Origin of the sequence: Actinoplanes sp. G11-F43 (assembly GCF_050589265.1) — a bacterium.
In the GTDB taxonomy this organism is placed as follows: domain Bacteria; phylum Actinomycetota; class Actinomycetes; order Mycobacteriales; family Micromonosporaceae; genus Actinoplanes.
Genome location: NZ_JBNZCE010000019.1, coordinates 99,562 through 213,110, shown reverse-complemented (window position 1 = coordinate 213,110; position 113,549 = coordinate 99,562). Strand labels below are relative to the sequence as shown.

Here is a 113,549-nt window from a genome sequence, read left to right as displayed (position 1 = left end):
ATCGGGAACGGTGAACGGCACAATCGTCGCCATGCGGTTCGGCATCCTGGGGCCCCTGTGGGCGCAGCGACCGGACGGGATCCCGATCCCGCTCGGTGGCCCCCGGCTGCGTGCCCTCCTGGCGATGCTGCTGCTGGATGCCGGCCGCCCGGTCTCGGCCGACCGGCTGATCGACGGGCTTTACGGTGACGATCCACCGTTCGGCGCCGTGAACGCCCTGCAATCCCAGGTGTCCCGGCTGCGCCGCTCGTTCCCGGTCGAGTTGGGCCCGGCCGGTTACCTCCTGGCGGTGCCACCGCAGGAGGTCGACGCCCACCGTTTCGCGACTCTGGCCGCGGCCGGTCATCAAGCGCTCGCCGCCGGGGACCCGGACCGCGCCGCCACCCTGTTGCGGGAGGCCACCGGCCTCTGGGCCGGGGAGGCGCTCATCGACGTCCGGCACGCGCCCTTCGCCGCCCCGCACGTCACCCGCCTGACCGAATCGCGCCTCACCGCGCTGGAACACCTCTACGAGGCCGAACTCCATCGCTCCACCCCGCTCTCCCCCGGGACGATCCCGGGCCTCCGTGATCTGGTCTCCGCCCACCCGTTGCGGGAACGGTTCCACGCCCTGCTGATGCGCGCCCTGACCGCCGCGGGCCGCCCCGCGGAGGCATTGGCCGTCTACGGCGCCCTGTGCCGAACCCTCGCCGACGAACTCGGCACCGACCCCTCTCCCGAACTGTCCACTCTGCACACCACGCTGCTCCGCCGGCCCGCCGCCGCCCCGCCCGCCGCCGCCCCGCCGGCGAAGCCAGTGCCCACATCACTCCCGTCAGCCCCGCGCCCAGGCGCCATCTCTCCAGCCGCTGCTGCCCGGCCCGCTGATCTCCCGGCCGCCCTCTCGCCGGGCAGCAACTCCCAGCCCGCTGACCCTCTGGGCACGGATCTCCCGCCCGCGCGCCGCCCATCGAAACCGTCGGCGGGCCCCGCGCCGGTCGCTGATTCCACGTCGGCCGGCACTGCGGCGGATGGCACCGCGTCGGCCCACACAGCGTCTATCCACGCCATGCCTGCCAACGCCATGCCTACCGACGCCGCGACGTCTACCGATACCGCGACGTCTACCGATACCGCGATGCCGGGGCCCACGAGCGCCGCATCACATCAGCAGGCCGGGGCGCTCTCCGGCGGCGTTCCGCTGCGGGAGTCGGTCCGGCACGGGTTGCCGAACCAGCTCAACAGCTTCGTGGGCCGCGACACCGAACTGACCTGGCTGGTCAACGCGCTGACCTCACGCCGGCTGGTCACCCTGCACGGCCCCGGCGGCGCGGGCAAGACACGCCTGGCCACCGAAACGGCCGCACGGCACCAGGGCGACGTCTATTTCGCCGAACTGGCCGCGGCTGGCTCGGACGAGATCCCTCGCGTGGTGCTGACCGCCCTCGGTCTCCGTGACGTCATCCTCAACACCCCCGTCAGCCCACTGCCGCCTCCGGCGGCTCCCGCTCCTGTGCCGCAATCCTCCTCCGCCGGAGACGGCGCCCACCAGCTTCCGTACGCAACGCCACACCCACCGCTCCCGCCGGCCGCACCGACCACACAGATCCCCGCGGACACGGGTGGGGTAGAAGGAATGGAAACCGCCGGACCAGCAGGGCCGACGGACCCGGTGGGCGGCGGCGCAGGACCAGCAGGGCCGACGGACCCGGTGGGCGGCGCAGGACCAGCAAGGCCGACGGACCCGGTGGAAACCGCCGGACCAGCAGGGCCGGCGGACCCGGTGGGCGGCGATCAGGCCGGGCCTGACGTCGCGGAACGTCTGGTGGTGGCCCTGCGTGAGCGCGACCTGCTACTGGTCCTGGACAACTGCGAGCACGTCGTCGAGGCGGTCGCCGACCTGGCCGGCCGGCTGCTGGCGGGCGCCCCCGGCCTCCGGGTTCTGGCGACCAGCCGTGAGCCGCTCGGCATCCCCGGCGAGGTGCTGTTCCCGGTGGGCGGCCTACCGGTCCCCCCGGACGACGCCCGGCCCGCCACGGCGAGAGACGTCGCCGGCGAGGCCACAAGAGACGTGACAGGTGACGCCGCAAGAAACCTGGCGGGCACCGTCGCGGGTGACCTCCCTCCCCGATCCGGCCGGCAGGCAGGGAGCCCCACCCCGGACGACGCCGGAACGATCCAGACGTTGACCGCGTTCCCGGCGGTGCGCCTGTTCCTCGAACGGGCCGCCGATGTAGCCCCCGGCTTCACCCTGACCGCGGCGAACGCCCCCACCGTCCGCCGGCTCTGCCGCGCCCTGGACGGTCTCCCCCTGGCGGTGGAACTGGCGGCGGCCCGCCTGCACTCCCTCCCCCTCACCGAGATCGCCGCCCGGCTGGGCGACCGATTGCGTCTACTCTCCGGAGGCCGCCGGACCACCACCCGGCACCGCACCCTGGAAGCGGTCGTAGCCTGGAGCTGGGAGCTGCTGACCGATCAGGAGCAGACCCTGGCCCGCCGGTTCACCGTCTTCGCCGGAAGCGCCGGCCTGGCCGCGATCGAGGCGGTCGGCGGCGACGGCTCCACCGATGTGATCGACGCGCTGACCGGCCTGGTCGGGAAGTCACTGATCGAGCGGGACGGCGACCGCTACCGGATGCTGGAGACGATCCGGGCGTACTGCGCGGAGCGCCTGACCGATTCCGGCGAACGGCAGCGGCTGTGGGAGGCGCACGCCGAGCACTTCTTGGATCTGGCGGTGCGGGCGGGCCCGTACCTCCGCTCGGTTGATCAGATCGTCTGGTTGGACCGTCTCGACGCGGACCGGGACAATCTGCACGCGGCGATCCGGCGCAGTGCGGCGACCGGCGCGCCCAGGACCGCGTTGCGCCTGGTGTCGGCGCTCTGTTTCTACTGGTGGCTGCGGGGTCTGCGGCTGGAGGCGTCGGCGTTGAGCGCTCTGGCGCTGCGGGCGGCCGGCGACGAGCCACCCCCGGGACTGACCGAGGAGTACGTGGTGAGTGTCTTCACCGCGGCCATGGGCACCGGTTCGACGGGGCCGGTGGCCCGCTGGAGCCACTACATGCGCACCCTGTCGGCGGCGCCGGCGCAGCCTTTCCTGCTGTATCTGTCGGCGATGGCGGTGGGCCCACCGGACGAGGATCCGGCCGGCATCGTGGAGCTGAATCGGCGGCTGCGCGCGCAGATCGACGGCGATCCGTGGAGTCAGGCGCTGGGTGGGATCGGCGGCGGCTGGATGGTGTTGTTCTCGGGTGCCGATCCGGCGCTGGCGGAGCCGGAGTTCCGGGCGTCGCTGGCCGGTTTCCGGGCTCTCGGCGACCGCTGGGGCGCCATGCTGGCGTTGTCCGGGCTGGCCGAGCTGGCCGCCTGGCGTGGTGATCCGGCGGCGGCGATCCCGCCGACGGCGGAGGCGTTGCGGCTGGCCGGGGAGCTGGGTTCGGCGATCGATGTGGCCGATCTGCTGCGCGGCCGGGCGCAGGCGCTGATGGACACCGGGGACCGGGCGGGGGCGGCGGCCGATTTCACCCGGGCGGCCGAGCTGGCCCGGGAGGCGGGCGCCCCGGAGCTGGTGGCGTCGGCGCTGCTGGGGATGGGTTCGCTGCATCTGGCTTCGGATCCGGCGACGGCGTTGCGCTACTGCGAGGAGGCGCTGGCGGCGTGCCCCGCGGGCAGGTACAGCGCGGACGGCACCCGGATGGCGATTCTGGTGGTGCTGGGCCGGATCGCCGAACGGATGGGTGATCCGGTGACCGCGGCGGCCCGCTACCGGGAGGTGTTCACGGTCCGCGGCGGCATGATCGGTTTCCAGGTGATGGCGGAGGCGTTCGACCGGCTGGCCGTGCTGATGGTGACGGCCGGTGATCCGGAGCGGGCGGCCCGGATGCTGGGCGCGGTCCGGGCGCTGGCCTTGCGCGCCGATCCGGAGGGTTCGGCGGACGCGGCGGAGGCGGCCGGTGCGGCGCGGGCGATGCTGGGCGGGAAGCGTTTCGCGGCGGCGGTGGCCGAGGGCGCGGCGCTCCCGCAGGACGAGGCGCTGGCTCTGGCGTCGATCCCGCATCCGGGCCTAACGTCCTGGACATGACGCATCTGCGCACCCCGGGGGATTCGAGCCTGATCGCGTACGGCCGGGAGAAGCTCGGTTTCGTGCCCAACTTCCTGCACCCGTTCTCGCTCGCGCCGGAGATCTACGAAGGATGGGAGAAACTGCTTGCCGCGGTACGGGCGGACATGGCCCCACTGCGGTACGAACTGGTGACGCTGGCCGCTGCCCGGGCACTCGGTTCCCGATACTGCGTGCTCGCCCACGCCAGTGTGGTGTTGCGGGACGGGCTGCTCGACGACGCCACCCTGGTCGCTTCGATGACCGATCCGGACACGTCCGGGTTGCCGCCGGCCGAGGTGGCGGTGATGGCGTTCGCCGGGGCGCTGGCCACCGACCCGTACACGGCAAGCCCTGATGCTCTTGAAGTTCTGCGGGGCCATGGCCTGTCCGAGAACGACATCTTCCACGTGATCACCGCGGTGGCGGCGCGGCAGTTCTTCACCACGGTCCTGGCGGCGACCGGGACCGGACCCGACGACCGGTACGACGCACTCGCCCCCGAACTGCGTGCGGCACTGCTGACATAGGGCGGTCAGCGCGCGGTGCGTACACGGTCAGCGTGGTTCGCCAACCTGATCGGCATGACACCGACGATCGTGGCCGAGGGGCTGCACAAGCGGTACCAGAAGACCGTCGCCTTGGACGGGTTCGATCTGACCGTCCCGGCCGGCATCGTCCACGGCCTGCTGGGACCGAACGGGGCCGGGAAGACGACGGCCGTCCGCATCCTGTCCACACTTCTCGCGTTCGACGCCGGCCGGGCGGAGGTGGCCGGCGCCGACGTGACCCGGGACGCCCGGACGGTCCGCGAGCGGATCGCCCTGACCGGCCAGTACGCCGCCGTCGACGACCTGCTCAGCGGCCGGCAGAACCTGGTGCTGTTCGGCCGGCTGCACGGGCTGCGGCCGGGTGCGGCCGAGCAGCGCGCCGACGAACTGCTGGAGCGGTTCGGGCTGACCGAGGCGGCCGGGCGGTCCGCGAAGGACTACTCGGGCGGCATGCGGCGGCGTCTCGACCTGGCGTCCAGCCTGATCCGGCGCCCCCAGGTGCTGTTCCTGGACGAGCCGACCACCGGGCTGGACCCGCGCAGCCGCAACGAGGTGTGGCAGGCGGTCCGCGGGCTGGTCGCGGAGGGTACGACGGTGCTGCTGACCACCCAGTACCTGGAGGAGGCCGACCAGCTCGCCGAACGGATCTCGGTGGTGGACACCGGCCGGGTGGTGGCCGAGGGCACCCCGGACGAACTGAAGTCGATGCTGGGCGCGGACCGTCTCGAAGTGGTGGTCCGGGAAGCCGGGCGGGTCGTCGACGCGGCCGGCCTGATCAGCCGGATCACCGGCGGTGTCCCCGACGTCGACACCGACCAGCGGCGGCTACGGGTGCCGGTCATCGACCGGGTGGCCGCGCTGACCGCCGTGGTGCACGGACTTCAGGAGGCCGGGATCACGGTCGCCGACATCGGGGTGCACCGGCCGACTCTGGACGAGGCGTTCCTGCATCTGACCGGCAAGGTGGAGGTGGCGGCATGAGCAGCGCGGTCGCGGACGGACGGGTGATGGCCGGGCGGTACCTGCGGCACGTGGTGCGCGCCCCCGAGGAGATCGTCATCTACTTCACGTTGCCGATCATGTTCGTGCTGGTCTTCGGCTACGTGTTCGGCAGCGGGATGTCGGTGCCCGGTGGCGGGGACTACCGGGAGTTCCTGATCCCGGGCGTCTTCGTGATGACGATGCTCTACGGGATCGGCGCCACCGCCACCGGCGTCTCGGTGGACCTGGGCCGTGGGGTGCTGGACCGGTTCCGGTCGATGCCGATGGCCCGGTCGGCGCTGATCACCGGGCGGGTGGCCGCGGATCAGGCGCGGGCGTTGCTGGAGACGACCGTACTGGTGATCTGTGGTCTGCTCGTCGGCTGGCAGTGGAACCTCGGCATCGGCAAGGCCCTCGCCGGGATCGGCCTGCTCCTGCTGCTGCGGCTGGCGCTCAGTTGTGTCGGGGTGGCGTTCGGGCTGGTCTCACCGAACCCGGACACCGTCTCGATGGTGGTGTTCCCGCTGGCCTTCCCGCTGAGCGCGATCTCCAACGTGTTCGTCGCGCCGCAGCTGATGCCCGGCTGGCTGGGGACGATCTCGGAGTGGAACCCGATCTCGGCGACCACCACCGCACTCCGCGAACTGTTCGGCAACCCGGGCCTCGGCTCGGACTCCTGGCCGGCCGAGAACGCGCTGCTGCTGGCGGTGGCCTGGCCGGTGCTCCTGATCGCGATCTTCGGCCCGCTGGCCGTCCGCCTCTACCGCAACCTGGGCCGGTAGCCGGAATCCCCTCCGGCGCCACGGCGAAGCGTCATGGGTGGACCCTGTCGGGGGTGGGCCCACCGTGACGATGTCGCCGGCGGGCCCACAGCGACGTATCGCGGGTGGGCGGCGCGGCAACGCCCGCCCACCCGCGATACCGCCGGGACGCTCGGGTGGAAGCATCCCGGCCGGGACCGCACTCCGGCCAGGCGGTCCGGTCGGCCGCGCCCAGGGCGGTGGGTACGGCCAGCCATGTCCCGTGGGGGCAGTGTGCACTCGCAGTGTTACCGACAGCGACACTTTTCCACAGCAGACAAATCGCCCAAAACTGCACTTCAGGCCATTTTCCTTGCAAAGATCAACTCGTTTGACGTGATCTACAGCGGGGGTGGGCAGTGCGCATCGAGGACAGCGGCGGAACGCCGGTCATCAGCAGGCCGGTTCCGCGGCCCGCGCATCGGGGACCGCAGCCGGCCCACCTGCCACCGGCCCCGTCCGGGCGCCCCAGCGATCTGCCGCTGGAACTGGTCCGCCGCGACATCGCCGGCGACCACCCCGGGGTCCCACTGATGCTCCGGATCCGGGTCCTGCACGCACTCTCCGGCTTCCCGGTCACCGCGGCCGTCGTCGACCTCCGCCACCGCGCCCCCACCCCGGTCACCGACTCCACCGGGGTTCCCGATCGCATCGCAACCCCCGCCGCCACCGGAAGCCCCGATCGCACCGCAACCCTCGACTCCACTGAGGTCCCCCATCCCGCCACAGGCTTCGGCCCCACCAATAGCCCCCATCCCGCCGCGGCCCCCGACCCCACCGGGAGCCCTTCTCGCACCGCAGCCCTCGACCGCACCGCCCACGGCGCGGAGACCTCGGACTGTCCCGGCGCTCCGCACGAACTGCGCGGCGCTCAGGTGACCGATGCCGACGGGTACGCCGAGTTCCGCACCGTCCACCCCGGCCGTGTCGCCGGCGAACCGGTCCGCATCGACGCGGCCGTCCATGTCGGCGGAATCCTCGCCGGTGGCCGTGCGGTGACCTATGCCGGCCCGCTGTTCCTCCCGGAACAGATCGCCGCCGAGGTGGCCCCCGGCCCGGCCCCCACCACCGCTCCCGACCTCACCACCGGCGGCGCCATCCATGTCGTGCCCCGGGACCGCTTCGACCTGTCCGCGGGCCTGCTGGCCACGGTGACGGTAACGGTCGGCGACTGATCCTCATCCAGCCGGCGGTGCCGGCCACCTCCGCCGCCGGCCACCTCTCGAGCCATGAACGCTTCCCTGAGCCAGAACCTCGCGCTCCCGGCCGGTGAGCCGGGCCGGCGGGTCCCGCCGCCGGGTCAGCAGCTGCCGAACCACCTCGGGATCCACGACAGTGCGGCCCGCGGCCACCCTCCGTCAGCGCGTCCACGAACTCGGCGACGTCACCGATCCGGTCCTTGAGCAGATATCCGACGCCCGCCCCGTGGTCGGAGTCGATCAGCTCGGCGGCGTAGGTCTGCTCCGCATACCGACTGAGCACCAGCACCGGCAGCCTCGGGTCGGCGGCCCGCAACGCGATCCTCGGCGGTGTGCTCGCCGCGATCTCGGTGCTCGGTGTTCGTGATGCGGTCGAGGCTGAGATCGCTGCGGTCATCCCTTGGGGCTCGACGTTCGCGGTGACCGCCGTCTGCGCCGCGCTCGCTGTCCTGGCGTCGGCTGCCCCGGTCCTCCGTCGCAGCCGCGCCTGACGCACGGCCCGATGACCCGACCGAGCAGAACTCCGCCCAGAGATGGCAAACAGCCAGAACCGGAATAGCGGGCTAACCGAACAGAGGTAGCGGGTGGAAGGAACAGATGTGGTGGGCGGACAGCAATCGGATGGTAGAGCGGGAGACCCTGAGGTCGGTCGGGAGGTGAGAGAACTACGGAGGAGCAGCGGACAGCGGGTGAGAGGGCGGCCGGAAGCGGATCGGCGGCTCGTGAACCTGAGGCGGCGCGGTGCGCGGGGTTGAGACGCGCGACGTCCGGGTCCGATCGGGTGCCCTCTGGCAGGTTTCTCCGGATCTCGGGGAGGTGGACTCGGGTTGGTCGGAGGCTGGTACTCCTGCTCCGGACCGGGAAGATCTAGGCTGACGCGATCACAACCAGCCTGGGGGTCGACACCGATGCAACACGACTCGCGGCAGGACGACGGCCGGTCGCAGGACGACGCGGCGCGCGGGCGGCGCCGGAAGCTCTGGGCCCTGGTCGCGGTCCAGGCCGTCGCCCTGGTCTCGCTGACCTACCTGTGGGTCGGGCCGGCCAGTGCGGCCGTCGCCGCCGATCCGCGGCCCAACCTCGGCGCCGGGCTCGTCGGCATGGTCCTGATGGTGTTCGGGCTGCCCTGGTCGGTGTTCGTCTGTCTGCTGGACAACCGGTACGGGCTGTTCGACAGCGGTGTCCGTGATCTCTTCGTGCTCGGGCCGGCCGTGGTCAATCTGGCGCTGACCACGTTCGGCGTCTGGTGGACCGGGCGGCACCCGGTGGAGGAGACCCCCTGGCAGGTCCTCGACGCGGACGAGATCGGGGACGGTGCCGAAATCGAGGAGACCGAGGGGGCGGAGACCCGGCGCTGAGCGATCAGCCGACCGCGGGACCGCAAGCCGAGGACCAGCCGGGAAACCGGCGCGGCACGGCGAACAGCGGACCAGCCGGACGCGAGGTGGTGACGGGACGGTCAGCCGGCCCCGTCGCGGCGGCGGGATGCCGGGTCGGGGGTGAACTGGTGGGCCGCCGACAGGGTTCGGGTGGACCAGCGCATCGCGTCCAGGGACAGGCCCGCCAGGTCGTCGCCGGCCGGCTCGCCGTCCTCGTACGCCCGCACGGCCAGCATCACCCGGCCCAGCCGGCCGGTGCCCCGGGTGACCGCGTCGGACACCTCGGTGGTGAGCGGCAGCTGTTCGGCCATCGCTGCCGGTGTCATGTCCATCAAGCCGGCCATGCCGGTGACCAGGCCGGCCACGAAGGCGGCGCCCGGGTCGGCGCCGAACCGTGGGGCCAGGTTCTCGCAGAGCCGGGCGTGGGTGAGGGCGGTCAGGAGTTGTTCCTCGGGGGCTTCGGCCACGTCGTCGACCACCATCAGGGTCGCCCAGCGGCGGATCCGGTTGAGGCCGACCAGCATGACCGCCTGGCGTACCGAGGAGATCCGGCTGACCACGCCGGCCGCGACCGAGTTGCTGACCCGCAGGACGCGCAGGGCCAGGGCCGGGTCGCTGACGATGATCGCGGTGACCTTGTCCATGGGCACGTCGGGGGACATCAGGGCGGCGACGAGTTCCAGGCGCCGGAGCCGGGACGGCGACAGGCTGGGGGTGCTGAGCACCTGGGGGCGGCTGAGCGCGTACCCCTGCCGCAGCTCCATCCGGTAGTGGTCGGCGATGGCGACCTGGGCGTCGGTCTCGAGGCGTTCGGCGACCAGGGCGATTCCGGGGTATTCGCGGCAGGCGGCCACGATCTCGTCGAGCCGGCTGAGGTCGCCGTCGAGCAGGTCGAGTTTGACGAAGGAGGCGAGGCCGAGGAGCTGTTCGTGGCCGGAGCCCCAGACGAAGTCGTCGAGGGCGATCCGGTAGCCGGCTTCGGAGAGCGCGGTGAGCCCGGCGATCACCTCGTCGTCGACGTCGACGGTCTCCAGGACTTCGAGGACGACCTGTTCGGGGCCGAACGGCAGGGGCAGCCGCCCGGTCACGAACTCGCGGGTGAGGTTGATGAAGCACGGCCGGTTGCCGGCCACCTCGGCGATGCCGAACTCGGTGAACGCGTTCACCATCACGGTGCTGGTGGCGTAAGTGTCCTGACGCCCGGAGGCGACAGCGTCCATACGGCCGCGGAAGAGGAGCTCGTAGGCGACCACGACACCGTTGGCGTCGAAGATCGGCTGACGGCCCACATGTACCGCGTCCAACACCGGGATTCCCACGCCGGTGCCATCGGCACGGCAAATGCCCGACTTAACCATTCGGCCCAGCGAACAAACCTGGAAACAAGACCGAAACGGAGGCTTCCCCGGGCCCGCTCCGCCGTGCTTGGCTGAGGCGGCCGCCGCAGATCACCGGTAAGAAGGGTGCCACCGCATGCTCAATCTCTCCGTTCTCCTGGAGGACAGCGCCCGCCGGCACCCGGACCGCGCGGCCGTGGTGCTCGGCCCGGCCCGGCTGACTTACGCGCAGGTGGACGCGGCGGCGAACCAGGTGGCCGCCCTGCTGGTGGACCGTGGCGTCAAGCCGGGTGACAAGGTGGCGCTGACCTGCCCGAACCTGCCGTTCTTCCCGATCGTCTACTACGGCATCCTGAAGGCGGGCGCGGTGGTCGTACCACTGAACGTCCTGCTCAAGGGCCGGGAGATCGCGTACCACCTGAGGGATTCGGGCGCGAAGGCCTACTTCTGTTTCCAGGGCACCCCGGAGCTGCCGATGGGCGCCGAGGGTTTCGCCGGGTTCGCCGAGACGGAGGGCGCCGAGCACTTCTTCCTGATCACCGCGGATCCGGCGGCGGAGAGCCCGATCGAGGGCGCGGAGACGATGGGCGCGGCGATCGCCGCGAACCGGACGCCGGTGACGGGCGAGACGGTCCTGCGGGAGGAGACCGACGCGGCGGTCATCCTCTACACCAGCGGTACGACCGGGCAGGCCAAGGGCGCCGAACTCTCCCACGCGAACCTGATCCTGAACGCGCTGACCTGCAACCGGCTGTTCAACAGCCAGCCGGCCGCCGACACGCACCTGCTGGTGCTGCCGCTGTTCCACTCGTTCGGCAGCACGGTGAACATGAACGCCGGTTTCGCCACCGCGGCCACTCTGGTGCTGCTGCCCCGTTTCGAGCCGAACGCCGCGGTCCAGCTGCTGGAGAAGGAGGACATCACCTTCTTCGCCGGCGTACCGACGATGTACTGGGGTCTGCTGAACGCGCTGGGCGAGGGCGTGGACGTGGAGCGGATCGCCGGGAACATGCGGGTGGCCGTCTCGGGTGGTTCCAGCCTGCCGGTGGAGATCATCAAGGCGGTGAAGGAGCGGTTCGGCGTCACCATCCTGGAGGGGTACGGCCTGTCCGAGACCTCGCCGGTGGCCACGTTCAGTGACCCGCACAGTGAGCCCCGCCCGGGTTCGATCGGTATCCCGGTCTGGGGTGTCGAGGTGAAGCTGATCGACCCGGAGTGGAACCGGATCGACGGCCCGGACACGATCGGCGAGATCGCGATCCGGGGTCACAACATCTTCCGCGGCTACATCGGCCGGCCGGAGGCGACCGCCGAGGTGATGCGGGACGGCTGGTTCCGTACCGGCGATCTGGCCCGGCGGGACGCGGACGGCTTCTACTACATCGTCGACCGCGCCAAGGACATGATCATCCGGGGTGGTTTCAACGTCTATCCCCGGGAGATCGAGGAGGTGCTGATCACCCACGAGGCGGTCTCGCTGGCCGCGGTGATCGGGGTGCCGCACGAGAGTCACGGCGAGGAGGTCAAGGCGTTCGTGATCCTCAAGCCGGGCGCCGCCGCCACCGAGGACGAGATCGTCGCCTGGGGCCGGGAGCAGATGGCGTCGTACAAATACCCGCGAATCGTGAAGATCGTCGATTCGCTGCCGATGACGGCCACCGGAAAGCTGCTGAAACGCGAGCTCAACTGACGCAGGAACCGGTAAATCTCCGACGCCCGGCGGTTACCGCCGGGCGTCCGGCGTTCGTAGACTCCCCCTCGATCGCTTGCATCCGTAACGCACAGTGGACGTGCGATCCCACAGCGAGAGGGCATCATAGTGACAGCGGTTCAGGCGCCACCACGGGTGGCGTTGCGACAACTCGCCGATCTGCGGCACACCTCGCCCGGCCGGCTCCGACTGCTGCTCGCCGTCCTGCTCGTCCTGGCGACCCTGGCCGGGCTGGTGACCGGCCTGACCGCCCGCTCGGCCATCACCGGCACCGCCGACCTGCGCGACCGGGTGCAGCCGCTGCTCGCCGAGGCCGAGACGGTCCACTCGGCGCTGGCCGACGCGGACACCACCGCCGCGCTCGCCTTCATCACCGGCGGCCTGGAGCCGAAAGATCTGACCGACCGTTACGACCGGGATCTGGCGGACGCGTCGGCCGCCCTGACCGCGGCCGCGAGCCGGGTGCCGGAGGGCAGCCGGGCCGCCGAGGCGATCCGGGCGGTCAGCACCGGGCTGACCGACTACGCCGCGCTGATCGCCACCGCCCGCACCCTCAACCGGCAGGGCAAGCCGCTCGGCGCCTCCTACCTGTCGACCGCCTCCACCCTCAACCGGGACACCCTGCAGCCGCAGGCCGAGATCCTGACCGCGGAGGCCCGCGACGAGGCCGAGGCGGGTTACCGCAGCGCCCGCAGCACCTGGTGGCTGACGCTGCTGACGGTGCTGCTGGTGGCCCTGGCGGCGGCGCTGGTGGTGACCCAGGCGCACCTGAGCCGGAGCACCCGCCGCACCTTCAACGTGCCGCTGCTCGTCGCGTCCGGGCTCACCGTGCTGCTGGTGGCCGGCTGCGCGCTGGTCTTCGCGCGTCAGCGGGCCGAGCTCGGCGCCGCCGACAAGGACGGCTCGGCCCCGGTGGAGACGCTGGCCGAGATGCGGGTCCTGGTGCTGCGGGAGCGGGCCAACGAGGCGCTCACCCTGGCCGCCCGGGCCGGCAGCGGCGCCCTGGAGAAGGAGTTCCAGGCGATCAGCCCGCGGGTGTCGTTCGACGGCCCGGAGCTGGACCCGGTGCGTGACCTGGCAGGCACCGCGGCCGGGCAGCATTCCGGCTATCTGAGCCTGCATGAGAAGATCCGGGACCTGGACGACAACGGCGACTACGAGGGTGCTGTGGAACTGGCCGTCGGTGAGCAGACGCGGGACGCGTTCGACCAGCTCACCGCCACGCTGGACGCGGCGTCGGCGGACCGCCGGGCGGCGTTCGACGCGGAGATCGCCTCCGCCGGGCGGGGGATGGGCGCGCTCACCGTGCTGGGCCCGCTGCTGGCCCTGGTGATCTGCCTGTTCGCGGTGTTCGGCCTGCGGGCCCGGCTGGAGGAGTACCGATGACGCGGACCCGTCTGGCTCTGGTCTCGGCGGTGGCCCTGCTGGCCGGCCTGACCGCCTGCACCGACACGCCGCGGAGCCGGGAGACGAGCGCGGCGGAAGCAACGGTGACACCGGAGACGCCGGCGTCCCCGGCCGCTCCGGAGACCTGCGACGCCCGCGCCAGTTTCCGGCCCACCAAGGGCCTGACGATGCCGGCCGGCAGCCACATGCGCACCATCCGGGAGCGCGGCCGGCTGATCCTCGGCACCACCCAGGACACCCTGCTGTTCAGCTCACGGGACCCGTTCACCGGCCGGATCGAGGGCTTCGACGTCGACATGGGCCGGGAGATCGCGCGGGCGATCTTCGGCGATCCGGGCAAGCTGGAGATCCGGGTGGTGCCCCGGGCCACCCGGGTGGACGCGGTCAAGAACGGTGACGTGGACCTGGCGATCAGCACGATGACCACCAACTGCGCCCGCTGGGAGCAGGTCGACTTCTCCACCGTCTACTTCGAGGCGGGCCAGCGGGTGCTGGTCGGCAAGGATTCGGCGGTGACCCGGATCGAGGACCTGGGTGAGCGCCCGGTCTGCGCGGCCACCGGCTCCACCTCGCTGGACAACATCGGCAAGGTCAGCACCGGGCCGGTCCCGGTGGCCCGCGCCGACTTCGGCCAGTGCCTGGTGGCCATGCAGCTGGGCGAGGTCGACGCGGTCTCCACCGACGACACGATCCTGGCCGGGCTGGCCGCCCAGGACCCGTACGCCAAGGTCGTCGGTCCGCGTTTCACCTCCGAGCCGTACGCGATCGCGGTCGGCAAGGACCACCGCGAGTTCACCGAGTTCGTCAACGCGGTGCTGGAGCGGCTGCGCGCCGACGGCACCTGGAAGTCGATCCACGACAGGTGGCTGAAGGCCTCCGGCCCGGCCCCGGCACCACCGGCGGCGAAGTACCGATGAGTGCCACGACCGCCGCCGACACCGAGCTGGCCCGGCTGACCGCCGCCGTCACCGCGATCGCCACCAACCTGGTGGAGCTGGATCAGAACCCGGACCGGCAGGAGCTGGGCCGGATCAAACTGACCGGTGGCACCGCGACCGCGTGGGCGGACGCCGGGGACGCCCTGGCCCGGCTGTGGCAGGGGCACCGGCAGCTGACCGAGGTGATCGCGCGGGCCGGGGCGCTGCGCGGGCAGCGCCGGATGAGCGACGCCGACCGGGCCGCCTACCAGCACGAGGTGCTCGGGAAGTCGATCACGCTGTCCACCGCGACGGTGCCGCTGGCGCAGCGCGGTCTGCTCGGCGCCGGCCAGGTGGTCTCCACCTGCACCCCGGCCGAGCTGCTGTCCGCGATGGAGGCGTCGTTCACCACCGCGGTGGCCGTGGTGACCGGTGCCGGGGAGGCGTGGCGGCGGGGCATGCCGGCGGCCGCCGAGGCCGCCGACGCGGTGCAGCGGGCCCGGGACCTGACCCGGCAGACCGCGGCCGGCCTGGCCACCGAGGCGGACCGGCTGCTCGACGACGCCGACCGGCGGCTCGGGGAGATCACCCGGGTGCTGCTGTCCGACCCGCTGGGCGCCGACCTGTCCGGGCTGACCCGGGTGACCGAGCTGGTGGCGCGGGCGGACGCGGAGCGCACGTCGGCGGCCGAGCTGCGGGCCTCCCTGGCGCAGCGGCTGCGCGACGCCCGCTCGCTGCTGACCGAGGTCGACGCGGCGCAGCGGGCGGCCGACGACGCGCGCGACGCCGCGGTGGGCCGTTTCCCGGACGACCGGATCATCACGGTACGCGGTACCGACCCCCGCCCCGAGCTGGCCGCGGTGGACGCCCTCGCCGCGGCCGGGCACTGGGCGCTGATCAGTCCCCGGCTGTCGGCGTGGCGCCGGCAGGCCGACGAGCGGCTGGCCTCGCTGCGGGCCGCGCGGGCGCACAACGCCGGGCTGCTCAGCGAACGCAACGAGTTGCGCGGGCGGCTCGACGCGTACCGGGCGAAGGCTCTCGGCCGGGGTCTCGGTGAGGACACCACCCTCAGCCCGCTGGCCCGGACCGCTCATGATCATCTGTACCGGGCCCCGTGCGATCTCGCCGCGGCACGGGCCGCCGTCGACGCGTACCAGGACGCGCTCTCCGCCACCATCGCCGCCCGGGAGGCCCGATGACCAGCTGCCAGCGTGACAACTGCGCCGGCTCGATCGAGGACGGCTACTGCGACACGTGCGGGCTGGCGCCCGCGGTGAAGGCGGCGCCCGCGGCCAAGACGGCGTCAGCGGCCAAGGCGGCGCCCGCGGTGGAAGCCGACGACGGCCGATGCCACCGGCCCGGCTGTGACGGGACGATCGAGGACGGCTACTGCGACACCTGCGGGCTGGCCCCGGCCGCCCGGCCGGTGATGAACACCGGCTCGACCCGGAGCAGCGCCCTCTCCGCCCGTACCCGCGGAAGCTCCCGGACCGGCAGCTCCCGCACCGGTTCGGCCCGCCGCTTCGGCGGCGGCCTGGTGGACATCGCGCCGATCCGTCAGGCGGACCCGGCGACCGCGGTGATGGCCGTGGCCGAGGTGCCGGAGTCGAGCCGTTACTGCGCCAAGTGCCGCGGCGAGGTCGGCCGCTCCCGGGGCGACCGCCCGGCCCGCGCGTCCGGGTTCTGCCCGGCCTGTGGTGAGGCGTTCAACTTCACCCCCAAGCTGGCCAAGGGCGACCGGGTCGGCGGGCAGTACGAGGTGGTCGGCGCGCTGGCGCACGGCGGCCTGGGCTGGATCTACCTGGCCGTGGACCGCAACGTCTCGGACCGCTGGGTGGTGCTCAAGGGCCTGCTCAACTCCGGTGACGAGGACGCCCTGGCGGCGGCGGTGGCCGAACGCCGGTTCCTGGCCGAGGTCGAGCACCCGAACATCGTCAAGATCTACAACTTCGTCGAGCACGACGGCGCCGGTTACATCGTGATGGAGTTCGTCGGCGGTAAGTCGCTCAAGGACGTGCTCAAGGAACGCCGGGGCGCCGGCCCGGTGGACCCGCTGCCGGTGGACCAGGCCCTGGCGTACGTGCTGGAGATCATGCCGGCCTTCGGCTACCTGCACGAGCGGGGCCTGATCTTCTGCGACTTCAAGCCGGACAACGTGATCCAGTCCGGTGACCAGATGAGGCTGATCGACCTCGGCGGCGTCGTGCACATCGACGACCAGGATGCCGCGATCTACGGCACGATCGGCTACCAGGCGCCGGAGATGGCCACTCTGGGGCCGTCGCCGGAGTCCGATCTCTACACCATCGGCCGGACCCTGGCGGTGCTCACCACCGACTTCCGGGGCTACCAGACGACGTTTGTGGACAGCCTGCCGGACCGGGACGAGTTCGAGGCGTACCGCCGGCACGAGTCGTTCTACCGGCTGCTGCTGCGGGCCACCCGCACCGACCGGGACGAGCGGTTCGCCGACGCCGCCGAGATGGCCGAGCAGATGCTCGGAGTGCTGCGGCAGGTGCTCGCCGCCGGGGGCACCCCGCATCCGGCGATCTCCCGCTGGTTCACCGGGGAGCTACGCGCCGATCTGCGCGACGACCGGGCCCGCTGGCAGGACCTGCCGACCCCGCTGGTCGATCTCAGCGACCCGGCGGCCGGCCTGCTCGCCTCGATCACCGCGGCCGACCCGAAGACGGTGCTGGCCCAGCTGTCCAGCGCGCCGCAGGACTCGGTGGAGGTGCGGCTGCGGCGGCTGCGGGCGTACGTCGACCAGGGTGACGCCGCCCAGGCCGCCGAGGTCCGCGACGAGCTGGCCGGCGAGTCGGCGGACTGGCGGATCGACTGGTACGACGGCCTGCTCGCGCTCTCCACCAGCGATTTCGCGCGGGCCCGGCAGCGGTTCGACGCGGTGTGGTCGGCGCTGCCCGGCGAGCTGGCCCCGCAGCTGGCCCTCGGGGTGACCGCCGAGCTGACCGGGGACGCGGCCGGCGCGTGCGCCCACTACGACGTGGTGAGCCGGACCGATCCGGCGTTCACCACGGCGGCGGCCGGGCTGGCCCGCTGCCGGCTGGCCGACGGGGACCGGGCCGGGGCGGTGGAGGCGTACAACCGGGTGCCGGGCACCTCGTCGGCGTACCCGAGTTCGCAGATCGGCGCGATCCGGGCGCTGGTCCGGGCGCACCGGTCGGCGGTGGTGGACGTGGACTCGCTGGCCGCCGCGGCGGGGCTGATCGCCCGGCTGGAGGTGGAGGCGGCCCAGCTGGCCACGCTCCGGGCCGAGCTGCTGGAGCAGGCGCTGCGGACGCTCGGCGGTGGCACCGCGATCGACCCGCCGGTGCTGGCCACGGTGATCGGCGGGGCCCCGGCGGAGAGGATGCCGGAACGTGACGTGCGGTTCGCGCTGGAGGCGGCGTACCGGGAGATGGCCCGGGCCACCCACGGCGCGGAGAAGATCCGCCTGGTAGACCTGGCGAACGCGGTACGCCCGCGGACGCGTACGTGAGAGAGGCGGGAACCGCACCGATGACCGTGATCGAATGCACCTCGTGCGAGGAGGAGCGCGCCGGCGGCGCCTCCTTCTGCGAGGCGTGCGGGCGTAAGCTCGCCGAAACCGCCTCCTCCGCGGCGGAGAAGTCCGGCGCGGAGGAGGAGACCCCCGTGGCGGAGACGGCCGGCGGGGGCCGGAAGGACTGTGCGCGCTGCGGGGCAGCCGGCTCCGTGGGCGACGACGCGTACTGCGGGGAGTGCGGCATGATGGCCGGCCGATCGCGTGATCATCTGGAGGCGGACGGGGGCCCGTCCGGCGCGGCGGTCAGCGACCGTGGCCGCCGGCACCACCGCAACGAGGACGCCATGTGGCTGGCGGTCGGCTCGCAGGCCGCCGACGTGGTGGTCTGTGACGGGGTCTCGGCCTCGTTCGACCCGGACGCCGCCTCGGACATCGCGGTCCGGGCGGCCGGGGAGCTGCTGGCCGGCGCCCGGCACCCGGACGAGCCGTCGCCGGCCGACGCGGGCAACCCGGACGAGACCGCCGATCTGGAGGGGCTGGAGCGGCCGCTGGGCGCGCTGGGCCTGGCCGGGGCGGTCTCGCACGCGATCGCCGGCGCGGCGGCGGCGGTGGCGTCGCTGGCGCACACCGGTGATCCGCGCCGGGCCGCCGCGAACCCGGCCTGCACGATCGTGGCGGCCGCGGTCCGTGGCCCGCATGTCGGGTACGGCTGGGTGGGCGACAGCCGGATCTACTGGCTCGGGCCGCAGGGCCCGGCGCAGCAGCTCACCGAGGACGACTCGTGGGCCACCCACGTGATCGCGATGGGCGTGGATCCGGTCACCGCGATGAACGATCCGAAGGCGCACGCGATCACCGCGTGGCTGGGCGCGGACGCCGGGCCGGTGGCCCCGCGGGTGCGCTCGTTCACCGCCGCCGAGCCGGGTCATCTGATCCTGTGCAGTGACGGTCTGTGGAACTACCTGCCCGACGCGGCCGATTTCGGGTCGGTCGTGCGGGACTGTCTGGAGACCGCCAACTCCCTGCTGGGGGCCACCCGGGCGCTGGTCGCCTACGCCAACGCGGCGGGTGGCTCGGACAACATCACGGTCGCGCTGATCCCGGTGCGCCCGGCCGATTCCCCGGCCGACGAGGCCGGTACCCCCGATCCACAGACCACTGAGCTGGCGTAAGGAGTCCCGAGAGTGTCTTACACCGCCGAGGCCTTCCAGAACGAGTACCTCGCCCTGGGCGCGACCGAGGTCAACGCGATCGTGACGGTCACGTCGACCGGTGGCGAGGGCGGCCGCCGGACCGGCGGCGCCACCGAGATCATCATCGTGGACGCGTCCGGGTCGATGCAGGCCGAGGGCCGGATCGCGGCCGCCCGGCAGGCCGCGAAGGCCGCCGTGGAGTGCATCGACGACGGCGTGAACTTCGCGATCATCGCCGGGGTGAGCACCGCCCAGCAGCTGTTCCCGGCGCCGGGGCAGCTGGCGGTCTCCTCGCCGGAGAGCCGGGCGCAGGCGGCGTACGCGATCGACCGGCTGCAGGCCAACGGCGGCACCGCGATGGGCGCGTGGCTGCTGCTGGCGGCGCAGTTGTTCGCGCAGCGGCCGGGCGACATCAAGCACGCCATCCTGCTGACCGACGGTGACAACGGTGAACGGCAGGGCTATCTGGAGACCGTGCTGGAGCAGGTGAAGGAGCAGTTCGTCTGTGACTGCCGCGGGGTCGGCGCCAGCTGGAAGGTCGCCGAGCTGCGCAAGATCGCCGACAAGATGCTGGGCACCGTCGACATCGTCGCCAAGCCGGCCGAGCTGACCGCCTCGTTCCAGCAGATGATCACCGCCGCGATGGGCAAGACCAGCGCCGACGTGCAGCTGAAGGTGTGGACGCCGGTGAACAGCACGGTCCGGTTCGTCAAGCAGGTGGAGCCGCTGGTGGCCGACCTGACCGGCAAGCGGGCCGAGGACGGGCCGCGGGCCGGCCGCTATCCGCTGGGCTCGTGGGGTCAGGAGAGCCGCGACTACCACATCTGCGTGGACGTGCCGGCCGGCGCGTCCGGTGACGAGATGCTTGCTGCCCGGGTGCACGTGATGGAGGGCGACACCGAGCACGCCCGCTGCCTGGTCCGGGCGGTGTGGACGGACGACACCGCGCTGTCCACCAAGATCAACCGTCAGGTCGCGCACTACACCGGGCAGGCCGAGCTGGCCGACGCGATCCAGGCCGGGATCGCCGCCCGGGAGGCCGGTGACGAGCGGACCGCCACCATCAAGTTCGGGCGGGCCGCGCAGCTCGCGCACGCCAGCGGCAACAAGGCCACCGAGGACCTGCTGTCCAAGGTGGTGGAGATCGAGGACGCGGCGACCGGCACGGTCCGGATGCGCCGCAAGGTGGCCGCCGAGGACGAGATGGCCCTGGACACCCGCTCGACCAAGACCGTGCGGGTGGGGCGGGGGCAGTGAGCACGTACCCCTGTCCCAAGGGTCACGCCTCCGGCGAACCCGACTTCTGCGACACCTGCGGCACCCGGATCGAGGGCGCGGCCCCGGCCGCCGTCCTGGTCCAGGCGCCGCCGGCCGCCACCACCGCGCCGCCCAAGGAGAAGTGCCCGAACTGCGGTTACCCGCGCAGTGGCCCGTTCCGCTTCTGTGAGGACTGCGGCTACGACCACAACACCGGGCGGGTGCCGCAGATCGACACCCCACCCCCGGCGGCGGCGCCGGCCGGGCCGTGGACCGCGACGGTGGTGCCCGATCCGGAGTATTTCGCACTCAACGACATCGAGGGCGTCACCTTCCCGGCGGGCACCCTGCCGCAGACCGTGACGCTGGTGCCGCCGCAGGTGCGGATCGGGCGCAAGAGCACGTCGAAGGGCACCGACCCGGAAATCGATCTGGCCGCCGAGCCGTCCGACCCGGGTGTCTCGCACAGCCACGCGCTGCTCACCCTGAGCATCGACGGCGCGTGGCTGGTCTCCGACATCGGCTCGTCCAACGGCACCTGGATCAACGACGAGGACCAGCCGCTGGGCGCGGGCCAGTCCCGCTCCCTGAAGGACGGCGACCAGGTGCACGTCGGCGCCTGGACGACGATCACCCTGCACGCCCCGGCCTGACACCCGTGTGGTGATCTGCGGCGCGCTCCGCGCCGCAGATCACCACACGGTCACGGTTTCAGGACCGCGAAGGCCGTGTCGACCACCGCGGCGTCCCGGCCGGACAGGGCGGCGCCCGGGCCGGGCACGGTCCGGCCGTCCAGCCCCCGGTAGCAGCCGCCGGCCTCGGTGACGATCAGCGAGGTGGCGGCGAAGTCCCAGATCTGGCCGCCGGTCTGCAACGACAGGTCGAGGTCGCCGCGGGCCACCAGCAGGGCCGGCTGCAACGCCCACTCCCGCTCGTCGGCGGCCTCGAACAGGGCGGCGAACGGCTCCCGGCCCCAGCTCGGCACCACGCCCAGGGTCACCTCGGCGAGCGCCGGGGACGGACCGGGCGCCACGTGGATGCGCTGCCCCGACGAGATCCGGCCGTCCAGGACGGCCGCCTCGAAGGCGCCCTCGCCACGCACCGCCCACCAGATCCGGCCCTGGGCCGGGACCATCGCCACTCCGACGGTGATCTCACCGTGGTCCTCCAGCGCGATCAGGATCAGCCAGCGGTCGTCGCCCTCGACGAACAGGTGGGTGCCGTCGATCGGGTCGATGATCCAGCGGCGGCCCTCGGTGCCCAGGGTCTCGCCGTGCTCCTCGCCGAGGATGGTGTCCCCGGGCCGGGCGGCGGTGAGCACCTCGCGTATCCGGTCCTCGACGGCCCGGTCGGCGGCGGTCACCACCGAGCCGTCCTTCTTCAGCTCGCGGGGTAGCCCGGCGAGCGCCGCGAAGTGCCGCAGGGCCTCGGTCGAACCGGAGAGCGCGGCCTCCAGGGCCAGCTGTAGGTCGTCTGCCACGGTTCCATCCTGCCGGTACCGGGTACCGGGGGTTGTCCGGTGACGTGGAAAGTTCATGACAGTATCAAAGTAACGATGCGTACTCAGATCACCAGCGGGGTCGTCTTCACCACCCCGGCGAGCCTCCCCCGGGGCCGGCACGTGCTGCCCCGGGAGCAGATCGTGGCCGCCCAGCGGGAGCGGATGCTGATCGCCGCCACCGAGCTGCTGGCCGGCGAGGGCTACCGCGGGTTCGGGGTGCGGGAGATCTGCGCCCGGGCGGCGGTGTCCCGGGCCGCGTTCTACGAGTGCTTCACCGACAAGGACGCCTGCGTGCATACGGCGTACGACCGGTTCATCGCGGTCTTCCTGGACCGGCTGGCCGCCAACTCCGGCGACGACTGGGCCGGGTGCGTGCGCGACTTCGTGGGCTCCTACCTGGGCACCCTGCAGGCTGATCTGGTCGCGGCGCGGGCCTTCCAGGTGGAGATGGACGCGCTGGGCCGGGCGGCCCGGGAGCGGCGCCGGACCGCCCTGACACATCTGGCCGGATTCATCCGGGACCTACGGACCAGACGATTTCCCGGTACGGGTGAGCCCGCCCCGCTGAGTGCCTACATCGGCGCGATCTACGCCCTCCGGCAGATCGCCTCCGACGCCCTCGACGCCGAGGACGAACCGGATCTGATCGCGCTGGTTCCCGAACTGTCCGACTGGCTCTGCCGGATGGTCGACTCCGAGGAGACCGCATGACGACGTGTACCGCCCCCGACCACGAGCAGCGGCTGCTGACCGAGCTGCGCGAGGACACCCCGGCGTCGTTCGGGGCGATGTTCCTGGCCCGCTCCGCCCGTACCCCCGAAGCAGTCGCCTACCGCCGCCCCGCGGACGACGGCGAGTGGCCCGCCCAGACCTGGGGACGGACCGCGGAGGCGGTCCGGGAGATCGCCGCCGGCCTGATCGCGCACGGCCTGCGCCCGGAGGACCGGGTGGCGATCGCGGCCACCACCAGCGTCACCTGGATCGAGGCGGACTTCGGGGTGATGTGCGCGGGCGGGGCGACCACCACCGTCTACCCGTCGTCGTCGCCGGAGGAGGTCGAGCACATCCTCACCGACTCGGGCAGCCGGTTCGCCTTCGCCGAGGATGCGAAGCAGCGGGACAAGGTCGCCGCGCACGTGGAGCGGGTGTTCCTCTTCACCGAGCTGGACGAGCTGCGGGCCCGCGGCCGGGCGGCCCTGGCCGGGGACCCGGAGCTGGTGGACCGGGCCACCGCCGCGGTCCGGCCGGACCAGCTGGCCACCCTGATCTACACCTCCGGCACCACCGGCATGCCGAAGGGCGTGCGGATCGAGCACCGCGCCTGGGTCTACCAGGGCCTGGCCATCCAGGCGATGGGGATCGTCCGGCCGGACGACGTCGGCTACCTGTGGCTGCCGCTGTCGCACGCGTTCGGCAAGGCGCTGCTGGCCTGCCAGATCTCGGTCGGTTTCGAGTTCGCGGTGGACGGCGACACCAGCCGGATCGTGGACCGGCTGGCCGAGGTGCGCCCGACCATCATGCCGGCCGTGCCACGGATCTTCGAGAAGGTGTACGCCGGGGTGCGGGCCCAGGTCGGCGGCGGCCTTAAGGGCCGGCTGTTCGGGCTGGCGGTCCGGGCCGGGCACGGCAACCCGCTGGCCGACGTGCTGCTGTCGAAGGTGCGGGCCCGGTTCGGCGGCCGGATGCGCTACTTCATCTCCGGCGCCAGCGCCCTGGATCCGGGCATCGCGGCCTGGTTCGGCCGGATCGGCCTGCCGATCGCCGAGGGGTACGGCCTGACCGAGTCCTGCGCCACCACGGTGTTCAACCGGCCGGACGATCCGGAGTACGGCACGGTCGGCCGCCCGCTGCCCGGCACCGACGTGCGGATCGCCGAGGACGGCGAGGTGATGCTGCGCGGGCCGGGGATGATGAGCGGCTACCACGGCCGGCCGGGCGGGCTGGTGGACGGCTGGCTGCCCACCGGTGACATCGGCGAGATCACCGCCCGTGGCTCGCTGAAGATCACCGACCGGAAGAAGGACCTGATCAAGACCTCCACCGGGAAGTACGTGGCCCCGTCCACGATCGAGGCGAAGTTCAAGGCGCTGTGCCCGAAGGTGGGCCAGGTGCTGGTGCACGGCGACAAGCGCAAGTTCGTCTCGGCGCTGATCGATCTGGACGAGGGGGTCGAGCGCACCCCGGAGGTGGAGGCCGAGATCGCCGCGTGTGTCGAGGAGCTGAACGGCCGGCTCAACCCGTGGGAGGCGATCCGCAAGTACGTGATCCTGGACGAGCACATGGACGTGGCCAGTGGCCTCCTCACCCCGTCGATGAAGTTGCGCCGCCGGGTCGCCGAGGACCGTTACCGGTCGCAATTGGACGCTCTCTACGCGTAGGGTCCGCTCATGCATCGCAGCCGCCTCTTCGGGCTCTTCATCGACACCCCGGCCGCGGACACCCCGGCCGCCGCGACGTTCTGGGCCGGTGCGTTCGGCACCACCGCCCAGCCGGTCCCCGGTGAGGAGGCGTTCATCGCCCTGCACGACGCGTTCCCCGGCCTGGCGGTGGACGTCCAGTCGGTCGACGACGCGCCCCGCTACCACCTCGACATCGAGACCGACGACGTGCGGGCCGAGACCGACCGGCTGCTCGGGCTGGGCGCGGAGCTGGTGGCCGACCACGGCGGGCACAAGACGCTGCGCGCCCCCGGCGGCCACCTGCTCTGCGTGGTGCCGGTGCAGAGTGATCCTCACCTCTTCGACAGCTCAGCCCGCTCCTGGACAGCGTGAACAGGGCTTGCGCCGCCCCTTAGGATCGTCGATGCGTCGATCCACGGGGAGAAGTCATGAAGCCGTACCGTCCTGTCCTGCTGGCCATAGCCGTCGCCCTGGTGGCCGGCGGCTGCACCACCCCGCTGCTGCCGCCGCTGCCGGCCCCCGGCGGCGGCGGTTCGACAGCCGGCTCGTCCGCCGGGCCGGAGTCCACCGGGGTGGCCTCGCCCGAGCCGGCCGGGCCGGACGCCAAGCAGACGCTGGTGGCCGCCCTGGACAAGACCCGCAAGGCGGCCTACAAGTTCTCGGTCAGCGGTGACGTGGTGGACAGCCGCAGGATCGCCGGCTCCGGCTCGTACGATCCGAAGGCCAAGCGGATCAGCACCGTGCAGAGACTGTCCGGCGGCGGCAAGAAGGCCGAGCAGGGGCAGCGCATCGTGGTCGGCACCGACCTGTTCTCCCGCGGCAAGAGCGGCGAGACCTGGGTGCGGCTCAACCTGAAGCGGGTCAAGAAGGACTCGCTCTACTACTACGACATGACCGATCCGACCGGTCTGACCCGGTTCACCGAGTCGGTGGAGACCGTCCGCAGCACCGGCGCCAATACCTTCGCCGGCCGCCTGGACATCGAGGGCGACAAGTTCATGGAGGGCTTCCTGCCGGTCGGCACCCCGGCCATCTCGGTGTTCCTCGGCGGCAGCGCCCAGTTCAGCGCGACCACGAACGACGCCGGCTGGGTCACCGCGATCTCGGTCGACATCCTGGACGAGAAGAAGACCCTGAAGATGACCACCAAGTTCGGCAACCACGGGAAGAACCAGGGCATCAAGAAGCCGGGCAACTACGGCGAGGCGATGGACTTCTACTACGACAAGTGATCCCGGAGCCGGTCCAGGGTGTGGCCGGTGCCGCGTTTGCAGAGGTAGGCGGCGCGCTCGTAGGACAGGCGCCGCCTGCCGGTCCGCGGGCAGAGGTCGGCCGGTGCGGGCTGGCGTCCGGGTCCGGGCCGCCGGGCGGCGAGGAAGACCGGCCCTTGGGTACGGCCGTCGAGCAGTTCCGGCAGCAGAGCCGCCGTGCCCGACCGCCAGACGATCGTCCGGTCGTGGGTGGCCCGATCCGCCAGGTCCAGATCCTCGACGTCGAGCGCCAGCACCGCCCCGATCTTGGCGCCGGACTCCCGCAGCAGGCACCAGAGCACCCGTTCCCGCAGCGCCGGCTCCCGCCCGGCGTCTCCCACCACCGGCTCCTTCCCCACCGGCTCGCCCACCACCGGCTCCTTCCCCACCGGCTCGCCCACCACCGGCTCCTTCCCCACCGGCTCTCCCCCGGCCGCCTTCCTTCCCTTCGGCACGCCGGCCGGGCGGGCGCGCAGACCGTCGGCCAGCTGGGGTTCGCCGGCCCAGGCGGTGAAGGACCGGATCGCGGCCACGTGCCTGTTCCAGCTGCGCGGCGCCACGTCCGGCCAGCTCAGCGCGGCGATCTCGGCCAGCCGCGCGGCGGTCAGCCCGGCCACCGGGGTGCGCTCGCCGGCCAGCCGGGCGACCCGCCCCAGCGTCTGGCCGTAGGCGCGGGCGGTGGCGGGCCGCAACGGGGCGAGGAACGCGGCCACCGCCGGCCCGAGCAGCCGGCCCCGCTCCCCCGGCACATCCAGTTCCGCCGCCCGGCGCAGCAGGAAGTCACGCTCGGCGGTGTTACGGGCCAGCGAGGCCGCCCGCTGAAGTTCAAGCCGGCCCTCCGCCTCCCGCCCGAGCCGGATCAGCAGGTCGCCACGCACCCCCGGTAGCAGGTGGTAGTCCGCCATCCGCGGGTCGGCGCACAGCTCGTCGAGCAGGTCGAGGCCGGCTCGCGGACCGAACGCGAAAGCCACCGCCACCGCCCGGTTCAGCCGCACGACCGGAGTGGGCAGCATCCGCTCCAGGGTGTGATAGAGCGTGCTCACGCGTACCCAATCGGTCTGATCGGCGGTGTGACAGACCGCGATCGCCGCCTGCAGCACATAGGGCCCGGCAGGCCCGCCGGCCTCGCGGGCGCGCAGCATCGCGGCGAACCCGCGGCGGATGAGCAGCTGGTCCCAGCGGCCCCGGTTCTGCTCGTGCAGCGGGATCGGCTCGCCGTCCGGGCCGGTCCGGGCCGCCGACCGGGACTGCTGGATCTCCATCAGCGCGACCAGGCCGTGCACCTCGGCCTCGTCCGGGGCGAGCACGGCCAGCATCCGCCCCAGCCGCAGCGCCTCCAGGCACAGATCGGCGCGGATCAGGCCGGTGCCGGAGGTGGCCGCGTACCCCTCGTTGAAGATCAGGTAGACGACCTCGAGCACCGACGACAGCTGGGTGGACGTCCGGTAGGCCACCCCCTCCTCGGCGAGGGTGCGCTTGGCCGCGGCGATCCGCCGGGCGATCACCTGCTCGCCGACCAGGAAGGCGCGGGCGATCTCGGCCGGGCTCAGGCCGGCGACGACCCGCAGGGTGAGGGCCACCCGGGCGTCGGTGGGCAGCACCGGATGGCAGGCGGTGAACATCAGCCGCAGCACGTCGTCCCCGGCCGGTTCCGGCATCCGGGTCAGGTCGGGGACGGTCCGCTGGCGGGTGCGGTCGCGCCGGATGTGGTCCACCGCCCGGCGCCGGGCGACAGCGGTCAGCCAGGCGCCGGGCTTGTCCGGGATCCCGGTCGCCGGCCACTGCTCCAGCGCGGCGACCAGGGCGTCCTGAGCCAGCTCCTCGGCCAGGCCGACGTCGTGCACCAGCCGCAGGAGCCCGGCGACGATCCGCGCGGACTCCTGCCGCCAGACGGCGGCGACGGTGGCCGAGGCGCCGGTCACGGCCCGAAGACCTGGTGGACCAGGCTCTCCCCGTCACCGACGATCCGGCGGAAGCGGCGGCCGAGTTCGATCGCCTCCTCCCTCGACCGGACCTCGATCAGAGCGAATCCGCCGATGGCCTCCTTGGCCTCGGTGAACGGGCCGTCGGTCACGGTGACCTCGTCGCCGGCCGAGGTCATCCGGAAGCCGGCCGGGTCCAGGCCGCCGGTGGCGAGCAGCACTCCGGAGGCGGTCAGCTCCTCGACGAACGCGGCCATCTCGGCGTACAGCTTCTCATCCGGCTCGGCCCCGTCGGCCTTCTGCAACATCAGGTAACGCATCGTGTCTCCTTCGTCATGCCTGTTCCGCACCGACGTCGAGCGGACCGATGTGACAGGTAATTCCAGCATTACCCGTCAAATCGGTGGAACCGACGACCGGGCATGAGAATCGCACTCGCTGTCGCCGGCCCGCTCTGGACCGCCGTCTCCCTCGCCCAGGTCGCCACCCGCGACGGATTCGATCTGACCCGGCATCCGCTCAGCCTGCTCAGCACCGGCTCGCTCGGCTGGCTGCAGATCACCAACTTCGTGGTGGCCGGACTGCTCCTGCTGGTGGGCGCCGGCAGCCTGGCCGGGCGGTGGGCGCCGCGCCTGATCCGGGCCGCCGGCGTCGGCATGATCGCCGCCGGGCTGCTGGTGATGGACCCGGGAGGCGGTTTCCCGGTCGGTCACCCGGCGGTGCCGGCCTCGATGAGCTGGCACGCGATCGGGCACATGGTGGCCGGCACGCTCGCCTTCACCACGCTGATCGCGGCCTGCTACGTGCTGGCCCGGCGGGCCGCCGGCCGGGCCGAGGCGGTGGCCGGAGCGGTCGCCGGGACCGCCCTGCTGGCCGGCTGGCTGTGGGCGATGACCGGTGGCACGGCCGGCACCCTGACCCTCGCCGTCGGTGCGATCGCCGCCATGCTGAACGTCTCGTGGTCGGCCGTGCGCCCGGCGCCGGCCGGCACCCGGCCGGCGTTCGCCGGCCCGGTGGACACCGCCTGCTGAGCCGGGCCCGCTCACACCCCGTCGAACAGGTCCGCGGCCCGGGTGGCCCGCAGCAGCCACCGCAGGTGCGGCTGCGGCGAGTGCAGGTGGCAGGTGGCCTGCCGGGCCCCGGCCACCCGCCGGGCCGCCACCAGCATCCGCAGCCCGGCCGCGTCACAGAAGTCGACGCCGGCCACGTCGATGTGGATGTGCCGGACCGGGGCGCCCAGCCCGATCAGGTCGTACACCCGGGTCAGGTCGTAGAGCTGACTCTGCAGGGCGTCCACCGACACCGCGTCCAGACTGCCCCGCAAGGTGATCATCAGACGGTCGCCGTCCCGTGATCCGTCGATCCTGGTCCCGCTCCTGCTCACCACGGCTCCTCCGGTCGGGATCGGACGATGGCCCACACCAGCTTCCCGCCGTGCGCGGGGAGCGCTCCCCAAGCCGACGCGGCCGCGTCGACGATCCGCAGGCCCAGCCCCCGATCGGTCAGGGACGGGCCGAGCGGGCCGGTCACCGGATCATGCAGGGCCGGAAGGACCGGATCGCCGTCGTACACCGCCAGGTGCAGGGCGGCAGCGACACTGCTCCCGCGGGCGGAGACCACCACTTCGATGTCAGTACCCGCGTGCTCGGCCGCGTTCACCACCAGCTCCGACACGATCAGCCGGGCACGCTCGCTCAGATGCCCCAGCCCCCAGGCCGCGCACGCCTCACTCACCAGCGCGCGGGCCTGCACCGACGCCGACGGGTCCGGGGGCAGGGCCAGGCTCAGCCGGTCCGGCAGCGGATGGCGCCCGGCCAGCGCCGCCCGGGCCTGCGGAACCGTCGCGTACAGCACCAGCCAGTCCCGGGCGCCCAGCCTCCGCAGCCGCCGGGCCAGGGCCTCCCGGGCCGGCAGGCAGACCGCGACCGCGATCGGCGGCTCCATCGCCGCGCCCTGCGCGCACGCGGTAAGCCACAGGGGGGCGCTCACCGCCTGCGGGTCCCGCAGGCGGTGCAGGTCGACGATCACCGCGGCCGGATGCTCGACCAGGCACTTGTCCAGCACCGTGCGGGCCTGCGCGGAGAGCGCGCGGTCCCATCCGCCCCACACCGAGAGCTCGATGACCGCGGTGTCCGCGTCGATGACCGCCAGCACCGAATCCGCCACCGCGTCATCGCCGGACCACCCGATCAGATGCGGTGAGCCCGCGCTCATGTCCCCTTCTCCCGGGTTCAAGGTTCGATCCGCCGATGCCGCCCGCCGCAATTCTTGATTTATCCGAATGACACCGTCAACGAAGATTCACCATCCGCCACGATCGCCGGGCGGTGGTCACTCAGAGCGACGCCTGCAGCGCCAGCACCCCCCGGTTGACCGCGGTGATCGCCTTACGCGCGGTGTCCTTCACGCTCGGCGACGCCGCCGACGCCTCCCGCACCTGGCTGAGCAGGTCGAGCACCTGCCGGGCCCAGCGCACGAAGTCACCGGCCGGCATGTCCGCGTCGTGATGGCCGCTGGACAGCACCCGGGCCAGCGGCTCGCCGCGCGCCCACCGATACATCGGCCAGACGAAACCGGGATCCGGCTCGCGGGTCAGCGACAGCCCGTGCTCGCTCTCGTCGGCGGCGATCTCGCCCCACAGCTTGGCGCAGGCGTCGACGGCGGCGCTGACCGTGCCCTTCGGCACCGACGCCCGGTCCTCGCCCTCCCGGCGCGACTCGTACAGCACCATCGACACCGCGGCGGCCAGCTCCTCCGGGGCCAGCCCGTCCCACACCCCCTGGCGCAGGCACTCGGCGACCAGCAGGTCCGCCTCCGACCAGATCCGGCCCAGCATCCGGCCGGCGTCGGTCACCTCACCGTCGGCCGACAGGTAGCCGCGGGTGGTCAGCACCGCGCACACCTGGTCGAAGGTGCGGGCCAGCGAACCGGTCCGGCCGGCCACCTTGTCCCGCAGCGTCTCGGTGTCGCGCAGCAGGCGGTGCCGCCGCTCGGCCCAGCGGGCGTGGTCCTCGCGCTCCGGGCAGGCGTGACACGGATGCTGCCGCAGCTGGATCTTGAGCAGGGCCACCTCGGCGTCCTCGCCCGGGTTGGCCCGGCTGCGCCCGCTGCGGCGGCGGTCCGGATGCCGGTCCAGGCCGGTCGCCGCGATCTGGGCGGACAGGTCCCGCCGGGCGCCCGGCGAGCGGTGGTTGAAGTGTTTCGGCACCCGCAGCCGGGCCAGCACCTCGACCGGGCCGCTGAAGTCGCCGGGGCTGACCCGGCCGGCCCAGCGGTCCTGGGTGAGCACCAGCGGGCGGGGCTCGCCGAACCCGCCGACCGCCGGCTCCAGCACCACGGCCAGGCCGGCGCGGCGTCCGTTCGGCACCCGGATCACGTCGCCGATCCGCAGTTTCTCCAGGGCCGACACGGCTGCCGAACGGCGCTGCTGCACGCCCTGGCGGGCCAGTGACTTCTCCCGGTCGGCGATGGCGACACGAAGACCGAAGTACTCGTCGAAGTCGCCGTGGTGGCAGGTGGCGTCCGCCCCGTACGACTCCATGGTCTCGACGTTGCGCTGCACCTGCCGGGCCAGGCCGACCACCGAACGGTCCGCCTGGAACTGGGCGAACGACGACTCCAGCAGCTCCCGCGACTTCTCCGCCCCGACACTGCCGACCAGGTTGACCGCCATGTTGTAGGACGGCCGGAACGACGACCGCAGCGGATAGGTCCGGGTGGAGGCCAGCCCGGCCACGTGCCGCGGATCCACGTCGGGGCTCCACAGCACCACGGCGTGGCCCTCGACGTCGATGCCGCGGCGGCCGGCCCGGCCGGTCAGCTGGGTGTACTCCCCCGGGGTGAGGTCGACGTGCGCCTCACCGTTGAACTTGACCAGGCGCTCCAGCACCACGCAGCGGGCCGGCATGTTGATGCCCAGCGCCAGGGTCTCGGTGGCGAACACCGCCTTGACCAGGCCCTTGACGAAGCACTCCTCGACCGCCTCCTTGAACGCCGGCAGCATGCCCGCGTGGTGGGCGGCGACACCGCGCTCCAGACCGTCCAGCCACTCCCAGTAACCCAGCACCGACAGATCCTCGGCGGGCAGATGCGCCACCTTGGACGACACGATGCGGCGGATCTCGGCCCGCTCGTCCGGACCGGTCAGGCGCAACCCCGCGTTCAGGCATTGCTGGACCGCGGCGTCACAGCCGGCCCGGCTGAAGATGAACAGGATCGCCGGCAGCAGGTCGGCCCGCTCCAGCCGCTCCACCACCTCGGCCCGCGGTGGCGGCTGCCAGCGCCGGCCGCGGCCGCCCTTCCACCCGGAGGCGGCCCGGTCGGTGAACTCCTGGCGCCGCTCCATCTCCCGGGTGTAGCGCAGCAGCTCGGGGTGCACGTCGTGCTTGCGGGCCGCGTCGGCGTCGTGGAACAGGTCGAACATCCGCTTGCCGACCAGCATGTGCTGCCAGAGCGGGACCGGGCGGTGCTCGCTGACCACCACCTCGGTCTGCCCGCGCACGGTGACCAGCCAGTCGGCGAACTCCTCGTAGTTGCTGACCGTGGCGGACAGCGAGACCAGCGTCACCGAGGCGGGCAGGTGGATGATCACCTCCTCCCAGACCGCGCCGCGGAACCGGTCGGCGAGGTAGTGCACCTCGTCCATCACCACATAGGCCAGGTTGCGCAGCTGGTCGGAGCCCGAGTAGAGCATGTTGCGCAGCACCTCGGTGGTCATCACCACCACCGGGGCGTCACCGTTGATCGCGTTGTCACCGGTGAGCAGACCGACGTTGTCCGCACCGTGCCGGGCCACCAGATCGTGGTATTTCTGGTTGGACAGCGCCTTGATCGGGGTGGTGTAGAAGCACTTGCGCCCGCCCGAGCGCAGCGCCAGATGGACCGCGAACTCACCGACCACCGTCTTGCCGGCGCCGGTCGGGGCGCACACCAGCACACCGCTGCCACGCTCCAGGACCTCGCACGCCTCGCGCTGGAAGTCGTCCAGGTCGAAGCCCACGTCCAGCATGAAATCCTGAAGGGCCGGGAGCGCCGCCCGCCGCTGGGATGCCGCATATTTCTCGGCGGGACTCGTCATGGGCACCAGGCTAGTTCGTGGGTATGACAAAACGCAGCACGGTTATGCGGCCGTCGGGACCCGATCCACGGGTCGGTAAGGTGCACGACGTGCCGGATGCCTCGAATCCTCCCCAACACCCGGCGCGGCCCGTCGAGGCCGTGCTCTTCGACTTCCACGGCACGCTCGCCCAGGTGGAGGACCCGCTGACCTGGGTGCTCGCCGCGGCCACCGCGTGCGGGGCGGTCCTGGACCGGGGGAAGGCGACCATCCTGGCCGACCGGCTGCTCACCGCGGGCCGGGCCGGCGGGCCGCTGCCGAACCGGGTGCCGCCGCATCTGGCCGAGCACTGGGCCGACCGCGATCTGTACGCGCACAGCCACCGGGCCGCCTACACCGGGCTGGCCGCGACCGTGCACACCGACGTGGCGGGGCTGGCCGACGCGCTGTACGAGCGGCTGCTGCTGCCGGACGGCTGGATCCCCTACCCGGACACCGAGCCCACGCTGCGCAAACTGCACGAGGCGGGTGTGAAGGTGGCGGTGGTCAGCAACATCGCGTTCGACATCCGCCCGCTGTTCGCCGCGTGGGGGCTGGACGGCCTGGTCGACGGGTTCGCGCTGAGCTACGAGATCGGCCGGATCAAACCCGACCCGATGATCTTCTACCGGGCGTGCGGGCTGCTCGGGGTGGATCCGGAGCGCGCGCTGATGGTGGGTGACTCACCGGCCGACGCCGGGGCGGTGAAGGCGGGCATGGCGGCATTCCTCGTGCCGGCCTCCGATCCGGGCAGACCGAACGGTCTGTCGTCGGTGCTGTCGCTGGCCCTGGCCGGTCAGGCGTAGCGGTCCAGGGACACCCCGCGGCGTCCGCGCTTGGCGGCGGTCTCCTCGGTGGCGGCCGGCTTCTCGGACTCCGGGCCGGTGGCCGCGTCGGCCATCGCCTTGATGGCCTCCTTGGCGCTGCCCAGCACCGAGGAGGCGTTACCGAGGATCGAGGTGGCCCGCGGGCCGATCGGATTCGTCATGTCCTTCAGTTCGGCCGGTCCGGCGGAAACTGACCCGCAACTCAGCGGAGCAACCGAACCGCACCCGGGACGACGCTCACATCCAGCGGAAGCGGGCCGAGCCGCTCCCCGTCGGCGTACCCGACGATGCCCTCGGCCTCGATCCGCACCGTCCGGGCCCGCCGCACGGTGACCCGCGGATCGTCGACGTGGGTGCCCTCGCGCAGCCGGGGTTTCAGCCGGGCCAGCCCCGCGCGCCCCAGCGGCGAGGTGAAGACGACGTCCAGCAGCCCGTCGGCCGGATCCGCGTCCGGCACGATCCGCATCCCACCGCCGTAGGTCGGCCCGTTGCCCACCGCGACCACCTCGGCGTCGACGTGGTGTCTCACCCCGTCCAGGACGATGGTGTACGGCCGGGCCCGCGCCCACGCCAGCTCCAGCAGAATGGCCAGGTCGTAACGCCGGGGCCCGGTCGGCCACCGCATCCGGTTGGCCCGCTCGTTGATCAGCGCGTCGAACCCGGCGGCCAGCACGGCCCCGAACCAGCGTCGCTCCCCGTGAGCGTTCTCGGTCCGGGCGAGATCAACCCGGTGGTCCCGCTGATCCCGGATCGCCCCACTGATCCCCTCCGCCGCCGCCATCGCCTGCCGGGGTACGCCCACCGCGCTCGCGAAGTCGTTCCCGGTCCCGGCGGGCACCACCCCGAGCCCGGCCTCGCTCCCGGCCACCGCCTGCAGCGCCCGGTGCACCGTCCCGTCCCCGCCCACGGCGACGATCGCGACGGCACCAGCGCCGACGGCCCGATGGCAGGCGGCCTCCGCCTCGGCACCGCTCCCGGCGTCCAGAAGCCGAACGGGGCGGCCGGCGTGCCCGAGCACGTCGACCACCCCGGGAAGCAGACCGCGGTGCCGGCCCCGCCCCGCCGAGGGGTTGGCCAGCACCGCGATGAAACCGCTCGTCACAGTCGTAGAAACTACCCAGGATGCGGTCCCGGGTGAACCACCACCGTCAGCAGTGGGTCAGGCCAGCTTCCAGCCACTGCAGACGTGAATCAGGCCCTGGTTGGAGCAGACCTTGTAGCGGAAGACCGGGTTGGCAGCGGTGCCGACACGCTGGATGCCGCAGCCGGACGTGGAACCGTTGCCGTCACCCACCGTTCCGGTCGCGCCGCTGTTGCGCTCGTAGGAGACGTAGAAGCCGTGCCCGTCCGCCCGGGTGTCACACGCGTCGACGATCTGGTGGCTGTCACGCACCTGGCCGTAGCCGCAGCTCTGCACGTTCGTCGGCCCGCAGGCGTACGGCCCGTCGAAGCGGGTGTCATGCGCCATCGCCGGCGACGCCATCCCCAGAGTCACGAGCCCGAAGGTGAACCCGACGGCTGCCAGACGACTGATTTTCCTCGACATTGTTTCCTCCCCGTTGAACATCGGAACAACCTTCGAAGGACGCATCACAATCCGGACCGCCGCGAAAATGGCCGAATAAACATCGGCGCCGTTTGAACTCCGAATGGGTGCTCACTCCCGGATGGGAACGGCACCTGGCTGCGGTCACGGATCGCGCGGGTCACCGCACACGGCAGAACCTGATGAGAAGGCATCCCCCATGTATCGATGCACTGCGGCGATGTTATCGATACATCTACATGCCTGCAACACTTTTCCCTGACCGGCGGGGCATGGAAATTATTACCGGCGCCACGGCCCGATTTCCGCTCCGCCAACGCCCACATAGTGGTATTCCGTTTTCCGGGGCGGTCGAATACGCCGGTGGGCACAGAAAAGCCGCCGGCAGTGTCCCCTGCCGGCGGCTTTTCTCGCTTCTTCTACGTCATGTCGTCGTAGCGGCGCTCGATCGGCCGGGGTTGCTCGACCGGGGCCGGTGCCTCGACCGCGGTGGGTGCCTCGACCGGGTCGACCGCGCCGACCGAGACCTTCTCCTCGGGCAGCTCGGAGATGGCGTCGTCGTCGAGACCGTCGTACAGCTCCTTGCCGCGGCCCTTGCGGCGGTCGTTGAGGAACGCGACACCGCACGCGATGAAATACAGCGCCGACAGGGCCAATGCCAGCAGTGTCATGCCGAACGGGCCCGGGTCGGGGGTCGCGACGGCAGCGAACGCGAACGACAGGAACACCACGATCCGCCACCAGCTGAGCAGCCGCTTCGCCGACGCCACGCCGGTGAAGTTGAGCATCAGCAGGATCAGCGGGAACTCGAACGCGACCCCGAACAGCAGGATCATGTTCGTCACGAAGTCGACGTAGGCGGACGCCTCGAGTGTCGTCCCCGCCCCGGTGACACCGGCGTCGAGGAGGAACTCCAGGCCCTTGTCGACCACCGCGTAGGCCAGCGCCGCGCCGCCCGCGAACAGCGGGGCGGCCAGGGCGACGAACACGTAGGCCCACTTGCGCTCGTGCCGGTGCAGGCCCGGCGCGATGAACGCCCACAGCTGGTACAGCCAGACCGGCGCGCTGACCACGATCCCGACCCAGAGCGAGATCTTCAACTTGATGATGAAACCGGTGGCCGGGGAGAGCTGGACGAACTCCTTACAGATCCCGTTCGCGTCGGTCGCGCCGGGAAGGCTGCAATAAGGCTCTTTGAGCAGGTCGAACGTCGGCTGGGACAGGATGAAACCGACGATCAGGCCGGCGACCAGGCCCAGGGCCGCCAGGAAGAGCCGGTTGCGCAGCTCTCGGACGTGCTCCATGAGCGTCATCGAGCCGTCGGAGGCCTGCTGGAACTTGGTGGGTCCCTTTTTCTTACGCAGGCTCAGTGCCATCGGCGCGGGTCAGCGGTCGTTGGTGCGGTGCTGCACCGGGTCCACGAACGGCTGGGCCGGGGGCGCCTGGTAGCTCTGCGGCGCGGGGGCCGGCTGCTGGTAGCCGGGCTGCGGCGCGGGCTGCTGGTAGCCGGGCTGCTGGTAGCCAGGCGGGGGCGCCTGCTGGTACTGCTGCTGCTGGTACGGCTGCTGCACCTCGCCCTGCAGCGGGGCGTAGCCGTGCTGCGCGTCCGCCTTGGTGGCCAGGTTGTCCTTGTCCTTGTCGTCGTCGACGAGGCCCTTGGTCTCCGCCTTGATGATGCGCAGCGAACGGCCGAGGGACCGCGCCGCGTCAGGCAGTCGCTTCGCGCCGAAGAGCAGGATGAGCACAACAACGAGGACGATGATGTGCCATGGCTTGAGGGCGCCCATGGGAGACTCCAGTCGGTCGGATCAGGTTGCGGGTCCCATCGTACGTGTGGATCCCGCCGATGTAGCCCTCCGCATCCTTCCGGTTTCTTATGATCTCCGGAAGGCCGGTGGAACACTTCACCGCTTGCCGCGCCCCGCCTTGATCACGTCGACCTTCTCCTGGGCCGTCTCGGCCCGCTCCTGCAACCCGGCCAGCGTGACCTGCAGACGCTCGGCGGCGGCCTGCAACTCCAGGGCCTCCTCCTGCCGGTGCTGGAGCCGGCGGGCGGCACGCTCCAGCACGTGCAGGCGACCGAGCACCTTCCTCGCAGCGAAGATCAGGACGACCAGCGCGATCACCACCACGGCGATCCAGACCCACATCAGCACCCGGTAACCCTAACCGGCGGCCGGGGAGCCCGCCGTCAGGCCCGGCGGTGCGGCGTACTGGTCGAGGGCGGTGGTGGCCTGGGCCCGGATCCGGTCGAGCAACTCCGGCGGCCCGACCACCGTCACGTCGCGGCCCTGGCCGGCCAGGAAGCGCTGCGCCCAGCCCAGGTCGGTGACCCGCATGGTGACCTGCCATTCGGCGCCGTCCCGGACCACCTGCTCGACCGGGTAGTACTCGGTGATCCACCGGCCGCCCCGGCCCACCCGCAGGGTGACCAGCGGCAACTCCGGGCCGGGCCGGAAGACTCCGGAGCTGACGTCGTGCGGCACGGCGGCGGCCGGCGGCGCGGACGGCTCGTCCAGTTCGGTGAAGGCGTCGATCCGGTCGATCCGGAACAGCCGGGTGGCCTCGGCCCGGCGGCACCACGCCTCCAGGTAGTTGAAGCCGCCGACCATCAGCAGCCGCATCGGGTCGACCACCCGTTCGGTGCTCTCGTCACGCGACGGCGTGTAATAGGTGAGCCGCAGCGCGTTGCCGGAGTCGACCGCGGCCCGGACCGCGGCCAGCCGTTTCTGGTTGGCCGGCAGCTTCACCGTGACCGGGGCGCCGGCCAGGTCACCGGCCGCGTTCTCGATCTTGGCGAGGGCGCGTTCGATGGCGTCCCGGGTGCCGATGCCGGGCGTCTCGGCGAGCATCCGCAACGCCACCACCAGGGCCAGCGCCTCGTCCGGGTTGAGCCGCAGCGGCTTGTCCATGCCGGCGTCGTGGCTGATCGTCACGTGGTCGCCGTCGATGGCCATGTCGATCAGGTCGCCGGGGCCGTAGCCGGGCAGCCCGCACACCCAGAGCAGCTCCAGGTCCTCGCGCAGCTGCTTGCCGGTGACCCCCAGGTCGGCGGCCGCCTCGGAGATCAGGATCCCGGGACGGGCCAGCAGGTACGGCACCAGGTTGAGCAGCCGGCCGAGCCGGTCACCGGACGGGGTCCTGGGAACGCTCACGCCGTCACCGCCGGGGTCTCGTGCCGCACGATCAGCTCCTTGAGGTGCTGGATCACGGCCTCCCGCAGCTCCGGTGGGCCGTCGGCGCGGGCGTCCGGCCCGTACCCGGCGATCCGGGACGCCAGCCAGTCCACGTCACCGAAGTTGATGGTCAGCCGGTCGCCGTCCGGGCCGGCGGCCACCTCGGCGGCCATCCGGCGCAAGCCGGCGCAGCGGCCCGGGCGGACCGTGACGACGGCCCGGCCGTTGCGCGCGATCGGGCCGGACGAGCGGGCCACATGGCTGATCAGGTCGGCGCCGGCCGGCGGCTGGAACGCGCCGGTGGGCCCGCCGGCGCGCACGTCGCCGACGATCCGGGACAGCCGGAAGCAGCGGGTGGCGTCCCGGTCCCGGTCGTGGCCGACCACATACCACCGGCCGCGCCAGCAGACCACACCCCACGGCTCCAGCCGGCGGGTGCTGGGCTCGTCCACCTCGGGCACCCGGTACTTGAAGGTGACCGCGCGCCGGTCCCGGGCGGCCGCGGTGAGCGGGCCGAACGACGGGTCGACGGTGACCACCGGCTCCACCCCGAGAGTGGCCTGCGGATCCACCTCCACCCCGGCGGCCCGTAGTTTGGCCAGCCCGGACGACGCGGCGGCGGCCAGCCCGGCGTGCTGCCACAGCCGGGCGGCGATGCCCACCGCGGCCGCCTCGTCCGGTTCCAGCAGGATGTCCGGCAGCGCGTACTCGCGCTGGGCGATGCGGTAGCCCGGCTCCTGGTCGAAGATGCTCGCGGTACCGGTCTCCAGGGGGACGCCCAGCTCCCGCAGCTCGGCCTTGTCCCGCTCGAACTTGCGCTGGAAGGCCTCGTGGTCGCGCGGATCCGACGGGTCGTGCTCGTAACCGGGCACGGTCAGGGCGATCTGCGCGGCGGTGAGGAACCGTCGCGTGGACAGGAGACAGATGACCAGGTTTACCAGGCGCTCGGTGCGAGTGCGCGACACGAGACGCAACGCTAGCAGGCTGGCCCCGCCGTCCCTCCCGGCGGCTTGTAGGGTCCAGCGCATGGTGCGGTGGCGTTCGGGGACGGTTCAGGCGGTTCGGCGGAGCTGGCACGGAGCCGTCGAGCTCGATGTGTCCACCGGCGACGGGCCGGTGCGCGCGCTCGCCTATCCGGAGCTGGTCGGCACCCCACAGCCCGGCGACCGGGTGCTGCTCAACGTCGGCGCGCTGGTGATGGGCCTGGGCACCGGCGGGTACGCGCTGGTGGTGGCCCTGCCCGACCGGCTGCCCGCCGACCCGGCCGAGGACGGCACCACCCGCGACGGCGGCCACCTGGTGAAGGCCCGGTACACCCCGCTGCAGGCGATCCTGCTCGGCGCCGACGAGGAGGCCTCCCCGCACCGGGCGGTGCTGGAGTCCGCCGACTCGATCGACGGGATGCCGGTGGTCACCGCCGACCTGCACTCGGCGCTGCCGGCGATCCTCGCCGGGATCCACGACAGCCGCCCGGACGCCCGGGTCGCCTACCTGATGACCGACGGCGGGGCCCTGCCGGCCTGGTTCTCCCGCACCCTGGACGCCCTGCGCGGGCACCTGGCCGGGACGGTCACCACCGGGCAGGCGTTCGGCGGCGACCTGGAGGCGAGCACCGTGCACACCGGGCTGCTGGCCGCCCGGCACGTGCTCGGCGCCGACGTGACGATCGTCGCGCAGGGGCCCGGCAACCTGGGCACCGGCACACCGTGGGGCTTCTCCGGGGTGGCACTGGGCGAGGCGGTCAACGCGGTGGCTGTGCTCGGTGGCCGTCCGGTCGGGTCGTTGCGGATCTCCGACGCGGACGGTCGCGACCGGCATCGCGGACTGTCACATCACAGTCTCACCGCGTACGGGAAAGTGGCTCTGGTCCCCGCCGACCTGCCGGTGCCGGACGGCCTGGACCCCGCCCTGGCCGCCGCGGTGGACGCCGCGCTCGCCCCGCTCGGCGGCAGGCACCGCATCGTCCGCGTCCCGTCCACCGGCCTGGACCAGGCGCTGCGCGACAGCCCGGTCCGGCTCTCCACCATGGGCCGCGGGCTGGATGAGGACCACGGCTACTTCCTGGCCGCCGCCGCGGCCGGCCGTCACGCGGTCACCCTGCTGAGCTGATCGGCGGCCACCTCGACCCGGTTACGGCCGGCCTCCTTCGCCGCGTAGAGGGCCGCGTCGGCCCGCTGCAACAGCTCGTCGGAGGTCTCCCGGCCGTTCCAGACCGCCAGACCGGCCGAGAACGTCTGCGCCAGCGGGGTCACCGCCAGCGCCCGGTCCAGCACCCGCCGCGCATCCTCGGCACCGGCCGCGGGCAGCAGCACCACGAACTCCTCCCCGCCGTAGCGGGCGATCACGTCGGCCTGCCGCAGCACCCCGTGCCAGGCCGCGCTCGCCGACTTCAGCAGCAGATCCCCGGCCGGATGCCCGTACGTGTCGTTGTAGTGCTTGAACCGGTCCAGATCGAGGATCGCCACCGTGACCGGTTCACCGTCACGGCGGGCCCGTTCCAGCGCCCGCGGCAGCTCGTCGTTCCAGGCCCGCCGGTTCGGCAGACCGGTCAGCTCATCCGAGCGGGCCAGCTCCCGCACCTGCTCGGCCTGCCGCTCCACCTGCCGCAACAGCAGCGCCATCCGGGTCACCACCAGCAGGAACAGGGTGGCCGAACAGAACGCGATGCTCCAGCCGTCGGTCACCCGGCCACCGGCGGTCTGCGCGGCCAGCACCGCCGGGGCGATCAGCGAGGCCCCGGCCAGCAACGCCAGCAGCCCCCTGCCCAGAGTGGCCGGCCGGGCGTCGGCGGGCGCCGCCACCTCCCGGGCACACGGATGCAGGGCGGCCACCCCGAACAGCAGGAACGCCACCAGGAACACCGACTCCAGCAGCCGGGCGATCCACGGCGTGGTGGCCAGGGCCTCCCCGGCGTCACCCATGTTGCCGAGCACCACCCAGGCACTGTCGCCGATCAGGAACGCGGCCAGCGACGCGGTGATCCACCAGAACGGCACCCCCCTGCTGCCACCACTGCGCAACAACCGGGTGGTCAGGGCGATCAGAAGCAGATCACCGATCGGGTACGCCACCTGGGTGGCGTGGGCCAGCCGGTCCATCTGATCGCCCAGATTCCGGGGCGCGATCACATACACCCAGGCCAGCAGCCCGAACCCGGTGGTGATGGTGGCCGCGTCGACGAACGCCGCCCGGTCCGTGCGCGGATCCCGCCGACGGATCAGCACCGCCAGCCCACCGGCCACCGCCGGATAGAGCCCCAGGAAGAACGGGTCAGCCGGAGTCGGCAGATCCACCAGCCCGAACCACACGTCGGCGGCCGCCGCGACCACGATACCGGTGCTGTTGCAGAGCACCCCGGCGGCGAAGCACAGCCACGGCAACCGCTCACGGCGCGGCATCCGCAACGCGCCGGCCAGGATCGCCGCACCACTCGCCCAGCCGATGCCGACCTGCACGGCGGTCAGCAACCACCGCACGTCCGGAAGGAACTGGTAGACGGCGACGGCGACCGCCGCCGTCACCCCGAAGACCGTCGTGGCCCGCTGGTTCCGCACACCTGGATCTTCGGTCGCCGCCCGGCGCTCTTTACGAAGTCCTCCGGCGGATCGGTGTCACCCGGCCCGGGCCCGCGTCAGGCGCTGAACACCAGCCAGGCCCAGCCGCCGATGAACAGCAGAAGCAGCAGGGCCAGCGCCCAGGTGGGAACCTTGTGATCCCCCGCCCGGTCACGGCGCAACTGCTCACGGATCCGCTCCCGGCGACGGTCCAGCCGCCGGTTGCGGACCTCGAAAGCGGAACGTTCAGGCTGCTCAGGCTGGCCGATGTCACTCATGATCCGGCCAGCCTAGCCCGTGCCCCTACATGCTGGCGATCAGGCGTTCCACCCGTTCGTCGTACGCCCGGAACGGGTCCTTGCACAGAACGGTCCGCTGCGCCTGGTCGTTCAGCTTCAGATGCACCCAGTCGACGGTGAAGTCCCGCCGCTTCTCCTGCGCGTGCTTGATGAACTCACCCCGCAACCGGGCCCGCGTGGTCTGCGGCGGCGTCTCCTTCGCCTCGAAGATCTGCAGATCGTTGGCGATCCGGTCGACCTGCTTACGCTTCTCCATCAGGGCGTACAGCCCGCGGCCCCGGCGCACGTCGTGGTACGCCAGATCCAGCTGCGCGATCCGCGGATGCGACATCGGGATCTCGTGCTTCGCCTGGTACCGCTCGATCAGCTTGTACTTCGACACCCAGTCGATCTCCCGGGCCACCGTGTCCAGGTTGCCGGTCTCCACCGCGTTGAGCACCCGGCCCCACAGCTCGACCACCCGCTTGGCCACCGGGTCACCACCACGGCGCTCGACGAACTCGGTCGCCTTCGCCAGATACTCCTGCTGGATCTCCAGCGCGGAGACCTCCTTGTTGTTCGCCAACCGGATCTTGCGGCGGCCGGTGACGTCGTGGCTGACCTCACGGATCGCCCGGATCGGGTTCTCCAGGGTCAGATCCCGCATCACCACACCGGCCTCGATCATCCGCAGCACGATGTCGGCACTGCCCACCTTCAGCAGCGTGGTGACCTCGTTCATGTTCGAGTCACCGACGATCACGTGCAGTCGGCGGTACCGCTCGGCGTCCGCGTGCGGCTCGTCCCGGGTATTGATGATCGGCCGCGACCGGGTCGTCGCACTCGACACACCCTCCCAGATGTGCTCGGCACGCTGCGACAGGCAGAACACCGCGCCCCGCGGCGTCTGCAGCACCTTGCCCGCGCCACAGATCAGCTGACGGGTCACCAGGAACGGGATCAGCACGTCGGCGAGCCGGCCGAACTCACCGTGCCGCGACACCAGATAGTTCTCATGGCACCCGTACGAGTTGCCGGCCGAATCGGTGTTGTTCTTGAAGAGGTAGATCTCCCCCGCGATGCCCTCGTCGTGCAGACGCTTCTCCGCGTCGACGAGCAGGCCTTCCAGGATCCGCTCACCGGCCCGGTCATGAGCGACCAGATCGGTGACGGAGTCGCACTCGGGGGTCGCATACTCAGGGTGGGAACCGACATCGAGGTAGAGACGCGCGCCGTTACGGAGGAAAACGTTGCTGCTGCGTCCCCAGGACACCACTCGGCGGAACAGGTAGCGGGCCACCTCGTCCGGAGACAGCCGCCGCTGCCCCCGATAGGTGCACGTGACTCCGTACTCGGTCTCGAGGCCGAAAATTCGCCGTTCCATGTCAGAACACTACCGGGCCGGACCGGGCGATTCCATGATTGCGGGGCGTGAATCCCTTGACCACGCCCCGCGATCAATCACTTCTGCGGATCCTCGTCCGTCTCCGCAGCCGCCGACTCGGCCGGCTTGCCCTCGGCCGGGGCGGGCGGGGCCGCGTCCACCTCACCCAGATCCGCCTCGGACACCGCCTCGTGCCCCAGCAGAGTGGTCAGCGCCGCCCCACTGATCCGCCGGAACGCCCGGCCCGCACGCCGGCGGTCCAGGACCGCGACCTCCAGCTGCTTCGGCGTCAGAGTCCGCGACTGGCCGTTCTCCCCGCCGACACTGCCCAGCGCCTCGGCCGCCAGAGCCAGAGCCGCCGTCAGCTCGGCCGAGGAGTCGTGCCGGTCACGCAGCACATTGCCGATCGCCTCGGCCTGCCCGCCCATCGCCATGAACCCCGGCTCGTCCATCACCGAACCGTCATAGGTGATCCGGTACAGCTCGTCCGCCTCCGGCGAGGCACCGACCTGCGCCACACAGATCTCCACCTCGTACGGCTTCTGCGTCTCCGAGAAGATCGCACCGAGCGTCTGCGTGTACGTGTTGGCCAGCGCGCGCGCCGTCACATCCCGCCGGTCGTAACTCAACCCGACCATGTCGGCCATCCGCACCCCGCCACGGCGCAGCGCCTCGAACTCGTTGTACCGCCCCACCGCCGCGAACGCGATCCGGTCGTAGATCTCGCTGATCTTGCGCAGCGTCGTGATGTTCTCGGCGACCAGCAGGATGCCGCCCTCATACGTCAGCACCACGGCCGACCGGCCCCGGGCAATGCCCTTGCGGGCATACTCGGAACGGTCCCGCTGCACCTGCTCCGGTGATGCGTAGAACTGCATTGCCACTGGTGGCTACCTCCCTCTCCTGGAAAAGCGCTCAGCCGCCGGGGTTCTCCGTGCGCCCCGCGACGACCCGCTCGGCCACCGTGGTGATCTCCTCGTCGGTCAGCCGGTGCGTGCCGTTCGCCGTAGCGGTCATCACCACCGGGTAGATCTTGCGGATGACGTCCGGCCCACCGGTCGCGGTGTCGTCGTCGGCCGCGTCGTACAACGCCTCCACCGCCAGGGTGATCGCGTCCTCGGTGCTCACTCCGGCCCGGTACCGCTTCTTCAGCGCCGACTTCGCGAACAGCGAACCCGAACCGATCGCCTCGTAACCGGTCTCCTCGTACAGACCACCGGCCACGTCGAAACTGAAGATCCGGCCGGCCCGCGACGCGTCCGCCGGCGCCAGATCGAACCCGGCGAACAGCGGCACCACGGCCAGGCCCTGCATCGCCGCGCCCAGATTGCCGCGCACCATCGCGGCCAGGCGGTTCGCCTTGCCGTCGAGGGACAGCATCGCGCCCTCGATCTTCTCGTAGTGCTCCAGCTCCACCTGGAACAGGCGGATCAGCTCGATGCCGATGCCGGCCGTGCCGGCGATGCCGATCAGCGAATACGCGTCGGCGGGATGCACCTTCTTGATGTCCCGGCTGGCGATCAGGTTGCCCATGGTCGCCCGGCGGTCACCGGCCATCACCACACCGTCGGCCGTCGCGATCGCGACGATCGTGGTGCCGTGCGGCGCGATGTCGGCGGACAGCCCCGGCGGCAGCGGCCGGCGCCCCGGAAGCAGCTCCGGCGCCGCCTGACTCAGGAACTGCGTGAAGGAGGACGTCCCCGTGCTGGTGAAGAAATCCGGTAGACGCCCGGATGGATCAAAGCCCGTCGCCACGTGGTTCCTTTCAGGTACGTAATCGCGTTCGCGAGAAGAACCGGGTCGTCCCGGAACTGCCCGAGGCCGCCATTGCAGTTGAAGCACAATATCCCGCGCACCCACCCGGTGCGATGATCGTGGTCTACGTGTTGAGGGTCGGCAACCCCACAAACGGCGCACACCCCGCCCTGCTCGGCCAGAAGCTCGTCGGCCTCGGCCTGGCCGATCCCGTGACGGTGCCGCGGGTGGTACTCACGGGTGCTGCCGAAGATCCGCGTCTTCGATGCGGCGCCCTGGGCGGTGTGACAGGGCAGACAGTAGGGATGGAGCCCGATCCGCTCGGCTTTCGTCCGAGCGAACTCCGCTACCGGTTTGATCTGGCCGCAAGCCGCGCACCACTTGGAACCGTCAGGGACAGGGGCCGACGACTGCTTTCGCTCCTCGATGCCGCGCTTGCGGCGGCTCGTCTCGGAACGCTGAGCAGCACAGTGCCGACAGTAGAAGGCGAGGCCGTCAGGGCGCCGGACGTTGCGATGGAAATCGGCCACCGGCAACGTCCGGCCACACTGGAGGCAAGCCTTGCCGTCCGACTCCCCCGAATCGGACATTTAGGCCTATTCCCCCCCTTTTTGGACGTAGCCCCTCACGAACTCTTCGGCGTTCTCCTCGAGGACGCTGTCGATCTCGTCGAGCAGGTCGTCGACGTCCTCGGTGATCTCCGCATGCCGCTCGGCGACCTCGGGATTGGCCTCGACGGTGACGTCCTCGATCTCGGAGTCGCTGGAGCCCTTGCTGCTCTGCGACTGACCACCGCTGTCTCGGGTTGCCATGGATGTCCCCCTTCAGAAGCCACCCGAAGTCCTGCAACATCGGGTTGGAAAAAACCTACCTCGCGCCTGTGACGAAACGGCCCGCCGGAACGGGTGTTTTCTTACCGGCTCGTGATCACCTCGAGCAGATCCTTGGCGCTCTCGCACGTGTCGAAGAGCGACCCGACATGCTTCCTGGTGCCCCGCTCCGGCTCCATCATCGGCACCCGGACCAGCGACTCCCGGCCCACGTCGAAGATCACCGAGTCCCAGCTGGCGGCGACGACCTCCGACGCGTACTGCGCGAGGCACCGCCCGCGGAAGTAGGCCCGGGTGTCCTCCGGCGGCTCGTACATCGCCCGTTGGGTGTCGTCCGGGTCGAGCAGCGTCTTCATCGACCCGCGCGCGACCAGCCGGTGATAGAGGCCCTTCTCCGGGCGGACGTCGGAGTACTGGAGGTCGACGAGCTGGAGTTTGGGTGAGGACCAGGCGAGGTTCTCGCGCTCCCGGTAGCCCTCCAGCAGGCGCAGTTTGGCCACCCAGTCGAGGCTGTCGGAGAGCAGCATCGGGTCGCGGCCGAGTTTGTCGAGCGCGTCCTCCCACCGGTCGAGCACGTCGGCGGTCTGCTCGTCGATGTCGGCGCCGTAGCGTTCGTCGACGAACTGGCGGGCCCGCTCGAAGTAGGCCCATTGCAGGTCGAGCGCGGTGAGCCGGCGGCCGTCGCGCAGTCGCATCAGGTGTTTGAGGGACGGGTCGTGGCTGACGTTCTTCAGCTCGCTGACCGGGTCGGCGATGCCGAGCTCGCCGGTGAACACCTTCTCCTCGATCATGTTGAGGACGAGGGCGGTGGTGCCGGCCTTGAGATAGGTGGAGATCTCCGACAGGTTGGCGTCGCCGATGATGACGTGCAGGCGGCGGTATTTGTCGGCGTCGGCGTGCGGCTCGTCGCGGGTGTTGATGATGGGCCGTTTGAGGGTGGTCTCGAGACCGACCTCGACCTCGAAGAAGTCGGCGCGGGAGGAGATCTGGAAGCCGGCGCCGCTGCCGTCCTGCCCGATGCCGACCCGGCCGGCGCCGCAGAAGATCTGGCGGGTGACGAAGAACGGGGTGAGGTGGGCGACGATGTCGGCGAAGGCCGTCTGCCGCCGCATCAGGTAGTTCTCGTGGGCGCCGTACGACGCGCCCTTGTTGTCGGTGTTGTTCTTGTAGAGCTGGATGCGGTGGGTGCCGGGGATGGTGGCGGCGCGGCGGGAGGCCTCGGCCATCACCCGCTCGCCGGCCTTGTCCCACTTGACCACGTCGAGGGGGTTGGTGACCTCGGGGGTGCTGTATTCGGGGTGGGCGTGGTCGACGTAGAGCCGCGCGCCGTTGGTCAGTATCACGTTGGCCAGGCCGAGGTCCTCGTCGGCGAGGGCCTCGGCGGGGTCGTAGGCGGCGCCGGAGTAGGTGAATCCGCGGGCGTCGCGCAGGGGCGACTCCTCCTCGTAGTCCCAGCGGGCCCGGCCGTTGCGGTTGAGCTCGGGGCGGGCGCCGTAGGCGTTGACCACCTGGGAGGAGGTGACCATCGGATTGGCTCCGGGCTGGCCGGGGACGGAGATGCCGTACTCGACTTCGGTCCCCATAATCCGTCGAACGCTCATGCGACCACCCTGTCCGCCACGAAGCTGCTCCTGCTCATGTATCGAAGCCTAGACGCTCTCCCGACGCTTTCCGAAGCTGCGTGTACGCGAGCCCACACCTTGCGTGGCGAGTTTGCTCACCGGGACGCGCCGGGCCAGGGCTTGTGCGGGTCGTTCCACCCAGCGGTGACACGCCCACGCTGCGGTCAGGGAGCCGATGACGAAGACGACGGTGGTGAGCACCGGGTCGCCGGTGAGTTTCCGGGTGAGCGCGAGGACCGGGATGTGCAGCAGATAGAGCGAATAGCTGATGGCGCCGAGGCCGGTGAGGGGGGCGGGCATCGACCGGTTTCGCAGGCTCCAGGCGAGCGCGAAGGTGCCGGCGACGGCGGCGGCGACGGCCGGGCCGACGTGGAGGGCGACGCCGCCGGACACGATCAGCAGGGTGGCGGTGGTGGTCAGGGGGTGGGCCAGGTGGTGCTGGGCGCGGTGGATCATGGTGCCGGCGAACATCACGGCGAGCATCTGGGCGGCCTGTTCCGATGAGGAGCTGGTGACGTGGCCGGTGGCGTGGCCGTTGAGCAGCGGCAGCACGACGGCTCCGATCCCGACGACCGGAAGGATCCTTCCACCCCCGATGGTGTACGCCATCAGGACGCATCCCAGAAGGACGGTGACCACGACGGCGCTGATCCGGCGTTCGGCGGCGGTGGCTCCGAGCAGGTCGTCGGGCAGGTCGATCAGGGCCGCCGCGGTGAGGCCGATCGCCCACCGGGTGGGGCTGACGGGTGCGCGCCGCCACGCGTACAGCCCGGCCACGATCAGGTAGAAGACCATCTCGAAGCTGAGTGTCCAGAAGGGCCTGAGCACGCCCTGGGTGCCGAGCAGGTCCTGGAGCATGGTGAGGTGGCCGAGGACGCTGCCGGTGGTCTCGCCGGCCAGCTGGGCGGGCGGGCGCAGCATGCCGGCGGCGATGAGGGCCAGGGCGATCAGGACGGCGAGCAGGTAGGCGGGGTAGATCCGCAGCAGCCGTCCGGTCCAGAACCGGCGCAGGTCGCCGTGGCGTTCCAGGGACATCGGGATGACGTAGCCGCTGACCAGGAAGAACAGCAGGACGCCGTATTTTCCGAGGTCGATGACTTCGTAGATCTCGAGGTGCCGGTCGCGGCCGAGGACGGCGGGGCTGAGGTGGAAGAGGGCGACGACGGCCGCGGCGCCGCCACGGAGTGCGTCGAGCCAGGCCAGGCGTGGTCCGTTCACACGCTGGTGAACGAGGCCGGGGCCGGTGGGTTGCCCCGCCGGCCCCGGTGGTGCTCGCTGTTACAGGTACTGGCCGGTGTTGGAGGCGGTCTCGATGGACCGGCCGGCCTCGGCGCCCTTGCCGCCGGAGACGAGCGTGCGGATGTAGACGATCCGTTCGCCCTTCTTGCCGGAGATGCGGGCCCAGTCGTCCGGGTTGGTGGTGTTGGGCAGGTCCTCGTTCTCCCGGAACTCGTCGACGCAGCTGTCGAGCAGGTGCTGCAGCCGGAGGCCCTTCTTGCCGGAGGTGAGGAACTCCTTGATGGCCATCTTCTTGCCACGGTCGACGATGTTCTGGATCATCGCGCCGGAGTTGAAGTCCTTGAAGTACAGGACCTCCTTGTCACCGTTGGCGTAGGTGACCTCCAGGAAGCGGTTCTCCTCGGTCTCGGTGTACATCCGCAGGACGACCGCCTCGATCATGGCGGCGACCGTGGCGTCCCGGTTGCCGCCGTGCTCGGTGAGGTCGTCCCCACTGAGCGGCAGGTCGGAGAGGATGTACTTGCCGAAGATGTCCTTCGCCGCCTCGGCGTCCGGCCGCTCGATCTTGATCTTCACGTCGAGACGGCCGGGGCGCAGGATGGCCGGGTCGATCATGTCTTCCCGGTTGGAGGCGCCGATGACGATCACGTTCTCCAGGCCCTCGACACCGTCGATCTCGCTGAGCAGCTGGGGAACGATGGTGTTCTCCACGTCACTGGAGACACCCGAACCACGGGTCCGGAAGATCGAGTCCATCTCGTCGAAGAACACGATCACCGGGGTGCCCTCGCCGGCCTTCTCCCGGGCCCGCTGGAAGACCAGGCGGATGTGCCGCTCGGTCTCACCCACGTATTTGTTCAGCAGCTCCGGGCCCTTGATGTTGAGGAAGTAGCTGGTGTGCTTCTCCTCGCCACGCCGCTCGGCGATCTTCTTGGCCAGCGAGTTGGCCACCGCCTTGGCGATCAGGGTCTTGCCGCAGCCGGGCGGGCCGTAGAGCAGGATGCCCTTCGGCGGGCGCAGCTGGTGCTCCCGGAACAGGTCGGCGTGCAGGAAGGGCAGCTCCACCGCGTCGCGGATCTGCTCGATCTGCGAGTGCAGGCCACCGATGTCGGTGTAGTCGACGTCGGGGACCTCCTCCAGGACGAGCTCCTCGACCTCGCTCTTCGGGATCCGCTCATACGCGTACGCCGAGCGGGGCTCGATCATCAGCGAGTCACCGGCGCGCAGCTTCTCGACATCGAGCGAGTCGGCGAGGAACACGATGCGCTCCTCGTCGGCGTGCGACATCACCAGGGCCCGGTCGCGGGGGCCGCCGGACGGGTTGTCCAGCACCTCCTTGAGCGAGACCACCTCGCCGGTGCGCTCGAACCCGAACGCGTCGACGACGTTGAGCGCGTCGTTCAGCAGGACCTCCTGGCCCCGCTGGAGCTCGTCCGCCGCGAGCGACGGTGAGACCGCCACCCGCAACTTACGGCCGCCGGTGAACACGTCCACCGTGCCGTCCTCGTGGGCCGCCAGGAATACGCCGTAGCCGCTGGGCGGCTGGGCGAGCCGGTCAATCTCTTCCTTGAGAGTGACGATCTGGGCCCGGGCTTCCTTGAGGGTCGCCACGAGCCTCTCGTTGTTCTCGGTCACTCGGGCCAGCTGCGCCTGCGTTGCCGCGAGCCGTTCCTCAAGCTGCCGGACGTGTCGGGGGCTCTCGGTCAACTTCCGCCGGACCAGAGCGAGTTCCTCTTGCAGAAACGCGACCTGACTCGAGAGATCGTTGACTTCCTTCTCCGCTCGCGCGGCGCGGGAGTCCGCTTCGTCGCTACGTGCCACGTCCCACCTCCCCGGGGGGCTCGAACGTCTTGGGATAACACTAGCCGTTGCGAAGCGGTTTTCGACCCATGCAACACCCTCGTCACCGACTCTTGATCGATTCGTCCGGGCGGCACTGAGCCGGTCGGTCATTGTTCGCGGGTGCGGGTTGTGCGAGGTAGACGTGACCGTTGACACTGTTGAGCTGTGCGTTCGGATCGATCGGGACCTCTGCGACGATGCCGCACGTGATACCTCGTACACCCTGACGGGGTTGACGCCGAGCATCGACGGCCACGGCTATGTGAAACCCCACTCCGGCGAGTCGCCCGAGGTCATCGGCTCGCCGGACCGCGATGAGATCTTCTGAGTGAATTCGAGCCGGCTCAGAGTGTCGGGCGGCCCACGAGCGACGCCACCACCCGGGAGAACTCCTCCAGCCGGGCGATCTGGCCCGGCCCGCCGTCGTCGAGAGTCTTGCCGAAGCGCAGCGCGTCGTGCCGCAGCGGCGCCCGGCCCTCCTCCTCGCCGACACCGGGCGGCGGCACCGCGTCGTCCACCGAGCTGAGCAGCAGGTAGACGTCGATGCTGTCGACCCGGGCCTGCCCGTTCGGGGTGCGGGTGAGCCGCCGCCGGCAGCCCACCTCGGTCACCGTGGACAGCGGCACCACCCGCAGCGACGAGGTCATCGCACCGACCGGGCCGTCGCCGGGCGCGACGTCCTCACCGTGCCAGAGCACCAGGCGGCTGCCGTCACAGACGACCACCTCCTGCCACACCCCGTTCACCTCGTTGACGAATCGTTCCAGGGTGAAACACAGCACCTGAGCGCCGCGCAGCACCCCGAACAGCGCCTCCAGGGCCACCTCGGGGTCGCGCAGGTAGGCGCGCGCCGCCGAGTCCAGGTCCGGATAGGGCGACCAGTCCGGGAAGACCGCCGGCATCTCGTTGCTGCCGCCGAACGGCGGAGAGCTCATCTCGCCCACTCCTGTCATCCCGAACCCGAACCCCCACGGAACCTACCGGAACCCAGAGGCGAGCGTCACTCCCCGGTAGGCTCGTCTACTGCTCCGTCCCCGCCTCCGTCTGCTGAGCGGCGAGGGCGGCCTGCGTCGCCTTCCGTGCCGCGTACGCCTCGGCGCCCTTGCTCGGTTTGCGCCGGCGCGGCGGCGCCGTCACTCCCGGGGCCAGTTTGCGGGCCGACACCAGGAAGGCGGTGTGCGCGATCATCCGGTGATCCGGGCGGACCGCCAGCCCGTCGGCGTGCCAGTCGCGCACCAGCGACTCCCAGGCCCGCGGCTCGGTCCAGCCGCCCCGCTCGCGCAGCGCCTCCACCAGCTCGGACAGCTGCGGGGTGGTGGCCACGTAGCCGATGAACACGCCGCCCGGGATCAGCGCCTTCTCGACCATGTCGAGGGCCTCCCACGGGGTCAGCATGTCCAGGATGATCCGGTCGAAGCCGGTGATGTCGTTGCCCGCCACGTCACCGTTGTGCAGGTGCCAGGCCGGGTGCGGGCCGCCGAAGAACGCCTCCACGTTCTTGCGGGCGATCGCCGCGAAGTCGTCGCGCAGCTCATAGCTGTGCACCTCGCCGGAACTGCCCACCGCCCGCAGCAGCGAACAGGTCAGCGCGCCGGAGCCGGCGCCCGCCTCGAGCACCTTCGCGCCGGGGAAGACGTCACCCATCGCGACGATCTGCGCGGCGTCCTTCGGATAGATCACCTGCGCGCCGCGCGGCATCGACAGCACGTAGTCGCTGAGCAGGGGCCGCAGCGCCAGGTAGGCGGTGCCGCTGGTGGCGGTGATGACACTGCCGTCCGGCAGGCCGATCAGCTCGTCGTGCTGAAGCGCGCCCCGGTGCGTGTGGAACGCCTTGCCGGGCTCCAGCACGATCGTGTGCATCCGCCCCTTCGGGTCGGTGAGCTGGACGCGATCGCCCGGACGGAACGGCCCACGGTGCGCGGGAACGTCATCGACGACGGCTGCTGGGGTTGTGGTCACTGATCTTCTCTCAGGAGGCTGCTAATTCCGGCTCGCGCGCCGCGGTTCCAGCACGGCGGCCACGTCGGCGACCCGCAGGACGCCCACGACATCCTCGCCTGCGGTCACCAGGTATTGCGCACCCGGGTGTGCCTGGAGCGCGCGGACCACCTGCTCACCGGTCAGACCCAGCGGCAGGGCGGTCAGCGCGTCCCGGGACCGGGCCACGCTCTCCACGCTCACCCACGGGCGCCGGCCGACCGGAACCCGCTCGGCGGCCACCGGGTCGACCAGTGCGGTGAGGCTACCCGCCGAGTCGGCGACCGCCAGCACCACATCCGGCCGCGGGTCCTCGGCCCGCCGCCGCTGCGCCTCGCCCAGCGGGGTGCCGGCCGGCACCGTCAGCAGCGGCCGGGTCAGCGCGCCCAGGTCGATCAGCGGGAACCGGCCGGTCATCCGGCCCAGCCGGATCGACTGCCCGGCGCCCTGCCACAGGGTCAGCACCACCAGCAGCACGAAGACCAGCCCCAGCACGGTGATCACGCCGAGCTGCTGCAGGAACACCACCACCGCGGCGGTCACCAGGGCCAGCCCGCGACCCGCCCAGCCGGCCGCCACGGTCGCCCGGTTCCGGTCCCGCAGCACCGCCCACAGCAGCGCCCGCAAGGCCCGGCCGCCGTCCAGCGGCAGCCCCGGCAGCACGTTGAAGAACGCCACCAGCACGTTGCTCAGCGCCAGCTGGAAGGCCACCTCACGCAGCAGCGTGTGATCCGGCAGCAGCAGGGTCGCCACGGTCGCCGCCCCGCCCAGCACCAGCGACACCGCCGGCCCGGCCAGCGACACCAGGGCGTCCACCCGCGGGGTCGGCGCGTCCCGGTCCATCTCCGTCCAGCCGCTGAGCAGCTCCAGAGTGATCCGCCGCACGCCGATCCCGAACCGGCGGGCGGTCAGCGCGTGCCCCAGCTCGTGCAGCAGCACCGAGCCGATCAGGCACACCACGAACCCCGAGCCCACCAGGTACGCCCACGGCTGCGCCAGGCCCAGCGACTCCCGGGCGTGGTTGCCGTACACGATCGTGACCAGCGCGGCGAGCAGCAGCATCGACGCGTTCGCGTACACCGGGACGCCGGCCACCCGCCCCACCGGCCGCCCCGGCCCGGGCGGCGGCGGAGAGGATTGCGAAGCCCGGCTGTCGTCCACGCGTTCGATGCTACGGACACGCCCGCCCGGCACCCACCCCGCGTTTTTCGTCGTACCCCTGGCCTAGCCTCTTGGACATGACGGCGCTCTCCCCCCTGGCGGCCCAGCAGGTGTCCCCGCCCCCGCAGCCCGGCGACCGCGACCCGGCCGCCCCGGCGTCCACCGGCCGTGGCCCGCTGCCCGAGTCACCCACCGGCCCGTCGCTGTCGCCGTCACGGGCCGCCGACTTCAAGACCTGTCCCCTGCTGTTCCGCTTCCGGACCGTCGACAAGCTGCCCGAGACCCCGTCCGCCGACCAGGTCCGCGGCACGCTGGTCCACGCGGTCCTGGAGAGCCTGTTCGACCTGCCCGCCGCCGACCGCACCCCGGAGGCGGCGGCCGCCCTGGTGGCGCCGTCCTGGGAGCGGATGGTCAGCGCCGAGCCGGAGCTGGCCGCCCTGTTCGCGGCCGAGCCACCACCCTCGGGCCGCCCGGCCCCTTCCCCGGCTCCGGCCCTCTCCTCGCCCGCTCCGGGCGCTCCCACCGCGGGCGCCGCGTCCCCGGATCCCGCCGCTCCCTCGGATCCCGCCGCCCCCTCGAATCCCATCGTTACTCCCTTGGACCCCTCTGTGGTGGTGCGGGATCCGGCGGCGGTCATGGCCGAGGCCGACGCGACCGGCCAGGCCGCGCTGATCGACCTCCCCGGCGGTGAGGGCGAGGCGGCCCGGATCGCGGCGTTCCTGGCGAGCGCCCGCGACCTGCTGGGCGGCTATTTCGCGGTGGAGGACCCCCGCCGCCTGGAGCCCGCCGAACGGGAGACCCTGATCTCCACCATGATCGGCGACGACAGCCTGCTGCTGCGCGGCTACATCGACCGTCTGGACATCTCCCCGGCCGGCGACCTGCGGGTGGTCGACTACAAGACCGGCGGCGCACCTCGTGAGGCGTTCGAGGGCCGGGCCCTGTTCCAGCTGAAGTTCTACGCCCTGGTCCTGTGGCGCACCCGGGGCGTGGTCCCGCGGGCGCTGCGCCTGCTGTACCTGAAGGACGCCGAAGCCCTCGACTACAGCCCCGACCAGGGCGAACTGGAGCGTTTCGAGCGCACCCTGCTGGCCCTCTCCCAGGCCATCGAACGCGCCAAGCGCGACCACGACTTCCGCCCGAAACCGAGCCGCCTGTGCGGTTGGTGCAGCCACCAGGCGTTGTGCCCTCAGTTCGGCGGCACCCCACCGCCCTACCCACAGACCATCCCGATCAGCCCGTCCATCCCCACAACCGACCCAGCCCCGGCCGGCTGACCCCATCCCCCGGCCCACCCATCCACGGGCAGCCCCGATCCCCCGCCGCCACGCCCCGGTCACCCGTCCGCGGACGGTTCCCAATCCCTCTGCCGCCACATCCCCCGGCCACCCGTCCACGGACGGCCCCAATCTCCGCCGCCTCATCTCCCGGCCCACCCATCCACGGACACCCTGATCCCTCCGGCCGCCGCATCTCCCGGCTCCAGCCCGGATACAGCCAGGACCGTTTCCGGCTCCATCTCCCGGACCTTCCCCGTCCTCCCGCCCTGCCTTCCTCAGCACCGTCTTCGGCCGCGCTTTCGTCCGCCTGGCCCGCGCCCACCCCAGCTCTGCCTTCGTGTCGCCCTCACCCACCCCCGCTTCACCCTCGCCCAACCCCCTCCGTCCTCGTTTCGCCCTCACCTCGCCCTCGTATCGCCCTCACCTATCCCCGCTTGGCCCTCGCCCAGCCCACCACCGCCCTTGCCTCGCACACACCCACCTCGCTTCACCCTCGCCCACCCCACCTCCGTTCTCGGTCCGTCCTCGCCTATCCCGCCTCCGCCCACCCCCGTTTCGCCCTCATGCGCCAGGCCGGCGAGGGTGTCGCGGCGTGCGGGCCGCCGGTGACGGCGGCCGCGGTCCCGCCTCTGTTCTCGTTCCGCCCTCGCCCACCTCCGTTCCGCCCTCGCCCACCCCCGTTTCGCCCTCCCCTCCCGCTGCGCTCTCATCCATCCCGCCTCCGCACTCATTCCGTCCTGGCCCCGCGCCCTCGGTCGAAGCGCAGACAAATATGGCCGGATTCCCGATAAATCATCATTATCGGGTTGCCACATGCCGGGCCGAACCGGGTCGTTCCTCCGCCGACGGCCGCATGCCGGGTACCCGCCGTGTCGCGGTGTGATGGTTGCGGCGACCATGGTTCCGGGGCCGGCCGCGCCCTCACCCGCGAATAGAGGCCTGGTGGAGGAAGTGTCGTCGTGACGGGACCACTGCGAGTACTGCTCGCGGACTCCGCTCCCCTGCAACGGGCCGGGCTGCGGGCGGTGCTGACCGGGACCGCGATGCGCTCGGACCGTTCCGGGCCGGACGGCCCTCCGATGCGCCCCGCCGGACATGACGCCCTGTCTTCGCCGGGCAGAGCCCCGGACGGCCATCGCGGCGGTTCCCGAGAGGATGATCCTGGACTGCGCCCGGCGGACCCGGAGCGGGCCGGCGGCCCTCCCACCAGGCCGGGGAGACGACGGAACACCGGATCCGTATCCCAGATGACCGTCGTCACCAGGCCGGGGGCCGAAGGAAACGCCACCACCGGGTCAGTACCCGGAGAGAACACCGGATCCAGATCAGGCCCCTGGGAGGACGCCGCCACCAGGCCAGAACCCGGAGAGAACACCGGATCCAGGTCAGGCCCCTGGGAGGACGCCGCCACCGCGCCGGAGCCCGGGACGTACGTCATCGGCGGGTTCGGACATCCGGGAAACGGTGTCTCCGGGCCGGGGGCCACCGAGATCGTCTTCACCGGGGCCGGCCCACGGGAGATCGTCATCGCCGGGGAGGCGGGGGACGGGGTCGAGGCGGTGGATCTGGCGCGGCGGCTGGCGCCGGACGTCCTGATCGCCGATGTCGCGCTGCCCCGGCTGGACGGGCTGGCGGTGGCCCGGGCGGTGACGGAGGCCCGGCTCGCGGTCCGGGTGCTGCTCCTGACCGGCCGGGACACCGACGACGAGGTGGTGGCCGCGGTGTCCGCTGGGGCGGCCGGCTATCTGCGCAAGGACTCGCCGCACGGTGAGCTGACCGCCGCCGTGTACGCGGTGGCCGCCGGTGGGGCGGTGATCTCCCCGCCGGTGCTGGCGCGGGTTCTGACCCGGCTGGCCGAAGCGCTGCCCGGGGTGCCGGACGGTTCCGCTCTCGCCCGGCTGGCGCCGTTGACCGGACGGGAGCGGGAGGTGCTGACGCACGTGGCCCGCGGGTTGAGCAACACCGAGATCGCCGGGATCCTGGGTGTGGGCGAGACCACGGTGAAGACTCATGTCGGGCACGTTCTGACCAAGTTGCGTTTGCGGGATCGTACGCAAGCGGTGGTTGTGGCCTATGAGACCGGCCTGGTCCGGCCCCGCGTGTGATCGGACGGCTGGACGGGGGCCGGATGCGGCTGCTGATGATCGATCTGGACAACTCGCTCATCGACCGGGACGCGGCGTTCCGGGACGCGGCCGGGGAGTTGCTGGCCGCCCACGGCCTGCCGGCCGGTGAGCTGGCCTGGGTGATGGCCGCCGACGGTGGCGGGTTCACTCCGCGGGGTACGGTCGCGGCCGCGCTGACCGGCCGGTTCCCGGGTGTCCCGCCGTCGGCGATCCGGCGGCTGCTGGACGACGGCGGCGCGGATCGGGTGGTGCTGGCGCCGGAGGTGGCTGCCGGGCTGCGCCGCCTGACCGGCTGGACGGTGGTGATCGTCACGAACGGCCGGGCCGTCCAGCAGCGGGCGAAGATCGTCAACACCGGTCTGGACCGGCTGGTCGACGGCTGGGTGATCTCCGAGGAGGCCGGTCACCGCAAACCCGGCGCGGAGATCTTCCAGGCCGCCGCGGCCATTGTCGGCATGTCCCTGGCGGGCGCCTGGATGATCGGGGACAGCGCCCGCGCCGACATCGCCGGTGCCGCCGCGCTGGGGCTGACCAGCGTCTGGATCGCCAACGGCCGCCGATGGTGTGAGCCGGGTCTCCGGCCCACACACGTGGCTGGGGACATCGTCGCCGCACTGAACCTGATTCCGGCCGATCAAGACGGCCCAGCCGGCCGAGAACACCCGACCGGCGGAGAACGCGCCCAGCCCGCCAAGACCCACCCAGCCGGCCGAGACCACCCGGCCAACTGAGAGCAACCGGCCCGGCCGAGAGCGCCCGGCAGGTGCGAGCGCGCCGTCGATCGAGACCGCTCAGCCGGCCGGGCGGCGCGTCACACGGTCAGCAGGCCGGCCAGGTAGGCGGGATCGACACCGGCCAGGGTGTTTCGCAGGTGCACGCCGTCGACCGGCTCCAGCTCCAGCTCGGCCGGAACCGCCAGGACCCGGGCACCGGCCGCGAACGCGCTGGCCACCCCGCTGGGCGAGTCCTCCACGGCGACGCACGCGGCGATCGGTACGCCGAGCAGGGCGGCGGCGGTGACATACGGCTCGGGGTCGGGTTTCGGTTTGCCGACCTCGTCACCGCAGACGATGACGTCGAAATTCTCCGGGCCGAGGGTGGTGAGGGCCACCTCGACGAGGCCTCGCTCGGTGGAGGTGACCAGGGCTGTCGGGATGCCGGCCGCCCGGACCGCGTGGAGCAGCTCCATCGCCCCGGGCCGCCAGACCAGGCCTGCCGCGAACAGCTGCTTGACCCGCTCGGTCAGCCATCGCACGTCCGGTTCCTCCGGCCGGCCGGGCTGGCCGAGGTCGTCGCGGAAGAGCTGCATGCTGCGTCCCATGCTGGTGCCGACCATGGCTAGGCGGGCGCTGTCGGAGAGGACGCCACCGGCCTGGACGGCGAGCTCGGCCAGGGCGATGCCCCAGACCCGCTCGCTGTCGACCAGTGTCCCGTCCATGTCGAAGAGGACCGCGGCAGGTTTCACCGGCCCATTGTGATCGGCTTCCCGGCCCGGAGCCGACCGTTTGTGACGGTGCCCTCAAAGGCCGCAGGCGGTAAGCGACCGCTCGTAGCCGTCGGCGAACGACTGGAACCGCTGCTGGGGTGTGCCGTGCGAGCCCGGCGCGAACCATGGCTGTCCGGGATCGTCGCCGACCGCCGCGAGACCGTCGGCCAGTTCCTGGGTGTCGTCGTCCTGCATGGTGAGGGTGCCCTGGCGGGCCATGTCGCCGATGAAGGCCCCGGCCATGCAGTCGGCCTGCAGCTCCTGCTCGATGGTGAACTGTTTGCGGATGCCGAGACGGGCCTGGACGCCGTGCGCGTACTCGTGGCCGAGCAGGTAGTAGACGAAGGCGTCGCCGATCTGCTGGAAGGCGGCGAAGGCCCAGTTCACGTCGTACGCGATGAAGTCGCCCGCCGAGCAGTAGACCGCGTTGTTGCGGGGTAGCGGCTGTCCGGCGCAGTCCAGCTCACCGTCCCGCTCGTACGGGAGGATCTGCCGGATCGCCTGGAACGAGCCGCCGAGGCGCCGTTGCCAGTACTGCTCGGCGATGAGCTGCGACGCCTTCATGTCCTGCTCGAACTCCTCCGGCGTGTCGGTGCCGTCGGGGTCGACGCTGCCGGTGATCCGGGTGGTGGGGTCGGCGGCCCGGTCGGGTGGTGGGCTCTCCTGGCCGGGTGTCGTGGGCAGACAGCCGGCCAGCAGCACGAGAACGGTGAGGAGGGCAAGGATCGGTGCCGGTCGAACTCGCATGCGGTCCTCCTGTGCGGGGCTTCCACGTTAGACCGGATCCGCGACCGAGACGCTCTCAGGGACTCCCCCGAGATTCCTCTCAGTGCCCGCCTCAGGGATTTCTGGGTCCGGAAATCAGACCAGGGTCCGAGGCGCCCGTGCCGCGCCGCGCCGACACTGGGCCGGACGACGATCTCGCGACTCTGGGGGAGACAAGGTGGCATCGACGAGTGCCGGCGATCCGGTGGCGGCCCGGGCGGACGCGGTGTGGAAGGTCTACGGTTCGGGTGAGGCCCGGGTGGCGGCGCTGCGCGGCGTCAGCGTGGAGTTCGGCCGGGGCCGGTTCACCGCGATCATGGGCCCGTCGGGCAGCGGCAAGTCGACGCTGATGCACTGCCTGGCCGGGCTGGACACGGTGGACGACGGCGCGGTGCACGTCGGCGGCACCGAGATCACCCGGCTCGGCGACAAGGCTCTGACCCGGCTGCGGCGCGACCGGATCGGTTTCGTCTTCCAGCAGTTCAACCTGCTGCCGACGCTGAGCGCGGCGGAGAACATCCGGCTGCCGCTGGACATCGCCGGCCGCAAGGCCGACCCGGAGTGGTGGGACACGGTGATCGACACGGTCGGGTTGCGTGACCGGCTCGGGCACCGGCCGAGTCAGCTCTCCGGCGGCCAGCAGCAGCGGGTGGCGTGTGTCCGGGCGCTGATGGGCCGCCCCGACGTGATCTTCGCCGACGAGCCGACCGGCAACCTGGACTCCCGGTCCGGTTCCGAGGTGCTGGCCTTCCTGCGGTCCAGTGTGCGCGAGCACGGGCAGACGATCGTGATGGTCACCCACGATCCGGTGGCGGCGAGTTTTGCCGACCGGGTGGTGTTCCTGGCCGACGGCGCGATCGTCGACGAGCTGGCCGGGCCGACCGCCGAGTCGGTGCTGGACACGATGAAGCGGCTGGACGCTCCGGTCGGCGCCGGCCCGGTGACGTTCTGATGTTCCGTGCCACGCTGAAGAGCCTGCTGGCCCGCAAGCTGCGGCTGCTTCTGTCCGGGCTGGCGGTGATCCTGGGTGTGATGTTCGTGTCCGGGGCGCTGGTGCTCACCGACACGCTGAACCGCACCTTCGACTCGATCTTCGCCGACGCCTACGCGTCGGTCGACGTCTCGGTCTCCGCGAAGCCCTCGGTCGCGGTCTCCGAGATGGACGGTGAGCAGGTCGCCACGCCGCTGCCGGCGTCCGTCGTGGAGAAGATCAGAACCCAATCGGGTATACGGTCGGCGACCGGCCGGGTCGACGCCGACGGAGCACGGGTGATCGGCGCCGACGGCAAGGTGCTCACCTCGTTCGGCCCACCCCGGATGGGGTCGAACTGGACCGGCACCGACGACGTGATGGAGCTGCGCGAGGGCCGTGGGCCGGAGTCCGACGGCGAGATCGCGATGAACGCGACCACCGCCGAGCTGGCCGGCTACCGGGTCGGTGACCGGGTGCCGGTCCTCACCCGACAGCCGAAACGCGAGTTCACCCTGGTCGGGATCTGGGGGTACACGGGCGACCGGGGCAGCGTCGGCGGCGTGCAGGAGGTCGCCTTCACCACCCCGGTCGCGCAGGAGCTGATGCTGGGCGAGAAGGACGTGTTCACGTCGGTGACCGTCGGCGCCGGCGACGGCGTGACCCCGGAGGGGCTGCGGGACCGGCTGGCCCCGGTGCTCGGTGACGGCTACCAGGTGCGCACCGGTGAGCAGCTCGCCGCGGACAGTTCGGCCGGGATGAAGGAGGGCATCGGCTTCTTCAACCAGATCCTGCTGGGCTTCGCCGGGGTGGCACTGTTCGTCGGCATCTTCCTGATCCTGAACACGTTCTCGATCGTGGTGGCCCAGCGCACCCGGGAGCTGGCGCTGTTGCGGGCGATGGGCGCCGGCCGCCGCCAGGTGATCAACTCGGTGCTGATCGAGGCGGTGGTGGTCGGCCTGCTAGCCGCGGTCCTCGGTCTGGCCGCCGGGGTCGGCGCCGGGGCCGGGCTGGGCGCGCTGTTCAGCGGGATGTCCGACGGCATGGACCTCGCCCCGATCGGGGTGCCACTCTCCGCGGTGATCAGCGCGTTCACCGTCGGTGTCCTGGTCACCGTGGTCGCCGCGGTGCTGCCCGCGCTGCGCGCCTCCCGGATCTCCCCGATCGCCGCGATGCAGGACGTGTCCACCCCGGACCGCCCGCTCACCAGGCTCACGGTGGCCGGCTCGGTCGTCACCGCGGCGGGTGCGGCGGCGCTCGGCACCGGGCTGTTCGCCGCGTCCGGCGACGCGGTGCTGGGGCTGATCCTCGGTGGCGTGCTGGTGTCGTTCATCGGCGTCGCCCTGCTCACCCCGCTGATCAGCCGGCCGGTGGTGTCGCTGTTGGGCCGGCTGTTCGCCTGGTCGGTGCCGGGCCGGCTGGGGCGGCTCAACTCGGGCCGCAACCCGCGCCGCACCGCGATCACGGCGGCCGCGCTGATGGTCGGCATCGCTCTGGTCACCGGCGTCACCGTGGTGATGGAGTCGGCGAAGAGCAGTCTGCGGGTCGAGATGACCCAGGTCCTCAAGGCACAGATCCTGATCAGCGGGGATCAGGCCGGACCGCGCCCACCGACGTACGATCCGGCGGTCCTGACCGGGATCGAGGGGATCCCCGGAGTCCGTGCGGCGGCCGGGCTCTACAACGACCAGGTGGCGATCGACGGCAGCCCGTCCTGGGTGGTGGCCACCGACGACCTGTCCCGGATGGCCGAGGCGTACGGGACGACCGCCCCGGTGCTGGGCGCGGATCAGATCGCGATCAGCGACTCGAAGGCGAAGGAGTCCGGTTGGCAGGTCGGGACCACGGTGCCGGTCCAGACGCCGCGGGGCGACCCCCGGACGTACACGGTGGCCCTGGTCTTCCCGGAGGACACCCTGCCCGGCCGGATCATCCTGCCCGGCGCCGCGGTCGAGGGCTTCGGCATCACTCAGCCGGTGATGGGTTTCGTCCGCCTCGACGACGGGGTCCCGGTCTCCTCGGTCCTGCCGCAGGTCAAGGCGCTGCTGGCGGACAGTCCGGAGGTCGCCGCGATCGATCAGCAGACCTTCGCCGACGAGCAGGCCGCGAGCTTCGACCAGATCATCCTGATGATCCAGATCCTGCTGGGGCTGGCCATCCTGATCGCCGTCCTGGGCGTGATCAACACGCTGGCCCTGTCGGTGCTGGAGCGCACCCGTGAACTGGGGCTGCTGCGGGCCGTGGGCCTGGGCCGCGCTCAGACCATGCGCATGATCACCGTCGAGGCCGTGGTGATCGCCGTCTTCGGCGCACTCCTGGGAGTGGCCGTCGGCGCGGGCATGGGCAGCGCGGTCGCCAAGGCCATGGAGAACGACGGCATCACTCAGATCGTCCTGCCATGGGCCCGGATGGCCACCTACCTGGGCCTGGCCGCCCTGGTCGGCGTCATCGCGGCGGTCGTGCCGGCGATCCGGGCGGCCCGGCTCAACGTCCTGGGCGCCATCGCCCACGACTGACCGCCCAGGACACGACCGACGAGGCACGAGAGGCGACCGACCAGGGCAGAACCCGACTGTTCCGGGCGCGGCACGGCTGATCAGGGCGCGGCACGGCTGATCAGGGCGCGGCACGGCTCGTCCGGGCGCGGCACGAGGACGTGGGTCCCGGCACTCGCCGGGGCCCACGGTCAGACCTTGCTGGGCACCCGCCGGTGCAGTTCGGCGAGCAGCACCTCCGGGCCGGGCGACATCAGGCCCACGTCGATGATGTAGGTGAACTCGCCGCCCCGCCGCCGGAACCTCGGCAGCCCGCCCGATCCGGGCAGATCGGTCGCGTAGTCCTCGGCGATCGGCGTGATCACCAGCTCGGTGAACGGGCCCCGCCCGTGCAGGGCCACCGACGCGATCCCCGACCAGGGCAGGTGCACCGGACGGCGCCCGGTGGCGGCGAAGTCCAGCCCGTGCACCGAGGAGTGCAGCCAGCCCAGCCGTTTCCAGACCACCAGCAGCGCCACCGCGGCCAGCACGGCCGGCACGATCAGTGCGAATTCGGCGTACACCACGATGTCGGCGGCGTCCGGCCGGTAGCCGGCGGCCATCCGGATCAGCAGGGTGATCAGCAGCATCGGCAGCCAGGCGGCGGCCAGCACCCACAGGATGGTCACATAGACCATCCCCCGCGCCTGGAAGAAGCTGACGGTGTCGTCGGTCGGTCCGAGAACCTGATCCACATGGTCGGCCATATGCAGCATTATGCCCAGATATATGCGACTTGGTGGCTGGTATCGGGAGTGAGGGCGGTCGATCGACGGCGGACCCCGGCGCGGCCACCCGGTACGTTTCCGCGCCCGCACGTAGGCTGTGTGCCATGACTGAGTTCGACGGCCTTCCGCTGCTCCGCTCTCCCGTGGCCATCGCCGCCTTCGAGGGCTGGAACGATGCTGCGGACGCTTCGACCGCGGCCGTGGAACATCTCGAGCAGGTGTGGGAGGCCCGCGAGGTCACCAGCATCGACCCCGAGGACTTCTACGACTTCCAGGTCAGCCGGCCCACGATCACGATGGCCGAGGGCGAGACGCGGAAGATCGAATGGCCCACCACCCGGTTCATGGTGGCCAGCCCGCCCGGAGCCGACCGCGACGTCGTCCTGATCCGCGGCATCGAGCCGAGCATGCGCTGGCGCACCTTCTGCGAGTCGGTGCTGGAGATCTGCCACAGCCTCGAGGTCAACCGGATCGTCCTGCTCGGCGCCCTGCTCGCCGACGTGCCCTACACCCGCCCGCTCCCGATCAGTGGCACCGCCAGTGACAAGGAGGCCGCGGAGAAGTACAAGGTCGTCCCCACCCGGTACGACGGACCCACCGGCATCGTCGGCGTTCTCCAGGAGGCGGCCACCCGAGCCGAGCTGGACGCCCTGTCGTTCTGGGTGCACGTCCCGCACTACGCCAACAACCCGCCCTGCCCCAAGGCGACGCTCTCCCTGCTGAGCCGGATCGAGGACGTCCTGGATCTGCCGGTCCCGATGGCCGATCTGGCCGAGCAGGCCGACGACTGGGAGAAGCGGGTCCGTGCCGCCGCCGAGCAGGACGCCGAGCTCGGTGAGTACGTCCGCGAGTTGGAGGAGCGGGTCGGCGACGCCGGCATCCAGCCGCTGACCGGCGACGAGATCGCCAGCGAGTTCGAGAAGTACCTGCGCCGCCGGGGCGGTTCCGCCGGCCCCACCGCCGGCTCCTGGTGAATGGTGCGGGCGCCCCGTGCGGGGCGCCCGACCGGGTCAGGCCGACTTACCGAACGCCATCACCTGGTCCTGGAATTCGTTCCAGGCCTCCGGGGTGAACACCAGCGACGGCTGATCCGGGTTCTTGCCGTCGCGCAGCGAAATCGTGACGTCGTCGTGGGCGACCTCGGCACAGGAGCCCGCCGAACAGAATGAACTACGCTGCCACACCGTTGTGGTCTGGTTCATTATCGAGCCTTCTCTCATCCGGAATTCGGAAAGGTGGAGCCGGTCGATCCACGGAGTGAATCGACTGACCGCCTATTACGGAGAAATTCGCGAGGCCGGGAATCCTTCTAGTTACGGAATTCCCGGCCACTCAACGGCGAACCGACAAAATGATGAACGAGAGACCCGGTGGAAGTCGGGAAGATCCCCGAAACGGCTGGAGCCCGAAAGAGGTGACCCCAGTCCTCCCGGTAGAATGTTTCGGACCATCCGGAATCTCGGCCTTGCAAGCCTGCTAGCACGGGTTTTAGGTTGACGCGGGTGTCTCGGGGTGGGTTCTCTCCGCTAGCTGCAACTAGCCGAGAAGACCCACCCCGTACTAATTCCGACTTTTTTGTCATTTTCTCATAACTCCCATGAAATCATTTTATATCACCCGGTCAAGCCTCAGCCGGCGCCGAGGGCACGCACCATGTCAGCACAAGCGCACGCGCCCTCGGCACCACTTTCAGGAGATGGACCGGGCGGAGTCGGCCACCCGATCCAGGAATTCATGCCAGTCCGCCCGGGAGAAATACAATGGGGGCTGATCGGGGTTCTTGCTGTCGCGCACCGCGATCACCTCAGCGGACATTCCAGACACTTCGATGCATCCTCCAGTGGCGCAGTAGGAACTGCGCACCCACTTCTTTGTGGCGGGGATCATTTCGGGCCTCCAGATCAATCAAACTCAGGACGGACGATCCTCCTGACGGCGTCCGGACTGTCTGGCTCGTTGCGCTCGCAGCTCGTAGGCACGCGCGAGGATCACCGCACGGCTCGCCGCCTCGTCAAGCGATCGGCGCCAGACTCGCTCGAACACATCAAGGTGGTACTGGATCTCGGGAGCGTCCTCCACCAGCTCGTCGCGCAGGTAGGTCTCCCGGTACAGCACCGCGTCATCCGGATCCGCCCCCAGATGGACCACCGAGAACCCGCCGAACATCCCCATCAGCGCGCCGTCGTCCATCGGCAGGATCCGCACGTGCACGTTCGGCCAGGCCGAGACCCCGGCCAGGTCCTCGAACTGATCCGCCATCACCTCCAGGCCGCCGACCATCCGCCACAGGGCGGACTCGTCGAGCAGCAGCCGGTACTCCGGCGCGCCCTCCCGCTTGATCACCTGCTCGCGGCGGGCCAGGCGCACATCCCGGCGGACCTCCCGCTCGACCACGGTCAGATTGCGGTCGAACCAGGCCAGCGTCGCCTCGGCGAAGGCCGGCGTCTGCAGATAGCCCGGCAGCAGCGTGGACTGATACTCCCGGATGACCGTCGCCGCCAGCTCGAACTGCAGGAGCTGCAACAGCCCGGACGGCAGATGATCACGAAGCTCGGGTGTGGTGTGGTACCGCTCGCGGCGGGCGATGCGCGCGTCCTCGACGAGCACGGCGATCCGGTCGGGGTCGGTGACCTGGTAGACGTCCAGTGCGGCACGAAGATCAGTGGGCGAGACGGCGACCTCGCCCAGCTCGACGCGCTGCAGTTTCGACAGCGACCAGCCGAGCTTCCTGGACACGTCACCCTGGCTGAGCCCGGTGTGCTCCCGGGCAGCACGCAGGGCCAGCCGGACCCGCCGCCGCGAGACAGCGGGCAACTCTTCGCGCCCAGCCGACATTCAGCCCTCACCAAAACGCCTGAATAACTGCCAAATCGGATGGTACTGCAGTATCGCATCTAGCCAAATCGCCCGCGCGTGGCCGAAGGATACCGCAGCTCCGGTCGCCGGCCGCTGCGCACCTCCCGCCCCGGGCCGGAGCATGCCGGACGGCACTGAACCCCAGCTCACCACCCTGTTCGGAGGTCTCCGCCGACGGCACGCAGCAGTGGAAGGCGGTGCCGAGCGCGCGAAAGTGCCGCCATCAGCGACGATGCGACTCGGGAGCGCAGCCGACGCGCTCACACCGAACAATGTGGATGGTTCACGGCCCGGCCTGCCTCACTGCGGAGGACCCGAACCCCGGTGCTCGGCGACGGCCCGTCGACAGGCCCCGAAAAACCGGCAGGCGGCATCCAGTTGCCGCTGGATACCGCCCGACCGTTGCCCTCGCCAACCCTGGCGTCAACTCAGTATGTGCCCCGCCGGCCGCGATCGCCAGACTTCTGACAGCCATATAGCTGATAGCCGAATTCACTCATGCCGTTCATGCGTGTCGACTGGCTGACAGCACAACCTCTAGGGCATCCTAGGAACCTAGCTCCTAGATTCAGGAGGCGGAATGACGATCAATCCGGGCGCCGCCGAGTTCCCGCATCGGCAGATCGCGGCCCAGCTGCGGGAGCGTATCCGGCGCGGGGACTGGCAGCCGGGTGAGCGACTGCCGTCCATCCCGGCCATGGCCGAGATGTTCGGGGTGGCGAAACAGACGGTGCAGCGGACCGTCGATCAGCTGCGGGTCGAGGGCATTCTGATCACCAAACCCGGTTCCGGTACGTACGTCCGAGGCACCCGCCGCCGCCTCAACCGCCTCTCCCGCGGCCGGTACGGCGCCCATCGCGGATACCACGCGGATCTGGCCGCCCGTTACCGCCAGCAGCTCACCGCGGTCGGGCGGGAGGCGGCGCCGCCCGAGGTCGCCGACGCGTTCGGGGTGCGCGACGGCACCGAGATGCTGGTCCGCCGGCATGTGGTGCGCGCCGATGACGCCACCGTCGAGGTCGGCGCCTCCTGGTTCCGGGTGGTCGACGCGAGCGGCACCTCACTGGAACGTCACGAGGCCTTCGGCCGGCCCCTCTACCAGGAGGCCGAGGAGGTGCTGGACCGCCGGTACACCACCGCCACCGACACGATCAGCGCCCGGCAGCCGAGCCGAGAGGAGGCGGAGATCCTGCAGATCCGGCCGGACACCCCGGTACTGCATCTGCTGCATGTCGCCTTCGACGAGACCCGCAAGCCGATCGAGGTGGCGCAGGCGACCTGGCCGGGTCCGATGACGACGCTGACCGAGGAATACCGCATTCCGGCGCCCACCCCCGACCCGGACCCGGACCCCGGGATGGCCCTCGCCTGACCCGCACCGGCCCGCACCCGCCCTCGGGCCACACCCGGCCGGCCGCTCAGCTCCCCGGCCCGATCTCCCGTCCAGGCCGGCCGTTCACCAGCCCAACCGGCCGCTCTCACCTCCCGGCCGTCCTAGTCACCCGCCGTCCGCTCTCACGTCCCGGTCAGCGTGGTGAGCGCCGCGATGAACAGCTCAGGCGTGTCCGACATCGGCCGATGACCGGCATCCGGAATGGTCACCAGCCGCTTGTCCGGCGCGTTGAGTGCGGCGTACCAAGAGGCGAACGGGACGGCCAGGCCCCGCATCTCCCGGCCGCCCTGCACGAAGTAGGCCGGAATCGCCAGGCCGGGCACATCCCGATGCAGATCGACGGCTTGCAGCCGGGGATAGAGGGCGTCCCAGGCGTCCAGCATCCCGGTCATCGTGTGCGCTTTCTGGAGCAGTGTGGACTCCGGAACGGCCAGATCGAACGGCGGATCGGGTAGCCCGTACATCCGGTTGGTGTGCAGTAGGAATGGTTCGTAGTCGTAGACGTCCGCCCAGGGCGGCGGGCCCTGCCGCGCCAGTCGTGCCACCAGGTCGCCGCGCCCTTCGGCCCGGGCCCAGGCCAGCATGTCCTGATGGAAGATCCGGTCGCTGGCCTGCAGATCCACCGCCTGACCGGTGCCGACATAGGCGCTGAACCTCTCCGGATGCCGGTGGGCGGCCACGATCGCCGGGATCGATCCGCCGGAGTGGCCGAGCAGCAGGATCCGGGTCCGGCTGAAACGCTGCCGCAGACGGTCGGTGACCGCCACGATGTCGGCGACCTCCGAATCCAGCGTGAGCCGGCCGCCCAGCGCCGGGTAGGACGCGCCGCCACCACGGCGGTCCAGAGTCGCCACCACGAAGTGCTCCTCCAGCCCGGACAGCCTGGTCCGCATCATCCCGGTGTCCGACCCGCCCGGCGGGCCCGGCACGTAGAGCAGCACCGGCAGGTCCGGGGACCGGCCCCGGATCATCACGCCCAGCCCGCCGACAGAGGTCAGCTCCGCGACACCGCCGGGGATCGGGGCGGTCCGGGCCGGGACTGTGGCCGCCACCGCGAGCGCCAGGGTCAGCGCGGTCGCCGAGCCGGTCAGGGCACGGCCGGCGAACCGGCGGAACCGGGTGCGCGCCGGGCGGCGATGGGCCCAGGCGGCGCCCGCGGCCATCGGCACCACGGACAGAAATCCGTGGAGCACCCGGCCGCTGAGGAGCACGACGACCCCGATCGGGCTGAGGTGTGGCGGATCCACGGACGGGCCGGAGACCCTGATCCGGGTCAGCTCGAACGCCGGCACGAACAGCAGAGGTGCGAGGAGGATCGGCCACCGCGAGCGCGCCGCCCGTCCGGCCAGGACGCCGACAGCGGCGCTGATCACGATCGACCCGAGCGCCTGCGCCCCGGTCAGCGGGCCACGCGGAGTCCAGAGTGCCGCGAGCACACCCCAGACCGCCGGGACGAGAAGGACCGGAATCACCATGCCCGGAAGGTTCCGGCATCGGAGACGCCGAGCGCATCGTTCCCCGGTATGCCTTCCAACCCATACCTTGGTAGCTCCCCACCGGCTCCGGATCCTCCTACGCTGGCACCATGTTCTTCGCGCTGCTGGTCCCCGAACCCGGCGGTGCCCGGGCCCGGACACGGGACCGGGTGGCCGACACCGTGGCGATCGTCGCCGCCCTTCTCTACGGCTCGGTGATGATGTTCCTGGGCGACGCGGCCCGTCCCGGCGCGATCATCTCCTGGCAGGCCGACCTGGCGATCGGGATCGCGTGCGCGGGTGTCCTGCTGGTGCGCCGCCGGTTCCCGCTCGGGGTGGCCGTGGCGCTGCTGCCGTTCGGCGCCGTCTCGGTGACCGCGACCGGCCCGATCATCGTGGCCCTGTTCACCGTGGCGATCCGGCGACGGCCACCGATCCCGATACTGCTCGGCGGGCTCACCGTCGCCACCGGAGCGGTCTACTTCGGGCTGCACGCCGATCCGGCGTCCGGCATCTGGCTCGACCTGCTGATGCGCGCCCTGACCAGCGGGCTGGCGCTGGGGTGGGGGTTGTTCGTGCGAGCGTACCGGCGGCTCACCACGTCGCTGCGGGAGCACGCGGCCCGGCTGGAGTCCGAGCAGCGACTGCGCGAGGACCGCGCCCGCCTCACCGAGCGGGCCCGGATCGCCCGGGAGATGCACGACGTGCTGGCCCACCGGATGTCACTGATCAGTCTGCACGCGGGCGCTCTCGAGGTGCGGGCCGCGGTCTCTCCGGATGAGCTGACGATCGCGGCCGGCGCCATCCGCGGCAGCGCGCACCAGGCGCTGGAGGAGTTGCGGGCGGTGGTCGGTGTCCCGAGCGGCCGGCCGGAGCCGCCGCAGCCGGGGCTGGCCGACCTTCCCGAACTGATCGCTGGTGAGCGGGCAGCCGGGATGACCGTCGACTTCCACACCGATGTCGCGCCGGAGGGGCCGCCGTCCCCGCTCGGCCGCACGGCGTACCGGATCGTCCAGGAGGGTCTGACGAACGCCCGCCGGCATGGCACGAGCCGGGCCGCCACGGTCCGCATGGCAGGCGAGCGCGGCCAGGTCCTCCGCATCACGATCATCAACCCCTTCGCCGGTACGGGTGAGTCACCGCCCTCCACTCCCCCATCCCATGACCAGGCTCCTTCCGTATTCGGCGGGCGAGACGCCACGGCCGGCAGCCGACTCCATCACGGCTTCGGCGACCAGGTGACCATCGACGGTCAGGGATCTCACGGCACCGGCGAGCAGTCCAGCGCCGCCCTCGGCCAAGGGCTTCACGGCATCCGCGAGCAGGTCACCACCGGCGGCCCGGGACCTCACGGCGCCGCCGAACGAGCCGGCGCAATGGGCGGTCGGGGGCTGCACGGCATCGGCGAGCGGGTGGCCCTCGCCGGGGGCCGGGTCACCCACGGCCTGTCGCGGGGCGAATTCCGGCTGGCGGTGGAGCTGCCATGGCCGTGCTGACCGGCGGAGCCGTGGTCGACGGTGCGCACGGGCGAGTCATCCGGCTGGCGATCGTGGACGATGATCCGCTGGTCCGGGCCGGGTTGCGGATCCTCGTCGGAGGGTCGCCGGAGATCGAGGTGGTGGCGGAGGCCACGGACGGGGCCGAGGCGGTCACCGTCGCGCAGGCGCACTGGCCGGACGTCATCCTGATGGACATCCGGATGCCGGGGGTCGACGGGCTGGCCGCCACCCGCCGGATCCGCAGCCGGGGCGGCGCGCCGCAGGTGATCGTGCTGACCACGTTCGATGCCGACGAATATGTGCTGGAAGCGCTGCGTGGCGGGGCCAGCGGCTTCCTGCTGAAGGACACACCGCCGCGGGAGATCCTGGCGGCGGTCCGTTCGGTCGCGGCCGGAGCCGCCATCCTCTCCCCGACGGCGATCCGGCGCCTGATCGATCACGTCGCCGACCCGGCGGCCGGCACCCGGCGGGCGCGGGCCCGCGACCGGTTCGCGGTTCTGACCGGCCGGGAGCGGGAGGTGGCGTTCCGGGTCGGGCGCGGCGACTCCAACGCGGAGATCGCCGCCGGCCTGACGATGAGCGTTCCGACCGTCAAAGGCCATGTGTCCCGGCTGCTCAGCAAGCTCCAGCTGAACAACCGGGTCCAGATCGCGCTCCTCGTCCACGACGCGGAACTTCTCGGCGAGGCTTCCAGCCCAGACTGACGTGCCCGTCCCCGGTCCGATCCGGACCCGAAGTCCCCACGCGAGCTCTCGTACGGGACACCGTGGCGAACTACGGTCCGGTCCACACCAAAAGTCACCACACGCGCTCCGGCAGCAGACACCGTGGCGAACTGCGGTCCGATCCACACCCAAAGTCACCACGCGAGCTCTCGTACGAGACACCGTGGCGAACTGCGGTCCGATCCACACCGAAAGTCACCACGCGCGCTCCGGCGGCAGACACCGTGGTGATTTCGGGTCCGAGCCACACCGGAAGTGACCACACCGGTGGTCGTGCAGGACTCCGTGGTGAAGTCGGGTCTGGTTTGCACCCGAAATCACCACGCGGGCTCTCGATCGGGACGCGCTGCGGGCTGCCACATCTGGCGGGCCGTCGTATCTGGCGGGCCGTCGTATCTGGCGGGCCGTCGTATCTGGCGGGCCGTCGTATCTGGCGGGCCGTCGTATCTGGCGGGCCGTGGCCGGAAGCCGAGTGTGGCATCGGGCTGATCGTGGCCGGAACAGACTGATGCCCGGGGCACGGGGTGCCTCGGGCATCAGTCGCTACAGACTGGATCCATGGAGGATCCGGGTGTTACACCTCTATCGGATCGATCAGAGGATCTTGATCGGGCTGTCGATCAGGCCCACGTTGACCAGGCCGTTCTGGCTGATCTGCTTGTTCGAGTAGACGCCACCGTGGTAGAAGTTGTCGCCACCGTAGTAGCCGCCACCGTAGCCACCGCCGTAGCCGTAGCCGACCGGGACGTAGTCGACCCCGTAGCCGGCGTAGCCGTAGTCGTAACCGGCAACAACAGCGGCCGGAACGATGTTCCTGCGGCACTTGCCATCGGCAGCCTGGGCCGGGACGGCCATAGCCAGCGTGGCGCCGGTGGCCAGGAAGAGACCGCCGAGGTACAGAGCCGTGCGACGCATGATTTTTCCTTTCAAGCGGTTGGTTGCTTGGGGAAAATTCTGGACCGCCGTGGCGCATTTCGCGTGCATTTGCCCGAATAACGCGTGAAGTTTCACCATTTCGTGGAAATTTGGGCAAAGATCACTAATAAGCGTTAGGGTCTCGCGGGCGCTTCCATCCCGGAACTCTGAACAGTGCGCGGCATTTCCCATTCGAATCGGCATTCACCTGGGAAAACGCTTTCGGAAGCACCGCCACCCCGGAACGACACGCCGGGCCGCCCGAAGAACTCCCCCGAAACGCCGACGCCGCGTGGCGCGCGGCGCGCCACGCGCCGGAGGGCAGCAAGCCGGGCAACGAGGGGCGCAACGGTGCGGCAGGGCGGACGGCCAAAGGTCGCCGGAGCCGGCAAGGCGGACAGCAAGAGGTCGCAAAGGGACGGCGAGGTCGGCGGATAAGGATGACAACGGGCGGTAGCGCCAGCCCCAGAGAGTGGCATGCCACGGCGAAGGGCCGCAGGGGGTGAGAAGACAAGGGCTGGAGAGCGTGGCAGCTCACGGCGAGGGACGGCAATGGGACCGGAGAGCGCGGGCCGCAGAGAGCGACAAACCACAGCGGCAAACCGCAAAGGGACCGGAGAGCGCGGGCCGCAGAGAGCGACAAACCACAGCGGCAAACCGCAAAGGGACCGGAGGGCGCGCCCCCCAGCGTGGACGAGCAAAAGGCGGTGCAACGCGGGCTGCAGAGGATGGCAGGCCGCAGCGAGAGGCGAGACAAAGGGCGAAGAGGCGCGGGCCGCGGAAGGCATAAGCCGGGCGGCAGGAGTGGGAGAGCCGGCTATCGGCACGGCTCCCCCACGCCGGACCATGATGTGCGACTCGGGTGTGGAAACGCCGCGCGAGTGCGCAGCACGAAGTGGAACCACCACGCGAGAACTCGATCACGGCACGCAAACGCCAGGCGAGGACGCGGCAGGGAATGGAACCACCGCGCGAGAAACACGGCACGACGAGGCAGAAATCCGGCGCGGCCACCACCGGGCAGGCTGCGAAGGTGGACTCGGCCGGCCGGAAGAACAAAGCGGCTACCAGGAGCGATGAAACGTACATCCCGGGAATCGGCGGCATTGGCCCGCCGGCGGCCGACAGCGAACGTCCCCGCCCGGACCACACCGGACGGGGACGGACAGCCGAACCGCAGACGGACCGGCCCGGCACAGAGACCCGCAGACAGACCGGCCCGGCACAGAGACCCGCAGACGGACCGGCCCGGCACGGAGACCCGCGGACGGACCGGCCCAGGTGTTCTACAGACGGACGCCGAGGAGGGCGTCGACGGTGCGGGACATCAGTTCCGGTGCGGTGGTGTCGTCGCCCACGCCGGACAGGGCCGCCTCCGACCAGGCGTCCACCAGCGCCAGGGCGGCCGGCGCGTCCAGGTCGCCGGCCAGTGCCTCCCGGACCGCGGCGAGCAGGCCCGCGCCGGACGGGCCGGACGGGGCCGCGGCCGCCTCGCGCCAGCGGGACAGGCGCTGCTGGCCGGCCTTCAGCACGTCGTCGGTCCAGTCCCGGTCGCTGCGGTAGTGGCCGGTGAGCAGGCCCAGACGGACCGCCATCGGGTCGACGCCGTCGCCGCGCAGACGAGACACGAAGACCAGGTTGCCGCGGGACTTGGACATCTTCTCGCCGTCCAGCCCGATCATGCCGGCGTGCACGTAGTGGGAGGCGAACGGCGCCGAACCGGTCAGCACCTCGGCGTGCGCGGCCGAGCACTCGTGATGCGGGTAGAGCAGGTCGCTGCCGCCGCCCTGCACGTCGATGGTGTCGCCGAGCAGGTTGAGGGCGATGGTGGCGCACTCGATGTGCCAGCCGGGACGGCCGGGTCCGAGGTCGCCGCCCTCCCACACCGGCTCGCCCTCGCGGGCGCCGCGCCACAGCAGCGGGTCGAGCGGGTCGCGTTTGCCTTCCCGGCCGGGGTCGCCGCCACGCTCGGCGGACAGGGTGGTCATCTCGTCCCGGGACAGGTGCGACTCGTAGCCGAAGGAGGGTGCGGCGGCGATGGAGAAGTACACGTCACCGGTGCCGTCCTCCAGGCGGTAGGCGACCCCGGAGGCGAGCAGGGACGACACGTGCGTGACGATCGCCGGGATGGACTCGACGGCGCCGACGTAGTGGGCCGGCGGGATGATCCGCAGCGCCTCCATGTCCTCCCGGAACAGGGCGGTCTCCCGCATGGCCAGGACGATCCAGTCCTCGCCGTCGCGTTCGGCGCGTTCCAGCAGCGGGTCGTCGATGTCGGTCACGTTCTGGACGTAGCGCACGTCCAGCCCGGCGTCGCGCCACATCCGGTTCACCAGGTCGAAAGTGATCATCGTGGCAGCGTGGCCGAGGTGGGTGGCGTCATACGGCGTGATGCCGCAGACATACATCGAAGCCGCCCCGGAAGGGGTGCTGGGCTGCACCGACGCGCGCGCGGTGTCGTAGAGCCCCAGTGGGGACCGCCCCGGCGAGTCCGGCAGGGTGGGTACGTCGTGACCGGTCCATGCATCCATGCTGGGAGCCTAACCAGCGGTCCCGAGAGCAGTCTCGGAGCGTGAGCTAAACCTCTAGATCGGCGGCCAGGGAATAGCCGGCCAGTCGGTCGGCGGCTGCGGGAACCGGGCGGCCCGCAGCAGCCGTTTCACCCGCAGGGCGACGTGCTGCACCTCGGAGATGGTCAGGTGATCCTCCAGCGAAGAGGCGAGATCACCGGACAGATCCGCCATGAGGCGTTCCAAAACAAGCACAGCCTCGGGCGGCAACGACTGCCCGGTCCAGCCCCACAGCACGGTGCGCAGCTTGTTCTCCACGTGGAAGCTGACACCATGGTCGACGCCGTGCACCCCGCCGGTCGCCGGGTAGAGCACGTGCCCGCCCTTGCGGTCGGCGTTGTTGATCACCGCGTCGAAGACCGCGAGCCGGGCCAGGCGGATGTCGTCGGCGTGGGCCAGCGCGTACGCGTCCCCGTCGTCGTCCCGGGCCGCGGCCACCGGGAACCAGCCCTCGGGCACGTCGTACGCCGGGACGAACCCGATCAGCGCGGGCACCTCGGCCGGCTCGTCGATCCACAGCTGCAGCGCGCCGGGGCCGAGCGGGCCATCACGCAGGATGGTCGGCGGCACCAGGTCCCAGCCGGTGGCCCGGGACACCAGATAGGCCGACACCTCGCGGCCGGCCAGGGTGCCGTCCGGGAAGTCCCAGAGCGGGCGCTCACCACGGACCGGCTTGTAAACGCAGCGCCGAGTCAGCCCGTCCAGGCTGATCTCGGCGCGCAGGGTGGTGTTGGAGGCGTCGGCGAGGCGCCCCTCTATCTCGATGCCACCCCGTTCGAGCAGGGTGAGCGCATCGGCCTCGGCCAGCACGGACGTGGGCTCCGCCGTCACCGGTGGTAACCGTTGTGCCGGGGGCAGAGGTGGCCGGCCGGGTCGAGCGGCTGACCGCAGAGCGGGCACGGCGGCCGGCCGGCGGCGACCACCCGGCGGGCCCGGTCGATGAAGGCGCGGGTGGCCTCGGGGGTCAGCCGCACCCGCAGCCGGTCGAGATCCTCGTCGGGCTCGTCGTCGTCCTCCTCGTCGTCGTCGAGGGAGGAGTCGTCGAGGGAGGGATCGTCCAGCCCGGAGCCGCCGAGGTCGGCCTCGGGCTCACCGGCCTCGATCGCCTCGATCACGACGGTGCTGGTGTCGACGTCGAAGGCCAGGCCCAGGGTGCCGACCCGGAACTCCTCGTCGACCGGGCTGTCCAGGGGCTCGTTGTCGTGCACGGCCACCAGCGGCGAATCCGGCAGCGACACCCCGAACCGCTTGTTCGCCTCGAGCAGCAGCTCCTCGAGCTTCTCGGCGAGCAGCGACACCTGGACCTTCTCCAGCGCCACGCTGATCACCCGGCCACCGCCGCGGGCCTGGAGGTAGAACGTGCGGTCACCCGGCTCGCCCACCGTCCCGGCGACGAACCGCTCCGGCGGCTCGAATGCATGCACTTGGTGGGTCATGGCACCAACCCTAGCCATCCGCGGGGATATCCGCGCGGGTCACCGTGGCCGGTTCGCCGAGGGCGCAACGGGGCCTACGCTGCGGCGATCAGACGATCACCCTGCGCTGTCAGACGCCTCCTCCGGCCCCGCCGCCGACCGCCGCGTCACCCGCCGGGACAGCCGTCTTCGGCGGCACCAGTGAGCCCAGCTCGCCGGTCTCGTTGACCCTGACCACGAAGGGCCTGGTCGGGGTGTACCGGATGACGGTGATCGATGCCGGATCGGCCACGATCCGCTGGAACTGGTCCAGGTGCAGACCGAGCGCGTCGGCCACGATGGCCTTGATCACATCACCGTGGCTGCAGGCCAGCCAGACCGCGCCGTCGCCGTGCTCGGCGGCCACCCGGGCGTCCCACGACCGGATCGCGGCGACCGCCCGCGCCGACATGTCGGCCATCGCCTCACCGTTCGGGAACACCGCCGCGCTCGGATGCTGCTGCACCACCGGCCAGAGCGGCTCCTTCGCCAGCTCGGACAGCGGGCGGCCCTCCCAGTCGCCGTACCCGCATTCGATCAGCCCGTCCTCCAGCACCGGCTCGGTGTCCGGCAGGGCCAGCTCCAGGGTCTGCCGGCAGCGGATCAGCGGGCTGCTCACCACCGCGGCCAGCGGCAGGTCCCGCAGCCGCTCACCGGCCCGGACCGCCTGGCCACGGCCGGTGTCGTCGAGTTCCACCGGCTGCCGCCCGGCCAGCCCGCCGGAGGCGTTCGCGGTGGTCCGGCCGTGCCGCATCAACAGGACGGTGGCCATCAGCTCGCCACATCCGCGTCGGCGAACGCCTCGGCGACCACCCGCAGGGTCTCCAGGCCACTGCGCAGATCACCGACGTACGGGCTGATCGACAGGGTCCCGACCCCGGCCGCCGCGTACGCCCGGATCCGCTCGGTGACCTGCTCACGCGTACCGATCAGGGAGGTCCTCTCGATGAAGTCCCGGGGCACCGCCGCGGCCGCCTCGGCCGGCTGCCGGCTCAGATAGAGATCCTGCACCAGCTTCGCCTCGTCCGGGTAGCCCATCCGGACCGCGATGCCGTTGTAGAAGTTCTGCTCCCGGCTGCCCATGCCACCGACATAGAGCGCCGCGTACGGGCGGACCACGTCGGCACACGCGTCCAGGTCGTCGCCGAGCACCGCCGGCACCGAGGCGACCACGTCGAACCCGTCCAGGGTCAGCCCCCGCTTCGCCCGGCCGGCCGCGATGTGCCGCAGCTGCTCGGCCGCCGCGTCCGGCGCCACGAAGATGCCCAGCCAGCCGTCCGCGATCTCGCCGGCCAGCTCCAGGTTCCTCGGCCCCACCGCGGCCAGATAGACCGGGATTTCGGTACGGGCCGGGCGGAACCCGAGTTTGAGGGGCTTGCCGGCGCCACCGGGCAGCGGCAGCTCGTGGAACTCACCCCGGTACGCCACCGGCTGACGGGACAGGGCCATCCGGACGACGTCGACGTACTCACGCGTACGGGCAAGCGGTTTAGCGAACCGCACACCGTGCCACCCCTCGGAGACCTGGGGTCCCGACACGCCGAGGCCCAGCCGGAACCGCTTGCCGGACAGGGTGTCGAGCGTCGCTGCGGTCATCGCCGTCATCGCCGGGGTGCGTGCCGGGATCTGCATCACCGCGGCGCCCAGATCGATGCGCTCGGTCTGCCCGGCGATCCAGCCGAGCATGCTGACGGTGTCCGAGCCGTACGCCTCCGCCGCCCAGACCACCGCGTACCCGAGCCGGTCCGCCTCCCGGGCCATCGCGAGGTGGTCGGCGGGCGTGCTCCACGCCGCCTGATAACCGAGGCTGAGTCCGAGCCGCACTGGCCCTCCCGAGATCTTGGAATGTCCGCTGGCAAGACTACTGATACGGCGACAGGGCTGTTTCGGTCCGGTAACCGACCCACCCGGCCGATGCCGCGGCATTTCGCTGAGCAGGGAGTCTGAATAAGGTTCACTCATGCATCAGCGACCGCTCGGCCGAAGCGGGCTAGCGGTTTCGCGGCTCGCCCTCGGCACCATGACCTGGGGACGGGACACCGACCCGGACGACGCCTCGGACCAACTCAAGATCTTTTTAGAGGCCGGCGGTACGTTGATCGACACCGCCGACGTGTACGGCGACGGTGACGCCGAGGCGGTCATCGGCTCCCTGCTCGACCACCTGGTCCCCCGCGACGAGGTGGTGATCGCCACCAAGGCCGGCCTCACCCCGCACCGCTACCGCCCGCGCGACGCCTCCCGCGGCAACCTGCTGCGCTCCCTGGACGCGTCACTGCGCCGGCTCGGCACCGACTACGTCGACCTGTGGCAGATCCACGGGTACGACGCGCAGACCCCGTTCGAGGAGACCCTGGCCGCCCTCGACCACGCCGTCGCCACCGGCCGGGTCCGCTACGCCGGCGTCTCCAACTTCGCCGCCTGGCAGACCGCCCGCGCCGCCACCTGGCAGTCCGCCTACCCCGGGCGGGCCCCGATCGTCGCCGCCCAGATGGAGTACTCCCTACTCGAACGCGGCATCGAACGCGAGATCCTGCCGGCCGCCGCCGCCCTCGGCTTCGGCGTGCTCGCCTGGTCCCCACTGGGCCGGGGCGTGCTCACCGGCAAATACCGCAACGGCCGCCCGGTCGACTCCCGCGCCGCGACCGAACACATGGGCGCGTTCGTCCGCCACTACCTGGAACCCCGCAGCTCCAGCATCGTCGAGGCGGTGGTGACAGCGGCCGGCGGCCTGGGCGTCGCCCCACTGGAGGTGGCCCTGGCCTGGATCCGCGACCGCCCCGGCATCGTCGCGCCGGTCCTCGGCGCCCGCACGGCCGGCCAGTTGCAGGGCGCCCTCCGCGCCGAACAGCTCACCCTGCCCGCCGAGATAGCGATGGCCTTGGAGGACGTCTCCGCGATCGAGGTCGGCTACCCGGAACGAGAGGGATCCCACTACCCGGAGGGCTGAACCGTCCGCCCTCCCCCGCGGTACACCCCGGTGACGAGGGTTCACGAGGCGGGGGATCATGGGTGGTGAACTGTTCATCGACGTGGCCGGTGTCAACTCGCTCTACAACCAGCTGCAACGGGCCGCTGACGACACCGAGGACTCGCTGTCGTACGTCGAACGTCATTCCGATCTGAGCCCGTTCCAGCAGGGCCTGTGGACTCAGGTGCTCACCCCTCACGAGGTCGCCCGGCACGAGATGACGACCTCGCTGGCCCGGCTGCGCCTGCTGGTGGCCAACACGGCCACGCAGGTCAACCTCGCACAGGTCGAGTTCTCCCGGGAGGATCTTCGCGCGGCCCGGGATCTGGACCACACCCGGCCCGGCGCCGTCGACCCCAACGTCCTGGCGAGCAGGCTGACCCAGGAACGGCTGCGGATACCGCCCGGCGGTTCGCCGTTCGCCGACCCCGCCGAGCCGGTCGATCACCTGGTCACACCACAGGATCCGAAGGCCGAGTTCTGGTCCTTCAACCCGATGGTCGACCTGATCAGCCCGTTCGCCTATCTCCGGCAGGCGGCGATCTGGGTGTTCGATCACGACCCGTTCGAGCTGTGGACCGAGTGGTTCGCCGGGGACTGGGATTCCTACATCCTGGCCGGGGCCGCCATGGCGAACGCGGGGACCGCCGCCGGCGCGATCGGCGACAACCTCGCCGCCGGTGCGGTCGCCCTCCCGTCCGTCTGGCGGGGGAACGCGGCCGAGAACTACCAGGAGTACCAGCTGCGACTCGCCGGAGCGGCGAGGTCGCTGGAGGACCTCGGGAACAACTTCAACGCCCTGTACCGGGAGTCCGCCGAGTGTGTGAAGAACTTCTACGATGTCTTCAGCGGACTCTTCGTGAAGATGATCGATTCCTTGCTGCTGGTGAGCATCGGCCTGGCGGGCGGGACCGCCATGATCGCCACATTCGCGGGTTCGGTGATCGGCTACTCGGTGGCGTTGAGTTATGCCATCTACGCGATCGATCTGTACAACGAGATGTCGAGTGCCTTCACCCACGCCGAGAACGCACTGAAGGCGATCGCCGGGTCCATGGCGGCGCTCAAGGCCTCGGCCGAACTCACCGGACTACCGACCATCGAACCGTATCGGAGCCCCGGGAACTGACCGGGCGAGAAGGAGACGCGATGAGCCGCAGCATCATCGACGACCCGGTGGCCAGGGCGTTGATCGAGCACCTCGCCGCCAGGCGCGGGAACGGCGATCCGGTCGGCGAACTGACCCGGGCCCTGCTCGACGGCGAGCCGGGTCGGGAACTGGTCCGCAACAGCTGGCTGGGCGAGGGCCTGGCCGAAGCCGTGGCGAACGGGAGATCGGAACTCTGCCGGATGTCACCGGAGCAGCGCGCCGACATCGAGCGGGACGCCGCCCGCCTCGGCCGGGACCGGGCCCGGGTGGGTGAAGCGTGAGCACCTGGCTCCGTCTGCAGATCGCCTCCCCGTTCATCGTCTTTCCCGCGCTCTTCCTGGCCGCGACCGTGGGTGGCGCCTACATCGTGTGGTCGACCGTCGACAGCACCGCCTGGCGCGCACTCACCCTGTTCCTGTGCCTCATGCACGTCATCTGTGTGGGCGTCGGCGTCTCGATCGCGGTCGACCGCGAGCTGGACAGCTTCCCGTGGCGCCGGATGGTGACGGTGGTGCTGTTCCTCGCCCTCAGCCTCGGGGTGGTCTGGGTCCGGGAGATGGTGCAGTTCTCGCCCACCGGTGTGACGCACGGGTCTGGTCTGTAAGCGGGGGCCGGGCGCATATTAGATCGCATGGACTACGAATACGCGCCGCTGCGGTTGCCTTCGAATGTCGATCGGCTGACCGCCGCGGCGCAGCTCGCCATTCAGGCGGAGTTCTCCGGGTGGGAGCTGGCCCGGGTGCAGCTCTTCGCCGACGGCACCCGCAAGGTGGTGCTCCGCCGCCGCCTGCAGAGCACCCCGCAACCAGGCCTCAGCTACTGACGAGGCGGGCACTGAGCGCGCAGGGGGTAACCCGGCCCGCTGGGGTAACCCCGGCCCGCACGAATCGTGCCCGCTGAGGCCGAGGGTGCCGAAAACGACTAACCGATCGTGGTCGTTCTCGGTGCCCTCGGCCTCAGCGTGAAAGGGCACGATTCAGCGAGCCGGAGGCGAAGCGATCAAATTCAGTGCTTGTGACCCGCGTGGTCGTGATCGTGGTCGTGGTCGTCCTCGTCCGGCAGGAACGGGTGCTCGTCCAGCCGGCCGACCAGCAGATCGGTCTCGACCGGGGCGAACGGGCCGGACCCGTCGGCGTCGTCGAACGCCTCCAGGTCGAGGGGCTCGGCGACCTCGGTCACCGTGAGCAGGCCGTCGAGCGGCTCCAGCTCGGGCACGTCGAGGGACGCGAGGGAGCCGTCGCCGGCCTGCAGCAGTTCCAGCACGGCCTCGCCGACGGACTCGACCGGGCCGGCGTCCTCGTCCTCGGGGACCGAGCTGCGCCGGGCGGTCTCGGCGACCCGCATCAGGGCGGAGACGCTGGGCACCCGGTAGTCGCGGCGCTGCCGGACCGAGACGACCCGCTCGTACGGGTCGGCGCCCGTGTCGCCGGCGCCCTCGCTGATCTGGCCGAAGCGCTTGTCCGCCTCGTCGGGGTCGATCGACTCGACGTCCCACGGCGTGACCTCACCGTAGGCGTCGAGAAGCTTCTCGTCGTACGCGAACGAGGCGTTGTTCAGGTCGACGTACGCCTGCCAGACGTCGTCGTCGTCGATGCGGCCGGCAGCCGCCTTGACGGCCGCGAGGTGCGCCCGCGCCGCCTCGATCACCCGGTCGAGGGCGACATCGAGTTCGGCGTTCTGGTCGGTCATGGGATGGGGGTCCTTCCGCAATTTCAGCTGTTTCGGAGCAAACGGTCGAGCACACGCACGCCGAACTTTAGTCCCTCCACCGGAACTCGCTCGTCGATGCCGTGGAAGAGGGCACTGAAGTTGAGGTCGGGGGGCAGCCGGAGCGGGGCGAACCCGAAGCAGCGGATCCCGAGGGTCGCGAAGGCCTTGGCGTCGGTGCCTCCGGACATCAGGTACGGCACGGTACGCGCCCCGGGGTCCTCGGCGCGCAGCGCGGCACCCATCGCGTCGACCAGGTCGCCGTCGAAGGCGGTCTCCACGGCCGGCTGCTGGTGCACGTGCTCGATCTCGATGTCCGGCCCGATCACCTCCCGGAGCTCGCGCAGGAAGGCGTCGGCGTGGCCGGGCAACGTACGGCAATCGATGGTCGCGGACGCCTTGCCGGGGATGACGTTGTCCTTGTAGCCGGCGGCGAGCCGGGTGGGGTTGGCGGTGTTGCGCAGCGTGGCGCCGATCAGGTTGGCGATCGGGCCGAGTTTCGCGACGGCGAGTTCCGGCTGCTCCGGGTCGAGTTCGATCTCCAGGGCGTCGCTGACCTGCTCCAGGAAGGCCCGCACGGTGGGGGTGACGACGGTCGGGAAGCGGTGGTTGCCGACCCGGGCGACGGCTTCGGCGAGCCTGGTGACGGCGTTGTCGTCGTGGATGAAGGAGCCGTGGCCGGGCCGTCCGGTGGCGTGGATCCGCAGCCAGTCGAGCCCTTTCTCGGCGGTCTGGACGAGATAGAGGCGAAGATCGTCATTGATGGTGTACGAGTACCCGCCCACCTCCCCGATCGCCTCGGTGCACCCCTCGAACTCCCCGGCGTGGTTCTGCACGAGCCACTGGGAGCCGTACTCCATGCCGGCCTCTTCGTCGGCGGTGTACGCCAGCACGATGTCGCGGGGCGGGGTGTAGCCGGTGCGCCGCCACTCGCGCACGGTGGCGAGGACCATCGCGTCGAAGTCCTTCATGTCGACGGCCCCGCGGCCCCAGAGGTAGCCGTCCTTGATCTCGCCGGAGAACGGGTGCACCGACCACTCGCCGGCGTCGGCCGGCACCACGTCGAGGTGGCCGTGCACGAGCAGCGCGCCGCGGCCGGAGTCGGCGCCGGGGATCCGGGCGATCAGGTTGGCACGCCCGGGCGCCGATTCGAGCAGCCGTGACTCGACGCCGACCTCACCCAGCTTCTCCGCGACGTACTCGGCGGCGGCCCGCTCCCCGACGGTGGTCCGCGGGTCGCCGGTGTTGGTGGTGTCGATGCGGAGCAGGTCGCGGCACAGGTCCACGACCTCGTTCTCGGCGGTGGTCGTCATTCGCCCTTCTTACCAGCATCTTGTGACGGAGGTTTGCGGGGAGAACCGTATCGGGTACCCGCTCTGCCGTGCCTCATGCGAATCTTCCCCCGCTGCCGCCGATGGGTGGCGAGACTACTGGGCGCAGCATCATCGATGTGGTCGCCGAACAGCACCGCGAGATCATCTCGCTGACCGACCGGCTGGCCGCCGACCCGTCCGACCGTAAGGTCGCCTCGGTGCTGGTGGCCACGGTCTCCCGGCACCTGTCCGCCGAGGAGCAGTACCTCTATCCGGCGATCCGGACGGTGGTGCCGGGCGGTGGCCCGATCGCCGACCGCGAGCTGGCCGAGGATCAGGAGCTGCTGAGGTTGCTCAGCGGACTGGAACGGGGCGGCGACGCGACGAACATCACCGAGTCGATCCGCCGGCACGTGGCGGCCGACGCGGAGGAGCTGCTGCCGCTGCTGGAGCAGATGGCGCCGGTCGAGGACCTGATCCGTCTGGGGAACCGGTTCGAGACGTCCGAGGAGGCCGCTCCGACCCGGCCGCACCCGGCGACACCAGCCCGTCCGCCCTGGAACAAGGTGGTCGATCCGCTGGTGGGAGTGCTCGACAAGCTGCGGGACGCGGTCACCGGGCGTACGACGTACACCAGGGATCTGTGACCAAAAGCCGGTTTACTACCCGGAAGTAACATTGGTCCTGTTCGTTCATACGTTTGTCACAAGATGCCGATCATTCCACGTCTCGTGCACTAGCGTTCGATCCCTTTCTAGTCCTAACGTCACGCTATGAACCTCGAGCTGCGGCATCTGAAGGTGGTCTGCGCCATCGCGGAGACCGGCAGCGTGACCAAGGCCGCGTCACAACTCGGCCTTGCCCAGCCTGCGCTCACCGCACAACTCCAGCGGATCGAGCGCACGCTGGGTGGCCCGCTGTTCGACCGTGACCGCCGGGGGGCCCGACCGACGGCCCTGGGCGAACTGGTGCTCTCCCGCGCCAGAGTGCTGCTGCCCGCGATGAAGGGTCTGCAGGACGAAGCCGCCCGGCTGGCCGCCGGCGGTGGACACGACACCATGAGCAGGTACCGGATCGGCGCCATCGGTGGCCCGGTCGTCGCCCACCTGGTGCACCGCCTCTCCGCGGCCCAGCCGGAGGCACAGATCTCCACCCACGCGTCGTACTACATCTCCGAGCTGTCCGGCATGGTCCTCGCCGGCAAACTGGACTACGCGCAGGTGGGTGTCTGCGGAGACGCGCTGCCGTCCGCGGAGTACGGCCTGGTCTGGCAGACCATCGGCGTGGACGCGGTCTGCGTGCTCCTCAAGGAGGACCACCCACAGGCCAAGAACGTCGAGGTGGACCTGGCCGAGATGGCCGACGAGGCATGGGTGGCCGGGGCCGGCGACGGCTGCTTCGCCGACTGCTTCGCCGCCGCCTGCGCCCGCGCCGGATTCGCCCCGCGCCGGGTCCTCGAATCGGACGTGCGCAACTGCGTCGACATGGTGGAACTGGGCCTGGCCATCGGGCTGTGCCAGCCGACCTTCCGCCCACCGGCCGGACTGGTCAGCCGGCCGCTCCGGGGCGCCCCACTGCGCTGGCGGCTGGTGCTCGGCTGGCACCCGGACTCCCCGGCGGCCCGCAGCGCGCCCAAGCTGATGGACCACGCGGCCGAGGCGTACCAGGACATCCTGGCGCGCAATGAGGCGTACACCGAATGGATGCGCACCCAGGAACCGCAACATCTCGGCGGCAGCAACAGCCAGCTGGCCGCGGCCTGAGCACCGGGGCGCCGCGTGCGGCGCCCCGGCAACGCGCTACCCGACCGCGGACATCTCCACGTCGAAGGCGAGCTCACCGTCGCGGGCGTCGACCCGGACCGTCCGGCCCGGCGCCAGATCCGCCGCGAGCAGCATCTTCGACAGCCGGTTGTCCAGCTCGCGCTGAATAGTCCGGCGCAGCGGCCGGGCCCCGAACTCGGGCTGGAAACCCCGGTCGGACAGCCAGTCCACGGCCGCCGGAGTGACCTCCAGCCGGACGTCCTGGGCCTCCAGCCGGCGCCGGGTCTCGGCCAGCATCATCTCGGTGATCCGGTGCAGCTGGTCGCTCTCCAGCTGCCGGAAGATGATGATCTCGTCGATCCGGTTGATGAACTCCGGCCGCAGCTGCTCCTTGAGCCGCTTGTCCAGGCGGTCGCGCAGCCCCTCGTCACCGTCCGAGGCGCCGAACCCGACACTGCGGGTGCTCCCGTTGATCAGATCGGAGCCCAGGTTGCTGGTCATGATCAGTACGGTGTTCCGGAAGCTGACCGTCCGGCCCTGACTGTCGGTGAGCCGCCCGTCGTCGAGCACCTGCAACAGCAGGTTGAAGACATCCGGATGGGCCTTCTCGATCTCGTCGAGAAGCACCACGCTGTACGGCCGGCGCCGCACCGCCTCGGTCAGCTGCCCCGCCTCGCCGTACCCCACATAACCGGGCGGCGCCCCGACCAGCCGGGACACCGTGTGCCGCTCCTGGAACTCGCTCATGTCCAGCCGGATCATCCGGTCCGCGTCCCCGAACAGCGCACCGGCCAGCGACCGGGCCAGCTCGGTCTTGCCCACCCCGGTCGGGCCGAGGAACAGGAAACTGCCCACCGGCCGCTCCGGGTCACCGAGCCCGGCCCGCGACCGGCGCACCGCCTCGGCCACCGCCTCCACCGCGTCGTCCTGCCCGATCACGTGCGCGTGCAGGTCCTCCTCCAGGCGCAGCAGACGGTCCCGCTCGGCCTCGGTCAGCTGCGCCACCGGAATCCCGGTCGCCCGGGAGACCACCTCGGCGATCTCCCCCTCGGTCACCCGCGGCACCCCGGCCATGCCCGCGCCGCCCCCGGCCAGCCGCGCCTTCAGCTCGTTGATCCGGTCACGCAGCTCCGACGCCTGCTCGTAGTGCTCGGCGGCCACCGCCTGATCCCGGTCCCGGGACAACTGCTCCAGCTCCCGCTCCAGCTCCCGGCGGTCGGCGTCCGGCGTCTTGGTCCGCAATCGGACCCGGGCGCCGGCCTGATCGATCAGGTCGATCGCCTTGTCCGGCAGGAAACGGTCGGTGATGTACCGGTCCGACAACACCGCCGCCGCGTCCAGGGCCTCGTCCGTGATGCGTACCTGATGGTGGGCCTCGTAGTTGTCCCGCAGCCCGCGCAGGATGGCCACCGTGTCCTCGACACTCGGCTCGCCGACCAGCACCGGCTGGAACCGGCGGGCCAGCGCGGCGTCCTTCTCGATGTGCTTGCGGTACTCGTCCAGCGTCGTCGCGCCGATCACCCGCAACCGGCCCCGGGCCAGCGCCGGCTTGAGCATGTTGCCGGCGTCCATGCCGCCGCCCTCACCGCCGCCGCCCGCCCCGACCAGGGTGTGGATCTCGTCGAGGAAGACGATCAGGCCGTCCCCGGACGCCTGGATCTCCTCGATCACCTTCTTCAGGCGCTCCTCGAAGTCGCCGCGGTACTTGGTGCCGGCCACCAGCCCCGCCAGATCCAGCTGCACCACCCGCTTGTCCTGCAGGGTGAGCGGAACCTCGCCGTCCACGATCCGCTGGGCCAGACCCTCCACCACGGCGGTCTTGCCGACCCCGGCCTCACCGATCAGAACCGGATTGTTCTTGGTCCGCCGGGACAGGATCTCCACGGCCTGCTCGATCTCGTCGGCCCGGCCGATCACCGGGTCGATCTCCCCACGCCGCGCCGCCTCGGTCAGATCCACCCCGAACTGCTCCAGCGTCGGCGTCGGCGCGGTCTGCTGATGCTGCGCCTTCGGCAGCTCACTGTGGTGCGGGATGGTCCGCGGGTCGACGATCCGGCCGGCCAGCAGACGGCCCGCGGCCGAATCGGTGTTCAGCCCCAGCGCCATCAGAATGTGCTCCGGCCCGATGTACGACGCGCCCACCGCCCGGGAGATCTGCAGGCTGTCCAGCAGGGCCCGCTTCGCGGCCGGGGTCAGCGCGATGCTCTCCGGCAGCTCACCGGCGGCCGCCTCCGGCCGGCCCATCTCGGCCAGCAGGCGATCCGGGTCGGCGCCCGCGCGGCGCACCGTCTGCTTCATCGGCTCCTGCTGCAGCACCGCCCAGAGCAGGTGATCGGTGTCCAGATCGGCGAGGGTGCGCTCCCCGCCGGCCAGCTCGGCGGCCCGGCGCGCGGCATCCGCCAGCACCTGCCGGGCGTCGTTGCTCATGTAGCGCGCGATGTCGAAACGCTGCGCCGACCGGCGCGGCTCGGCCGCACCGAAGAAGCGGGCGAACAGGTCGTCCCACTGACCGGGCCCAGCCGGCCCGAACGGTCCGATGCTCATCAGTCTCTCTTCTCCTGGTACCTGGAACGGCAAACCGGCGCCGTCCGCCTGTCAACAGCGCGTGAAACAGCCCGGCGATTCCCGGATCGCGGAAAAAGTTGACACGACTACACTCAACTTCATGGCGGCGTCCCAGGATCCACCCTCCCTCACCCCGCTCTTCCAGGAGCCGGAACCGGCCGACCCGGACCGTCCCGGCCCACCCGGCGCGGGCCGCCCTCCCACCCACACCACCCCGGACAGGCACCCCGCCCCGGACATTCACCCCGCCCCGGACTTTCACCCCACCCCGCCCGACACCGGCCACCGGCCCACGCCGGCCGGCCCGGACCGCCGTCTCGCCCCGGACGAAGCGGGCCGTCCCGTCCTGATCGTCGACGGCGCCAACGTGGTCGGTTCAGTCCCGGACGGCTGGTGGCGCGACCGTCCCGGCGCCGCCGCCCGGCTCCGCGACAACCTGGCCGGCCTGCACATGACAGGCCTGCCCGGCCTGCCCGCACCGGTCGAGGTGATCCTGGTCGTCGAGGGCCGGGCCCGAGACGTCCCCCAGGGCCCACCCGGCGTCCACGTCGAACGAGCCACCGGCTCCGGCGACGACAAGATCGTCGACCTGGTCCGGGAGACGGCCCCCACCCGCCGCACCGTGGTGGTCACCGCCGACCGCGGCCTCCGCACCCGGGTGACCGCCTTGGGCGCCGAGGTCCGCGGCCCGTCCACGGTCCCCCGCTGACCGGCCCGCGTGGCGAGTTCGGGTGCGCTCCGCCCCGGAACTCACCACACCCCGCCCTCCGGTCCGCGTCCCTCCAGGTCCGCGGCGGCTTCCGGGCCGATGACCGATCCCAACCCCATGTGGGTACGCCACTCGGGCCCACGCCGATCGGGTAGCCCTGCCCGGTCCGCGCGACGTCCGCGCCGCTGACGGACCGCCCGGCGACCGCCGGGCCGAATGCGGTGGCCGGGGAACCCACTCGACACGACAAGTCCAGACAGAGTCCCGCCACCCCGGCGCGCCGGAGAACCGACCCGGCGAAAGGCATGTCCGGCGAAAGACGTGTCCGGCGAAAGGTGTGTCCAGCGGAGGGCGTGTCCAGCGGAGGGCATACCGGGAGATCCGCCCACCAGGAGCTCGACCGACCGGAGACTCGCCCGGCGGAGGGGACACACGGCGATCGGGCGGCGGGCGCCCCCTGACAAGCGCACCCGATGACGGGCCGTGCGCCGCCAACAGCCCTCCGGAATCTTGTTCTCGGCTGCTGGCCCGCTCGCGGTCAATTCCCGCGCGAGTGCCCGCTTCCGGCCCTATCCCTGACCGATCTTGGTGGCTTTACCACCTTTTCGAGTCTTGTTCTCGGCTGCCTGATCACTTGCGGTCAATCCCTCACGCCGGCGACCCGCTCAGCAGAGATCTTGGAGGATTTACCACCTTTTCCGGTGGTAAATCCTCCAAGAACGGCCAGGGCGAAGCTGGAAGGCGGACACTCGCGCGAGGAATTGACCGCGAGTGGGCCAGCAGCCGAGAAGAAGGCTCGATCCGATGGAAAGTCCTCCAAGATCAGCCAGGGCCGGGCCGGAAGGCAGGCACTCGCTCGGGGAATCGACCGCGGACAGGCCAGCAGCCCAGAGGAGGACTCCCGCCGGCGGCAAAGCCACCAAGATCACCGCTGGGCGAGTCGCCGGCGCGAGGGATTGACCGCAAGTGATCAGGCGGTCGAGAACAAGACTCTCCGGCTCGGCAAGCACACACGATGACGGACCGGGTACGGCCAACGGGCGCTCCAGGCCCCACAAAACGTATATCATAACAAACCGGGTGCCACCACCAGCACCCTCGGCCCCGACAAGCACGCACCATGACAAACCGGGTGCCGCCGATGGCGCCCTCGGCCCCGACAAGCACGCACCACCGCAGACCGGGTGCCGCCGATGGCGCCCTCGGCCCCGACAAGCACGCACCACCGCAGACCGGGCGCCGCCGATGGCGCCCTCGGGCCCGGCAAGCGCGCATGGACCGATAAGCGTGTGGTGCCGTCGGCCCGGGGCACCGGACACCCACCCACCAACCAGGAGTCATCCGTGCCCGGCGGGCTTGCACCGAGGCGGGCTTCGATCGTGTGGTGAGTTCCGGCGCGGAGCGTGCCGGAACTCACCACACGGGCTGGACGGATCACCCGGCCGCGCCGGGGAGGGCGTCCCCGGCGCGGGTGATCCGAATGGCCCCGCGGGGCCCCTCCAGTCCATAGTGGATCATCTTCGGATAGGATCTCACCAGGGCTGCCGTCCGGGCGCCCGGGGAAAGCGGCGTCGTGTCGTGGTGGGCACGGGGCGGCAAAAAGGGGCACCGGAGGACGGCCCGGCGGGAACCGGGCGGTATTCTGGGACCGCAAGTCGTAAACCCGCACAGGAGGCTGCCCGGGTGGCCAGTGTCGCCGAGCTCAGAGCTGCCGTCGAGGCAGCGCTTCAGCAGGTCACCGAGGGACAGCAGGCGATCCAGGCGGCGCGCGAGAAGATCGGTGAGGCGCAGCAGAGTCTGGCCGCCGCCCTCGACGGCAGCGCCAGTGACGCGGTCGGTGCCGCGCACGCCTCGCTGTCGCAGGCCGAGCAGCAGCTGGAGGATTCGTTCACGGCGACGCTCGCGGCGGTCGAGCAGGCGCACAGCTACACGGCGAGCCTCTGACGCGATGTCGCTGCTGCAGGATCTCGGCGCCCAGCTCCGCGCCGCCGCCGACGGTCTACCCACCGGTGAGGTCGCCGCCGCGATGAACAAGCTCCGCAGCGCCACCGAACTTCTCCGATGGGTGCAGGAGGAGTCCAGCCGGGACATCGGGGTGGCCCGGCTGGGGCACGCCACCGAGCACACCGAGAACGCGGCGGCCGCGCTGCGCGCCACCCAGGACGCGATCGAGCGCTACCTGGCCCAGTTGGGGCTGGGTGCCACCCCGGGCGCGGTGCCCGGCCAGGAGTGGCGGACCGCGATGCGCCGTGAGGAGGAGCGGCCCCGGCCGGAGCAGCCGGAGGGCGAGCCGGAGCGGCCGGAGGCGCTCGGCCCCTGGTGGCAGCAGCGGGTGGCCCAGCTGACCGGTGAGGCGCCCTCGGCGGAGCGGGCCGGGCGGACCGGTGAGCAGGCGGACACCTCGGAGCTGCTGCGCCGGATCGCCGCGGGGGTGCGGGCCGGTGACCGGGCCCGGCTGGGGCGGGAGCTGCACGCGGTGAACGCGTCGACGGGTCTGGGCCTGTCCGCGGTGACGCCGACCGTGCTGCACCGGCTGGCCGGTGACCTGCTCGGCCACGATCCCCGGCCGGAGGACGTGCCGCGGCTGCGGACCGCCGCCGAGGGCCGGGTGAAGTCGCTGCTGCCGGGCACCGAGCCGCACGTGCTGGAGACCCTGCTGGACCGGATCTGCCGGGTGCCGGTGCAGCAGCAACAGCAGAAACGTGGCGACCGGCCGGCCGGGCATCCGGCGGACACCGCGGTGACCGCGAGTGTGCTGACCGGTGTGCTGCTGGCCCGGCTGGGCCGGGACGCCGGTTCGCTGGATCCGAACACCCCGGAGCCGGTCCGTCCCCGCCCGGACGAGGCGGAGGAGCGCAGGTGACCGTGACGATCACGACGATGCCGGCGGGTCATGGCTGAGTCCACCAAGAACCGTGTGATGGAGATCCGGGCCGGGCTGTCGCACGCGCTCGGCGCCGCGCAGATCGCCCTGGCCCGGGCGCAGGACGCGGTGGAGGCCGCCGAGGCCCGGTTCGAACGGGTCCGGGCCGCCGCGTCGGCCCGGCGGCGCAAGCTGGTGGCGGCCCGCGACGAGCGGACCGCCGAGATCGACGCGTGGCACGACGGCGAGCTGGCGGCTCTGGTCGGGGTGGCCGCGGCGGCCGCCGGCCGGGCGGCGCCGGGCGCGGCCGGAGAGTCCTGGGACCGCTGGGAGGCGACGCCTCTGGAGCGGGCGGCGGAGCTGCGGGTGGGCCGGCTGATGTTGCCCGAGCCGTCGGTGGCGTCCCGGGAGGACGCACCGGGCGGGGACGACGACCGGGCGGCCGGGGCCTGGGCGTCCGCGCCGGGCGCCGGTGCGGAGAGCGCCGCACCGCGGTCGGCTTCCGAGGTGCCGGCCCTGGTGGGGCTGCTGGATCACGGGCACATCGTGGTCCGGGACGGCGATCACCGCGCGGCCGACGCCGTGGTGGCCGGGTTGCTGTTGCGGGCGCTGGGCACCAGCCTGCCGGGCACGGTCCAGATCGTCGGATACGACCCGGAGCATCTCGGCGGCGGTCTGGCCGGGTTCGCCCCGCTGGCCCCGGCCGGGGTGCTCACCTTCGTCGGCCCGGGTGGGCTGGACAAACTTCTGGACGAGCTGGTCGGTCACGTCCGGCGGATCAACGAGACGGTGCTGGCCGGTGAGTACACCTCGCTGCGTGAGCTGCACTCGGCGACCCGGCGGCGGCCGGAGCCGTGGCGGGTGGCGGTGCTGCTGGGCGGGCCCGAGTTGTCCCGGCACGAGCGGTCGCAGCTGGACCGGCTGCTGCGTACCGGCGCGGCCTGCGGGGTGCATCTGGTGATCCGGGGGCTGCCGGTGGAGGCGGGGCCGGGGATCGAGTTCATCGACGCGGCGGACGGCGACGGGGCTCGGATCGAGAGCGCGGGGGCGTTACCCGTACGGCTGGATCCGGCTCCTCCCCCACATCTGGTGACGGCGACCTGTCGCCGGATAGCGGAGTCGGTGGCGGCCGGGCCGGCGCCGGTGGCGCTGGACAGTCTGCTGCCGGAGCAGGGCGCGGAGTGGCGGGAGTCGGCGGCGACCGGGCTGACCGCGCCGCTCGGGGACAGCCCGCAGGGCCCGCGGGTGCAGGTGACGCTGAGCGACTATCCGCCGCACGCGCTGATCGCCGGCCCGTCCGGCACCGGTAAGACCAACTTCATCTACGCGTGGATGGGCGCGCTGGCCGCCCGCTACTCCCCCGACGAGCTGGCGTTCTACCTGCTCGATTTCAAGGAGGGGGTGTCGTTCGCCCGGTTCGCGCCGGGCCGGCGGGATCCGAGCTGGCTGCCGCACGTACGCCTGGTCGGGGTGAACGTCAACACCGACCGTGAGTTCGGTCTGGCGCTGCTCCGGTTCCTCGGTGGTGAGTTGCGGCGCCGGGCGGACGCGGCCAAACAGCACGAGGTGACGAATCTGGCCGAGTTGCGCGCCGAGGATCCGGAGGGGGTCTGGCCGCGGATCGTGGCGGTGGTGGACGAGTTCCAGGTGCTGTTGTCCGGGCGGGACGGGGTGTCGGCGGAGGCTGTCGACCTGTTGGAGGACCTCGCCCGGCGGGGCCGTTCGCAGGGGATCCACCTGATTCTGGCCAGCCAGGACGTGTCCGGCATCGAGGCGTTGTGGGGGCGGCCGGCGCTGGTCGCCCAGTTCAGTCTGCGGATCGCGCTGCCCCGGGCCCGGCGGGTGCTGGCCGAGACGAACGCCGCCGCCGACTCGCTGCCGCGCTATCACGCGGTGGTGAACGCCGACTCCGGCGCGGTGGAGGCGAACCGGGTGGTGCGGGTGCCGGCCGCCGGGGACCGGGAGCAGTGGAGCGCGCTGCAGCACCGGTTGTGGCGGCGCCGTCCGGCCGAGTCGGGCCCGCCCCGGCTCTTCGACGGTGACGTGGTCCCGAAGCTGGCCGACAGCCCGGATTTCCGGGCGCTGCGGGCCGGGGACGCCCCGGCCGCCCCGGTGGCGCTGCTCGGCGAGACGATCGACGTGCGAGCCCGGTCGGCGCGGACGGTGCTGCGCCGCGCGCCGGGCCGGAACCTGGCGGTGCTGGGCACCCGGGTGGACGAGGCGTGCGCGATCCTGGCTACGGCGGGCCGTTCGCTGGCCGCCCAGTTCGGCCCGGACGGCGCCCGGTTCTCGGTGGTCTGCCTGGATCAGGACGCGCGGGCGGCGGCCGAGGCGTTGCACGCCCACATCCCGAACAGCGGCTGGTATGACGCGGAGAACGTGAACTGGCTGCTGGAGGACGCCGTCGGTGAGGCGAACGGGGCGTGGCCGGCGGACCGGCCGCACTTCATCCTGATCTATGCGGCGGACGCGCTGCCGGGCGGCAAGGTGGCCGCCGACCAGCTGGTCACCGTGTTGCGCCAGGGGCCGGAGCGGCGGCTGCACGTGCTGGGCTGGTGGCGTGGGGCGGCACTGCTGCGGGACGCGCTGGGCGGCCCGGCCTCACGGACCGACGCGATCGGCGCCTGGGTGGCGCTGGACGTGCACGGCAGCGAGCTGTCGCCGTACTACCCGGGTCAGGGGGCGCCGAACTGGTACCCGCGCCCGTGGCGGGCCCTGCACTTCGACCGTTCGGTGCATCGGGGCGCCGAAGTGATCATCCCTTACGGAAACTCATGAGCGAACTGGAACCGGCCGACCTGGACCGCGCCGACTACCGGGTGGTGCTGCACCGGCTGACCACCCTCGACAACCGGGCGACCGGGCTGCGGGAGGAGGCGGCGGCCTGGTACGACGACCGGGTGGCCGCCGCCGACACCGCGGTCAAGGACGCCCGGGCCGAGCTGGAGGAGGCCCGGCGGGCGGTCCGGGAGGCCCGGCGGGATCTGGAGCAGGTGGACGCGCGGGCGGCCGGTCTGTGGTCGGATTTCGTGCACCGGATCGGCCCGGCCGCCGAACGGTACGGCCGTAACCTGCCGGAGGCGAGCATCCCCCGGCAGCGGGCCGAGGAGCGGGCCGCCGGTGACTATCTGGACGAGGTGGAGAACCGGGTCAAGTACATCCCGCCGGCCCGGCCGATCACCTTCGCCACCAAGGTCCTGTTCGTGATCCTGGGGCTGGTCGGCGGCGGTCTGGGGGTGGCCGGCAATCTGCTGGTGCGCCGGACCGGGGAGGCCGCGGGCGGCGACTGGACTCAGGCCGCGCCGGTGGTCGCCCTGCTGGTGCTGCTCTTCTTCCCGATCCTGGCGGTGATCGTCGCCAAGCTGATCGCCGACCGGCGCGGGACCGGGCTGGACACCGCCGCGGTCGTCACCGTGCTGGTGACCGGGCTGGTGACGGCCGGGTTGCTGTTCACCGCCGTGCAGGTGGCTCAGCCGGCCTGATCAGGTCGGCGGGCTGAGCGAGAGGTGGCGCTCCGCTTCGTCCCGGAGGGCCTGCGGCACGTCCGGGCCGGTGTCGTCGGCACCGTGCGCCTCGTCGTACTCGTAGTCGCCTTCGGCGGTCTCGTCGTGTTCTTCCGCGGTGTCGGTCATACCTGCCGTTCTACCCGTGGATAGGTGGGGCACGCCCGCCGAACCGCTGATTTTCACCGATCCGGATAAACAGTTGTTCAGTAATGAATGCTCTTCCGGCGGCGGGAATTACCCGCCGCCGGAAAACGGGTCGTCAGCTCGCCCGGCGCTCCCGCACCGACTTGCAGTTCACACACGAGGTGGCCGACGGGAACACCTCGAGACGCTCCACCGGGATCGGGTTCGAGCAACCCTCACAGTTGCCGTACGTCCCGTCGTTGAGGCGCGCGAGCGCGTGCTCCGCCTGCGTCCGGCGGTCCAGCAGAGTCTTCAGCAGCGAGGTCGCCGCGTCCCGCTCCGCCGTCTTGGAACCGCTGTCGGCCTGGTCGTCGCCGGCCGCGTCGCCGATCTCCACCAGCCGCAGCCGGGTGTTCTGGGCGACGGCCTCTTCGTACTCGGTGTTGAGTTCCTCGAATCGGCCTTGCAGGATCACCCGGATCTGCTCGATCTCCTCGGTCGAGCGCAGCCCCTTCACCGCGCTCGCGCCCTTGCCTGCGACAACCGCTCCGTTGACGAGCATGCAGTCCCCCTGCCCTTCACTCAGCCCCAGCCGGTGGGCATCCGCCGGGTCACCCTCGTCCCGGGCCGGCTCGCTGTAGGAGCCGGACGATACCCACCGCCGAAGATCCCAAACGGGACCCCCGCGAAAAAGTAACCGGAGCATAACTGTCAGTGGTCGAATCCGCCACGGACTCGGCATTCGGGTCTCGCGAAGAGCGCCGGCCGAGGGTCACCAGCCGCCCTCGACGAGCGCCGGGCGACGCGGGTCGTCGAGACGAATCACCATGTCAGCGAAGGTTTCCGGGGCCACCTCGGCGCGGTAGCGGCGGTACGCCGGAAGAGTCCAGGCGAACTCCGCGGGCGTCCGCCGGGCCAGCGCCGCGGCGGACACCTCAAGGTGGACGGAGAAGTCGAACGGCAGCCCGGAACCGAGCAGCAACGGGCCGCTGACCAGCACGATCGCGCCGGGCGGCAGCTCCCGGTAGGGCGCCCGGGCGGCCCGGTCGGCGCTCGCGTCCCAGAGCCGCTCGACGATCCGGCCGGACCCATCCGGGCCCGCCGGGGCCAGCACCTCACGGATCAGGCCGGCCTCGTCGAACCATCCGGTGTAGAACGCGTCCGGGTCGGTCCGCCCGAACTCCAGCCGCACCGAGGCGGGGCGCAGGAAATCGCTGGTGTCGACGCGTACGGCCGGGCGGCCGCGGACCCGGAGCGGGCCCACCAGGGCGTCGGCGAGACGGCCCGGATCAGCGGCCGGGGCGCCGTCGAAAGCCACCCGGAGATGATTGTCGGATTCCCGACTGACCAGCCGGTCGGCGAGATCCTCGACGAGGTTCTCGAAGGAGACGGGACGGACCTGCATGGCTCAATCGTGCGGCAGGAGCAGGATGTTGGCGTCGTCGGCCAGCCGGTAACCCACCCCGTAGACCGTGGTGATCAGCGGCAGGTTGTTGCCGAGCTTGAGCCGCAGCCGCCGCACGTGCACGTCCACCGTGCGCTCCCCGGCCCGCTCGTAGCCCCAGACCGCGGTCAGCAGCTGGGCCCGGGTGAACACCCGGCGGGGCCGCTCGGCCAGGAACTGCAGCAGGTCGAACTCCAGACGGGTCAACGGCAGCGCCACGCCCTCCAGGGTCGCCTGGCGCGACGAGGTGTGCAGCCGCACCTCCGGGCCACCCGGCTCGGCCGCGGCGTCCTCAGCCGGCTCGGCGGCCGCCTCCTCGCCCTCCGGCAACGACGCCGCCGGCTCCACGGTGACCGTGCCCTTGCTCAGCTCGACCAGCTCGCGGACCGCGGCGAGCAGCCGGTGCGCCTGTGGGGAGACCACGTCGCCGGTCAGCGGGATGGCGAGCGTCACGGTCAGCGCGGGCTCGGCGGCACCTCGGGGGGAACCTCTGCCCGGCCCCGTGGAACGACGATCGGCACGCGGTGACAATGCGCTGACCGGCATTGATTCATCCCCCAGAATTTGCTGCAGCAAGCGAATACGACTGATCACTGTGCGTAAAGCGGGGCCGATAATTCCCGCCTTCAGGCTAGCGGGTCAAGTCAACGATCCACAGTGTGGGAACACGGTTCCATATTGTCGTTCGTCACACAAATGCATTCCGGGAACGCTTTCTGTCAGCGGCATTAAGCAAAGCCGAACGGGGGTAGTGCCCGGTCATGACAGAACTGGATACCGAAACGATCGCTTACGCGCACCGGATGTTCGACCTGGCCAGGGCGGGCGAGGCCGGGGAGCTGGCGGCTCAGGTGGACGCGGGGCTGCCGGTGAACCTCACCGGGGCCAAGGGCGACACACTGCTGATCCTGGCCGCCTACCACAACCACACCGGCACGGTGACGGCGCTGCTGGAGCGGGGCGCCGACCCGGAGCGGGCCAACGACCGGGGCCAGACGGCGCTGGGGGCGGCGGTGTTCCGGCGCAACGCGGAGACCGTCCGGGCACTGCTGCGAGCGGGCGCCGACCCGCGCTCCGGCCTGGCCACCGCGGAGTTCTTCGGCCTGCCGGAGATGGTGGAACTGCTGGGGCGCCACGACGGCGGCGCCCCAGCGGGCGAAGAGCCGGTCTAGCCGCCCGAGGTGAGGCGCCGGCCCACCGCCGCGATGAGACGGTCCAGCTCGGAGCCGAACGGGTTGTCGTGCACCAGGTAGGTCCAGGTGGCGCTGGGCCGCACGATCTCGGCCCGCTCCGGCTGCCACCCGTCCGCCAGGTCGACCTCCTCGAAGGTCTCGATGGTCCGGGACTCGACCTGGGTCAGCAGCTCCTGGAAGGCCGGCACCGCGGCCCGGTGGAACTCGTCGAGGGGGTCCAGCTTGCCCAGCGCGCGCAGGTGCACACCCTCCCGGACCTCCGACAGGTACGCCAGGTGGTCCACCCAGAGCCGGTCCAGGTGGAACAGGGCGATCGCGCGGGCCGACTCGGACAGCACGTCCTCGTCGGTCTCGTCGGCCTTCTCCTTGGACTTCTCCAGCAGCATGATCGCCGCGACCTCGGAGGTGAGCAGCCGCTCCCGGCGCTCGGCCAGCAGCAGGCGCTGCTGCTCGATGACGACGCTGTACCGCCAGGTGTTCTTGTGGATCTCGTGGTTGACACCCTCGGCGACCCGCTGGGCGTGCTCCACGGCGTATTCCACCTGGGAGTCGTGCACGACACCGTCGATGTCCATCCGCGGCGAGGCCGGCAGGATGTCACCGGCGTGCCGGAAGACCAGCTCGTCCTCCAGGCTGACGAAGAAGACCGAGCGGCCCGGGTCGCCCTGCCGGCCGGCCCGGCCACGGAGCTGGTCGTCGACCCGGCGGCTGTCGTGCCGGCCGGAGCCGATCACGTACAGACCGCCCAGCTCGACCACCGCGTCGCGGTCCTTCTCGTCGCTGCCGCCGAGGCGGATGTCGACACCACGGCCGGCCATCTGGGTGGAGACGGTGACCGCGCCGAGCGCGCCCGCCTCCGCGATGATCGCGGCCTCCTCGGCGTCGTTCTTCGCGTTCAGCACGCTGCACGGCACCCCGGCCGCCTCCAGCTGGCTCGCCAGGCGCTCGGACGCCTTCACGTCCAGGGTGCCGATCAGCACCGGCCGCCCCGACTCGTGGGCGATCTTGATCTCCTCGACCAGGGCCTCGTCGCGCATGTCGTGCGCCGAGTAGATCCGGTCGACGTCGTCCTCACGGATGTTCGGGGTGTTCGGCGGAATCACCGCCACCTCGAGCTTGAAGTACTCCCGCAGCTGCTCGCCGACGTGCACCGCGGTCGCGGTCATGCCACAGGCGGTCTTGTAGAGCGCGATGAAGGCCTGCACCGTGAGGGTGTCCAGCACCTCGCCCTCCTGGGTGGCGGACAGGCCCTCCTTGGCCTCCACCGCCGCCTGCAGACCGTCCGGCCAGCGGCGGCGCTGAGCCACCCGGCCGCGCATCTCGTCGATCAGCTCGACCGAGCCGTTGCGGACGATGTAGTCCACGTCGCGGCGCAGCAGGGCGTGCGCGTGCAGCGCCACGTTCACCGCGGACAGGTGCTCGACCTGGTCGTCGGCGTACAGATCGATGCCGCCGAGCTTCTCCTCCAGCTCCTTCAGCCCGTCCTCGGTGAAGGCGACGCTGCGCCCGTCCTCGGCGACCTCGTAGTGGAAGCCCTTGCGCAGGTCCTTCATCAGGGCCGCGGCCTCGTCCACCGGGTTGCCCTCGGCGGAGGTGCTGCCGGCCAGCACCATCGGCACCCGGGCCTCGTCGATCAGGATCGAGTCGGCCTCGTCGACGACACAGGTGGCCAGGTCGCGCTGCACCCGGTCGGCCACGTCGGTGACCAGCTGATCGCGCAGATAGTCGAAACCGGCCTCGCTGACCGACACGTAGGTGACGTCCGCGGCGTACGCCTCCCGGCGCTCCTCCTGCGTCATCGACTCGGTCACCCAGCCGACGGTCAGGCCGAGCAGCGTGTAGATCGGCTCCATCCAGGTGGCGTCCCGCTTGGCCAGGTAGTCGTTGACGGTCAGCACGTGCACCGGGCCGTTGCCGAGCCGGGTGTGCCCGTACGCGGCGATCGTCGCGGTCAGGGTCTTGCCCTCACCGGTGGCCATCTCGGCGACCCGCTTGTCGAGCAGGGCCATCGCGCCGAGCAGCTGGACGTCGTAGGGCCGCTGGCCGATCGCCCGCCGGGCCGCCTCCCGGCCGATGGCGCAGATCTCCGTGTACTCCCGGGCCTCCAGCGCGGCCTCGGTCAGCGCCGCGTCGTCCAGCTCCTTGAGAGCCTCCTCGCGCGCCTCGATGGCGGGGAGACGCTTCGACAGCGGCCCCAGATCCACCGTCGTGCCCGGACGCTGGAGAAACTTGCGGAACCGGCTCTTCAGCCGCTGCGACACACCCATGGCGCGCAACGGTACTGCATTTTGCCCGCGCTCAGGCGCCGGACTCCCGCGCGCTGCCCGTCAAGGTGATCGGCCGGGCCGCGTTTGTCCTGGGCGGAGGCCGGGCATCTGTGAGCCTGACGTGCGCCCGGGTGGCGCCGGACATCGCGGATGGGGAGGTGTGATGCCGAGCCAGCTCGTCTGCCGGCCGGAGCAGGACCTCCCGATGGCGGTCCTGACGGTCAGCGGCACCCTGGACCCGGTCACCGGAGGAGCGCTCGGCGCCGCGGTGCGCCGCAGTCTCGCCGTGCAGCCGTCCTGCCTGCTGCTGGACTTCACCCGGCTGCGGGTGGGCGAGGCGGACGCGGTGGCCCTGCTGGGCGCGGAGATCAGCCGGGCCGAGGCGTTCCCGGCGGTCCCGATCGTGATCTGCGGCGCCTCCACCGAGACCCGGGCGGCGCTGCGGGCCGATCCGCGGTGCGCCGGTCTGCGCCTGGTCACCGACCGCGAGGCGGCCCTGGCCGAGGATCCGAGGACCACCGATGACGTACGGGTGAGGCTGCGCCCGGTCCCGGAGGCGTGCCGTCAGGTCCGTGCCCTGGTGGCGCAGACGTGCACCGCCTGGCAGCGCTCGGACGTGACGGCCACCGCCGCGCTGGTCGCCACCGAGCTGGTCGCCAACGTGGTCCGGCACGCCCGTACCACGATGGATTTCACGCTGCGGCGGCGCGACGGCCGGATCGTGGTGGCGGTGCGTGACCACAGTCGCCGGATGCCGCGCACCCTCGACCCGGACGTCACCGACGCCGGCGGGCGTGGCCTGCGGCTGATCGGCGACCTCACCGACGCGTGGGGGGTGCTGCCGGTGACCGACGGCAAGGTGGTGTGGTCCCAGCTGACCACCGGGGCGGCGGCGTGACCGCCGAGCACCGCGACCTGGTCGCCGTCGGCGCCTCGGCCGGCGGGGTGGAGGCGCTGCGGGCCCTGGCCGGCGGCCTTCCGGCGGATTATCCGGGCGCGCTGCTGGTGGTCCTGCACGTGCCCCGGTCGGCGCCGAGCGCGCTGCCGGCCATCCTGTCCCGCAGCGGCCCGCTGCCGGCGGTGACCGCCGCCGACGGCGTGCCGGTGCTGGCGGGGCGGATCTACGTGGCTCCGGCCGACCACCATCTGCTGCTGCTCGACGGGCATCTGCGGCTGAGCCGTGGCCCGGCGGAGAACGGCCACCGCCCGGCCGTCGACCCGCTGTTCCGCTCGGTGGCCCGGACGGCCGGCCGGCGGGCGATCGGGGTGGTGCTGTCCGGCTCCCGCGACGACGGCGCGGCCGGGCTGTCCGCGATCGCCGCCCGGGGCGGGACCACGGTGGTGCAGGATCCCGCCGACGTGCTGCATCCGTGGATGCCGCGGGCCGCGCTGGAGGCGGTGGAGGCCGATCACGTGACGTCGGCCGCCAAGATCGGAGGGTTGCTCGCCGACCTGACCGGCACACCGCTGGACCCCGTTCCGGCGCCCGCTCCGGATCCCCTGCTCGACGCCGAGGTGGCCATGTCCGAGCTGTACCCGACGAGCACCGACCGGCTGGCCCCGGCGGCCGGTTTCGGCTGCCCCAGCTGTGGCGGCAGCCTCTTCCAGATCGAGAGCCGGCCGGTTCCCCGGTTCCGCTGCCGGGTGGGGCACGCCTGGTCGCCGGAGAGTCTGCTGGACGAACAGGCCGAGACCCTGGAGAGCGCGCTCTGGATGGCGTTGCGGGCGCTGCAGGAGAAGGCCGAGCTCAGCCGCCGGATGGCCGTCGGCGGGCGCCGGGACCGGTTCCTGACCCTGGCCGAGGACGCCGAGTCGGCCGCCGGCACGCTCCGGGAGCTGATCGCCCGTCTCGGTGCGACCGCCGGTCCGTGACGTGCGGTAGCGTTCCGGATCGTGCACGAGACCGACCCGGACTTCGAAGCCCTGCTCTCCTACCTGAAGGAGTCGCGCGGATTCGACTTCACCGGCTACAAGCGGTCCAGCCTGATGCGGCGGGTCAACCGGCGGATGTCCCAGGTCGACGCCGGCGGCTATCCGGAGTACCTCGACCATCTCCAGGTTCATCCGGACGAGTTCACCGCGCTGTTCAACACCATCCTGATCAACGTGACGGCGTTCTTCCGGGACACCGAGGCGTGGGACTACCTGCGCGCCGAGGTGCTCGAGCCGATGGTGGCGGCCAAGCCGTCCGACTCGATGATCCGGGTGTGGTCGGCCGGGTGCGCGTCCGGTGAGGAGGCGTACACGCTGGCCATGGTCCTGGCCGAGATGCTCGGCGTCGACCAGTTCAAGGACCGGGTCAAGATCTACGCCACCGACGTGGACGAGGAGCAGCTCAACGAGGCGCGCCAGGCGTCGTACGGCGAACGTGAGATCCAGGTCCTGCCCCCGCCGCTGGTGGAGAAGTATTTCGAGCAGGTCAACGGGCGGTACACGTTCCGCAAGGACCTGCGCCGGTCGGTGATCTTCGGCCGGAACGACCTGGTGCAGGACGCCCCGATCTCCCGGATCGACCTGCTCACCTGCCGCAACACGCTGATGTACTTCAACGCCGAGACCCAGTCCAGGATCCTCGGCCGGTTCCATTTCGCGCTCGCCGACACCGGCGTCCTCTTCCTCGGCAAGGCCGAGATGCTGCTCAGCCACAGCAGCCTGTTCACCCCGATCGACCTGAAACGGCGCGTCTTCCGCCGGGTGCCCCGCCTCTACGCGCCGCCCGGGGTGGTCTTCGCCGACCCGCCGCCGGCCGGCCCGCACGGCGTGACCGGCCTCGACGAGCTGCGCAACGAGGCGTTCGCGGCCAGCCCGCTGGCCCAGCTCGCGCTCACCTCCGACGGCATGGTCGCGCTCTCCAACCGGCAGCTGGAGAAGATGTTCGGGGTGTCGTCCCGTGACATCGGCCGCCCGTTCCGCGACCTCGACCTGTCCTACCGCCCGGTCGAGCTGCGCCGCTACATCGAGCAGGCGCAACTGGACCGGCGCAGCCTGCGCGTCACCGACGTGGAACACCACCGGGGCTCCGAGGTCACCCACCTGGTGGTGCAGATCAGCCCGCTCAGCGGCGCCGACGGCAGCCTCCTCGGCGTCAACCTGATCTTCCACGACGTGACCGCGGCGCGCCGCCTCCAGGACGATCTGGAACACGCCAATCAACAACTCGAGGCGGCGTACGAGGAACTCCAGTCCACCAACGAGGAACTGGAGACGACCAACGAGGAACTCCAGTCCACCGTCGAGGAACTGGAGACCACCAACGAGGAACTCCAGTCCACCAACGAGGAACTGGAGACCATGAACGAGGAACTGCAGTCCACCAACGACGAGCTGCAGAGCATCAACGACCAGCTGCGGGTCAGCACCACCCGGCTGGACGAGGCCAACGCCTTCCTGGAGACCGTGCTGACCAGCCTCCAGGCCGGCGTCGCCGTCGTCGACCCGGACCTGCGGATCCGGATGTGGAACCGGCACGCCGAGGACCTGTGGGGGCTGCGCTCCGCCGAGGTGATCGGCCAGCACTTCCTCAACCTCGACATCGGCCTGCCCATCGACCGGGTCCGGCCCCTGCTGCGGGCCGCCCTCGGGGAGGACGGCCGGTCCGGGGACGTCCGCCTCGACGCGGTCAACCGCCGGGGACGGGCCATCACCGTCCGGGTCGCCTGCACCCCGCTGCGGCACCGCGACGGCGTCCGGGACGGGGACGACGGGGCCATCATCGTGATGGAGACGGCCTGACGTTTACCTCGGTCCCGGCCGGGAACCCGCAGATCGTCGGAAGGACCAAGCCATGTCGATCCGGTGTGAAGTGAGCGGTGACTCCGTCACCCTGGTCGCCGCCGTCTCCGGGCGGCTGCGGCTGGAACACACCGTGCCACTGCGCGACCAGCTGTACAAATGCCTGGCCGAACAACCCGACGCGCTGCTCGTCGACCTGTCCGGGCTGCACGTGGACCAGCCGCTGGCCCTGTCGATACTGCCGGTGGTGCTCCGCCAGGCGGCCCGCTGGCCCGGCACCCCCGTCCTGCTCTGCGCGCCGCCACCCGGCACCCGGCGTCACCTGGGCATCGGCGCCAACCAGCGGATGCCCCTGTTCGACAGCAGGGACGCCGCACTCGCCCACCTGCACGACGGGAGACGCACCATGCCCTCGGTCAGCGAGGAACTGCTGCCGGTCTCCGGCTCCGCCCGGCACGCCCGCGACATCGCCACCGAGGCCTGCCTGCGGTGGGACCTGCCGGACCTGATCGCACCGGCCAGCCTGGTCGCCAACGAACTCGTCGCCAACGTCGTCGACCACGCCCACACGATGATGACGTTGCGGCTGTCGGTGCGCGACCGCTACCTCAACATCGCCGTCCGCGACGGCTCCCCCGAACCACCCGTCGCCCGGACCCCGGCGCCCGCCGAAGTGCTCGGCGGGCGCGGGCTGCTGCTGGTCAGCGAACTCGCCCACAGCTGGGGTCATCTGCCGTCCAAGGACGGCAAAGTGGTCTGGGCGGCGATCCGCCGAACCTGAGACCTTTCAGGACCGCTTGAGTACGTGCGCCAGCCCGGACACCGCCAGGATCCGTGCCACGTACGGCTGGGCGCCGGCCACCCCGAAACCGAGCCGCGCCGCCGACGCCGCCCGCGACGCCTCCAACAGCACCGACACGCCACCCGCGTCCACCAGCGGAACCCCGCTCAAGTCCACCACCAGGCCGGACACCCCCGGCTCGGCCAGCGCGCGCCGCAACCCGGTCCGCAGCCGCTCCGCGGTGTCCCGGTCCACCTCACCGGACACCCGCACGTGCAGCACATGCCGCTCGTCCCGGCGCACCGACACCCGCATGCCCGGCCGGTCCCCGCGGCCCTCCACCTCCCAGCACGGTGGATCGTCGCTGAGCATCGCCTGCCGCAGCCAGGACAGCGCCCGGCTCAGCAGCCGCGACACGTGCATCTGCGAGATGCCCAGCTCGGCCGCGATGTCCGCCTGGGTGCGATTGCCGTAGAACCGCATCGCCAGCATCCGCCGCTCCCGCGCCGGCATCCGCAACAGCAGATCCGTCACCGTCAGCCGGTCGGTCACCGACTCCAGAGCGCCGTCCACATCGCCGAGCAGATCACCGAACTCGACCAGGCCGTCCCCGGCCACCGGCGCGTTCAGCGACGCCGGCGTGTGCCCGGCCGCCGACTCCACCGCGCCCAGCACCGCCGACTCACTCGTCCGCAGATGATCGGCCAGCTCGGCGGTCGTCGGCGTGCGGGCCAGCGCACCGGTCAGCACCGCCGTCGCGTGCCCCACCTCCAGGCTCAGGTCCTGCATCCGGCGCGGCACGTGCACACCCCAGGTGCGATCCCGGAAGTGCCGCTTCAACTCGCCGGAGATCGTGATCACCGCGTACGCCGTGAAAGAGCCCCGCTCCGGGTCGTAACGGTCGACCGCCTTCACCAGCCCCAGCCGCGCGACCTGCTCCAGATCCTCCAGGCTCTCCCCCCGGCCCCGGTACCGCCGCGCCATCCGCCCCGCGAACGGCAGACAGAACCGGACCAGCTCCTCCCGCAGCACCGCGGCCTCCGCCGGCCGGACACCGGCCCGCCCCGAAGCGAACGCCACCGCGGCCGCGTCGAGATCCTCGAGCGTCCCCTCGGCCGGTTCACCGGATCGACCACGCGCGGGCATGCCACCCCCTCCGGCAACAGTCAGTGGAGACGCCCGCAACCCCCGAGACGCGTCCCCGCCATCGGAACCTACTGCCCGGCTCAGCCCGGCTCAAACATCGCCGCCCGTCGGCGCGCCCGGATCCATCCCCACCGTCCGTCACCCGCCCCGCCGCCCGCGTCCCGGCACACCCCTGACCTCCCGCGTCCCGGTCCGGTGCCGGACCGCCTTCGGTACGCGGGCCGGCGTCACCTCACCGCGTGCGCGACGGGACCGGGATGTCTGCCACCCCGGTCCCGTCGCACACACGAATCCCACCCGCTTGTCGTGAATCCCCGCCCTACCAGTTGATCAACAGAGCCCTCGGAGGCTCCCCGTGCTCATCGCTTCGCCGCCCTCATCGGTGGTAGCGCGCCGGCAGACCGCTCGGGGCCTGCGACGGATCCTGCAACGCCTCCGGGACCGCCGCCGCGACCGGACGGCTGAACCCGGAACCGGCCCGCGCCGGCAGCCCGGACGGAACGTTCCCCTCATCCGTCGGAGCCCCCTCGGAGGAGTTGCTCCCCGGGGCCACGACCGGAGCACTCCCGTACGGGGCCGGTGCCGCGATGCCGGTGCCGTACCCGCCCTGCCCCGGCCCGTCATGACCACCCGGCACCGGGTACCCCGGCGACTGATGGCCGGAGCCCTCGTAACCCTGAGCGGGGTGACCCGGCGACTGGTGACCGGTTGCCGGGTAACCGGCGGTCTGGTGACCGGTTGTTTGGTGGCCGGTTGTTTGGTGGCCGGTTGTTTGGTGGCCGTCCGCGCTGGGTCCGTCCCCGCGAACCTGCCAGCCCGGCACGGCACCCGGCTCACTGCCCGCGGCCTGCCAGGACTGCTGCTGCCAGCTGCCCGCGGCCGGCCAGGACTGCGACGCCTCACCTCCGCCGGTAGGCCAGGACTGCGACGTTTCGCCGCCAGTCGGCCAGGATTGCGGGGTTCCCGGCTCGCCGCCGCCCTGCCAGCCCGGTCCGGCCGTGCCCGGAGCCGAGTAGCCGCCCTGCGCGCCGTAGGTGCCATGACCGGCGCCGGCCCCCGGACCGCCGTATCCGCCTTCCGGACCGCCGTAACCGGCCACCGGCCCCGGCATGGGCTGACCACCCGCCAGGCCCTCCGGCCCGAAGCCGCCGGCCGTTCCGGTGTGGCCACCCGGCGAGACCGGTGCGCGGTGATCGGCCGGTGCGGTCGAGGCACGGTAGCCGGACGGCGGCACCGCCATCGGGTGCCCGGCCTGCTGCCCCGATACGGCGTACCCGGAATCCGGAGCCGCCGTCGAGGTGTGCCGCCCCATGTCCGGAGCCCGCAACGGCGGCCGGCCCGGCCCTGCCTGGTCGTGCTGAGCATCCGTGCCGGGCGCCGCATAGGAACCCGTCCCACCCGGCCCCGAAGCACCGGACTCCTGCGCCGAACGCCAGTCCGGCGGCGAGTGCAGCGCACCCCGCATGCCGCCGGAGACGCCACCACCCGGCGAACCCGCCCCGGCAGCCGCTTCGAAGATCCCGGTCTGGCCGGCGTGCTGCCCGTTGATCCCACTCAGCGATCCGGCGGCCGTCGACGGCCCGCCCGGGTGCTCCCCCGGTGCCGCGGACGCCCCCGCGGGGAACCCACCCGGCCCTGATGCCGCCCCCGCCGGATACCCGCCCGAAGCCGGCGCCCCCGCCGGGAACCCACCCGGCCCTGGCGCCGCTCCCATCGCGTACCCGCCCGAAGCCGGCGGCCCACCAGCCGCGTACCCGCCCGGAGCCGACGCGCCGCCGGCCGCATACCCGCCCGGGACCGCCCCGCCATGACCGGTGAACCCGCCCGGGGACGAAGCGTCACCAGCCACTGGTCCGCCCAGCGCCGGCCCACCACCGGTTGCCGGCACGCCACCGGTTCCGCCCGGGACCGGTGCCGCTTCAGTGGGGAAACCGCCCGCTGCCGACGACCCGGATGCCGGGCCGGCCGGGTATCCGCCAGTCGACGGGAAACCACCGTTCGACGGGAACCCGCCGGAGGCGGAGGAGAGCCCACCCGCTTGCGCCGGCCGGGCCGACCGGGTGAACCGTGGCGCGTCGAGAGGGCTGTTCTGCTGGCTGTACGACGCGGGGCGCCTGGTCGACTCGCTGATCGCGGCAGCAGCGGGAAGTCCGCCACCGAAGCCACCCGCACCGGGCCCGGCGACTTCCGGACCGGCTCCGATCTGCCCGAGGTTGCCGGGTCCCACCGGGCCGTCCGCCACGGCGTTGCGGTCGTCGCCTGCCGGACCGGGGTACCCGGCTCCGGGCACGCCCGTTCCGGCCTCCGGGACCCACGAACCGGGGGTGACGGCGGCGGGGCCCGTTCCGGCGGCACCGGTGGCATCGGGGCTGTTCCAGGATCCGGTGTTGCCGGTGCTGCCGGGGCCGAAGGCGCTCGCCGGAGCCTCGTTACCCGCTGGGCTCACCGAGCCGAACGCGCCCGGACCGGCACCCGGACCGGCGTTACCGGGGCGGGTGTCTCCCGGACCGCCGGATCCCCAGGCGTTGCTTCCCGGAGCATTGCCGCCCGGTGCGGCGGATCCCTGGCCGGGTCCGCTGGAGCTCGCCAGGTCGTAGGCGCTGGCCGGGCCGGTGTCACCACGTCCGAAGGTGGGCGGAACCGGCTGGTCCGGGGCTCCCGGATCGGACGCTGAGAAGCCGGGACTCCCGGCCGTCCCGGGCTCGGCGGGCAGCGAAGCAGGGAGCTGCGGCAACCTCGGGCCGCCGGACAACGGGCCGCCCGTGGTGCCGTCACCTGGGATACCGGCCGGCGCACCTGGATAGGCGGAGGTGCCGTGGGCCGAGGACGAACCGGAGCCCGGGAACGAACGGTTGGCGAACACCCCGCCGGGAGTGGTGGCCTCGGGCCGGGGCGGCGGGGTGGACTTCGCCATCCCGGGGAAGGATTCGCCGATCGGTGGTGCGATCGGCGCGTTGCCGGATCGAGCCCGGATGCCGGAGGCGGGATCGCCCTCCGTGGCCGGAATGTGCGACGCGTGCTGTGCGGACGGGCCACCGGCAGCCGCACCGGACAGACCACCTGGTCCGGGCAGGCCGGGTAGGCCGCTCAGACCGGATGGGCCACCTGGTCCGGATAGGCCGTTAAGCCCGGATGAGCCGTTTGGTCCGGATAGGCCGCTTGGTCCGGATAGGCCGCTCAGGCCGGATGAGCCGCTTGGCCCGGCCGCATTGCCACCCTGTGGCTCGATGTCCGAAAGCGATCGGCCGGAACCTGGAGCCGGGCCGGAACTCGGACCGCCCGGAGCCGAACCGGAGCCCAGAACGTCCGGCGCCCGGCCGGGTTTCGGGGCGCTCTCGTCGGCGGTCGGCTCGCTGGGGAAGGGAGTCAACCGGGGCCTTCCCCCCGGGGTGAGCCCAGGGAGGGACGGCGTGGACGGGGCGGGCGACGCCGCGCCCAAGGGATCGCCTACTCCGCCGATGGCCGGACCGCCGGAAGGGATGACACGGGCGGCCAGATCGGCGCCCCGGGCGAGATCGGAACCCCCGGCGAGATCGGCATCCTGGGCGAGATCCGAACCCCGGGCCGGATCAGCGCCCCGGGCGAGATCGGAAACCGGGGCCGGATCGGCATCCCGGGCCGGATCAGCGCCCCGGGCGGAGCCCGCGCTCAGGTTGAGAGCGGACAAACCGCTCGTGGAGAAGCCTGAGATCGGTGGGCCGGTGTGGTCGGCGTGCCCGGTTCCGGTGGGGCCGGCACCGGAGAGGCCGTGCGAGGCCAGGCCGTGGGAGGCGGCACTGTGTGAGGTGTGCTGCCCGAACGTGCTGTGGCCGCTCGGTGCCGCATAGCCGGACGTCGCCGAAGTGGCGTGGCTGCCCGATGATCCCGTGGTGGAGGGGATACCGGAGGACGGCGCGGCGGCACGGTCGCCCGAGAACGCCGGGGCGGCGTGGCCGCCGGAGGGTGCCGGGGTGGCGTGGCGGCCAGAGGGTGCCGGGGTGGCGTGGCGGCCCGGCGAGGGGTGATCCGTGGTGTCCGGCGGGCCGGGGACGCCCGGCCGGGCGGAGTTTTCCGGGCCGGCGCCCTGGCCGCCGTCGCGACCCGACGACAGGGGGGCGTTGCCGGGGCTCGGGGATGTGGCGGGTTCCGGCGAGCCGTTGTGCGGTTCGGAATCGCCGCCGGGCAGCCAGGACGGACGGTACCCCTCGGCGGGGCTGGCGAAGGGGGGCGTGCCGTTCGCCGTGGCCCACGAACTCGTCTCCTCGGTCGCCCAGGACGGAAGGTCGTCCGACAGGGGGCCGCCGGTCGCGGCCGTTCCCACCGGTGGCCAGGGGCGCTGCCGATCATCCGGGGTGGACGTCTCGGGCGCCGTCAGGTCCGGGATGGACGTCCCCGGAGCCGACCGGCCCGCAGTGGACGTACCAGACGTACCGGACGCTGCCGAACCTTCGGCGGCTGCCAGACCCGCGCCGGGCATCCCGGAGACCGCCGAACCCGTCGTGGGCGCTCCAAAGACCGCCGGATCCCCGATGGACGCTCCGGAAGCGGCCGGACCCGCGGTGGATGAATGGGAGCGGGGTGTCCGGAAAGGATCGGAGGTGGAGACCGACTGGCCGGTGGCGGAGGAGGACGGGCCACCGGCGGGCGGGGACGGGTCGCCGATCGCGGGCCCGGGACCGGTGAGCGAGGTGGACGATTCGGTGTGGGTGGGGTCGAGCACGTCACCCGTACCGGCGGCGGGCCGGTCCTCGGAATCCTTGGGGTCGCCGGGGCGGAAGAACGGCGCGCTCGCCGGAGGGGGTGGGGCGGGGGCGACCGCGGGCCCGGAGACGAAAGCGGGCGCCGCGGACGGACCGGAAGCGGCGATGGGCGACGACGGGCCGGGACCGGCGAAGGGTGCCGACGGGCTGGGGCCGGGAAGGGGACGCGGCTCCGGGGCGCCGAGATGATCATCGGCCGGTGCGGCTGAAGGACCCGACCTGGGCGAAGGGCTCAGCGAGGACGAGAACGAGGACGAGGACGGCGGCGCGGACGGCGGCGTGAAGGAAGACGGCTGTTCGGCGGAAGACTGCGGCGCGGAGGACGGAGTCTGCGCCGATGAGGAAGGCGGCCCGGGGGACGCGGGCGGCGAGAGGGCGTCGGCGGACGGCGGCAGCGGGACGGCGGGCGGCATCAGGCCGGGGATCGGCGCGGGGGCGATCCACGCCGGGCGGGTCGCGGCGAGCAGGCCGGATTCCTCGGCCAGGCCGGCGGCGGCCAGTACCTGGGCGGCGGCCTGGCCGGTGCGGCAGGGCAGCTCCTCGCCGCAGACGGGGCACTCGGTGAGCCCGTCGTGCGGGCCCAGTCCGCCGGCGTGCGCCTCGACCATCTTGGTCGCGGTACGCGCCAGCACGCTCTCCGGCTTGACGTAAGTCGATGCCACCGGTGTCGCACCCCCTATCCCCGGCCTGTCCACGTGCCGGGACGACAGGACAGCCCGGCCGGGTTTCACGGCTCCGTTTCAGTTCACCCCTTCGGGGGTCCCCGGATGGTGGATTTCCGCAGATCGGTGCGGATCTCCGGGGAATCGCGGTGATCTTCCGGCGGTGGGGCGGGGCAGGCGGTATGCAGTGAGTGGAAATTCACTCACGGTGCACAAGCGTGTTCTCTCCGTAGCATTGAAGAACATCCAAGGAGGTGACCCCCCATGGACGACACCGAGCTGCACCGCGAGCGGATCCTCCGGCATGTCAGTCCGATCATCACCGGCCGCTTCGTCGGCTTCCAGACCTCGTACACCCGTGAGGTGCGCGTCGGCGGGCCGGTGGCCATCGCCGTCTTCCTCACCGCGGGCATCGCCCAGCTGCTGGCCTCGCTGTTCCGGATGAAACCGCCGCACCGCTCGCTGAAGGAGCTGCGCAAGGGCCCGGAGTTCCTGGTGACGCCGGTCCGGCTGCGCGACGACCTGGGGCAGACCTACGAGATCGAGATGCACGGGCAGCTGCCGCAGTCGGCGCTGCACCGCGGCGATCTGGTCCAGGTGCGCACCCAGCCGCAGTCCGATCCGCAGCTGCCGGTCCGGCTGGTCCAGGTGGTGAACCTGACGACGATGCAGCCGCTGACGCCCCGCATCCCGACCCAGTGGTCGCACCTGGGGCCGGTGATGCTGCTGCAGGCGGCGGTGGGTGTGTTCATCGCCGGCGCGGTGATCGCGTTCTGGCTGGGATGATTCTCGCGCCTGATGGGTAGAAAAGCCCGCCATGAAAGATCCATTGCCGTTCTGGCGCGAATGGCCGGGCGACCTGAGGCGCGCCGCCATTGACTGCGGTCATCATATGGCCGAGGGGATGACGGCTACGGCGCCGCGCGATCCCCTCCGTCTCTGACGGCTTGAAAGGTGGTGCGCGGTGGGCGAGAAAGTCGACCAGACCGATTTCACCCGTGAGGACCGGACCCGGTACCGGCAGAAGATCCGCCGAAGTCTCGACGTGTTCGCGACGATGCTGCGCGAGGCACGGTTCGAGTTCGAGCGGCCGCTGACCGGTATGGAGATCGAGCTCAACCTGATCGACGATCAGGCGGACCCGGCGATGCGCAACGCCGAGGTGCTGGGCGCGATCGCCGATCCCGACTTCCAGACGGAGCTGGGACAGTTCAACATCGAGATCAACCTGCCACCCCGGCGGCTGGCGGGTGACGACTTCGCCGAGCTGGAACGCGGCCTGCGGTCCAGCCTGAACCAGGCGGAGCGGCGTGCCCGGGCGGCCGGAGCGCACATGGTGACCGTCGGCATCCTGCCGACGCTGCGGCGCGAGCACCTCACCGGCGAGGCGCTCACCGCGAACCCGCGCTACCAGCTGCTCAACGAGCAGATCTTCGCGGCGCGCGGCGAGGACCTGGACATCCGGATCGACGGGGTGGACCGGCTGGCGGTCACCACCGACACGATCGCGCCGGAGGCGGCCTGCACCAGCACCCAGTTCCATCTGCAGGTGAGCCCGGCGCAGTTCGCGTCGTACTGGAACGCCTCGCAGATCACCGCCGGCATCCAGGTGGCGCTGGGCGCGAACTCGCCGCTGCTGTTCGGCCGGGAGTTGTGGCGCGAGACCCGGATCCCGTTGTTCGAGCAGGCCACCGACACCCGGTCGGAGGAGATAAGAGCCCAGGGTGTACGCCCCCGGGTCTGGTTCGGGGAACGCTGGATCACCAGTGTCTTCGACCTGTTCGAGGAGAACGTCCGGTACTTCCCGGCGCTGCTGCCGATCTGCGACATCCACGATCCGGCCGAGATCCTGGAGCGCGGCGAGATCCCCGAGCTGAGTGAGCTGCGGCTGCACAACGGGACGGTGTACCGGTGGAACCGGCCGATCTACGCGGTCGTCAACGGCCGCCCGCACCTGCGGGTGGAGAACCGGGTGATGCCGGCCGGGCCGACGGTCGCGGACACCATCGCCAACGCGGCGTTCTACTACGGCCTGGTCCGTACGCTCGCCGAGGCGGAACGCCCGCTGTGGACGCAGATGAGTTTCCGGGCCGCCGAGGAGAACTTCCACAACTGTGCCCGGCACGGCATCGACGCCACGGTGTTCTGGCCGGGGCACGGCACCCTGCCGGTGACCGAGCTGGTGCTGCGCAAACTGCTGCCGCAGGCGGCGGCCGGGCTGGACCTGTGGGGTGTCAATCCGGCCCAGCGGGACCGGCTGCTCGGCATCATCGAGCAGCGCTGCCTGCGGCACCGTAACGGCGCGTCCTGGCAGGTGGAGACGCTGCACGCGCTGGAGGCACAGGGTCAGGACCGGCAGCGGGCCCTGCACGAGATGCTGCGCCGCTATCTGCCGTTGATGCACGACAACATCCCCGTTCACGAGTGGCCGGCGGCGTCCAGGGCGCTCTGACACCGGTCGGGGGG

The 113,549-nt window shown here is 71.6% G+C and carries 103 protein-coding genes and 1 pseudogene; 52 read left to right on the top strand and 52 right to left on the bottom strand.

Features of this window, described 5'->3' with window-relative positions:
• Positions 1–31: 31 nt before the first annotated feature.
• From ACQ0O7_RS23935 to ACQ0O7_RS23915, 5 genes are all read left to right on the top strand, one after another.
• Positions 32–4,060: a BTAD domain-containing putative transcriptional regulator gene (locus tag ACQ0O7_RS23935; protein ID WP_430784416.1), complete on the top strand. Its 4,029-nt coding sequence runs from the start codon at positions 32–34 to the stop codon at positions 4,058–4,060.
• Positions 4,057–4,608 (top strand): carboxymuconolactone decarboxylase family protein, encoded by a 552-nt coding sequence (locus ACQ0O7_RS23930; protein WP_430784415.1) that lies wholly within the window; start codon positions 4,057–4,059, stop codon positions 4,606–4,608. Before ACQ0O7_RS23935 ends, ACQ0O7_RS23930 begins: the two co-directional genes overlap by 4 nt.
• A 54-nt stretch (positions 4,609–4,662) precedes the next feature.
• Positions 4,663–5,610: an ATP-binding cassette domain-containing protein gene (locus ACQ0O7_RS23925; protein ID WP_430784414.1), complete on the top strand. Its 948-nt coding sequence runs from the start codon at positions 4,663–4,665 to the stop codon at positions 5,608–5,610.
• Complete coding sequence (locus ACQ0O7_RS23920) at positions 5,607–6,392, top strand: ABC transporter permease (RefSeq protein ID WP_430784413.1); 786 nt, start codon at positions 5,607–5,609, stop codon at positions 6,390–6,392. The genes ACQ0O7_RS23925 and ACQ0O7_RS23920 overlap by 4 nt, the downstream gene beginning before the upstream one ends.
• 377 nt (positions 6,393–6,769) lie before the next feature.
• Positions 6,770–7,585 (top strand): hypothetical protein, encoded by an 816-nt coding sequence (locus tag ACQ0O7_RS23915; protein WP_430784412.1) that lies wholly within the window; start codon positions 6,770–6,772, stop codon positions 7,583–7,585.
• A 69-nt stretch (positions 7,586–7,654) separates the two neighbouring features.
• On the opposite strand, the pseudogene ACQ0O7_RS23910 reads toward ACQ0O7_RS23915, so the two are convergent.
• Positions 7,655–7,925, bottom strand: a pseudogene (locus tag ACQ0O7_RS23910) (DNA-binding response regulator); the annotation flags it as partial.
• Positions 7,926–7,941: 16 nt separating this feature from the next.
• Here ACQ0O7_RS23910 and ACQ0O7_RS23905 point away from each other — a divergent pair.
• Together ACQ0O7_RS23905 and ACQ0O7_RS23900 are read left to right on the top strand one after the other, a co-directional pair.
• Positions 7,942–8,100, top strand: coding sequence for a hypothetical protein (locus tag ACQ0O7_RS23905; RefSeq protein WP_430784484.1), 159 nt, complete (start codon positions 7,942–7,944; stop codon positions 8,098–8,100).
• A gap of 417 nt (positions 8,101–8,517) precedes the next feature.
• A complete protein-coding gene (locus ACQ0O7_RS23900; RefSeq protein ID WP_430784411.1) occupies positions 8,518–8,967 on the top strand; it encodes a hypothetical protein in 450 nt (149 codons plus the stop codon).
• A 101-nt stretch (positions 8,968–9,068) separates the two neighbouring features.
• On the opposite strand, the gene ACQ0O7_RS23895 is transcribed toward ACQ0O7_RS23900, so the two are convergent.
• Positions 9,069–10,295, bottom strand: a complete 1,227-nt coding sequence (locus ACQ0O7_RS23895; RefSeq protein ID WP_430784410.1) for an EAL and HDOD domain-containing protein — start codon at positions 10,293–10,295, stop codon at positions 9,069–9,071.
• A gap of 166 nt (positions 10,296–10,461) precedes the next feature.
• On the opposite strand from ACQ0O7_RS23895, the gene ACQ0O7_RS23890 reads away from it, so the two are divergent.
• The 8 genes from ACQ0O7_RS23890 to ACQ0O7_RS23855 all read left to right on the top strand — a co-directional run bounded on the left by ACQ0O7_RS23890 (position 10,462) and on the right by ACQ0O7_RS23855 (position 20,968).
• A complete protein-coding gene (locus ACQ0O7_RS23890; protein WP_430784409.1) occupies positions 10,462–12,015 on the top strand; it encodes a long-chain-fatty-acid--CoA ligase in 1,554 nt (517 codons plus the stop codon).
• A 129-nt stretch (positions 12,016–12,144) separates the two neighbouring features.
• Positions 12,145–13,422, top strand: a complete 1,278-nt coding sequence (locus ACQ0O7_RS23885) for a hypothetical protein (protein WP_430784408.1) — start codon at positions 12,145–12,147, stop codon at positions 13,420–13,422.
• Complete coding sequence (locus ACQ0O7_RS23880; protein WP_430784407.1) at positions 13,419–14,360, top strand: glutamate ABC transporter substrate-binding protein; 942 nt, start codon at positions 13,419–13,421, stop codon at positions 14,358–14,360. Before ACQ0O7_RS23885 ends, ACQ0O7_RS23880 begins: the two co-directional genes overlap by 4 nt.
• The gene (locus ACQ0O7_RS23875; RefSeq protein WP_430784406.1) at positions 14,357–15,559 is read left to right on the top strand and encodes a hypothetical protein; all 1,203 of its coding nucleotides are present in this window, start codon (positions 14,357–14,359) and stop codon (positions 15,557–15,559) included. The genes ACQ0O7_RS23880 and ACQ0O7_RS23875 overlap by 4 nt, the downstream gene beginning before the upstream one ends.
• Positions 15,556–17,859 (top strand): tetratricopeptide repeat protein, encoded by a 2,304-nt coding sequence (locus ACQ0O7_RS23870; protein ID WP_430784405.1) that lies wholly within the window; start codon positions 15,556–15,558, stop codon positions 17,857–17,859. Before ACQ0O7_RS23875 ends, ACQ0O7_RS23870 begins: the two co-directional genes overlap by 4 nt.
• A gap of 20 nt (positions 17,860–17,879) precedes the next feature.
• The gene (locus ACQ0O7_RS23865; RefSeq protein ID WP_430784404.1) at positions 17,880–19,037 is read left to right on the top strand and encodes a protein phosphatase 2C domain-containing protein; all 1,158 of its coding nucleotides are present in this window, start codon (positions 17,880–17,882) and stop codon (positions 19,035–19,037) included.
• A 12-nt stretch (positions 19,038–19,049) separates the two neighbouring features.
• Positions 19,050–20,315 (top strand): VWA domain-containing protein, encoded by a 1,266-nt coding sequence (locus ACQ0O7_RS23860; RefSeq protein ID WP_430784403.1) that lies wholly within the window; start codon positions 19,050–19,052, stop codon positions 20,313–20,315.
• Positions 20,312–20,968, top strand: a complete 657-nt coding sequence (locus ACQ0O7_RS23855) for an FHA domain-containing protein (protein WP_430784402.1) — start codon at positions 20,312–20,314, stop codon at positions 20,966–20,968. The genes ACQ0O7_RS23860 and ACQ0O7_RS23855 overlap by 4 nt, the downstream gene beginning before the upstream one ends.
• Before the next feature lie 50 nt (positions 20,969–21,018).
• Here the strand turns inward: ACQ0O7_RS23855 and ACQ0O7_RS23850 are convergent, their stop codons facing one another.
• Positions 21,019–21,795: an inositol monophosphatase family protein gene (locus ACQ0O7_RS23850; protein ID WP_430784401.1), complete on the bottom strand. Its 777-nt coding sequence runs from the start codon at positions 21,793–21,795 to the stop codon at positions 21,019–21,021.
• Between the two features lie 75 nt (positions 21,796–21,870).
• Between ACQ0O7_RS23850 and ACQ0O7_RS23845 the strand changes: the two genes are divergently transcribed.
• The 4 genes from ACQ0O7_RS23845 to ACQ0O7_RS23830 are packed head-to-tail and all read left to right on the top strand — an operon-like array spanning position 21,871 to position 25,447.
• A complete protein-coding gene (locus tag ACQ0O7_RS23845) occupies positions 21,871–22,527 on the top strand; it encodes a TetR/AcrR family transcriptional regulator (RefSeq protein WP_430784400.1) in 657 nt (218 codons plus the stop codon).
• The gene (locus tag ACQ0O7_RS23840) at positions 22,524–24,194 is read left to right on the top strand and encodes an AMP-dependent synthetase/ligase (protein WP_430784399.1); all 1,671 of its coding nucleotides are present in this window, start codon (positions 22,524–22,526) and stop codon (positions 24,192–24,194) included. Before ACQ0O7_RS23845 ends, ACQ0O7_RS23840 begins: the two co-directional genes overlap by 4 nt.
• Positions 24,195–24,203: 9 nt before the next feature.
• Positions 24,204–24,587 carry a VOC family protein gene (locus ACQ0O7_RS23835; protein ID WP_430784398.1) on the top strand — a complete coding sequence of 128 codons (384 nt, stop codon included), beginning with the start codon at positions 24,204–24,206 and terminating at the stop codon, positions 24,585–24,587.
• A gap of 56 nt (positions 24,588–24,643) precedes the next feature.
• Positions 24,644–25,447, top strand: a complete 804-nt coding sequence (locus ACQ0O7_RS23830; protein WP_430784397.1) for a hypothetical protein — start codon at positions 24,644–24,646, stop codon at positions 25,445–25,447.
• Here ACQ0O7_RS23830 and ACQ0O7_RS23825 read toward each other — a convergent pair.
• Both ACQ0O7_RS23825 and ACQ0O7_RS23820 read right to left on the bottom strand, forming a co-directional pair.
• Positions 25,435–27,387: a DUF6596 domain-containing protein gene (locus ACQ0O7_RS23825; protein WP_430784396.1), complete on the bottom strand. Its 1,953-nt coding sequence runs from the start codon at positions 27,385–27,387 to the stop codon at positions 25,435–25,437. The genes ACQ0O7_RS23830 and ACQ0O7_RS23825 overlap by 13 nt on opposite strands.
• A complete protein-coding gene (locus ACQ0O7_RS23820) occupies positions 27,384–27,707 on the bottom strand; it encodes a YciI family protein (protein ID WP_430784395.1) in 324 nt (107 codons plus the stop codon). Before ACQ0O7_RS23820 ends, ACQ0O7_RS23825 begins: the two co-directional genes overlap by 4 nt.
• 102 nt (positions 27,708–27,809) lie before the next feature.
• Between ACQ0O7_RS23820 and ACQ0O7_RS23815 the strand changes: the two genes are divergently transcribed.
• Positions 27,810–28,418, top strand: a complete 609-nt coding sequence (locus ACQ0O7_RS23815; protein ID WP_430784394.1) for a DUF998 domain-containing protein — start codon at positions 27,810–27,812, stop codon at positions 28,416–28,418.
• Between the two features lie 11 nt (positions 28,419–28,429).
• Here ACQ0O7_RS23815 and ACQ0O7_RS23810 read toward each other — a convergent pair whose 3' ends face one another.
• The 3 genes from ACQ0O7_RS23810 to ACQ0O7_RS23800 all read right to left on the bottom strand — a co-directional run bounded on the left by ACQ0O7_RS23810 (position 28,430) and on the right by ACQ0O7_RS23800 (position 32,464).
• The gene (locus ACQ0O7_RS23810; protein ID WP_430784393.1) at positions 28,430–28,771 is read right to left on the bottom strand and encodes an STAS domain-containing protein; all 342 of its coding nucleotides are present in this window, start codon (positions 28,769–28,771) and stop codon (positions 28,430–28,432) included.
• The gene (locus ACQ0O7_RS23805) at positions 28,768–29,601 is read right to left on the bottom strand and encodes an ATP-binding protein (protein ID WP_430784392.1); all 834 of its coding nucleotides are present in this window, start codon (positions 29,599–29,601) and stop codon (positions 28,768–28,770) included. Before ACQ0O7_RS23805 ends, ACQ0O7_RS23810 begins: the two co-directional genes overlap by 4 nt.
• A 121-nt stretch (positions 29,602–29,722) precedes the next feature.
• On the bottom strand, positions 29,723–32,464 hold the full coding sequence (locus tag ACQ0O7_RS23800; protein ID WP_430784391.1) for a DEAD/DEAH box helicase: 2,742 nt from the start codon (positions 32,462–32,464) through the stop codon (positions 29,723–29,725).
• 80 nt (positions 32,465–32,544) lie between these two features.
• Between ACQ0O7_RS23800 and ACQ0O7_RS23795 the strand changes: the two genes are divergently transcribed.
• Positions 32,545–33,288 (top strand): HAD family hydrolase, encoded by a 744-nt coding sequence (locus ACQ0O7_RS23795; RefSeq protein ID WP_430784390.1) that lies wholly within the window; start codon positions 32,545–32,547, stop codon positions 33,286–33,288.
• Here the strand turns inward: ACQ0O7_RS23795 and ACQ0O7_RS23790 are convergent.
• From ACQ0O7_RS23790 to ACQ0O7_RS23755, 8 genes are all read right to left on the bottom strand, one after another.
• Complete coding sequence (locus ACQ0O7_RS23790; RefSeq protein ID WP_430784389.1) at positions 33,279–33,470, bottom strand: hypothetical protein; 192 nt, start codon at positions 33,468–33,470, stop codon at positions 33,279–33,281. The two genes, ACQ0O7_RS23795 and ACQ0O7_RS23790, sit on opposite strands and share 10 nt — an antisense overlap.
• A gap of 41 nt (positions 33,471–33,511) precedes the next feature.
• Positions 33,512–34,411, bottom strand: a complete 900-nt coding sequence (locus ACQ0O7_RS23785; RefSeq protein WP_430784388.1) for a diacylglycerol kinase family protein — start codon at positions 34,409–34,411, stop codon at positions 33,512–33,514.
• A 57-nt stretch (positions 34,412–34,468) separates the two neighbouring features.
• Positions 34,469–34,855 carry a hypothetical protein gene (locus ACQ0O7_RS23780; RefSeq protein ID WP_430784387.1) on the bottom strand — a complete coding sequence of 129 codons (387 nt, stop codon included), beginning with the start codon at positions 34,853–34,855 and terminating at the stop codon, positions 34,469–34,471.
• A gap of 419 nt (positions 34,856–35,274) precedes the next feature.
• Positions 35,275–36,231: a twin-arginine translocase subunit TatC gene (gene tatC, locus ACQ0O7_RS23775; protein ID WP_430784386.1), complete on the bottom strand. Its 957-nt coding sequence runs from the start codon at positions 36,229–36,231 to the stop codon at positions 35,275–35,277.
• 9 nt (positions 36,232–36,240) lie between these two features.
• The gene (gene tatA / locus ACQ0O7_RS23770) at positions 36,241–36,642 is read right to left on the bottom strand and encodes a Sec-independent protein translocase subunit TatA (protein WP_430784385.1); all 402 of its coding nucleotides are present in this window, start codon (positions 36,640–36,642) and stop codon (positions 36,241–36,243) included.
• 117 nt (positions 36,643–36,759) lie between these two features.
• Complete coding sequence (locus ACQ0O7_RS23765) at positions 36,760–37,005, bottom strand: hypothetical protein (RefSeq protein WP_430784476.1); 246 nt, start codon at positions 37,003–37,005, stop codon at positions 36,760–36,762.
• A gap of 15 nt (positions 37,006–37,020) precedes the next feature.
• Complete coding sequence (locus ACQ0O7_RS23760; protein WP_430784384.1) at positions 37,021–38,010, bottom strand: helix-turn-helix transcriptional regulator; 990 nt, start codon at positions 38,008–38,010, stop codon at positions 37,021–37,023.
• Positions 38,007–38,996: a helix-turn-helix transcriptional regulator gene (locus ACQ0O7_RS23755; RefSeq protein WP_430784383.1), complete on the bottom strand. Its 990-nt coding sequence runs from the start codon at positions 38,994–38,996 to the stop codon at positions 38,007–38,009. The genes ACQ0O7_RS23760 and ACQ0O7_RS23755 overlap by 4 nt, the downstream gene beginning before the upstream one ends.
• Positions 38,997–39,057: 61 nt before the next feature.
• Between ACQ0O7_RS23755 and ACQ0O7_RS23750 the strand changes: the two genes are divergently transcribed.
• Positions 39,058–40,140: a DUF3866 family protein gene (locus ACQ0O7_RS23750; protein ID WP_430784382.1), complete on the top strand. Its 1,083-nt coding sequence runs from the start codon at positions 39,058–39,060 to the stop codon at positions 40,138–40,140.
• On the opposite strand, the gene ACQ0O7_RS23745 is transcribed toward ACQ0O7_RS23750, so the two are convergent.
• From ACQ0O7_RS23745 to arc, 10 genes are all read right to left on the bottom strand, one after another.
• Complete coding sequence (locus ACQ0O7_RS23745; RefSeq protein WP_430784381.1) at positions 40,116–41,585, bottom strand: GGDEF domain-containing protein; 1,470 nt, start codon at positions 41,583–41,585, stop codon at positions 40,116–40,118. The genes ACQ0O7_RS23750 and ACQ0O7_RS23745 overlap by 25 nt on opposite strands.
• 77 nt (positions 41,586–41,662) lie before the next feature.
• Positions 41,663–41,863, bottom strand: coding sequence for a hypothetical protein (locus ACQ0O7_RS23740; protein ID WP_430784380.1), 201 nt, complete (start codon positions 41,861–41,863; stop codon positions 41,663–41,665).
• A 25-nt stretch (positions 41,864–41,888) separates the two neighbouring features.
• Complete coding sequence (pafA, locus tag ACQ0O7_RS23735; RefSeq protein ID WP_430784379.1) at positions 41,889–43,247, bottom strand: Pup--protein ligase; 1,359 nt, start codon at positions 43,245–43,247, stop codon at positions 41,889–41,891.
• A gap of 77 nt (positions 43,248–43,324) precedes the next feature.
• Positions 43,325–44,131, bottom strand: coding sequence for a proteasome subunit alpha (gene prcA, locus ACQ0O7_RS23730; RefSeq protein WP_430784378.1), 807 nt, complete (start codon positions 44,129–44,131; stop codon positions 43,325–43,327).
• Positions 44,132–44,162: 31 nt separating this feature from the next.
• Complete coding sequence (gene prcB, locus ACQ0O7_RS23725) at positions 44,163–45,002, bottom strand: proteasome subunit beta (protein ID WP_430784377.1); 840 nt, start codon at positions 45,000–45,002, stop codon at positions 44,163–44,165.
• Positions 44,921–45,592 carry an endonuclease VII domain-containing protein gene (locus tag ACQ0O7_RS23720; RefSeq protein WP_430784376.1) on the bottom strand — a complete coding sequence of 224 codons (672 nt, stop codon included), beginning with the start codon at positions 45,590–45,592 and terminating at the stop codon, positions 44,921–44,923. The genes prcB and ACQ0O7_RS23720 overlap by 82 nt, the downstream gene beginning before the upstream one ends.
• A gap of 6 nt (positions 45,593–45,598) precedes the next feature.
• Positions 45,599–45,814 carry a ubiquitin-like protein Pup gene (locus tag ACQ0O7_RS23715; RefSeq protein WP_430784375.1) on the bottom strand — a complete coding sequence of 72 codons (216 nt, stop codon included), beginning with the start codon at positions 45,812–45,814 and terminating at the stop codon, positions 45,599–45,601.
• A 101-nt stretch (positions 45,815–45,915) separates the two neighbouring features.
• Positions 45,916–47,433: a depupylase/deamidase Dop gene (gene dop / locus ACQ0O7_RS23710; RefSeq protein ID WP_430784374.1), complete on the bottom strand. Its 1,518-nt coding sequence runs from the start codon at positions 47,431–47,433 to the stop codon at positions 45,916–45,918.
• Between the two features lie 48 nt (positions 47,434–47,481).
• Positions 47,482–48,672: an acyltransferase family protein gene (locus ACQ0O7_RS23705; protein ID WP_430784373.1), complete on the bottom strand. Its 1,191-nt coding sequence runs from the start codon at positions 48,670–48,672 to the stop codon at positions 47,482–47,484.
• A 60-nt stretch (positions 48,673–48,732) separates the two neighbouring features.
• Positions 48,733–50,514, bottom strand: coding sequence for a proteasome ATPase (gene arc, locus ACQ0O7_RS23700; RefSeq protein ID WP_430784372.1), 1,782 nt, complete (start codon positions 50,512–50,514; stop codon positions 48,733–48,735).
• A gap of 163 nt (positions 50,515–50,677) precedes the next feature.
• Between arc and ACQ0O7_RS23695 the strand changes: the two genes are divergently transcribed.
• Entirely contained in the window at positions 50,678–50,863 is a 186-nt protein-coding gene (locus ACQ0O7_RS23695; RefSeq protein ID WP_430784371.1) for a hypothetical protein, read from the top strand.
• A gap of 16 nt (positions 50,864–50,879) precedes the next feature.
• Here the strand turns inward: ACQ0O7_RS23695 and ACQ0O7_RS23690 are convergent, their stop codons facing one another.
• From ACQ0O7_RS23690 to ACQ0O7_RS23680, 3 genes are all read right to left on the bottom strand, one after another.
• Positions 50,880–51,470, bottom strand: a complete 591-nt coding sequence (locus tag ACQ0O7_RS23690) for a hypothetical protein (RefSeq protein ID WP_361021511.1) — start codon at positions 51,468–51,470, stop codon at positions 50,880–50,882.
• An 85-nt stretch (positions 51,471–51,555) separates the two neighbouring features.
• Entirely contained in the window at positions 51,556–52,494 is a 939-nt protein-coding gene (locus ACQ0O7_RS23685; RefSeq protein WP_430784370.1) for a tRNA (adenine-N1)-methyltransferase, read from the bottom strand.
• A gap of 21 nt (positions 52,495–52,515) precedes the next feature.
• Entirely contained in the window at positions 52,516–53,574 is a 1,059-nt protein-coding gene (locus ACQ0O7_RS23680) for a site-2 protease family protein (RefSeq protein ID WP_430784474.1), read from the bottom strand.
• Between the two features lie 302 nt (positions 53,575–53,876).
• Between ACQ0O7_RS23680 and ACQ0O7_RS23675 the strand changes: the two genes are divergently transcribed.
• From ACQ0O7_RS23675 to ACQ0O7_RS23665, 3 genes are all read left to right on the top strand, one after another.
• Positions 53,877–54,950 carry a RecB family exonuclease gene (locus tag ACQ0O7_RS23675; RefSeq protein WP_430784472.1) on the top strand — a complete coding sequence of 358 codons (1,074 nt, stop codon included), beginning with the start codon at positions 53,877–53,879 and terminating at the stop codon, positions 54,948–54,950.
• Positions 54,951–56,200: 1,250 nt separating this feature from the next.
• Positions 56,201–57,058 carry a LuxR C-terminal-related transcriptional regulator gene (locus ACQ0O7_RS23670; protein ID WP_430784369.1) on the top strand — a complete coding sequence of 286 codons (858 nt, stop codon included), beginning with the start codon at positions 56,201–56,203 and terminating at the stop codon, positions 57,056–57,058.
• Positions 57,059–57,081: 23 nt separating this feature from the next.
• A complete protein-coding gene (locus tag ACQ0O7_RS23665) occupies positions 57,082–57,810 on the top strand; it encodes an HAD family hydrolase (protein WP_430784368.1) in 729 nt (242 codons plus the stop codon).
• Between the two features lie 80 nt (positions 57,811–57,890).
• Here ACQ0O7_RS23665 and ACQ0O7_RS23660 read toward each other — a convergent pair whose 3' ends face one another.
• Together ACQ0O7_RS23660 and ACQ0O7_RS23655 are read right to left on the bottom strand one after the other, a co-directional pair.
• On the bottom strand, positions 57,891–58,544 hold the full coding sequence (locus tag ACQ0O7_RS23660) for an HAD family hydrolase (RefSeq protein WP_430784367.1): 654 nt from the start codon (positions 58,542–58,544) through the stop codon (positions 57,891–57,893).
• A 54-nt stretch (positions 58,545–58,598) separates the two neighbouring features.
• Entirely contained in the window at positions 58,599–59,312 is a 714-nt protein-coding gene (locus tag ACQ0O7_RS23655; RefSeq protein WP_430784366.1) for a neutral zinc metallopeptidase, read from the bottom strand.
• A gap of 196 nt (positions 59,313–59,508) precedes the next feature.
• Between ACQ0O7_RS23655 and ACQ0O7_RS23650 the strand changes: the two genes are divergently transcribed.
• Together ACQ0O7_RS23650 and ACQ0O7_RS23645 are read left to right on the top strand one after the other, a co-directional pair.
• The gene (locus ACQ0O7_RS23650; RefSeq protein WP_430784365.1) at positions 59,509–60,282 is read left to right on the top strand and encodes an ABC transporter ATP-binding protein; all 774 of its coding nucleotides are present in this window, start codon (positions 59,509–59,511) and stop codon (positions 60,280–60,282) included.
• Complete coding sequence (locus ACQ0O7_RS23645; protein ID WP_430784364.1) at positions 60,282–62,816, top strand: ABC transporter permease; 2,535 nt, start codon at positions 60,282–60,284, stop codon at positions 62,814–62,816. The genes ACQ0O7_RS23650 and ACQ0O7_RS23645 overlap by 1 nt, the downstream gene beginning before the upstream one ends.
• A 170-nt stretch (positions 62,817–62,986) precedes the next feature.
• On the opposite strand, the gene ACQ0O7_RS23640 is transcribed toward ACQ0O7_RS23645, so the two are convergent.
• Positions 62,987–63,541 carry a hypothetical protein gene (locus ACQ0O7_RS23640; protein WP_430784363.1) on the bottom strand — a complete coding sequence of 185 codons (555 nt, stop codon included), beginning with the start codon at positions 63,539–63,541 and terminating at the stop codon, positions 62,987–62,989.
• A gap of 125 nt (positions 63,542–63,666) precedes the next feature.
• Here ACQ0O7_RS23640 and ACQ0O7_RS23635 point away from each other — a divergent pair, with 125 nt between their 5' ends.
• Positions 63,667–64,536, top strand: coding sequence for a PAC2 family protein (locus ACQ0O7_RS23635; RefSeq protein WP_430784362.1), 870 nt, complete (start codon positions 63,667–63,669; stop codon positions 64,534–64,536).
• Positions 64,537–64,572: 36 nt separating this feature from the next.
• Here the strand turns inward: ACQ0O7_RS23635 and ACQ0O7_RS23630 are convergent, their stop codons facing one another.
• From ACQ0O7_RS23630 to ACQ0O7_RS23620, 3 genes are all read right to left on the bottom strand, one after another.
• Positions 64,573–64,764: a DUF397 domain-containing protein gene (locus tag ACQ0O7_RS23630; RefSeq protein WP_430784361.1), complete on the bottom strand. Its 192-nt coding sequence runs from the start codon at positions 64,762–64,764 to the stop codon at positions 64,573–64,575.
• 487 nt (positions 64,765–65,251) lie between these two features.
• Positions 65,252–65,449 (bottom strand): DUF397 domain-containing protein, encoded by a 198-nt coding sequence (locus tag ACQ0O7_RS23625; protein WP_430784360.1) that lies wholly within the window; start codon positions 65,447–65,449, stop codon positions 65,252–65,254.
• Between the two features lie 24 nt (positions 65,450–65,473).
• The gene (locus tag ACQ0O7_RS23620) at positions 65,474–66,397 is read right to left on the bottom strand and encodes a helix-turn-helix domain-containing protein (protein ID WP_430784359.1); all 924 of its coding nucleotides are present in this window, start codon (positions 66,395–66,397) and stop codon (positions 65,474–65,476) included.
• Between the two features lie 601 nt (positions 66,398–66,998).
• On the opposite strand from ACQ0O7_RS23620, the gene ACQ0O7_RS23615 reads away from it, so the two are divergent.
• A complete protein-coding gene (locus ACQ0O7_RS23615; protein WP_430784358.1) occupies positions 66,999–67,790 on the top strand; it encodes a GntR family transcriptional regulator in 792 nt (263 codons plus the stop codon).
• Positions 67,791–67,933: 143 nt separating this feature from the next.
• Here the strand turns inward: ACQ0O7_RS23615 and ACQ0O7_RS23610 are convergent, their stop codons facing one another.
• Entirely contained in the window at positions 67,934–69,286 is a 1,353-nt protein-coding gene (locus ACQ0O7_RS23610) for an alpha/beta fold hydrolase (protein WP_430784357.1), read from the bottom strand.
• Positions 69,287–69,396: 110 nt separating this feature from the next.
• Here ACQ0O7_RS23610 and ACQ0O7_RS23605 point away from each other — a divergent pair, with 110 nt between their 5' ends.
• Positions 69,397–70,782 (top strand): histidine kinase, encoded by a 1,386-nt coding sequence (locus tag ACQ0O7_RS23605; RefSeq protein ID WP_430784356.1) that lies wholly within the window; start codon positions 69,397–69,399, stop codon positions 70,780–70,782.
• Positions 70,770–71,489 carry a response regulator gene (locus tag ACQ0O7_RS23600; RefSeq protein ID WP_430784355.1) on the top strand — a complete coding sequence of 240 codons (720 nt, stop codon included), beginning with the start codon at positions 70,770–70,772 and terminating at the stop codon, positions 71,487–71,489. Before ACQ0O7_RS23605 ends, ACQ0O7_RS23600 begins: the two co-directional genes overlap by 13 nt.
• A gap of 615 nt (positions 71,490–72,104) precedes the next feature.
• Here the strand turns inward: ACQ0O7_RS23600 and ACQ0O7_RS23595 are convergent.
• From ACQ0O7_RS23595 to ACQ0O7_RS23570, 6 genes are all read right to left on the bottom strand, one after another.
• Positions 72,105–72,425 (bottom strand): hypothetical protein, encoded by a 321-nt coding sequence (locus tag ACQ0O7_RS23595; protein WP_430784354.1) that lies wholly within the window; start codon positions 72,423–72,425, stop codon positions 72,105–72,107.
• 1,286 nt (positions 72,426–73,711) lie between these two features.
• Positions 73,712–74,956, bottom strand: coding sequence for a cysteine--1-D-myo-inosityl 2-amino-2-deoxy-alpha-D-glucopyranoside ligase (gene mshC / locus ACQ0O7_RS23590; protein WP_430784353.1), 1,245 nt, complete (start codon positions 74,954–74,956; stop codon positions 73,712–73,714).
• Between the two features lie 54 nt (positions 74,957–75,010).
• The gene (locus tag ACQ0O7_RS23585; protein ID WP_430784352.1) at positions 75,011–75,826 is read right to left on the bottom strand and encodes an SCO1664 family protein; all 816 of its coding nucleotides are present in this window, start codon (positions 75,824–75,826) and stop codon (positions 75,011–75,013) included.
• The gene (locus ACQ0O7_RS23580) at positions 75,823–76,431 is read right to left on the bottom strand and encodes a DUF3090 domain-containing protein (protein WP_430784351.1); all 609 of its coding nucleotides are present in this window, start codon (positions 76,429–76,431) and stop codon (positions 75,823–75,825) included. Before ACQ0O7_RS23580 ends, ACQ0O7_RS23585 begins: the two co-directional genes overlap by 4 nt.
• 109 nt (positions 76,432–76,540) lie before the next feature.
• Positions 76,541–77,221, bottom strand: a complete 681-nt coding sequence (locus ACQ0O7_RS23575; protein ID WP_430784350.1) for a histidine phosphatase family protein — start codon at positions 77,219–77,221, stop codon at positions 76,541–76,543.
• Positions 77,221–78,273 (bottom strand): LLM class F420-dependent oxidoreductase, encoded by a 1,053-nt coding sequence (locus ACQ0O7_RS23570; protein ID WP_430784349.1) that lies wholly within the window; start codon positions 78,271–78,273, stop codon positions 77,221–77,223. Before ACQ0O7_RS23570 ends, ACQ0O7_RS23575 begins: the two co-directional genes overlap by 1 nt.
• A gap of 136 nt (positions 78,274–78,409) precedes the next feature.
• Here ACQ0O7_RS23570 and ACQ0O7_RS23565 point away from each other — a divergent pair, with 136 nt between their 5' ends.
• Genes ACQ0O7_RS23565 through ACQ0O7_RS23545 form a run of 5 tightly spaced genes read left to right on the top strand, consistent with a single transcriptional unit; the run spans position 78,410 to position 81,393 of the window.
• A complete protein-coding gene (locus ACQ0O7_RS23565) occupies positions 78,410–79,399 on the top strand; it encodes an aldo/keto reductase (protein WP_430784348.1) in 990 nt (329 codons plus the stop codon).
• Positions 79,400–79,457: 58 nt separating this feature from the next.
• Positions 79,458–80,549, top strand: coding sequence for a hypothetical protein (locus ACQ0O7_RS23560; protein WP_430784347.1), 1,092 nt, complete (start codon positions 79,458–79,460; stop codon positions 80,547–80,549).
• Positions 80,550–80,569: 20 nt separating this feature from the next.
• The gene (locus ACQ0O7_RS23555; protein WP_430784346.1) at positions 80,570–80,851 is read left to right on the top strand and encodes a hypothetical protein; all 282 of its coding nucleotides are present in this window, start codon (positions 80,570–80,572) and stop codon (positions 80,849–80,851) included.
• Complete coding sequence (locus tag ACQ0O7_RS23550) at positions 80,848–81,174, top strand: hypothetical protein (RefSeq protein ID WP_430784345.1); 327 nt, start codon at positions 80,848–80,850, stop codon at positions 81,172–81,174. Before ACQ0O7_RS23555 ends, ACQ0O7_RS23550 begins: the two co-directional genes overlap by 4 nt.
• A 27-nt stretch (positions 81,175–81,201) precedes the next feature.
• Entirely contained in the window at positions 81,202–81,393 is a 192-nt protein-coding gene (locus tag ACQ0O7_RS23545; RefSeq protein WP_430784344.1) for a DUF5703 family protein, read from the top strand.
• A gap of 182 nt (positions 81,394–81,575) precedes the next feature.
• Here the strand turns inward: ACQ0O7_RS23545 and ACQ0O7_RS23540 are convergent, their stop codons facing one another.
• Both ACQ0O7_RS23540 and ACQ0O7_RS23535 read right to left on the bottom strand, forming a co-directional pair.
• Entirely contained in the window at positions 81,576–82,259 is a 684-nt protein-coding gene (locus ACQ0O7_RS23540) for a hypothetical protein (protein ID WP_430784343.1), read from the bottom strand.
• A gap of 23 nt (positions 82,260–82,282) precedes the next feature.
• Complete coding sequence (locus tag ACQ0O7_RS23535) at positions 82,283–83,590, bottom strand: M20/M25/M40 family metallo-hydrolase (RefSeq protein WP_430784342.1); 1,308 nt, start codon at positions 83,588–83,590, stop codon at positions 82,283–82,285.
• A 101-nt stretch (positions 83,591–83,691) separates the two neighbouring features.
• On the opposite strand from ACQ0O7_RS23535, the gene ACQ0O7_RS23530 reads away from it, so the two are divergent.
• Entirely contained in the window at positions 83,692–84,237 is a 546-nt protein-coding gene (locus tag ACQ0O7_RS23530) for a hemerythrin domain-containing protein (RefSeq protein WP_430784341.1), read from the top strand.
• Positions 84,238–84,363: 126 nt separating this feature from the next.
• Complete coding sequence (locus tag ACQ0O7_RS23525) at positions 84,364–85,353, top strand: LysR family transcriptional regulator (RefSeq protein WP_430784340.1); 990 nt, start codon at positions 84,364–84,366, stop codon at positions 85,351–85,353.
• Between the two features lie 36 nt (positions 85,354–85,389).
• Here the strand turns inward: ACQ0O7_RS23525 and ACQ0O7_RS23520 are convergent, their stop codons facing one another.
• The gene (locus ACQ0O7_RS23520) at positions 85,390–87,897 is read right to left on the bottom strand and encodes an ATP-dependent Clp protease ATP-binding subunit (protein WP_430784339.1); all 2,508 of its coding nucleotides are present in this window, start codon (positions 87,895–87,897) and stop codon (positions 85,390–85,392) included.
• 367 nt (positions 87,898–88,264) lie between these two features.
• Here ACQ0O7_RS23520 and ACQ0O7_RS23515 point away from each other — a divergent pair, with 367 nt between their 5' ends.
• The 5 genes from ACQ0O7_RS23515 to ACQ0O7_RS23495 all read left to right on the top strand — a co-directional run bounded on the left by ACQ0O7_RS23515 (position 88,265) and on the right by ACQ0O7_RS23495 (position 94,972).
• Complete coding sequence (locus tag ACQ0O7_RS23515; protein ID WP_430784470.1) at positions 88,265–88,627, top strand: hypothetical protein; 363 nt, start codon at positions 88,265–88,267, stop codon at positions 88,625–88,627.
• Positions 88,628–90,310: 1,683 nt separating this feature from the next.
• Positions 90,311–90,571, top strand: coding sequence for a hypothetical protein (locus tag ACQ0O7_RS23510; RefSeq protein ID WP_430784338.1), 261 nt, complete (start codon positions 90,311–90,313; stop codon positions 90,569–90,571).
• A 4-nt stretch (positions 90,572–90,575) separates the two neighbouring features.
• A complete protein-coding gene (locus tag ACQ0O7_RS23505) occupies positions 90,576–91,490 on the top strand; it encodes a hypothetical protein (protein ID WP_430784337.1) in 915 nt (304 codons plus the stop codon).
• A gap of 57 nt (positions 91,491–91,547) precedes the next feature.
• Positions 91,548–94,268: an FtsK/SpoIIIE domain-containing protein gene (locus ACQ0O7_RS23500; protein ID WP_430784468.1), complete on the top strand. Its 2,721-nt coding sequence runs from the start codon at positions 91,548–91,550 to the stop codon at positions 94,266–94,268.
• Entirely contained in the window at positions 94,265–94,972 is a 708-nt protein-coding gene (locus ACQ0O7_RS23495; protein ID WP_430784336.1) for a hypothetical protein, read from the top strand. Before ACQ0O7_RS23500 ends, ACQ0O7_RS23495 begins: the two co-directional genes overlap by 4 nt.
• Here the strand turns inward: ACQ0O7_RS23495 and ACQ0O7_RS23490 are convergent, their stop codons facing one another.
• From ACQ0O7_RS23490 to ACQ0O7_RS23475, 4 genes are all read right to left on the bottom strand, one after another.
• The gene (locus ACQ0O7_RS23490) at positions 94,973–95,122 is read right to left on the bottom strand and encodes a hypothetical protein (RefSeq protein ID WP_430784335.1); all 150 of its coding nucleotides are present in this window, start codon (positions 95,120–95,122) and stop codon (positions 94,973–94,975) included.
• A 133-nt stretch (positions 95,123–95,255) separates the two neighbouring features.
• Positions 95,256–95,681: a TraR/DksA family transcriptional regulator gene (locus ACQ0O7_RS23485; RefSeq protein ID WP_430784334.1), complete on the bottom strand. Its 426-nt coding sequence runs from the start codon at positions 95,679–95,681 to the stop codon at positions 95,256–95,258.
• Between the two features lie 210 nt (positions 95,682–95,891).
• Complete coding sequence (locus ACQ0O7_RS23480; protein WP_430784333.1) at positions 95,892–96,524, bottom strand: uridine kinase; 633 nt, start codon at positions 96,522–96,524, stop codon at positions 95,892–95,894.
• Between the two features lie 3 nt (positions 96,525–96,527).
• Entirely contained in the window at positions 96,528–97,016 is a 489-nt protein-coding gene (locus ACQ0O7_RS23475) for a winged helix-turn-helix domain-containing protein (protein WP_430784332.1), read from the bottom strand.
• Positions 97,017–97,324: 308 nt separating this feature from the next.
• Here ACQ0O7_RS23475 and ACQ0O7_RS23470 point away from each other — a divergent pair, with 308 nt between their 5' ends.
• Entirely contained in the window at positions 97,325–97,735 is a 411-nt protein-coding gene (locus tag ACQ0O7_RS23470; RefSeq protein WP_430784331.1) for an ankyrin repeat domain-containing protein, read from the top strand.
• Here ACQ0O7_RS23470 and secA2 read toward each other — a convergent pair.
• Positions 97,732–100,023, bottom strand: coding sequence for an accessory Sec system translocase SecA2 (secA2, locus tag ACQ0O7_RS23465; protein WP_430784330.1), 2,292 nt, complete (start codon positions 100,021–100,023; stop codon positions 97,732–97,734). The genes ACQ0O7_RS23470 and secA2 overlap by 4 nt on opposite strands.
• Before the next feature lie 163 nt (positions 100,024–100,186).
• Here secA2 and ACQ0O7_RS23460 point away from each other — a divergent pair, with 163 nt between their 5' ends.
• From ACQ0O7_RS23460 to ACQ0O7_RS23445, 4 genes are read left to right on the top strand one after another with little or no spacing between them, the layout of a single operon-like run.
• A complete protein-coding gene (locus tag ACQ0O7_RS23460) occupies positions 100,187–100,921 on the top strand; it encodes an ATP-binding protein (protein WP_430784329.1) in 735 nt (244 codons plus the stop codon).
• Positions 100,918–101,895: a chemotaxis protein CheB gene (locus tag ACQ0O7_RS23455; protein ID WP_430784328.1), complete on the top strand. Its 978-nt coding sequence runs from the start codon at positions 100,918–100,920 to the stop codon at positions 101,893–101,895. The genes ACQ0O7_RS23460 and ACQ0O7_RS23455 overlap by 4 nt, the downstream gene beginning before the upstream one ends.
• 21 nt (positions 101,896–101,916) lie before the next feature.
• Entirely contained in the window at positions 101,917–103,755 is a 1,839-nt protein-coding gene (locus tag ACQ0O7_RS23450) for a CheR family methyltransferase (RefSeq protein WP_430784327.1), read from the top strand.
• A 52-nt stretch (positions 103,756–103,807) separates the two neighbouring features.
• The gene (locus tag ACQ0O7_RS23445) at positions 103,808–104,536 is read left to right on the top strand and encodes an ATP-binding protein (RefSeq protein WP_430784326.1); all 729 of its coding nucleotides are present in this window, start codon (positions 103,808–103,810) and stop codon (positions 104,534–104,536) included.
• Positions 104,537–104,542: 6 nt separating this feature from the next.
• Here the strand turns inward: ACQ0O7_RS23445 and ACQ0O7_RS23440 are convergent, their stop codons facing one another.
• The gene (locus ACQ0O7_RS23440; protein ID WP_430784325.1) at positions 104,543–105,682 is read right to left on the bottom strand and encodes a SigB/SigF/SigG family RNA polymerase sigma factor; all 1,140 of its coding nucleotides are present in this window, start codon (positions 105,680–105,682) and stop codon (positions 104,543–104,545) included.
• 376 nt (positions 105,683–106,058) lie between these two features.
• On the bottom strand, positions 106,059–108,596 hold the full coding sequence (locus ACQ0O7_RS23435) for a hypothetical protein (protein ID WP_430784324.1): 2,538 nt from the start codon (positions 108,594–108,596) through the stop codon (positions 106,059–106,061).
• Positions 108,597–109,551: 955 nt separating this feature from the next.
• Between ACQ0O7_RS23435 and ACQ0O7_RS23430 the strand changes: the two genes are divergently transcribed.
• The 3 genes from ACQ0O7_RS23430 (at position 109,552) to ACQ0O7_RS23420 (ending at position 113,535) form a co-directional block, all read left to right on the top strand.
• Positions 109,552–109,686: a hypothetical protein gene (locus ACQ0O7_RS23430; protein ID WP_430784323.1), complete on the top strand. Its 135-nt coding sequence runs from the start codon at positions 109,552–109,554 to the stop codon at positions 109,684–109,686.
• Positions 109,687–111,347: 1,661 nt separating this feature from the next.
• Positions 111,348–111,869, top strand: a complete 522-nt coding sequence (locus ACQ0O7_RS23425; RefSeq protein WP_430784322.1) for a hypothetical protein — start codon at positions 111,348–111,350, stop codon at positions 111,867–111,869.
• A gap of 178 nt (positions 111,870–112,047) precedes the next feature.
• A complete protein-coding gene (locus ACQ0O7_RS23420) occupies positions 112,048–113,535 on the top strand; it encodes a glutamate--cysteine ligase (protein ID WP_430784321.1) in 1,488 nt (495 codons plus the stop codon).
• The last annotated feature ends 14 nt before the right edge of the window (positions 113,536–113,549 follow it).

Coding starts and splice junctions, on each gene's coding strand:
- ACQ0O7_RS23935 (WP_430784416.1), top strand. CDS start 32: ATGCGGTTCGGCATCCTGGGGCCCCTGTGGGCGCAGCGACCGGACGGG.
- ACQ0O7_RS23930 (WP_430784415.1), top strand. CDS start 4,057: ATGACGCATCTGCGCACCCCGGGGGATTCGAGCCTGATCGCGTACGGC.
- ACQ0O7_RS23925 (WP_430784414.1), top strand. CDS start 4,663: ATGACACCGACGATCGTGGCCGAGGGGCTGCACAAGCGGTACCAGAAG.
- ACQ0O7_RS23920 (WP_430784413.1), top strand. CDS start 5,607: ATGAGCAGCGCGGTCGCGGACGGACGGGTGATGGCCGGGCGGTACCTG.
- ACQ0O7_RS23900 (WP_430784411.1), top strand. CDS start 8,518: ATGCAACACGACTCGCGGCAGGACGACGGCCGGTCGCAGGACGACGCG.
- ACQ0O7_RS23890 (WP_430784409.1), top strand. CDS start 10,462: ATGCTCAATCTCTCCGTTCTCCTGGAGGACAGCGCCCGCCGGCACCCG.
- ACQ0O7_RS23880 (WP_430784407.1), top strand. CDS start 13,419: ATGACGCGGACCCGTCTGGCTCTGGTCTCGGCGGTGGCCCTGCTGGCC.
- ACQ0O7_RS23875 (WP_430784406.1), top strand. CDS start 14,357: ATGAGTGCCACGACCGCCGCCGACACCGAGCTGGCCCGGCTGACCGCC.
- ACQ0O7_RS23870 (WP_430784405.1), top strand. CDS start 15,556: ATGACCAGCTGCCAGCGTGACAACTGCGCCGGCTCGATCGAGGACGGC.
- ACQ0O7_RS23865 (WP_430784404.1), top strand. CDS start 17,880: ATGACCGTGATCGAATGCACCTCGTGCGAGGAGGAGCGCGCCGGCGGC.
- ACQ0O7_RS23845 (WP_430784400.1), top strand. CDS start 21,871: ATGCGTACTCAGATCACCAGCGGGGTCGTCTTCACCACCCCGGCGAGC.
- ACQ0O7_RS23840 (WP_430784399.1), top strand. CDS start 22,524: ATGACGACGTGTACCGCCCCCGACCACGAGCAGCGGCTGCTGACCGAG.
- ACQ0O7_RS23835 (WP_430784398.1), top strand. CDS start 24,204: ATGCATCGCAGCCGCCTCTTCGGGCTCTTCATCGACACCCCGGCCGCG.
- ACQ0O7_RS23830 (WP_430784397.1), top strand. CDS start 24,644: ATGAAGCCGTACCGTCCTGTCCTGCTGGCCATAGCCGTCGCCCTGGTG.
- ACQ0O7_RS23820 (WP_430784395.1), bottom strand. CDS start 27,707: ATGCGTTACCTGATGTTGCAGAAGGCCGACGGGGCCGAGCCGGATGAG.
- ACQ0O7_RS23815 (WP_430784394.1), top strand. CDS start 27,810: ATGAGAATCGCACTCGCTGTCGCCGGCCCGCTCTGGACCGCCGTCTCC.
- ACQ0O7_RS23805 (WP_430784392.1), bottom strand. CDS start 29,601: ATGAGCGCGGGCTCACCGCATCTGATCGGGTGGTCCGGCGATGACGCG.
- ACQ0O7_RS23800 (WP_430784391.1), bottom strand. CDS start 32,464: ATGACGAGTCCCGCCGAGAAATATGCGGCATCCCAGCGGCGGGCGGCG.
- ACQ0O7_RS23790 (WP_430784389.1), bottom strand. CDS start 33,470: ATGACGAATCCGATCGGCCCGCGGGCCACCTCGATCCTCGGTAACGCC.
- ACQ0O7_RS23780 (WP_430784387.1), bottom strand. CDS start 34,855: ATGTCGAGGAAAATCAGTCGTCTGGCAGCCGTCGGGTTCACCTTCGGG.
- tatC (WP_430784386.1), bottom strand. CDS start 36,231: ATGGCACTGAGCCTGCGTAAGAAAAAGGGACCCACCAAGTTCCAGCAG.
- tatA (WP_430784385.1), bottom strand. CDS start 36,642: ATGGGCGCCCTCAAGCCATGGCACATCATCGTCCTCGTTGTTGTGCTC.
- ACQ0O7_RS23765 (WP_430784476.1), bottom strand. CDS start 37,005: ATGTGGGTCTGGATCGCCGTGGTGGTGATCGCGCTGGTCGTCCTGATC.
- ACQ0O7_RS23750 (WP_430784382.1), top strand. CDS start 39,058: ATGGTGCGGTGGCGTTCGGGGACGGTTCAGGCGGTTCGGCGGAGCTGG.
- ACQ0O7_RS23740 (WP_430784380.1), bottom strand. CDS start 41,863: ATGAGTGACATCGGCCAGCCTGAGCAGCCTGAACGTTCCGCTTTCGAG.
- pafA (WP_430784379.1), bottom strand. CDS start 43,247: ATGGAACGGCGAATTTTCGGCCTCGAGACCGAGTACGGAGTCACGTGC.
- ACQ0O7_RS23720 (WP_430784376.1), bottom strand. CDS start 45,592: ATGTCCGATTCGGGGGAGTCGGACGGCAAGGCTTGCCTCCAGTGTGGC.
- ACQ0O7_RS23715 (WP_430784375.1), bottom strand. CDS start 45,814: ATGGCAACCCGAGACAGCGGTGGTCAGTCGCAGAGCAGCAAGGGCTCC.
- dop (WP_430784374.1), bottom strand. CDS start 47,433: ATGAGCGTTCGACGGATTATGGGGACCGAAGTCGAGTACGGCATCTCC.
- ACQ0O7_RS23690 (WP_361021511.1), bottom strand. CDS start 51,470: ATGAGCTCTCCGCCGTTCGGCGGCAGCAACGAGATGCCGGCGGTCTTC.
- ACQ0O7_RS23680 (WP_430784474.1), bottom strand. CDS start 53,574: ATGCTGCTGCTCGCCGCGCTGGTCACGATCGTGTACGGCAACCACGCC.
- ACQ0O7_RS23670 (WP_430784369.1), top strand. CDS start 56,201: ATGACCGTCGTCACCAGGCCGGGGGCCGAAGGAAACGCCACCACCGGG.
- ACQ0O7_RS23665 (WP_430784368.1), top strand. CDS start 57,082: ATGCGGCTGCTGATGATCGATCTGGACAACTCGCTCATCGACCGGGAC.
- ACQ0O7_RS23655 (WP_430784366.1), bottom strand. CDS start 59,312: ATGCGAGTTCGACCGGCACCGATCCTTGCCCTCCTCACCGTTCTCGTG.
- ACQ0O7_RS23645 (WP_430784364.1), top strand. CDS start 60,282: ATGTTCCGTGCCACGCTGAAGAGCCTGCTGGCCCGCAAGCTGCGGCTG.
- ACQ0O7_RS23640 (WP_430784363.1), bottom strand. CDS start 63,541: ATGGCCGACCATGTGGATCAGGTTCTCGGACCGACCGACGACACCGTC.
- ACQ0O7_RS23635 (WP_430784362.1), top strand. CDS start 63,667: ATGACTGAGTTCGACGGCCTTCCGCTGCTCCGCTCTCCCGTGGCCATC.
- ACQ0O7_RS23630 (WP_430784361.1), bottom strand. CDS start 64,764: ATGAACCAGACCACAACGGTGTGGCAGCGTAGTTCATTCTGTTCGGCG.
- ACQ0O7_RS23625 (WP_430784360.1), bottom strand. CDS start 65,449: ATGATCCCCGCCACAAAGAAGTGGGTGCGCAGTTCCTACTGCGCCACT.
- ACQ0O7_RS23620 (WP_430784359.1), bottom strand. CDS start 66,397: ATGTCGGCTGGGCGCGAAGAGTTGCCCGCTGTCTCGCGGCGGCGGGTC.
- ACQ0O7_RS23615 (WP_430784358.1), top strand. CDS start 66,999: ATGACGATCAATCCGGGCGCCGCCGAGTTCCCGCATCGGCAGATCGCG.
- ACQ0O7_RS23610 (WP_430784357.1), bottom strand. CDS start 69,286: ATGGTGATTCCGGTCCTTCTCGTCCCGGCGGTCTGGGGTGTGCTCGCG.
- ACQ0O7_RS23605 (WP_430784356.1), top strand. CDS start 69,397: ATGTTCTTCGCGCTGCTGGTCCCCGAACCCGGCGGTGCCCGGGCCCGG.
- ACQ0O7_RS23600 (WP_430784355.1), top strand. CDS start 70,770: ATGGCCGTGCTGACCGGCGGAGCCGTGGTCGACGGTGCGCACGGGCGA.
- ACQ0O7_RS23595 (WP_430784354.1), bottom strand. CDS start 72,425: ATGCGTCGCACGGCTCTGTACCTCGGCGGTCTCTTCCTGGCCACCGGC.
- mshC (WP_430784353.1), bottom strand. CDS start 74,956: ATGGATGCATGGACCGGTCACGACGTACCCACCCTGCCGGACTCGCCG.
- ACQ0O7_RS23580 (WP_430784351.1), bottom strand. CDS start 76,431: ATGACCCACCAAGTGCATGCATTCGAGCCGCCGGAGCGGTTCGTCGCC.
- ACQ0O7_RS23575 (WP_430784350.1), bottom strand. CDS start 77,221: ATGGCCACCGTCCTGTTGATGCGGCACGGCCGGACCACCGCGAACGCC.
- ACQ0O7_RS23565 (WP_430784348.1), top strand. CDS start 78,410: ATGCATCAGCGACCGCTCGGCCGAAGCGGGCTAGCGGTTTCGCGGCTC.
- ACQ0O7_RS23560 (WP_430784347.1), top strand. CDS start 79,458: ATGGGTGGTGAACTGTTCATCGACGTGGCCGGTGTCAACTCGCTCTAC.
- ACQ0O7_RS23555 (WP_430784346.1), top strand. CDS start 80,570: ATGAGCCGCAGCATCATCGACGACCCGGTGGCCAGGGCGTTGATCGAG.
- ACQ0O7_RS23545 (WP_430784344.1), top strand. CDS start 81,202: ATGGACTACGAATACGCGCCGCTGCGGTTGCCTTCGAATGTCGATCGG.
- ACQ0O7_RS23540 (WP_430784343.1), bottom strand. CDS start 82,259: ATGACCGACCAGAACGCCGAACTCGATGTCGCCCTCGACCGGGTGATC.
- ACQ0O7_RS23535 (WP_430784342.1), bottom strand. CDS start 83,590: ATGACGACCACCGCCGAGAACGAGGTCGTGGACCTGTGCCGCGACCTG.
- ACQ0O7_RS23530 (WP_430784341.1), top strand. CDS start 83,692: ATGGGTGGCGAGACTACTGGGCGCAGCATCATCGATGTGGTCGCCGAA.
- ACQ0O7_RS23525 (WP_430784340.1), top strand. CDS start 84,364: ATGAACCTCGAGCTGCGGCATCTGAAGGTGGTCTGCGCCATCGCGGAG.
- ACQ0O7_RS23520 (WP_430784339.1), bottom strand. CDS start 87,897: ATGAGCATCGGACCGTTCGGGCCGGCTGGGCCCGGTCAGTGGGACGAC.
- ACQ0O7_RS23505 (WP_430784337.1), top strand. CDS start 90,576: ATGTCGCTGCTGCAGGATCTCGGCGCCCAGCTCCGCGCCGCCGCCGAC.
- ACQ0O7_RS23500 (WP_430784468.1), top strand. CDS start 91,548: ATGGAGATCCGGGCCGGGCTGTCGCACGCGCTCGGCGCCGCGCAGATC.
- ACQ0O7_RS23495 (WP_430784336.1), top strand. CDS start 94,265: ATGAGCGAACTGGAACCGGCCGACCTGGACCGCGCCGACTACCGGGTG.
- ACQ0O7_RS23490 (WP_430784335.1), bottom strand. CDS start 95,122: ATGACCGACACCGCGGAAGAACACGACGAGACCGCCGAAGGCGACTAC.
- ACQ0O7_RS23485 (WP_430784334.1), bottom strand. CDS start 95,681: ATGCTCGTCAACGGAGCGGTTGTCGCAGGCAAGGGCGCGAGCGCGGTG.
- ACQ0O7_RS23480 (WP_430784333.1), bottom strand. CDS start 96,524: ATGCAGGTCCGTCCCGTCTCCTTCGAGAACCTCGTCGAGGATCTCGCC.
- ACQ0O7_RS23470 (WP_430784331.1), top strand. CDS start 97,325: ATGACAGAACTGGATACCGAAACGATCGCTTACGCGCACCGGATGTTC.
- secA2 (WP_430784330.1), bottom strand. CDS start 100,023: ATGGGTGTGTCGCAGCGGCTGAAGAGCCGGTTCCGCAAGTTTCTCCAG.
- ACQ0O7_RS23460 (WP_430784329.1), top strand. CDS start 100,187: ATGCCGAGCCAGCTCGTCTGCCGGCCGGAGCAGGACCTCCCGATGGCG.
- ACQ0O7_RS23445 (WP_430784326.1), top strand. CDS start 103,808: ATGTCGATCCGGTGTGAAGTGAGCGGTGACTCCGTCACCCTGGTCGCC.
- ACQ0O7_RS23440 (WP_430784325.1), bottom strand. CDS start 105,682: ATGCCCGCGCGTGGTCGATCCGGTGAACCGGCCGAGGGGACGCTCGAG.
- ACQ0O7_RS23435 (WP_430784324.1), bottom strand. CDS start 108,596: ATGGCGAAGTCCACCCCGCCGCCCCGGCCCGAGGCCACCACTCCCGGC.
- ACQ0O7_RS23425 (WP_430784322.1), top strand. CDS start 111,348: ATGGACGACACCGAGCTGCACCGCGAGCGGATCCTCCGGCATGTCAGT.